Source organism: Zoogloea sp. 1C4 (assembly GCF_009469605.1).
GTDB classification, from domain to species: domain Bacteria; phylum Pseudomonadota; class Gammaproteobacteria; order Burkholderiales; family Rhodocyclaceae; genus Zoogloea; species Zoogloea oryzae.
In genome coordinates this window covers 1-114,215 of the sequence record NZ_SSXU01000002.1, presented here as the reverse complement: position 1 = coordinate 114,215, position 114,215 = coordinate 1, and the positions used below count along the sequence as shown (strand labels likewise).

General features: G+C 66.6%; 98 protein-coding genes, 1 rRNA gene and 1 riboswitch. Of the genes, 37 read left to right on the top strand and 62 right to left on the bottom strand.

What is annotated here, in order from left to right:
* A partial coding sequence (locus GH681_RS23320) for an SdrD B-like domain-containing protein (RefSeq protein WP_194271122.1) occupies window positions 1-1,295 on the bottom strand: 1,295 nt, incomplete at its 3' end.
* Here GH681_RS23320 and GH681_RS23560 point away from each other — a divergent pair.
* The 6 genes from GH681_RS23560 to GH681_RS02995 all read left to right on the top strand — a co-directional run bounded on the left by GH681_RS23560 (window position 1,294) and on the right by GH681_RS02995 (window position 9,156).
* A complete protein-coding gene (locus tag GH681_RS23560; protein WP_153159980.1) occupies window positions 1,294-1,527 on the top strand; it encodes a hypothetical protein in 234 nt (77 codons plus the stop codon). The genes GH681_RS23320 and GH681_RS23560 overlap by 2 nt on opposite strands.
* Window positions 1,528-2,087: 560 nt before the next feature.
* Window positions 2,088-4,235, top strand: coding sequence for a type I secretion system permease/ATPase (locus GH681_RS03015; RefSeq protein WP_153159979.1), 2,148 nt, complete (start codon window positions 2,088-2,090; stop codon window positions 4,233-4,235).
* Window positions 4,232-5,569 carry an HlyD family type I secretion periplasmic adaptor subunit gene (locus GH681_RS03010; protein ID WP_153159978.1) on the top strand — a complete coding sequence of 446 codons (1,338 nt, stop codon included), beginning with the start codon at window positions 4,232-4,234 and terminating at the stop codon, window positions 5,567-5,569. The genes GH681_RS03015 and GH681_RS03010 overlap by 4 nt, the downstream gene beginning before the upstream one ends.
* Entirely contained in the window at window positions 5,569-7,383 is a 1,815-nt protein-coding gene (locus GH681_RS03005; protein WP_153159977.1) for a TolC family protein, read from the top strand. Before GH681_RS03010 ends, GH681_RS03005 begins: the two co-directional genes overlap by 1 nt.
* A gap of 271 nt (window positions 7,384-7,654) precedes the next feature.
* A complete protein-coding gene (locus GH681_RS03000) occupies window positions 7,655-8,311 on the top strand; it encodes a PEP-CTERM sorting domain-containing protein (RefSeq protein WP_153159976.1) in 657 nt (218 codons plus the stop codon).
* Between the two features lie 152 nt (window positions 8,312-8,463).
* On the top strand, window positions 8,464-9,156 hold the full coding sequence (locus tag GH681_RS02995) for a PEP-CTERM sorting domain-containing protein (protein ID WP_194271121.1): 693 nt from the start codon (window positions 8,464-8,466) through the stop codon (window positions 9,154-9,156).
* A gap of 50 nt (window positions 9,157-9,206) precedes the next feature.
* Here the strand turns inward: GH681_RS02995 and ubiD are convergent, their stop codons facing one another.
* A complete protein-coding gene (ubiD, locus tag GH681_RS02990) occupies window positions 9,207-10,685 on the bottom strand; it encodes a 4-hydroxy-3-polyprenylbenzoate decarboxylase (RefSeq protein WP_153159974.1) in 1,479 nt (492 codons plus the stop codon).
* Window positions 10,686-10,750: 65 nt separating this feature from the next.
* Here ubiD and GH681_RS23315 point away from each other — a divergent pair, with 65 nt between their 5' ends.
* From GH681_RS23315 to GH681_RS02980, 3 genes are all read left to right on the top strand, one after another.
* Entirely contained in the window at window positions 10,751-11,008 is a 258-nt protein-coding gene (locus GH681_RS23315; protein ID WP_194271120.1) for a hypothetical protein, read from the top strand.
* Window positions 11,005-12,084 (top strand): PEP-CTERM sorting domain-containing protein, encoded by a 1,080-nt coding sequence (locus GH681_RS02985; protein WP_194271119.1) that lies wholly within the window; start codon window positions 11,005-11,007, stop codon window positions 12,082-12,084. Before GH681_RS23315 ends, GH681_RS02985 begins: the two co-directional genes overlap by 4 nt.
* Before the next feature lie 105 nt (window positions 12,085-12,189).
* Complete coding sequence (locus GH681_RS02980) at window positions 12,190-13,521, top strand: tetratricopeptide repeat protein (RefSeq protein ID WP_153159972.1); 1,332 nt, start codon at window positions 12,190-12,192, stop codon at window positions 13,519-13,521.
* A gap of 106 nt (window positions 13,522-13,627) precedes the next feature.
* Here GH681_RS02980 and GH681_RS02975 read toward each other — a convergent pair whose 3' ends face one another.
* From GH681_RS02975 to GH681_RS02950, 6 genes are all read right to left on the bottom strand, one after another.
* Complete coding sequence (locus GH681_RS02975) at window positions 13,628-14,953, bottom strand: TolC family outer membrane protein (RefSeq protein WP_153159971.1); 1,326 nt, start codon at window positions 14,951-14,953, stop codon at window positions 13,628-13,630.
* 29 nt (window positions 14,954-14,982) lie between these two features.
* The gene (locus GH681_RS02970; RefSeq protein WP_153159970.1) at window positions 14,983-15,306 is read right to left on the bottom strand and encodes a rhodanese-like domain-containing protein; all 324 of its coding nucleotides are present in this window, start codon (window positions 15,304-15,306) and stop codon (window positions 14,983-14,985) included.
* Window positions 15,307-15,319: 13 nt separating this feature from the next.
* Entirely contained in the window at window positions 15,320-15,973 is a 654-nt protein-coding gene (locus GH681_RS02965) for a protein-L-isoaspartate O-methyltransferase (RefSeq protein ID WP_153159969.1), read from the bottom strand.
* A gap of 65 nt (window positions 15,974-16,038) precedes the next feature.
* Entirely contained in the window at window positions 16,039-19,197 is a 3,159-nt protein-coding gene (locus GH681_RS02960; RefSeq protein WP_153159968.1) for an efflux RND transporter permease subunit, read from the bottom strand.
* Window positions 19,198-19,201: 4 nt separating this feature from the next.
* Entirely contained in the window at window positions 19,202-20,314 is a 1,113-nt protein-coding gene (locus tag GH681_RS02955; RefSeq protein WP_153159967.1) for an efflux RND transporter periplasmic adaptor subunit, read from the bottom strand.
* The gene (locus tag GH681_RS02950; protein WP_153159966.1) at window positions 20,311-20,961 is read right to left on the bottom strand and encodes a TetR/AcrR family transcriptional regulator; all 651 of its coding nucleotides are present in this window, start codon (window positions 20,959-20,961) and stop codon (window positions 20,311-20,313) included. Before GH681_RS02950 ends, GH681_RS02955 begins: the two co-directional genes overlap by 4 nt.
* 367 nt (window positions 20,962-21,328) lie before the next feature.
* On the opposite strand from GH681_RS02950, the gene GH681_RS02945 reads away from it, so the two are divergent.
* Both GH681_RS02945 and GH681_RS02940 read left to right on the top strand, forming a co-directional pair.
* Window positions 21,329-22,033 carry a superoxide dismutase gene (locus GH681_RS02945; RefSeq protein ID WP_153159965.1) on the top strand — a complete coding sequence of 235 codons (705 nt, stop codon included), beginning with the start codon at window positions 21,329-21,331 and terminating at the stop codon, window positions 22,031-22,033.
* Window positions 22,034-22,050: 17 nt separating this feature from the next.
* Window positions 22,051-23,241, top strand: a complete 1,191-nt coding sequence (locus GH681_RS02940) for a polysaccharide pyruvyl transferase family protein (RefSeq protein WP_153159964.1) — start codon at window positions 22,051-22,053, stop codon at window positions 23,239-23,241.
* A gap of 20 nt (window positions 23,242-23,261) precedes the next feature.
* Here GH681_RS02940 and GH681_RS02935 read toward each other — a convergent pair whose 3' ends face one another.
* Window positions 23,262-23,711: a hypothetical protein gene (locus GH681_RS02935; protein WP_153159963.1), complete on the bottom strand. Its 450-nt coding sequence runs from the start codon at window positions 23,709-23,711 to the stop codon at window positions 23,262-23,264.
* A 151-nt stretch (window positions 23,712-23,862) separates the two neighbouring features.
* Between GH681_RS02935 and GH681_RS02930 the strand changes: the two genes are divergently transcribed.
* The 4 genes from GH681_RS02930 (at window position 23,863) to GH681_RS02915 (ending at window position 30,346) form a co-directional block, all read left to right on the top strand.
* Window positions 23,863-25,272: a PLP-dependent aminotransferase family protein gene (locus GH681_RS02930; RefSeq protein WP_153159962.1), complete on the top strand. Its 1,410-nt coding sequence runs from the start codon at window positions 23,863-23,865 to the stop codon at window positions 25,270-25,272.
* Window positions 25,273-25,381: 109 nt separating this feature from the next.
* A complete protein-coding gene (locus GH681_RS02925; RefSeq protein ID WP_153159961.1) occupies window positions 25,382-26,296 on the top strand; it encodes a transporter substrate-binding domain-containing protein in 915 nt (304 codons plus the stop codon).
* Window positions 26,297-26,363: 67 nt separating this feature from the next.
* On the top strand, window positions 26,364-27,365 hold the full coding sequence (locus GH681_RS02920; RefSeq protein WP_153159960.1) for an LLM class flavin-dependent oxidoreductase: 1,002 nt from the start codon (window positions 26,364-26,366) through the stop codon (window positions 27,363-27,365).
* 143 nt (window positions 27,366-27,508) lie between these two features.
* Window positions 27,509-30,346, top strand: a complete 2,838-nt coding sequence (locus GH681_RS02915) for a hybrid sensor histidine kinase/response regulator (RefSeq protein WP_153159959.1) — start codon at window positions 27,509-27,511, stop codon at window positions 30,344-30,346.
* An 82-nt stretch (window positions 30,347-30,428) separates the two neighbouring features.
* Here the strand turns inward: GH681_RS02915 and GH681_RS02910 are convergent, their stop codons facing one another.
* On the bottom strand, window positions 30,429-31,901 hold the full coding sequence (locus tag GH681_RS02910; protein WP_153159958.1) for a carbonic anhydrase: 1,473 nt from the start codon (window positions 31,899-31,901) through the stop codon (window positions 30,429-30,431).
* A 148-nt stretch (window positions 31,902-32,049) separates the two neighbouring features.
* Window positions 32,050-32,160: riboswitch (TPP riboswitch) on the top strand.
* Window positions 32,161-32,197: 37 nt separating this feature from the next.
* On the opposite strand from GH681_RS02910, the gene thiC reads away from it, so the two are divergent.
* The 10 genes from thiC (at window position 32,198) to GH681_RS02860 (ending at window position 43,758) form a co-directional block, all read left to right on the top strand.
* On the top strand, window positions 32,198-34,114 hold the full coding sequence (thiC, locus tag GH681_RS02905; protein WP_153159957.1) for a phosphomethylpyrimidine synthase ThiC: 1,917 nt from the start codon (window positions 32,198-32,200) through the stop codon (window positions 34,112-34,114).
* A gap of 427 nt (window positions 34,115-34,541) precedes the next feature.
* A complete protein-coding gene (locus GH681_RS02900; RefSeq protein ID WP_153159956.1) occupies window positions 34,542-35,129 on the top strand; it encodes a GspH/FimT family pseudopilin in 588 nt (195 codons plus the stop codon).
* 24 nt (window positions 35,130-35,153) lie between these two features.
* Complete coding sequence (pilV, locus tag GH681_RS02895) at window positions 35,154-35,591, top strand: type IV pilus modification protein PilV (RefSeq protein WP_153159955.1); 438 nt, start codon at window positions 35,154-35,156, stop codon at window positions 35,589-35,591.
* Window positions 35,592-35,599: 8 nt separating this feature from the next.
* On the top strand, window positions 35,600-36,622 hold the full coding sequence (locus GH681_RS02890; RefSeq protein WP_153159954.1) for a PilW family protein: 1,023 nt from the start codon (window positions 35,600-35,602) through the stop codon (window positions 36,620-36,622).
* Window positions 36,619-37,125, top strand: a complete 507-nt coding sequence (locus GH681_RS02885) for a PilX N-terminal domain-containing pilus assembly protein (protein ID WP_153159953.1) — start codon at window positions 36,619-36,621, stop codon at window positions 37,123-37,125. The genes GH681_RS02890 and GH681_RS02885 overlap by 4 nt, the downstream gene beginning before the upstream one ends.
* A gap of 15 nt (window positions 37,126-37,140) precedes the next feature.
* Window positions 37,141-40,527: a pilus assembly protein gene (locus GH681_RS02880; protein WP_153159952.1), complete on the top strand. Its 3,387-nt coding sequence runs from the start codon at window positions 37,141-37,143 to the stop codon at window positions 40,525-40,527.
* Window positions 40,528-40,584: 57 nt separating this feature from the next.
* Window positions 40,585-41,019 carry a type IV pilin protein gene (locus GH681_RS02875; protein WP_153159951.1) on the top strand — a complete coding sequence of 145 codons (435 nt, stop codon included), beginning with the start codon at window positions 40,585-40,587 and terminating at the stop codon, window positions 41,017-41,019.
* A 175-nt stretch (window positions 41,020-41,194) separates the two neighbouring features.
* Window positions 41,195-41,578, top strand: a complete 384-nt coding sequence (locus GH681_RS02870; RefSeq protein ID WP_153159950.1) for a DUF6394 family protein — start codon at window positions 41,195-41,197, stop codon at window positions 41,576-41,578.
* Between the two features lie 4 nt (window positions 41,579-41,582).
* A complete protein-coding gene (locus GH681_RS02865) occupies window positions 41,583-43,310 on the top strand; it encodes a TrkA family potassium uptake protein (protein ID WP_228111762.1) in 1,728 nt (575 codons plus the stop codon).
* A 94-nt stretch (window positions 43,311-43,404) separates the two neighbouring features.
* Window positions 43,405-43,758 (top strand): hypothetical protein, encoded by a 354-nt coding sequence (locus tag GH681_RS02860; RefSeq protein ID WP_153159949.1) that lies wholly within the window; start codon window positions 43,405-43,407, stop codon window positions 43,756-43,758.
* A 22-nt stretch (window positions 43,759-43,780) separates the two neighbouring features.
* Here GH681_RS02860 and GH681_RS02855 read toward each other — a convergent pair whose 3' ends face one another.
* From GH681_RS02855 to purB, 4 genes are all read right to left on the bottom strand, one after another.
* Window positions 43,781-44,392, bottom strand: coding sequence for a nitroreductase family protein (locus GH681_RS02855; RefSeq protein ID WP_153159948.1), 612 nt, complete (start codon window positions 44,390-44,392; stop codon window positions 43,781-43,783).
* Between the two features lie 60 nt (window positions 44,393-44,452).
* Window positions 44,453-45,094: a TetR/AcrR family transcriptional regulator gene (locus GH681_RS02850; RefSeq protein ID WP_228111761.1), complete on the bottom strand. Its 642-nt coding sequence runs from the start codon at window positions 45,092-45,094 to the stop codon at window positions 44,453-44,455.
* A 65-nt stretch (window positions 45,095-45,159) separates the two neighbouring features.
* The gene (locus tag GH681_RS02845; protein ID WP_153159947.1) at window positions 45,160-45,477 is read right to left on the bottom strand and encodes a DUF2322 family protein; all 318 of its coding nucleotides are present in this window, start codon (window positions 45,475-45,477) and stop codon (window positions 45,160-45,162) included.
* Window positions 45,478-45,570: 93 nt separating this feature from the next.
* Window positions 45,571-46,938, bottom strand: a complete 1,368-nt coding sequence (gene purB, locus GH681_RS02840; protein ID WP_153159946.1) for an adenylosuccinate lyase — start codon at window positions 46,936-46,938, stop codon at window positions 45,571-45,573.
* 104 nt (window positions 46,939-47,042) lie between these two features.
* On the opposite strand from purB, the gene GH681_RS02835 reads away from it, so the two are divergent.
* From GH681_RS02835 to GH681_RS02825, 3 genes are all read left to right on the top strand, one after another.
* Window positions 47,043-47,573: a TIGR00645 family protein gene (locus tag GH681_RS02835; RefSeq protein ID WP_153159945.1), complete on the top strand. Its 531-nt coding sequence runs from the start codon at window positions 47,043-47,045 to the stop codon at window positions 47,571-47,573.
* Between the two features lie 18 nt (window positions 47,574-47,591).
* Window positions 47,592-49,139 (top strand): fumarate hydratase, encoded by a 1,548-nt coding sequence (locus GH681_RS02830; RefSeq protein ID WP_153159944.1) that lies wholly within the window; start codon window positions 47,592-47,594, stop codon window positions 49,137-49,139.
* A 172-nt stretch (window positions 49,140-49,311) separates the two neighbouring features.
* Window positions 49,312-51,858, top strand: coding sequence for an MASE3 domain-containing protein (locus tag GH681_RS02825; RefSeq protein ID WP_153159943.1), 2,547 nt, complete (start codon window positions 49,312-49,314; stop codon window positions 51,856-51,858).
* A 12-nt stretch (window positions 51,859-51,870) separates the two neighbouring features.
* On the opposite strand, the gene GH681_RS02820 is transcribed toward GH681_RS02825, so the two are convergent.
* Window positions 51,871-52,194, bottom strand: coding sequence for a transcriptional regulator (locus tag GH681_RS02820; protein ID WP_153159942.1), 324 nt, complete (start codon window positions 52,192-52,194; stop codon window positions 51,871-51,873).
* Window positions 52,194-53,135 carry a sodium-dependent bicarbonate transport family permease gene (locus GH681_RS02815; protein ID WP_153159941.1) on the bottom strand — a complete coding sequence of 314 codons (942 nt, stop codon included), beginning with the start codon at window positions 53,133-53,135 and terminating at the stop codon, window positions 52,194-52,196. The genes GH681_RS02820 and GH681_RS02815 overlap by 1 nt, the downstream gene beginning before the upstream one ends.
* Window positions 53,136-53,246: 111 nt before the next feature.
* Between GH681_RS02815 and GH681_RS02810 the strand changes: the two genes are divergently transcribed.
* The 5 genes from GH681_RS02810 (at window position 53,247) to GH681_RS02790 (ending at window position 60,082) form a co-directional block, all read left to right on the top strand.
* Window positions 53,247-54,179 (top strand): LysR family transcriptional regulator, encoded by a 933-nt coding sequence (locus GH681_RS02810; RefSeq protein ID WP_153159940.1) that lies wholly within the window; start codon window positions 53,247-53,249, stop codon window positions 54,177-54,179.
* Between the two features lie 37 nt (window positions 54,180-54,216).
* The gene (locus GH681_RS02805; RefSeq protein ID WP_153159939.1) at window positions 54,217-54,993 is read left to right on the top strand and encodes a hypothetical protein; all 777 of its coding nucleotides are present in this window, start codon (window positions 54,217-54,219) and stop codon (window positions 54,991-54,993) included.
* A 55-nt stretch (window positions 54,994-55,048) separates the two neighbouring features.
* Window positions 55,049-56,479 carry a sigma-54-dependent Fis family transcriptional regulator gene (locus GH681_RS02800; RefSeq protein WP_228111760.1) on the top strand — a complete coding sequence of 477 codons (1,431 nt, stop codon included), beginning with the start codon at window positions 55,049-55,051 and terminating at the stop codon, window positions 56,477-56,479.
* A gap of 166 nt (window positions 56,480-56,645) precedes the next feature.
* Complete coding sequence (locus tag GH681_RS02795) at window positions 56,646-58,046, top strand: GntP family permease (RefSeq protein WP_153159937.1); 1,401 nt, start codon at window positions 56,646-56,648, stop codon at window positions 58,044-58,046.
* A gap of 32 nt (window positions 58,047-58,078) precedes the next feature.
* Complete coding sequence (locus tag GH681_RS02790) at window positions 58,079-60,082, top strand: acyl CoA:acetate/3-ketoacid CoA transferase (protein WP_153159936.1); 2,004 nt, start codon at window positions 58,079-58,081, stop codon at window positions 60,080-60,082.
* Window positions 60,083-60,094: 12 nt separating this feature from the next.
* Here the strand turns inward: GH681_RS02790 and GH681_RS02785 are convergent, their stop codons facing one another.
* The 13 genes from GH681_RS02785 to flgB form a co-directional block, all read right to left on the bottom strand.
* Entirely contained in the window at window positions 60,095-60,400 is a 306-nt protein-coding gene (locus tag GH681_RS02785; RefSeq protein ID WP_153159935.1) for a PilZ domain-containing protein, read from the bottom strand.
* A 150-nt stretch (window positions 60,401-60,550) separates the two neighbouring features.
* Window positions 60,551-61,015: a hypothetical protein gene (locus GH681_RS02780; protein ID WP_153159934.1), complete on the bottom strand. Its 465-nt coding sequence runs from the start codon at window positions 61,013-61,015 to the stop codon at window positions 60,551-60,553.
* Window positions 61,016-61,023: 8 nt separating this feature from the next.
* Window positions 61,024-62,202: a flagellar hook-associated protein FlgL gene (flgL, locus tag GH681_RS02775; protein ID WP_153159933.1), complete on the bottom strand. Its 1,179-nt coding sequence runs from the start codon at window positions 62,200-62,202 to the stop codon at window positions 61,024-61,026.
* A gap of 17 nt (window positions 62,203-62,219) precedes the next feature.
* A complete protein-coding gene (gene flgK / locus GH681_RS23550; RefSeq protein WP_153159932.1) occupies window positions 62,220-64,550 on the bottom strand; it encodes a flagellar hook-associated protein FlgK in 2,331 nt (776 codons plus the stop codon).
* A gap of 82 nt (window positions 64,551-64,632) precedes the next feature.
* Window positions 64,633-65,604 (bottom strand): flagellar assembly peptidoglycan hydrolase FlgJ, encoded by a 972-nt coding sequence (flgJ, locus tag GH681_RS02765; RefSeq protein ID WP_153159931.1) that lies wholly within the window; start codon window positions 65,602-65,604, stop codon window positions 64,633-64,635.
* A 1-nt stretch (window position 65,605) separates the two neighbouring features.
* The gene (locus GH681_RS02760) at window positions 65,606-66,754 is read right to left on the bottom strand and encodes a flagellar basal body P-ring protein FlgI (protein WP_153159930.1); all 1,149 of its coding nucleotides are present in this window, start codon (window positions 66,752-66,754) and stop codon (window positions 65,606-65,608) included.
* Between the two features lie 11 nt (window positions 66,755-66,765).
* Window positions 66,766-67,443, bottom strand: a complete 678-nt coding sequence (locus tag GH681_RS02755; protein ID WP_153160228.1) for a flagellar basal body L-ring protein FlgH — start codon at window positions 67,441-67,443, stop codon at window positions 66,766-66,768.
* A gap of 25 nt (window positions 67,444-67,468) precedes the next feature.
* A complete protein-coding gene (gene flgG / locus GH681_RS02750; protein ID WP_153159929.1) occupies window positions 67,469-68,251 on the bottom strand; it encodes a flagellar basal-body rod protein FlgG in 783 nt (260 codons plus the stop codon).
* Window positions 68,252-68,536: 285 nt separating this feature from the next.
* A complete protein-coding gene (flgF, locus tag GH681_RS02745; RefSeq protein ID WP_153159928.1) occupies window positions 68,537-69,277 on the bottom strand; it encodes a flagellar basal-body rod protein FlgF in 741 nt (246 codons plus the stop codon).
* A 19-nt stretch (window positions 69,278-69,296) separates the two neighbouring features.
* Window positions 69,297-71,249, bottom strand: coding sequence for a flagellar hook protein FlgE (locus GH681_RS02740; protein WP_153159927.1), 1,953 nt, complete (start codon window positions 71,247-71,249; stop codon window positions 69,297-69,299).
* Window positions 71,250-71,262: 13 nt separating this feature from the next.
* Window positions 71,263-71,943 carry a flagellar hook assembly protein FlgD gene (locus tag GH681_RS02735; RefSeq protein ID WP_153159926.1) on the bottom strand — a complete coding sequence of 227 codons (681 nt, stop codon included), beginning with the start codon at window positions 71,941-71,943 and terminating at the stop codon, window positions 71,263-71,265.
* 24 nt (window positions 71,944-71,967) lie between these two features.
* Window positions 71,968-72,378, bottom strand: a complete 411-nt coding sequence (gene flgC, locus GH681_RS02730; protein ID WP_153159925.1) for a flagellar basal body rod protein FlgC — start codon at window positions 72,376-72,378, stop codon at window positions 71,968-71,970.
* A gap of 10 nt (window positions 72,379-72,388) precedes the next feature.
* Entirely contained in the window at window positions 72,389-72,793 is a 405-nt protein-coding gene (gene flgB / locus GH681_RS02725; RefSeq protein ID WP_153159924.1) for a flagellar basal body rod protein FlgB, read from the bottom strand.
* Window positions 72,794-73,130: 337 nt separating this feature from the next.
* On the opposite strand from flgB, the gene flgA reads away from it, so the two are divergent.
* The 3 genes from flgA to GH681_RS02710 all read left to right on the top strand — a co-directional run bounded on the left by flgA (window position 73,131) and on the right by GH681_RS02710 (window position 74,703).
* A complete protein-coding gene (gene flgA / locus GH681_RS02720) occupies window positions 73,131-73,817 on the top strand; it encodes a flagellar basal body P-ring formation chaperone FlgA (RefSeq protein ID WP_228111759.1) in 687 nt (228 codons plus the stop codon).
* 91 nt (window positions 73,818-73,908) lie between these two features.
* On the top strand, window positions 73,909-74,220 hold the full coding sequence (flgM, locus tag GH681_RS02715; RefSeq protein WP_153159923.1) for a flagellar biosynthesis anti-sigma factor FlgM: 312 nt from the start codon (window positions 73,909-73,911) through the stop codon (window positions 74,218-74,220).
* Between the two features lie 6 nt (window positions 74,221-74,226).
* Window positions 74,227-74,703, top strand: coding sequence for a flagella synthesis protein FlgN (locus GH681_RS02710; protein ID WP_153159922.1), 477 nt, complete (start codon window positions 74,227-74,229; stop codon window positions 74,701-74,703).
* Between the two features lie 99 nt (window positions 74,704-74,802).
* Here GH681_RS02710 and motD read toward each other — a convergent pair whose 3' ends face one another.
* The 31 genes from motD to GH681_RS02555 form a co-directional block, all read right to left on the bottom strand.
* Window positions 74,803-75,663, bottom strand: coding sequence for a flagellar motor protein MotD (motD, locus tag GH681_RS02705; protein ID WP_153159921.1), 861 nt, complete (start codon window positions 75,661-75,663; stop codon window positions 74,803-74,805).
* 4 nt (window positions 75,664-75,667) lie between these two features.
* On the bottom strand, window positions 75,668-76,408 hold the full coding sequence (locus tag GH681_RS02700; protein ID WP_153159920.1) for a flagellar motor protein: 741 nt from the start codon (window positions 76,406-76,408) through the stop codon (window positions 75,668-75,670).
* A 20-nt stretch (window positions 76,409-76,428) separates the two neighbouring features.
* Window positions 76,429-77,202 (bottom strand): RNA polymerase sigma factor FliA, encoded by a 774-nt coding sequence (locus tag GH681_RS02695; protein ID WP_153159919.1) that lies wholly within the window; start codon window positions 77,200-77,202, stop codon window positions 76,429-76,431.
* Window positions 77,203-77,321: 119 nt separating this feature from the next.
* On the bottom strand, window positions 77,322-78,107 hold the full coding sequence (locus tag GH681_RS02690) for a flagellar FleN (protein WP_153159918.1): 786 nt from the start codon (window positions 78,105-78,107) through the stop codon (window positions 77,322-77,324).
* 1 nt (window position 78,108) lies between these two features.
* A complete protein-coding gene (flhF, locus tag GH681_RS02685; RefSeq protein WP_153159917.1) occupies window positions 78,109-79,650 on the bottom strand; it encodes a flagellar biosynthesis protein FlhF in 1,542 nt (513 codons plus the stop codon).
* A gap of 170 nt (window positions 79,651-79,820) precedes the next feature.
* Entirely contained in the window at window positions 79,821-81,908 is a 2,088-nt protein-coding gene (gene flhA, locus GH681_RS02680) for a flagellar biosynthesis protein FlhA (RefSeq protein WP_153159916.1), read from the bottom strand.
* A 117-nt stretch (window positions 81,909-82,025) separates the two neighbouring features.
* Complete coding sequence (locus GH681_RS02675) at window positions 82,026-82,349, bottom strand: hypothetical protein (RefSeq protein WP_153159915.1); 324 nt, start codon at window positions 82,347-82,349, stop codon at window positions 82,026-82,028.
* Between the two features lie 126 nt (window positions 82,350-82,475).
* A complete protein-coding gene (gene flhB, locus GH681_RS02670) occupies window positions 82,476-83,624 on the bottom strand; it encodes a flagellar biosynthesis protein FlhB (protein WP_153159914.1) in 1,149 nt (382 codons plus the stop codon).
* Window positions 83,625-83,879: 255 nt separating this feature from the next.
* A complete protein-coding gene (locus GH681_RS02665; protein ID WP_153159913.1) occupies window positions 83,880-84,185 on the bottom strand; it encodes a DUF3135 domain-containing protein in 306 nt (101 codons plus the stop codon).
* A gap of 191 nt (window positions 84,186-84,376) precedes the next feature.
* Window positions 84,377-86,368 (bottom strand): chemotaxis protein CheA, encoded by a 1,992-nt coding sequence (locus tag GH681_RS02660; RefSeq protein WP_228111758.1) that lies wholly within the window; start codon window positions 86,366-86,368, stop codon window positions 84,377-84,379.
* 37 nt (window positions 86,369-86,405) lie between these two features.
* Complete coding sequence (cheZ, locus tag GH681_RS02655) at window positions 86,406-87,263, bottom strand: protein phosphatase CheZ (protein WP_153159912.1); 858 nt, start codon at window positions 87,261-87,263, stop codon at window positions 86,406-86,408.
* A 27-nt stretch (window positions 87,264-87,290) separates the two neighbouring features.
* Window positions 87,291-87,689 (bottom strand): chemotaxis response regulator CheY, encoded by a 399-nt coding sequence (cheY, locus tag GH681_RS02650; protein ID WP_079432693.1) that lies wholly within the window; start codon window positions 87,687-87,689, stop codon window positions 87,291-87,293.
* A 15-nt stretch (window positions 87,690-87,704) separates the two neighbouring features.
* A complete protein-coding gene (locus GH681_RS02645; protein WP_228111757.1) occupies window positions 87,705-88,658 on the bottom strand; it encodes a chemotaxis protein in 954 nt (317 codons plus the stop codon).
* Window positions 88,659-88,674: 16 nt separating this feature from the next.
* Entirely contained in the window at window positions 88,675-89,643 is a 969-nt protein-coding gene (locus GH681_RS02640) for a chemotaxis protein (RefSeq protein ID WP_153159910.1), read from the bottom strand.
* 163 nt (window positions 89,644-89,806) lie between these two features.
* Entirely contained in the window at window positions 89,807-91,486 is a 1,680-nt protein-coding gene (locus GH681_RS02635; protein ID WP_228111756.1) for a methyl-accepting chemotaxis protein, read from the bottom strand.
* Between the two features lie 160 nt (window positions 91,487-91,646).
* Window positions 91,647-93,395: a fused response regulator/phosphatase gene (locus tag GH681_RS02630; protein ID WP_153159909.1), complete on the bottom strand. Its 1,749-nt coding sequence runs from the start codon at window positions 93,393-93,395 to the stop codon at window positions 91,647-91,649.
* A 2-nt stretch (window positions 93,396-93,397) separates the two neighbouring features.
* Complete coding sequence (locus tag GH681_RS02625) at window positions 93,398-93,703, bottom strand: STAS domain-containing protein (RefSeq protein WP_153159908.1); 306 nt, start codon at window positions 93,701-93,703, stop codon at window positions 93,398-93,400.
* Window positions 93,704-93,766: 63 nt separating this feature from the next.
* Window positions 93,767-94,861, bottom strand: coding sequence for a chemotaxis response regulator protein-glutamate methylesterase (locus tag GH681_RS02620; protein ID WP_153159907.1), 1,095 nt, complete (start codon window positions 94,859-94,861; stop codon window positions 93,767-93,769).
* 38 nt (window positions 94,862-94,899) lie between these two features.
* Window positions 94,900-95,514 (bottom strand): chemoreceptor glutamine deamidase CheD, encoded by a 615-nt coding sequence (gene cheD / locus GH681_RS02615; protein ID WP_228111755.1) that lies wholly within the window; start codon window positions 95,512-95,514, stop codon window positions 94,900-94,902.
* Complete coding sequence (locus GH681_RS02610) at window positions 95,504-96,418, bottom strand: CheR family methyltransferase (RefSeq protein ID WP_153159905.1); 915 nt, start codon at window positions 96,416-96,418, stop codon at window positions 95,504-95,506. The genes cheD and GH681_RS02610 overlap by 11 nt, the downstream gene beginning before the upstream one ends.
* Window positions 96,419-96,429: 11 nt before the next feature.
* Window positions 96,430-99,306 (bottom strand): methyl-accepting chemotaxis protein, encoded by a 2,877-nt coding sequence (locus GH681_RS24025; RefSeq protein ID WP_153159904.1) that lies wholly within the window; start codon window positions 99,304-99,306, stop codon window positions 96,430-96,432.
* Between the two features lie 59 nt (window positions 99,307-99,365).
* On the bottom strand, window positions 99,366-102,509 hold the full coding sequence (locus GH681_RS23920) for a methyl-accepting chemotaxis protein (protein ID WP_194271117.1): 3,144 nt from the start codon (window positions 102,507-102,509) through the stop codon (window positions 99,366-99,368).
* A 42-nt stretch (window positions 102,510-102,551) separates the two neighbouring features.
* Window positions 102,552-103,055 carry a chemotaxis protein CheW gene (locus GH681_RS02595; RefSeq protein ID WP_153159903.1) on the bottom strand — a complete coding sequence of 168 codons (504 nt, stop codon included), beginning with the start codon at window positions 103,053-103,055 and terminating at the stop codon, window positions 102,552-102,554.
* 128 nt (window positions 103,056-103,183) lie between these two features.
* Window positions 103,184-105,454, bottom strand: a complete 2,271-nt coding sequence (locus GH681_RS02590; RefSeq protein WP_153159902.1) for a chemotaxis protein CheW — start codon at window positions 105,452-105,454, stop codon at window positions 103,184-103,186.
* Between the two features lie 35 nt (window positions 105,455-105,489).
* Window positions 105,490-105,855, bottom strand: coding sequence for a response regulator (locus GH681_RS02585; RefSeq protein WP_153159901.1), 366 nt, complete (start codon window positions 105,853-105,855; stop codon window positions 105,490-105,492).
* A gap of 23 nt (window positions 105,856-105,878) precedes the next feature.
* Window positions 105,879-107,081: a methyl-accepting chemotaxis protein gene (locus tag GH681_RS24020; protein WP_153159900.1), complete on the bottom strand. Its 1,203-nt coding sequence runs from the start codon at window positions 107,079-107,081 to the stop codon at window positions 105,879-105,881.
* A 53-nt stretch (window positions 107,082-107,134) separates the two neighbouring features.
* The gene (motB, locus tag GH681_RS02575; RefSeq protein WP_153159899.1) at window positions 107,135-108,145 is read right to left on the bottom strand and encodes a flagellar motor protein MotB; all 1,011 of its coding nucleotides are present in this window, start codon (window positions 108,143-108,145) and stop codon (window positions 107,135-107,137) included.
* Between the two features lie 61 nt (window positions 108,146-108,206).
* Window positions 108,207-109,058, bottom strand: coding sequence for a flagellar motor stator protein MotA (gene motA / locus GH681_RS02570; protein ID WP_153159898.1), 852 nt, complete (start codon window positions 109,056-109,058; stop codon window positions 108,207-108,209).
* 187 nt (window positions 109,059-109,245) lie between these two features.
* Window positions 109,246-109,788 carry a flagellar transcriptional regulator FlhC gene (gene flhC / locus GH681_RS02565; protein ID WP_153159897.1) on the bottom strand — a complete coding sequence of 181 codons (543 nt, stop codon included), beginning with the start codon at window positions 109,786-109,788 and terminating at the stop codon, window positions 109,246-109,248.
* Between the two features lie 27 nt (window positions 109,789-109,815).
* On the bottom strand, window positions 109,816-110,133 hold the full coding sequence (flhD, locus tag GH681_RS02560) for a flagellar transcriptional regulator FlhD (RefSeq protein ID WP_153159896.1): 318 nt from the start codon (window positions 110,131-110,133) through the stop codon (window positions 109,816-109,818).
* A 217-nt stretch (window positions 110,134-110,350) separates the two neighbouring features.
* Entirely contained in the window at window positions 110,351-112,390 is a 2,040-nt protein-coding gene (locus tag GH681_RS02555) for a diguanylate cyclase (RefSeq protein WP_153159895.1), read from the bottom strand.
* A 149-nt stretch (window positions 112,391-112,539) separates the two neighbouring features.
* On the opposite strand from GH681_RS02555, the gene GH681_RS02550 reads away from it, so the two are divergent.
* Window positions 112,540-113,115: an NUDIX hydrolase gene (locus GH681_RS02550; protein WP_153159894.1), complete on the top strand. Its 576-nt coding sequence runs from the start codon at window positions 112,540-112,542 to the stop codon at window positions 113,113-113,115.
* A gap of 9 nt (window positions 113,116-113,124) precedes the next feature.
* Here GH681_RS02550 and GH681_RS02545 read toward each other — a convergent pair whose 3' ends face one another.
* Together GH681_RS02545 and rrf are read right to left on the bottom strand one after the other, a co-directional pair.
* Window positions 113,125-113,574 (bottom strand): hypothetical protein, encoded by a 450-nt coding sequence (locus GH681_RS02545; protein WP_153159893.1) that lies wholly within the window; start codon window positions 113,572-113,574, stop codon window positions 113,125-113,127.
* 366 nt (window positions 113,575-113,940) lie between these two features.
* Window positions 113,941-114,053 (bottom strand): 5S ribosomal RNA (rrf, locus tag GH681_RS02540).
* Window positions 114,054-114,215: the final 162 nt, after the last annotated feature.

The following is a 114,215-nucleotide window of genomic DNA, read 5'->3' as shown; positions in this document are numbered from 1 at the left end:
CCGGCGTCGCTGTCGGCGCTGTCGGCGCCCACGTCCTTGGTGGTGAAGGCGTAGCCGGCCGGCAGGGTGGTCTTGTCGAACTGGACCGAGTAGGTGCCCGGCTTGAGGTTCGAGAACAGGTAGTTGCCGTTGGCGTCGGTGGTGGTGCTGGTCACCGCGTTGCCGGCGGCGTCGAGCAGGATCACCTTGACGCCGGAAACACCGGCTTCGCCGCTGTCCTGAACGCCGTTGCTGTTGGTGTCGAGCCAGACCTTGTCGCCCAGTTCGGCCAGCTTGTACAGGCCGGCATCCACGTTCGGGTTGTTCTGACCCGAGACGAGGGTGACGTTGGCGGACTGACCGGTGCTGTTCACATCGGAGTCGGTGGTGTCGTTACCGCCCTGGTCCTGACCGGTGACCACGTAGCCTGCCGGGGCCTGCACGGCGACCGAGTAGGTGCCGGGGGTCACGGTGAAGCTGTAGTTGCCGTTGGTGTCAGTGGTGGTGGTGCTGATCGGGGTGCCAGCGGCGTCCTTCAGCACGACGGTGACGCCAGCAATGCCGGCTTCGCCTGCGTCCTGCACGCCGTTGGCGTTGGTGTCTTCCCAAACCTTGTCGCCCAGGGTGGCGAGGCCGGGGGACGGCACGTTGAAGGTGATGGTGTTCGGGGTCGCGTCAAGATCGACGCCGCCGCAATCGGGGTCGATGCCGCCGTCGTCACGAACCTGGAAGGTGAGGCCGAAGTCACCGCCGGCAGAGGCCGGGGCAACGTAGGTGAGGTGGCCGGCGTCGATCTCGGAGGCGAGGATCTCCTGGCCGGCGGTCACGGCGACGCCGTTCAGCAGCAGCGCGCCGCTGGCGGGCACGGCGTTCACGACGACGGACTTGAAGGCGTTGCCGTCGATCGGATCGGTGAAGCCGAAATCGGCAAGACCCAGCACATAGACGTCGCCATTGGCGACGGTGACGGATTCGTCGGCACCAGAGGGTGCGTCATTCACCGGCGTCACGTTGACCGTCACGTCGAGCGTGAAGGTGTTGCCGGTGCTGTCGTAGCCAAGCACGCGAATGAGCTTGGCGCCGTTGAAATTCGGGATGGCGGACGCGTCGAGCGTCAGGGTGTCCTTGTCGACGGCGGTGAAGAAACCCGCGGTGGACAGCACCCACTTGGCGCCGTCATAGACGTAGAGCTTGATCTTGGCGGGATCGACTGCGCTGTAGCCGGGATCAGCCTGCTTGAGCAGGTCGAACAACTCGAAATTTTGACTGGTGTCTTCGCAGACTGAGACGCTGGTTACGTAACTCGTATTTGACATGAACGATCTCCACTTTTCTGTTTTGGATACCGCCGAAGCCGGAACTGGCCCACGACGAGTCGAGAAAATCGGAGATCAAACAGCAATTTACGGGCCACCTCGATGCGATTATTTGTCAAAAACACTAAATATCGTTCATCTCAATAGCTTATCGAATCCTTTCGCCATTTTTACATCTGCAAAAAATCACAAACCACTAAGCCCTGTAAAAAAATCCGACAAGCCCACTTGAAACAAAGCGTCGCAGGAAACCGGATGCAACCATGATGAAACCCTGAAACACGTCCTAAAAAAGCAACCAAGCAACTGTTTTAAAACGATTAATGCACGGCAAAAAGACACCCCGGCAAACCTCAAAGGACATCGCGCACCTCGCAACCGGGGCCGTAAAAGGCCGGAAAAATCCCGACATGAACTATTCCACGCACTGCACCCAATCAACGCTGGCCATTTAACTCAATATGAAATTTTTATCCGACCACCCTCGGGTTCGCCAGAACAATGCCCACAAAAACATAGCAATCGTCAATTTCAGTCAATTTGCCTAAGCCAGCCGACACCAAAGACAGGAAATTTGTCACAAACAACCCGGCGTGAATTTTGCAAAACGAATACTCGTGACTTTTTAACATTTGCCATATGGCACCTTATGGCACCATCGCCTCCTGACCGTTGCCACCGCGCCTCGAAAGCCGTGCGCAACCTTGGGAAAGCCTGCTGCCCCAGCCCCGGTCGGCCCCTCTTCCGCCGATCCGGACGGCAGCCCCAGACGCCCTATTGAGAACCCAGCCCATGCGCGAATCCCCTTCTTCAACACCCGGCGCAGCTTCGGTCGACGGGGTCATCGACCAGTTGCAGTTTCTGGCCCACTTCTTTGGAAAACGCGCCGATCCGATGCAGCTGCTGGCCGATACGCCGGTGGTGGATGGCTGCATCACCGAAGCCCAGATGCACGAGTGCGCCCGTCGCGGCGGTCTGTCGCTGAGCCGCGCGAAGAAGGGCGTGCCGGAATTCAAGCCGTCGGAGCTGCCGGCGATGGTGTTCAGCGCCGAAGGGGGTGATCCGCTGGTGCTGCTGCGCCGCGATGGCGACACCTTCGAGTGCGTGCAGGCGGGCATCCAGGGCACCGTGAAGCTGGGCCTCGAACAGGTGGTGGCCGAGCATCCGGGTGTGGCCTGGTTCGTGCGGCCGATGGTTTTCTTCGACACCCGCAGCCTGCTCTACCACCTGCCCCGTCCGCGCCGCTGGTTCTGGGACACCCTGCTGGCCAACAAGCCGATCTACGGCTGGGCGCTGCTGGCCACCGTGCTGACCAACGTCTTCGCGGCGGTGATCCCTTTCTACACGATGTCGGTGTACGACCGCGTGGTGCCCAACAACGCGCTGGACAGCCTGTGGGTGCTCACCGGCGCGGTGGTGGTGGTGGCCCTGTTCGACCTGGTCATCAAGATGCTGCGCAGCTACCTGCTCGAATCCGCCGCCCGCAAGGCCGACGTGGCCATGTCATCCCACGTGTTCGCCCAGGCCCTGCGCCTGCGCGCGGCGGCCCGACCGGCCTCTGGCGGCGTGCTCGCCAACATCGTGCGGGATTTCGAATCGGTGCGTGAGTTCGTCACCTCGTCCACCCTCACGGTGCTGGGCGACGTGCCCTTCATGCTGTTCTTCCTGGTGCTGATCGGGATCATCGGCCACTGGCTGGTGCTGGTGCCGCTGCTCCTGATCCCGGTGACGATCTTCGTGTCGTTCATGATCCGCAAGCCGCTCACCCGCATCCTCGGCGCCAACATGCAGGAATCGGCCCAGCGCACCGCCCACCTCTTTGAAGTGATGAACGGGGTCGACACCATCAAGACCCTCGGCGCCGAAGCCTGGGCCCGCCGCCAGTGGGAGATGCTGACCGTCAAGATCTCCGAGAACTCGGTGCAGATGCGCGAATGGACGTCCTTCGGCACCTACATGTCGCTGCTGGTCACCAACCTGGATTCGATCCTGCTGGTGATGTTCGGCGCGCTGATGATCAGCTCCGGCGACCTGACCATGGGCCAGCTCATCGCCTGCTCGATGCTCGCCACCCGCGCCATCACCCCGGCCACCCAGATCGCCGCGCTCATCGTGCGCTACGAGCAGACCCGCCAGGCCATCGACGCCCTCGACAAGATCATGGAGGCACCCACCGACGAGACCACCGACAGCCTGCACCTGCCGCGCATGTCGGGCCGCATCGACTTCCGCGACGCCCACTTCGCCTACCCCAACTCGGCGCCGCTGCTGAAGGGCCTCAACCTCACCATTCGTCCGGGCGAGAAGGTCGGCTTCATCGGCCGCATCGGCTCCGGCAAGAGCACCCTGTTCAAGCTGCTCCTCAACCTCTACAGCCCCGACCAGGGCGCGGTGATGGTGGATGGCATGGCGGTGAACCAGCTCGAACCCCAGAGCCTGCGCCGCCAGGTGGGCTACGTACCCCAGGACGTGGTGCTGTTCCACGGCGACATCCGCGAGAACATCCTCCTCGGCAGCGCCCAGGTGAGCGACGCCGACATGCTCGAAGCCCTGCGCCTGTCGTGCCTCGACGAAACCCTCGCCCAGATGCCCAACGGCCTGGGCACCCAGGTTGGCGAGCGGGGCGAACGCCTCTCCGGCGGCCAGCGTCAGGCGGTGTCCATCGCCCGCGCCCTGGTCCAGCAGCCGCGCATGCTGCTCCTGGATGAGCCCTCCAGCATGATGGACCCGGCCACCGAAGCCCGCCTGATCGAGAACCTGCGCAACATCAAGGGCACCACCATGCTCCTCGTCACCCACCGCACGGCCATGCTGCCGCTGGTGGATCGGCTGGTGGTGCTCGACCAGGGCCGGGTTGTCCTCGACGGCCCCCGCAATGAAGTCCTTCGCAAACTGCAGGGCGGGCCGGCACCGGTCGCCCCCCGGGAGGCCGCAGCATGAAACTCGCTTTCCAGTCCGCCCAGCCCCGCATCGAGGCCGAACCCATCAGCAGCCATCCGGATTTCGACCGCGGCCCCCGCAAGGCCGTGATGATCCTGCTCGGCACCACGGCCGCCTTCTTCGTGATCTTCTTTGCGTGGATGAGCTTTGCGCCCCTCGACATCTCGGTGAACGCCGTCGGCGCGGTGGTGCCCTCCAGCCGCCTGCAGCAGATCCAGAGCATGGAAGGCGGCATCCTCCAGGCGCTCAACGTGCGTGAAGGTGCGGTGGTCAAGAAGGGCGACGTGCTCGCCATCGTCCAGAACCTGCAGTTCAACGCCGAACAGGGCGAAGCCCAGCAAGGCCTGTGGGGCGCCCAGGCGGCCATCGCACGCCTCGACGCCGAAGCCCGCAACGCCGCGCCGAACTTCCCGCCCGACCTCGAGAAGAACGCGCCGGATCTCGTCCGCGAACAGCGCAACCTGTGGCAGACCCGCCGCCAGGAGCGCGAGAACACCCTCGAAACGCTCTCCCGCCAGGTCACCCAGCGTCAGCAGGAACTGGCCGAAGCCCGTGCCCGCCACCAGGCCATCAGCGAATCCATCGGCCCGGCCCGGGAAACCCTGGCCATCGAGGAACGCCTCGCTACCAACGGCGCCGGCGCCAAGGCCGACCTGCTGAACGCCCAGCAGCGCTACTCCAGCCAGAAGGGCGAACTGGAAACCACCCGCATCGCCATCGGCCGCATCCAGGCCGCGGTGGCCGAAGCCCAGGCCCGCCTGTCGGAGACCCGCTCCCGCTTCTTCGCCGAGATCAGCAAGGAGAAATCCGAAGCCGAACTGCGCGCTGCCCAGATCAGCGAGCAGCTCACCGGCCGCAACGACCGCGTCGCCCGCCGCGAGATGCGCGCCCCGATGGACGGCGTGGTCAATCGCCTGCTCGTCAACACCGTGGGCGGCGTGGTGAAGGCCGGCGAGACCATCATGGAGGTCGTACCCGCCGAAGACCGCCTGCTCATCACCGCCAAGGTCAAGCCGTCCGACATCGCCTTCCTCAAGCCCGGCCAGGATGCCCGCATCCGCGTGACCGCCTACGATTCGTCGATCTTCGGCTCGCTGCCCGGCAAGGTCGTGCGCGTGGGCGCCGACGCGGTGGTCGATGGCGAGAAGAAGGAAACCTACTTCGAAGTCCTCCTCGAAGCCGAAAAGAACTACCTCGGCGACCCCGCGGAGCACCTCACCATCTCCCCGGGCATGGCCGCCGACGCCAGCATCCAGACCGGCAAGCGCACGATGATGGAATACATGCTGAAGCCCATCGTCAAGACCCTCGACAAATCCCTGCGCGAACGCTGATGAGCCCGAACCCGAACGCCCGCCCCCACCGCCGCACCCGTCTCGCCGCCATCCTGGCCACCCTCGGCCTGGGCCTTGCCGCCGGCATCGCCCACGCCGAACCGCTGCCGGCGGTGGTGAACAAGGTGCTCCTGCAGCAGCCCAGCGTGCGCTCCGCCCAGGCGCTGCTGCGCGCCGCCGAAGCCCAGGTCGTGCAGGTGCGCTCCGACTTCCTGCCCAGCGTCGGCCTCAGCTACCGCAACTCCGATTCCCGCGACGAAACCCTCGGCACGCCCATCGACCGCAACGTCCGGCGTACCGACGCCACCGTGCGCTGGAACATCTTCAACGGCGCCACCGACACCAACCGGCTGCGCGCCGCCGGCTTCACCCGCGACGCCGCCGACGCCGACCTGGATAACGTGCTCGAGCAGGTGGCCTACGAGATCACCGAGAACTACAGCGACGTGGTGCGCCTGCGCCAGCTCATCACCAGCCTGCAGGCCACCATCGCCAGCCAGGAGCGGGTCGAGGCCAACGTCGCCCACCGGGTGGACGCCGGCCGCATCGCCTCGTCCGAACTCGACCTGATGCGCGTGCGCCTGATCCAGAACCGCACCCTGCTGGGCCAGCTGCGCGCCCAGCTCGGCACCGCCGAGTACCGCTATCGCCTGCTCACCGGCGAAACGCCCGACAGCCTCGTCGCCCCGTCGATCCTCCCGGCCCCGGCCCTCGCCGGCGCCGACCCGGTGGACGCCCTCGTCGAGCGCATCCACGAACGCAACCCGCGCCTGCGCGCCGCGCTGCAGCGCACCGCCGCCCGCCAGGCCGACGTGGGCGCAGCCCGCGGCCTGTTCTTCCCCTCGGTGGATCTGTCTTACAGCAAGCGCCTCGACAACACCACGATCCCCGTCCCCACGGCCGACACCCAGCGCGCCGCACAGCTGGGCGTGAACCTCGACATCCCCCTCGGTGGCAAGAACATCGGCCGCCACACCGAGGCCGTCGAGCGCCACCAGGCCGCCCAGGCCGACGCCGACGACCTGATGATGAAGGTCTCGAAGGACATCACGGATCTGTACCGCCAATACACCGAAGCCCGCGGCATCGCGCCCCAGCTCGAACAGCGCGTCGCCGCCGCCCAGCGGGTGGCCGGGGCTTATGAGCTGCACTTCGAGGCCGGCCGGCGCTCGCTCAACGACCTCTCCATCGCCCAGGGCGACCTCTTCGACGCCCAGCGCAACCTGGTGGACAACCGCGCCCAGCAGACCACCCTCCAGGCCCAGCTGCTCGGCCTCGCCGGCGAACTGCGGGAAGCCCTGCGCAGCCGCTACCGCCCCGCGCCGATCGCCCCGGAGCTCCTCGGCACCCGCTATGAGTCGCCGGCCCTGGCCGCCGCGCCCGCGCACGTGGTCGAAGCCGCGCCGGCACCGCAGATCGAGCTGATCGAACCGGCCGCCAGCATCGACCCGATCATCCGCGCCCGCATCGACGCCTGGACCAGCGCCTGGACCGCCGGCAACTTCGACGCCTACCGCGCCGTTTACACCACCGACTTCCAGCCCGGCAAAGGCCGCAGCACCGCCGACTGGGAAGCCGAGCGGCGCCAGCGCGTCACCCAGGCCAAGTCGCCGCGCATCCGCATCGACAACCTGACGACCCGCAGCAGCGACGCCAGCCGGGTGGTCGTGCAATTCACCCAGCACTACACCGCCGCCCAGTACAAGGACACGGTGCGAAAGCAGCTCGAATGGGTGAAGGCCGACGGCCAGTGGAAGATCGCCCGCGAAACCACCAGCCCCGCCCGCGCTGCCAAAGCCCCCGCCGCCGAATAGACCACCCCACCGCGGGGACGACGGAAGACACACCGCTTCCGTCGTCCCGGCCGGCGCCCGCCTAGCCGCTCCACCCGCCCCACGCAAGACAACTGTCGAAGGTTTTTACAATCCTTCACCGGGCGGCGATTAGCCCCGCCCAGCGATTTTTTCCAGCCTCTTGACGAAAAAGGCGATTTCGCCGTTTTTTGCATAAATTTTAAATCTGGCGCAGAAATTGCTCGAATTTTCGTAACTTCGAAATTCACGCTCAACCGAGCAGGAGCTCATCATGCGCCTCATCACCACCGCCCTCGTCGCCGCCCTTGCGGCCCCCGCGGCCTTCGCCGCCCCCGCTTACTGGGCCGACTGGACCAGCCCGCTGACCGCCGCCTCCGGCGTCGCCGGCACGATCACCACCGGCACGGATACCGTCGGCGTCACCTTCACCGGCCTCTACAGCTTCGCCCAGCTCAGTGGCGGCACCTTCTACTGGACCAATCCGGCCACCTACACCAGTGCAACCGTCGACAATGCACCGGCCACCGTTGATCTGATCGGACTCAATCGAGGCGGGGCCAAGACCATCACCTTCAGCCAGAGCGTCCACAACCCGCTGATCGCCCTGACCAGCTGGAACGGCAATGTCGTCGATTTCGGCGCCCCCATCACCGTCCTCAGTGAAGGCTGTGGCTACTGGGGCTGCGGCACGGCCCTCGTCAACGCAGGGGGCACCGGCTTCACCGGCAGCGGCGAGATGCACGGCGTCATCGAGCTGCTGGGCGACTTCACCTCGATCACCTTCACCGACACCAGCGAGCACTGGCACGGCTTCACCGTCGGCATCCAGGGCATCGCCGATCCCGGTACCGGCGTGCCCGAACCGGCCTCCCTGGCCCTCATCGGTGGCGCCTTGGCGGCCCTCGCGGTGGTGCGTCGCAAACGCTGAACGCGTCTGACCGGCCACACAAAAACGGCAGCCCCACCGGCTGCCGTTTTTGTTTGTCGCTGCTGTAACCGATCTGGAACCGCCCTCACCCCAAGCTTCGTTCGCCCCGCCCTGGCGGCGGCCCATAACGAACAAGGGGAAGACACATGCAAATGAGCGTTCAATCTGGCGCAGCGATACTGCTCGCCATCAGCCTGACGACACCCGCCATCGGCGGCGAGATCAAGAACACGGAAGAGATGAAGTGCCCGGGGGACGGTACGGTGTACTGGGCACGCTTCGACAGCAAGGGCGGCAAATACGACACCGGCAGCAAAGCCTGCAAGAAGGGTGAAACCGTGAAGGTGCCGCTGGAGGACAACGGCGGCGCCAAGGCGATCGGCTTCTTCCAGGCCGGCACGAAGCTGCCCGACCCGCTCGCCATCGAGTACTTCATGTCCTGGGATGGCTCCGCCTACCGGCTGGATGATCTGGCCTACGGCATCTACCTGGCGATCGGCAGCACCCCCTACCGGGTACCGCTGTTCGAGAGCACCGTCAGCGAACTCTTTGCGGTGATCGACATGAGCGCCTACCTCGCCGCCATGCCGGCCCTGGACCCGACCCTCCCCTACGACTTCAGCGCCGGCAACTCGGCGAGCCTGCCCGGCGTGCGAATCTCGACCACCGAGCCGGTATTCTCGGCCACCGACGGCTGGACGATCTCGCCCTACACCGGCCAGGCCACCTTGCTGGCCGAGGTCAGCGGGCAGGCCACCCACATTCCGGAACCCGCCACCGCACTGCTCGGACTCACCGGCCTTGCGGCACTCGGCGCGCTGCGGCGCCGGCATCTCCGCAACTGAACCCGCCTATCCCGCCGCAACGCAGCGCGCGGCGGCGGGGGATGCACGGCTCACAGGCCCAGGCTGCTCCACATCTCGTCCACCCGCTTCTTCACCTCCGGGCTCATCTCGATGGCCCGGCCCCATTCGCGGTTGGTCTCGCCCGGCCACTTGTTGGTGGCGTCGAGGCCCATCTTGGAGCCCAGGCCCGCCACCGGGCTGGCGAAATCCAGGTAGTCGATGGGCGTGTTGTCCACCAGCGTGGTGTCGCGGGCACCGTCCATCCGGGTGGTGAGTGCCCAGATCACTTCCTTCCAGTCGCGGATGTTCACGTCGTCATCCACCACGATGATGAACTTGGTGTACATGAACTGGCGCAGGAAGCTCCAGATCCCGAACATCACCCGCTTGGCGTGGCCGGGGTACTGCTTGCGGATGCTCACCACCGCCAGCCGGTACGAGCAGCCTTCCGGCGGCAGGTAGAAATCGACGATCTCGGTGAACTGCTTCTGCAAGAGCGGCACGAACACCTCGTTGAGCGCCACGCCCAGCATCGCCGGCTCGTCGGGCGGCTTGCCGGTGTAGGTGCTGTGGTAGATCGGATCGCGCCGGTGAGTGATGCGCTCGATGGTGAACACCGGAAACTCGGCCTGCTCGTTGTAGTAGCCGGTGTGGTCGCCATAGGGGCCTTCGAGCGCGGTCTCGCCCGGGTGGATCACGCCTTCGAGGATGATCTCGGCCGACGCCGGCACCTGCAGATCCGAGCCGATGCACTTCACCAGCTCGGTCTTGGCGCCGCGCAAGAGGCCGGCAAACTGGTATTCCGACAATGAATCGGGCACGGGCGTCACCGCACCGAGGATGGTCGCCGGATCGCAGCCCAGCACCACCGCCACCGGGAAAGGCTGGCCCGGATTGGCTTTCTGGTGCTCCAGATAATCCAGCGCGCCGCCCCGATGGGCGAGCCAGCGCATGATCACCTTGTTCGGGCCCAGCACCTGCTGGCGGTAGATGCCCAGGTTCTGGCGCGTCTTGCTGGGGCCGCGGGTCACCACCAGCCCCCAGGTGATCAGCGGCGCCACATCGCCCGGCCAGCAATGCTGGATCGGCAGGCTGCCCAGATCCACGTCCCGCCCTTCCTTCACCACCTGCTGGCACGGCGCCGACGACACCGTCTTCGGCGACATGTTGAGCACCTGCTTGAACACCGGCAGCTTCTCCCAGGCGTCCTTCAGCCCCTTGGGCGGCTCCGGCTCCTTCAGGAAGGCCAGCAGCTTGCCCACCTCGCGCAGTGCGTTCTGCCAGTCCTCGCCGCTCTCGCCCATGCCCAGCGCCACCCGCTGGGGTGAGCCGAACAGGTTGGCCAGCACCGGCATGCGGTAGCCCTTCGGGTTCTCGAAGAGGATCGCCGGGCCGCCGGCGCGCAGCACCCGGTCGCAGATCTCGGTCATTTCCAGGTGAGGGTCGACCTCGGCCGTCACCCGGCGCAATTCACCCATCTGCTCCAGCCGGGCGATGAAGTCGCGTAGGTCAAGAATTTGCGTGCTCATGGAATCTCATGCCCCTCGGATAGCGGCCCTGCGCGGGGCCCGTATGGCGAAAGGTCGGAATGGTAATGCTGATTCCGATCCGCCGCAGCGATAAAGTATTTTTATCCTTTCAGTCGATTGTCGACGATTTTTACAAAATATGGCCAAACCTTTACATAAAAATACACAACCCTTTGTCTTCGTTAAATTTTTCGTTTCTGGCACGCTTGTTGCTCAATTTAGGCACGGTACGCAAACCCGGGCAGGAAGACTCAGGCGCGCACCCCTTGCTCAAGCACCCTCATCGTCAATCGTCATTAATCAAGGAGTTACCCCGGTTATGAAAGCCAGCAAACTCTCCATGGCCGTGCTGCTTGCAGCGACTGGCCTCGTGGCAGGCGGCGCCAATGCTGCTGCCATCATCGACAACGGCACCGTGCAGATCGGCGTCCGCGATCTGGGCGATCTGAACGTCAGCGGCGGTACCAGCGCGGCGGGCAGCGGCACCTCCATCGTCGGCCTGCGCTCGATGGCCACCAACTCCGATTCCACCTCGCCGGGCTGCACCTGCGAAGGCTGGGGCGTCGGCATCGCCAGCACCGGCCAGGCCGGCTACGCCAACAGCTCTGTCGGCACCGCCAACCTGTCGCTGGTGAGCTTCACCTCCACCGCCAACAGCGCGGTCTCGGTGGTGAACGTGCTGAACTCCGCGGGCGCTGCGATCCTGCAGGTCACCCACGACTACCACCCCCTGGCCACCACGCCTTACCTGTACGAGACCGTCGTCAAGATCACCAACCTCACCGGCGCCGATCTGGCCGCGGGCGATCTGGTCTACCGTCGCGTGATGGACTGGGACATCCCCAGCCCGGGCGATGAATCCGTCAGCATCCAGGGCGTGCCCGCGCTGCTCGGCATCGCCAATGGCAGCAACGTGCGCAAGACCGACAACAACGGCTTCAACTCCGGCAACCCGTTCTCGTTCACGTCCTACGGCCTGACGAACACCAACTACGTCAATTCCCGCAGCGGCAACCTGCAGGGCTCCGCGAGCTCCGACCAAGGCGCCCTGTTCGACTTCGAATTCGAAGCCCTGGCCAATGGCGCTACCCGCGTGTTCGCCACCTACTACGGCGTGGCCCCGAACAAGGCGACTGCCGACGCCGCCCGCAGCCTGGTCGATGGCGACGCCTCCACCGTCGATATCGCCCTGTACTCCTACGGCTCCTGCGCCTCCGGCCTGACCGGCTGCGATCCCGCCACTGGCTCGCCCGATACCTTCATCTTCGGCTTCGGCTCCTCGGCCAGCGGCGTGCTGCTGCCCCCGCCCCCGCCGACCGGCGTGCCCGAACCCGCCACCCTGGGCCTGCTGAGCCTGGCGATGGCCGGCATGGGCCTGTCCCGCCGCAAGCGCGCCTGATCATCCGGCCGCTGTGACACCAACCCCATTCAGGACAACCTGAATGGGGTTGTTTCTTTTGGAGTCTGGCAAACTAAGTCTTCTTCTTGCCACCCGTCCGGGATCATGAAAACACGCGCTGCTGGCACCCTGCTCCTCGCCCTCCTCACCCTGGCCGGCAGCCCGGCCCACGCACTGCTCGAAATGTCGGAAAGCGGCGCAGCCCGCTTCGAATCGCCCGGCTCCGCCAAGGAAACCCCCTTCGGCGAAAAGCTGCGCGCCGGCCACGAAGCCCTGCGCAAGCTCGACTATCCGCGGGCCGAGGCCCTCTTCAACGAAGCCGCCCAGATCAATCCCCAGTCGCCGCTCCCGGCCCTGGGTCATGCCGAATCCGCACGCATCCGCAATCTGCAGGACGACGTGCGCAAATGGCTCAAGCAGGCCCTCGACATCGCCCCGAAAAGCGCCGATGCGCTGACCGCCTGGGGCCGCTGGCAGTACGCCCAGAAGAATTACCCGGAAGCCGAGAAGGCCTGGAAGGCCGCCATCGCCGCCGACGCCCGCGCCGCCATTCCGCTGGTGGATCTGGGCGACCTGAACTACAACGTCCGCCACAACATCGATGTGGCCGCCGATTTTTACCGCCGCGCCCTGCAGATCAACCCCAGGCTCGGCGGCGCCCATTACGCCCTAGGCACCATCTGGTTGGACAAGAAAGCGCCGGACAAGGCCATCGGCGAGTTCGAGGAATCCGCCAGGCTCTCGCCCGGCAACCCGCTGCCCCAGCACGGCCTGGGCCGCGCCTATCAGATGCAGCAGAGCTACAAGGCCGCCCACGCTGCCTACGACCGCGCCCTGGCGGTCAGTGCCGATTACTACCCGGCCCGCCTCGCCAAGGGCGACGTCTTCCTGGCGCAAGGCGAAGCCAGACAGGCGGTCGGCGAGTACCAGGCCGTCGCCCGGGCCCAGCCCAAGCTCTACGACGCCCAGCTCAAGCTCGGCATGGCCCAGCAGCAGGCCGGCCAGCTCCGCGAAGCCCAGGCCGCCTACCAGGCCGCCGTCCGGCTCAACCCCGACCTGCCGCTGCCCTACAACAACATGGCCTGGATGGCCGCCACCGATCCGGCGAACAAACCCTCCGACGCGGTACTCGAATGGGCCCGCAAGGCCGTCGCCCTGGCGCCAAAGGTGGCCGACTTCCAGGACACCCTGGGCTGGGTGCATTTCAAGCGGGGCGAATCGGTCGAAGCCATCAAGGTGCTGGAGAAGGTCAGTCGCGCGGAAGGCCGCCAGTCTGCCGGCATCCACTACCACCTGGGATCCGCCTACGCGGCGGCCGGCCGTACGCGGGACGCGGTCACCGCCTTCAAGACCGCCCTCAAGCTCGATCCGAACTTCGCCGAAGCGGGCGACGCCAGGGCCCAGCTTGCAAAGCTCGAAGGCAACGCCAGACCCTGAGCACACACCGACACCTCATCGGGACGCACAAAAACCAAACGGCCGCTCTTCAGCGGCCGTTGGTCATAAGGCGGAGCATCACCTGCCCATAAGCAGGCCAAATGGCTCAGTCGAGCAAGCCGTTGATCGCCTTGATGTCTTCGTCGCCCAGCGTCCCCGCCGCGGCCTTCAGCTTGAGCTGGGCCAGCAGGGTGTCGTAGCGGGCCTTGGAAAGCTTCTGCAGGGTATCGTAGAGCTGGCTCTGGGCGTTGAGCACGTCGATGTTGATCCGCACGCCCACCTCGTAGCCGAGCTTGTTGGCGTCGAGGGCGGAGCGGGACGACACCTGGGCCGCCTCGAAGGCCTTCACCTGGGCCAGCCCGCTGGTCACGCCCAGGTAGGCCTGGCGGGCGTTCTGGGCGGCGGTGCGGCGGGCGTTGTCGAGATCGGCGCTGGCCTTGTCACGCAGGGCGGACGCCTCGCGGATGCGGGAATTCACGCTGCCGCCCTGGAACAGCGGCAGTGCGAGCTGCACGCCGACGATGGTGGAGTCGGTGTTGGTGCGGATCGGCGTGAGGGCCGACAGCGGCGCGGTGGACGACGCCGCGTTGCCGTAGCTCGCCACCAGATCGACGGTGGGCAGGTGGCCAGCGCGGTTGCGCTCGACTTCCCGCTGGGAGATTTCCTGGGCCACCTGGGCGGCCTGCACGGTGTAGCTGCCGTTCTCGGCGGAACTCACCCAGGCCTGGATGTCGGCCGGCTCGGGGCGGCTGAGGGCCACGCCCTTGCGCAGCCCCTTCAGGGCATCGGCCTCCTTGCCGGTGAGCACCAGCAGGGCATGGCGCTTGACGGCCAGGTCGCTCTCGGCAGCAATCACCTGGGCCGACGACAGATCGGCACGGGACTGGGCTTCATGCACGTCGGTGACGGTGACCGTCCCCACCTCGAAGCTCTTCTTCGCCAGCGCCAGCTGCTGGGTGTTGGCCTCGTGCAGCGCACGGGCCGCGGCGAGCACATCTTGCGCGACCAGCACGTCGAAGTAGGCCTGGGCGGCGCGCAGGGTCAGATCCTGGCGGGCCAGCTGGTACTGGGCCTCGGCCAGCGCCACCTGCATCTCGCCCTGCTTGTACTGCACCCAGCTCTGCCAGCGGAACAGCGGCTGGGTGAGCTGCACCTGCCAGCCATTGTTGTTGTAGCCACGGGTGACGTCGTAGTGCTTGAGGTTGACGTCGTTCCAGCTGGAGTTGCCGGTGAGATTGAGCGACGGCAGCAGTCCGGCACGCCCCTGGGGCAGCTTTTCGCGACCGGCTTCGAGGGACGCGCGGGCACTTGCCAGCGCCGCGTCGTAGGACAGGGCATCCCGGTAGACCTGCTCGAGATCCGCCGCCCCTGCGCCACCCGCCGCGAAGCCTGCCGCCATCGCCAGCACCACACGTCCTGCAACCCGTCTCATCACGTTCTCCGTCACTCGTTTCGCACGTCTCAATACTGGGGCATCGCAGGGTCGACCTGCTGTGCCCACTGGGCCACGCCACCGGCGAGGTTGATCACCTCGCCCAGACCCTGGCGCTCCAGGAACATTGCCACCTGCATGCTGCGCCCGCCGTGGTGACAGATCACCACGATCTGGGCGTCGTCGGGGAGCTCCTGCATCCGCGCCGGCACGGTGGCCATCGGCATCGGCACCGAGCCGGGGATCGCACAGTAGGCGAACTCGGAAGGCTCGCGGACATCAAGGAGAAAAGGCGCAGGACGGGTTGCGTCCTGCAGCCATTCGGCCAGTTGCGGCGGGGTGATGTGCTTCATCGGGCGACGTGACTCAGAACTTGAAGTGGCTCTTCTGGGGGGCGTTGCGCATCATCGGCACGAGGTTCTCGAAGAGGGACTCGGTGCGGAACTTGCCTTCAGCCACGTGGGTGATGAGCTGGGCAGTCATCAGCGGCGCTTCGCCCACGAAGGCGAACAGACGGCCACCGACCTTGACCTGCTGCAACAGGGTTTCGGGCACATAGGGCACACCGCCGGAGACGACGATCAGGTCGTAGGGCGCGCCGCCGGCCCAGCCGCGCACGGCATCGCCTTCCTCGACGATGACGTTCTCGACGCCGTAGCGCTTGAGGTTGTCGTGGGCCATGTTCACCATGGCCGGCTCGATGTCGACGGTGCGCACCCACTCGGCCTTGGCGGCGAGCAGCGCGGCGAAGTAACCGGAACCGGCGCCGACTTCGAGCACCTTGTCGGAACGCTTGACCTGCACGGCCTGCAGCACCTTGCCCTCGATCACCGGGACCAGCATGCTGCCGCCGTTGCCAAGGGGAATCTCGGCTTCGGACAGGGCCAGCGACTTGTAGGCTTCCGGCACGAACTCCTCGCGGCGGACACTCATCAGCGTGTCGAGCACGCCAAAATCCAGCACCTCCCAGGGGCGGATCTGCTGCTCGACCATATTGAACCGTGCTTGTTCGTAATTCATTTGGGGCTCCCCGAATAATATTAGCAGAAGCTAATATTTATGATCCGCATAAAAACTTTCGGATTCTAGCTTACTTGTGCACTGCGCAGTTCATCCGGCTCGCGTCGGACGCGATACCAGGCCGCGTAGAGCGCCGGCACGAACAGCAGGGTGAGCAGGGTGGCGACGATCAGCCCACCCATGATCGCCACCGCCATCGGCCCGAAGAAGGCGCTGCGGGTGAGCGGGATCATCGCCAGCACGGCCGCCGCCGCGGTGAGCGCGATGGGCCGCAGCCGGCGCACCGCCGACTCGACGATGGCGTTCCAGATCGACAGGCCCTTTTCCACATCCTGCTCGATCTGATCCACCAGGATCACCGAGTTGCGCATGATCATCCCGAACAGCGCGATCGTGCCCAGCATCGCCACGAAGCCGAAGGGCTGGTTGAACAGCAGCAGGAACAGCACCACCCCGATCAACCCCAACGGCGCGGTGAGCACCACCATCGTCGTACGCGAGAAGCTGCCCAGCTGCACCATCAGCACGGTAAAGACCACCCCCAAAAACAGCGGGAAGCCCGCATTCACCGAGCTCTGACCCTTGGCGCTCTCTTCCACCGCGCCGCCGGTCTCGATGCGGTAGCCGGTGGGGAGCGCGGCGCGGATCGGCTCCAGCAGCGGCGCCACCTGGGCGGTGACGGTGGGCGCCTGGACGCCATTCACGTAGATCTGGCCGCGCACGGTGATGCTCGGCTCCCGGTTGCGGCGCCACACCAGGCCCTGCTCGTAGGCGTAGCCGACGGTCGCCACCTGGGTCAGCGGCACCGACTTGCCGGCCCGGGTCGGAATCGCCAGCTCGGCCACCAGCGAGAGCTTGTCCCGCTCGAAGGCGTCGCCGCGCAGCACCACGTCGATGGACTCGATGCCTTCCCGGTAGCTCGTCGCCACCAGCCCGCGCTGGCTACTGTTGAGGAAGTTGGCCACGTCCTGGGTGGTCAGGCCGAGCAGCCGCGCCTTGCGTTGATCCACCTCCACGCGCAGCACCTTGGATTGCTCGTCCCAGTCCAGCTGCACGTCCGAGAGGTTGGGGTTGCCGCGCATCACGTCGGCCACCTCGGCGGCGTACTTGCGCACCGTCGGGATGTCCGGCCCGCTCACCCGGAACTGCACCGGAAAGCCCACCGGCGGCCCGTTCTCCAGCCGGGTGACGTTGGCGCGCAGGTTGGGAAACTCCTTGCGGAACAGCTCAATCATCCGCTCCCGCAGCGCCTCACGGCTGGCGATGCTGTCGGTGAGCACCACGAACTGCGCAAAGTTGGCGGCCGGCAGCTGCTGGTCGAGGGGCAGGTAGAAGCGCGGGCTGCCGGTGCCCACGTAGGCCACGTAGTTGTCGATGCCCTTCTCGTTTTTCAGCACGGCTTCCAGCTTTTCAACCTCCGCCTTGGTGGCCCGCAGGCTGGCGCCTTCCGGCAGGCGCAGGTCGATCAACAGCTCGAGCCGCGTCGAGTTGGGGAAGAACTGCTGCTGGACAAGGCCGAAACCGACGATGGCGGTGGCGAAGATCGCCAGCGTGGTGCCGATCACCACCCAGCGCCGCGCCACGCACCAATCCACCACCGCCCGGAAGCGGTTGTAGAACGGCGTGCGGAACACCGAATCCTCGTCGCCCTCGATGTGCGGGTCGCCCAGGCCGATGCGGTCCTTGAAGGCGTCGATGCGCGGGAAGCGCTTCGAGAACCAGCTCGGCTTCTTCGGCCCCCGGGGATCGGGCAGCAGCACGTAGCCCAGGTAAGGCACGACGATCACCGCCGCCAGCCACGAGGCCAGCAGCGCGATGGCGTTCACCTGAAAGATCGAGCGGGTGTATTCGCCCGTGGAAGACTGCGCCGTGGCGATGGGCAGGAAGCCCGCCACCGTCACCAGCGTGCCGGACAGCATCGGCCCGGCCGTGCTGGTGTAGGCGAAGGCGGCCGCCTTGGAGCGCTCCCAGCCCTGCTCCATCTTCACCAGCATCATCTCGACCGCGATGATCGCGTCGTCCACCAGCAGGCCCAGGGCCAGGATCAGCGCGCCCAGCGAGATCTTGTGCAGCCCCACATCAAACAGGCGCATCCCGAAGAAGGTGACCGCCAGCACCAGCGGGATCGACAGCGCCACCACCAGCCCGGTGCGCAGCCCCAGCGAGAAGAAGCACACCACCAGCACGATGATCACCGCCTCGGCCAGCGAATGGACGAACTCGCTGATCGAGCGCTGCACGGCTTCCGGCTGGCTGGCGACTTCCTTCAGCTCCATGCCCACCGGCAGCTTGGCCTGGATGCGGGCCGTCGTTTCCTTGAGGTTGGCGCCCAGGGCGATGATGTCGCCGCCCTTGGCCATCGACACGCCGAGGCCCAGCGCGTCCTGCCCCTGGAAGCGGAAGCCCGGCGCCGGCGGCTCGACAAAGCCGCGCCGCACGGTGGCGATGTCGCCGATGCGCAGCTCGCGCCCACCGGCCCGGATCGTCATGTCGCGGATCGCCTCGACGGTGTCGAAGGCGCCGCTCGGGCGCAGGTAGATCCGCTCGTCCCTGGTCTCGAAATAACCGCCGGGCACCACCGCGTTCTGCTGGGCGAGCGCCGTCGTCACCGTCTGCACATCCAGCCCCAGCGTTGCCAGGCGGGCGTTGGAGAGCGACACGTAGACGCGCTGCTCCTGCTCGCCGATGAGATCCACCTTGGCCACGCTCGGCACGCGCAGCAGCTCGGCGCGGATCTTGTCGGTCTCGGCCTTAAGCTGGGCGTAGTCGAAGCCGTCGCCGGTGAGCGCGTAGATGTTGCCGAACACGTCGCCGAACTCGTCGTTGAAATACGGCCCGCGGATCGTGGTCGGCAGCGTGCCGCGGATGTCGCCGATCTTCTTGCGCACCTGGTAGAAGATGTCCGGCACGTCCTTGCCCGGTGTCGAATCCTTGGCCACGAACAGCACCACCGATTCGCCCGGCCGCGAGTAGCTGCGCAGGTAGTCCACGTTGGGCACCTCCTGCAGCTTCTTCTCGATGCGGTCGGTCACCTGTTCTTCCATCTCCCGCGCCGACGCACCGGGCCATTCGGTACGCACCACCATCACCTTGAAGGTGAACGGCGGGTCTTCCGACTGGCCGAGCTTCTGGTACGACAGCACCCCGACCAGCGCCAGCAGCACGATCAGGAAGCGCACCAGCGGCTGGTGGCGCAGCGCCCATTCCGACAGATTGAAACCCATCGCCTCAGCCCCCCGCGCCAACCGTGGCCGCCGCCGGCCGGCTCGCCACCCGCGGCTGCATCAGCTGGCCGGCGACGATCTTGTGAACACCCGCCGCCGCGATGGTCTCGCCCGGCTGCACGCCGCCGGCGAGCAGCACGCCATCCTCGCGGAACTGGCGCACCTGCACCTTGCGCAGCACCGCCTTGACCAGCTCGCCTTCCGGCTGCAGCACCCACACCGCGCTGCCGCCGTCGTGCTCGAAGAGCGCCGTGGCCGGCACCAGCAGGCCGCCGCCGGCCGCCGCCGCATCGGGCAGGATCACGTTGGCGGTCATGCCCAGCTGAACCTCGGGCGTCGCATTGACGATGGTGACGCGCACCGCGTAAGTCCGGGTGGCGGCATCCGCCGCCGGGGCCACCTCACGCACCCGGCCGGTGAACACCGCATCCGGCGCCGCCAGCAGGCGCACCTCGATGTTCCCGGCCTTGCGCAGCGCAGCGATACGGCTCTCCGGCACGGCAATCAGCACTTCCCGCTCACCATCCCGCGCGAGCTTCATCACCGGCGCCGAATCCTTCACCACCTGCCCCACCTCGGCGGCGATCGCGGTGATCACCCCGGCCTGCTCGGCCACGAGGCTGGTGTAGCCGGCCTGATTGCCGGCCACCTTGGCCTGGGCGCGGGCCTGCTCGACGCGGGCAGCGGCCGACTTGAAGGTGGTCTCCTTGGCGTCCAGCACGCTGCGACTCACGAAATTCTTGGCGACCAGATCCCGGTAGCGCTCCACTTCAGCCTTGGCGTAGGCCAGCTCGTTCTGGGCCGCCGCCAGCTGGGCGCGGGCCGCCTCGGCATTGAGGCCGGCGTCGCTCGGGTCGAGCCGCGCCAGCAGCTGGCCGGGCTTGACGACCGCACCGACGTCCACCTTCCGCTCGATGATCTTGCCGGTGATGCGGAAAGCCAGATCCGACTCGTAGCGCGCCCGCACCTCGCCCGAATACAACGCCCCGGCCTGCACCGACGACAGGGCCAGCTTCTGGACCATCACCGGCCGCGGCCCTTCGGCCACCGGCTGGGGTTTGGAACAAGCGGAAAGCAGCGCCACGGAAAGGGCGCCGAGGAGGATGCGTCGGTTCATCGTTGGGATTCCTCGGTGGGCTCGACCAGCAGGCCGCGGAAGAGCACGTCGAAAAAGGTGTCGAAATAGTTGTCAGGCATCGGCCGCGCGCCGCTGCACATGTGCAGCGAGCACTGCCAGACCGACTGCAGCAAGAGCGGGGAAAAGACCATCTGCCGCACGCTCTCCGGGTTGCCCGGCCGGAACACGCCCTTCTGCATGCCGGCCTCGATGACCTTGTTGAGCAGCATGTGCCACGGGCCGATGACCTTCTCGTTCAGATAGACGGCCACCTCCGGGAAGTTGCCCGCCTCGCACAGCATCAGCTTGCAGGTGCCCGCCAGCGACGTGGAACCGATGCGCTCCCACCAGAACACCAGCAGGGATCGGAGCAGATGCGCCGGGTCGTCCTTGAACTGCTCGACCATCGCCTCCACCTCGCCGATCATCGGCACGATGGATTCCTCGATCACCGCGCGGAACAAGGCTTCCTTGCTGTCAAAGTAGAGGTAGAGCGTGCCCTTCGAGACGCCGGCGCGGCTGGCCACATCATCCAGGCGGGTGGCGGCAAAGCCCTTCTCCACGAAGAGCGCCAGGGCGGCAGCGGCCAGCTCGGCAGGACGGGCATCCTTGCGACGCTGGCGGCGGTGGTTGTCGGTGGTGACCATGGAATTTACTGACTGACCAGTTAGTCAGTAAATTCTAGACAAGCACAAGATGCCTGTAAAGGCAGCGCTTTCCCGCATCCGGGGCGCGGCCCGCCGAGCGGAATCGTCAAATGATGTGGAACAACCGCCATCGCCGCCCTGAGCCGCTAAAGACGCCTACGATCCTGTCGATCCTCCGCGCCCGTCACCCCTCAGCGCTCACGTCAGCCGCAAAACCCTTCCAGCCCCCCGCCAGAGACAGGACGCCCAAACGGATTAACCCGAAACCGTGAATTTGTCACAACGTTAAAACTCAAGAAGTTGACTTAGACAAATTTTGAACTTGCGATACTCTGAGCTCCTGCTGTCACCTCAGTCAGGAGCAACCATGCGACACACCGCCCCGCAGACCACCCGGCGCAACCTCCTCCTCGCCGCCGGCAGCACCATCCTGCTCGGCGCGACCGGCCTGCCACTCCGCGCCCGGGCCGCCGCCCAGAGCCAGAACTTCCTCCCCGACCTCCCCTACGCCCTCGACGCCCTCGACCCGGTGCTCTCGGCCAACACCCTCGGCTACCACTACGGCAAGCACCACAAGGCCTACGCCGACAACACCGCCAGACTCATCGCCGGCACGCCCCTCGAAGGCCAGTCGCTCGTCCAGCTCATCGCCGCCAGCGCCGGCAAGCCCGACCAGGCCGCGCTCTTCAACAATGCCGCGCAGACCTGGAACCACAGCTTCTACTGGCAGAGCCTGCGCCCCCGCGGCGGCGGCGAACCACCGGCCGCGCTGCGCCAGCGCCTCGAAGCGGCCTTCGGCAGCGTCGCCGCCTTCAAGAAGGAATTCGCCAACGCAGCCATCACCCAGTTCGGCAGCGGCTGGGCCTGGCTGGTGGCCGATGGCGAGCGCCTCAAGATCGTCAAGACCGGCAACGCCGACACCCCGCTCACCGCCGGCCTCAAGCCGCTGCTGGCGATCGACGTGTGGGAGCACGCCTATTACCTCGACTACCAGAACCGGCGCGCCGACTACGCCAATGCCCTGCTCGACAAGCTGATCGACTGGGACTTCGCCCTGCGCAACCTCGGCTGACCGTCCCCAGCCCCACGATGACCCTCCCGACCATCCTGTTTGGCGCCTTTGACCGGCACAATTTCGGCGACATGCTGTTTCCCCACGTGGCCGCCGCCCTGCTCCCGGCACGGCCGCTCATCTTCGCCGGGCTGGCCGAACGGGACATGCGGGAGTGGGGTGGGCACCCCGTCCATGCCATCACCCAGCTGGCTGAAACCTGGGGCGACAAGCCGATCCGCCTGATCCACGCCGGCGGCGAGCTCCTCACCTGCAAGGCCTGGGAAGCCGCGGTGATGCTCCAGCCGCCCGCCGCTGCCCAGGTCATCGTCAGCCGCCTCGACGCCAGCCCGTCGGCCCGCGACGCGTGGACCGAGCGCATCCTCGGCCTGCCGTCCCACGCCCCGTACTGCGTGCCGCCCGGGCTGTTTCCCGCGGCCCAGCGGCGCATCTACTGCGCCGTGGGCGGGGTCGAGCTGGCCGAAAGCCCGCCCGACCTGCGCGACGAAGTCATCACCGCCCTCCGCGCCGCCAACGCCGTGGGCGTCCGCGACCGGCTCACCCTGGCCCACCTGCGCGCCGCCGGCATCCAGGCCCGGCTGATGCCCGACCCGGCGGTGATGGTGGCCGAACTCTTCGGCCCCACCATCGACGCCCACGCCGCCCGGGGAGAGCTCGCCGACATCCGCGCCGCCTTCCCGAACGGCTATCTGGCCGTTCAGCTCGGGGCCGATTTCGGCGACGATGCAACCCTCGCCGCCCTGGCCGCGCAGCTCGACCAGGCCGCCGCAGCAGCCGGACTCGGCATCGTGCTGTTCCGCGCCGGCGCCGCCCCATGGCACGACGACCTGGACTGCCTGCAGCGCCTTGCCGGACTGCTCCGCACCCGGCCGCTGACCATCCTCAACTCCCTCTACCTGTGGGACATCTGCGCCCTCATCGCCAACAGCCGCGGCTACTGCGGCAGCAGCCTGCACGGCCGCATCGTGGCGATGGCCTTCGGGCTGCCGCGGGTCAACGTGCTCCACCCCCGCCAGGCCGGCCACCCCACCAAGCAGGCCGCCTTCGCCGCCACCTGGGAAGCCACCGGCCACCCGGGCGCGGTGCACGTCTCCGACGTGGCCGGCAGCCTCGCCCGCACCCTCGCCACCGATCCTGCCCAGCGTCGCAAGATGGCCCACGAACTCGCCACCCTGTATCGCCAGGGCTTCGCCGCCCTCGGCGCCTGAGCCGTCCAGCACCAAGCCCTTCAGCGCCAGCTCACCCGGGCGCCCGCTGGCACCAGCATCGCCGCGCCCTGCACCGCCTCGAAGGGCCGCGCGCCGCTCCACGCCGTCAGCCGGCCAGCGGCGTCCGCCTCCAACCGGTCGAGCCGCACGCCCTCCGGCGCCCGCCAGTGGCCCAACACCCGGCCATTGAAGCCGTCGTGGGCATCCAGCCCGTTCTCCGCCAGCACCCACACCCGCCGGCTCGCGGCCTGCACATGCACCGCCAGCACCGGGCCGCGGGGCCGGCTGCGCAGGGTGGAGAGCGGCGTCACGCCACGGCGCACGTCGATCACCTGCACCGCGCTGCCACCCGGCGGCGCCAGCAGCACCCATTTCAACTCCGGGCAGTAGGCTTCCACGCCGCCGGCCCGGGCCGGTGCAGCCGCAAGGGCGATGACGGTGGTCAGCACAAGCAATGGAAGGCGAAACATGGCAGGTCTCCTCGACGATCAACTCGGACGACCTGACAATACCGAACACTTTCACCCAACCACAGATACACTATCCGGACAAACCACCTTCCCGTACCGGTCGCAACCGGCCCACTGGCCCGGCGATCCGACCGATACACCGGAGCCTCCCATGCTGCAGCTCACCCTCTCCACCGACAGCCCCACCCCGCTGGTGGACCAGATCGTCACCGCCGTGCGCACCCGCATCGACGACCGCATCCTGCGCCCCGGCGCGCGCCTGCCGCCGATCCGCCAGTTTGCCGAGCACCACGGCGTGTCGCGCTTCACCGTGGTCGAAGCCTACGACCGGCTGGTGGCGGTGGGCTACCTGCAGTCGCGCCGGGGCTCGGGCTTCTACGTGGCGAGCCGCACCCAGCCCGCCCGCGCCATCGCCGGCACGGATTCCATCGAGCGCGCCATCGACGCCAGCTGGCTGATGCGCGAGATGGCCAATGGCGATCCTGATCGCATCCTGGCCGGCTCGGGCAGCCTGCCCGCCGCGTGGCTCGACGAAGCCGGCGTACTGCGCGCCCTGCGCGGCCTCACCCGGCGCGCCGACGTGCGCCCGGTGAGCTACGGCTCGGCCCAGGGCTACGCGCCCCTGCGCGCCCAGTTGCAGGTACGGCTGGCGGAGATCGGCATCGGCGCCACGCCGGAACAGATCGTCCTCACCTACGGCGTGCATCAGGCGCTCGACATCGTGTGCCGTTACTTCCTCAAGCCCGGCGACTGCGTGCTGGTGGACGACCCCGGCTACTGGAACCTCTTCGGCAACCTGCGCCTGTACGGCGTGGCGCTGATGGGCGTGCCGCGCACCCCGGACGGCCCCGACACCGCCGCCCTCGAAGCCATCCTCGCCGAGCACCAGCCGCGGCTGTTCTTCACCCACTCGGTGCTGCACAACCCCACGGCCTGCAACCTCTCGCCGGCGGTCGCCTTCCGGGTGCTGCAGCTGGCCGAGAAGCACGACTTCATGATCGTCGAGGATGACATCTACGGCGACCTCGCCCCCGACGCCGCCACCCGCCTCGCCGGGCTCGACCAGCTGAACCGGGTGATCTACACCTCCAGCTTCTCAAAGACGATCTCGGGCAACCTGCGGGTCGGCTTCCTGGCCTGCCGGCCGGATCTGGCACATCTGTTCACCGACGTGAAGATCGTCTCGATGATGTCGTCGGCCGAGCTCGCGGAGCAGCTCGTCCACCAGCTCCTCACCGACGGCCACTACCGCAAGCTGCTCGACCGCCTGAAGGGCCGCCTCGCCGAATCCACCGGGCAAGCCCTGCGGATGCTGGAACGGGTCGGCCTCAAGCCCGACCCCGAACCCCGCGGCGGCCCCTTCGTGTGGGCCCGGGTGCCGGGCCTTGCCGACACCGCCGAGCTGGCCCGTCGTGCCACCCGCGACAACATCCTGCTCGCCCCGGGGAACGTCTTCCGCCCCCAGAACCAGCCGTCCGGCTTCCTGCGCCTCAACGTGGGCTTCTGCGCCGAACCGCGCCTCGAACGGTTTCTCGCCGCGGCCGTCGCCGACGAAACCTGATCAGCATTTTTGATCGCAACCGTCCTAAAGTTTCGGCTACCTTCACCGCTACTTGCCAGACACACCGCCCGCCGCATCCACGGCATCCGGACAGCTCGAAGGAACCCCCATGCTGCACAAAACCGCCTCCCTCGTCCGCCGACTGATCCTCGCAGCCGGCCTCCTGTGCCTCTGCGGTGGCGCCCTTGCCAACGACCTGCACGAGATCCGCGAGCGGGGCGTGCTGCGCCACCTGGGCGTGCCCTACGCCAACTTTGTCACCGGCAGCGGCGACGGGCTCGACGTGGAGATCGTCCAGCTCTTCGCCAAGCATCTCGGCGTGCGCTATGAGTTCGTGCCCAGCACCTGGGAAACCATCTTCGGCGACCTCACCGGCAAGGAGATCCGCTTCAAGCCCACCGTCCAGGAAGTCGGCCGGCGCCAGATCCGCGGCGACATGATCGCCAACGGCATGACCATCCTGCCCCCGCGTCTGAAGGTGGTGGATTTCTCCGACCCCACCTTCCCCTCCGCCGTGTGGCTGCTGGCCCGGCCGGACAATCCCGCCCAGCCGATCAAGCCCAGCGGCGACAAGGAACAGGACATCCGTGCCACCAAGGCCGCCCTCCGGCTCGGCACCACCTTCGTGATGGACAACTCCTGCCTTGATCCGACCCTCTACGACCTGGACAACAAGGGCCTCAAGCTCAAGCGCTTCACCGGCAGCACCAACCTCAACGACATCGTGCCGGCCATGCTCAAGCACGAGAGCGACATGACGCTGCTGGACGTGCCCGACGTGATGATCGCCCTCGAACTGTGGCCGGGAAAGATCAAGGTGATCGGCCCGATCTCGGAAGAGCAGCGCATGGCCGCCGCCTTCCGCAAGGATTCCCCCGAGCTGCGCGAAGCCTTCAACCAGTTCCTCGCCGGCATCAAGAAAGACGGCACCTACATGAAGCTGGTGAAGAAGTACTTCCGCGTGGCGCCCCGCTACCTGCCGGAGTTCTTCCGCGACATTCCCGGCGGCAAGGCCACCAAGTAGGGCCCGCCGCACCACCATTCTCCGGAAGCATCGGAAACGATTCGCAATACATTCTAGAATGGGGGGCATGAAGACACTGAAAGATATCAAGCTGTCCATGCTCGACCTCGTGGCGATCCGCGAAGGCCGCAGCGTGGCCGACGCCCTGGCGGTTGCCTTGTCCACCGCCCGTCACGCCGAAGCCCTTGGTTTCACCCGTTACTGGGTGGCCGAGCACCACAACATGCCCGGCATCGCCAGCTCGGCCACCGCCGTGCTGGTGGGCCACATCGCCGGCGGCACCACGCGCATCCGCGTCGGCTCCGGCGGCATCATGCTGCCCAACCACGCGCCGCTGGTGGTCGCCGAAGCCTTCGGCACCCTCGCCGAGCTCTACCCCGACCGCATCGACCTCGGGCTCGGCCGCGCCCCCGGCACCGACAGCGTCACCATGCGCGCCCTGCGCCGCGACCGGGTCGAGACCGAAGACGACTTCCCCCGCGAGGTGTCCGAGCTGCAACAGCTCCTAGGGCCCGTCCAGCACGGCCAGCGCGTCGTCGCCGTGCCCGGCGCCGGCACCAACGTGCCGATCTGGATCCTCGGCTCCAGCCTGTTCTCTGCCCGCCTCGCCGCCGAACGCGGCCTGCCCTACGCCTTCGCCTCCCACTTCGCCCCGCGCCAGCTGCTCCAGGCCATCGCCCTGTACCGCAGCAAGTTCCAGCCGTCGGCGGTGCTCGACAAGCCCTACGTGATGATCGGCGTGCCGGTGATGGCCGCCCCCACCGACGAAGAGGCCGAGTTCCTGGCCAGCAGCAACTACCAGCGGGTCCTCGGCATCCTCACCGGCAACCGGCGCCGGCTGCAGCCCCCGGTTGAGCACTTCATGGACAAGCTGCGCCCCGAAGAGCGCGCCGCCATCGGCGACTTCCTCGCCGCCGGGGTGGTAGGCGGCCCGGAACGGGTCCGCGAAGGCTTTGCCCGCCTGGCCCAGCTCACCGACGCCGACGAGTTCATCGTCGTCTGCGACGTCTTCGACCCGGAACTGCGCCTGCGCTCCCTCGAAATCGCCGCGAGCGCGATGGAAAAATGACATAGCACTGCACAAAACCCCTGTAAACAAGGTAACTTCCGGTAAAGATTCGCCGTCGGACTCCGTTATCGAAGGAGTCACGTGTCATCCAGCACACCGCACCCGCCTCAGGCGGCAGCCCCGGAAGCGATCTGCCCATTTTCATGTCCAGCGACGACTCCCTGCTAAGGCGTTACCGGAAGAGCTTCATCGCCATCCTGATCTTCGTCGGCTATGCGGTGAGCCTGCTCGTGCACAATCTGGGCGTCCGGGAGCAGCTGCGGCAGCACCTCATCGACGCCGCCCAGCTCGATCTCGTGCGCCGGGCCGACGCCCTCTCCTACTACTTCACCGAACGCCACAACGACCTCACCGATCTGGCCGAATCGGAAGTCGTCGCCAGCTACTTCGGCAGCGTCGACCTGGGTATGACTGCCGACTACGGCCTCGCCATCCAGATCCAGGCCATTGACGACAAGTTCAGCCGCCTCATCGAGCGCAAGCGTCTGGGCTTTGCCCCCATCTACAACCAGCTCACCCTCGCCGACGACAAGGGCGCCATCGTTGCCCAGGTCGGAGACCTCCCCGACGGCGCCACCGACGCCCCCCCCACCGCCGCCGCCCCCCGCGGCGTCGAGCTGCTCGACGACGGCAAGCGGCTGCGCTTCACCCAGCCGGTGACGATCAAGGGGCGGATTCGCGGCCACATCATCGCCAGCGGCCCGCTCTCCCCGATCGAAAACCGGGTCAGCGTCAGCACCGCCCTGCGCCCCGAGGCCCTGATCAACAATCGGTCCGGCGACCCCATCTCAAGCGCCGCGCCCGGCCCGTTCCGCCAGCCGGAGGTACGGCTCGCCCTCTCCGGGCTCGGCAACCGGGGCAAGACCGGCGCGATCAGCATCAGCAACAATGACGACGAGGCGCCCATCGCCGCGCTCAAGCAGCAAGTCGAGGGCTCACCCCTGGCGCTGGCCGCGCTGATCACCGAGGGCGAGCTCACCAGCCATTCGATCCCGCCGCTGCTGCTGCTCGGCATGGGCCTGGTGCCGCTGGCGGTCATCTTCATCGTGATCCAGGAAATGCTCGAACGCCGGCGGGTCGAGCGCGCCCACGTCCTGGCTCGCACCGAAGCCGAACGCCTCGCCCAGGCCCGCAGCGAGTTCCTCGCCAACATGAGCCACGAGATCCGCACCTCGCTCAACGCGATCCTCGGCCTCGCCCAGATGGGCATCCGCAACTCGTCCGGGCGCAACGCCGAACAGCAGTTCATCCGCATCAACGAATCCGGCCAGCACCTGCTGGGCGTGATCAACGACGTCCTCGACTGCGCCAAGATCGAGGCCGGCAAGCTGAAGGTCGAGAGCATCCCGATCGAGCCCGGCAAGGTCATCGACTCCGCCATCACACTCACCGCCGAACGCGCCTACGCCCGCCGGCTGAACTTCTTCGTGCGCGAGAACGGGCTGCCCGCCCACTGCCGCAGCGACCCGCTGCGCCTGTCCCAGGTGCTGGTCAACGTACTGGGCAACGCCATCAAATTCACCGACACCGGCTCGGTCAGCCTCGACGCACGAGTCGAGGCTGACCAGCTGTGCATCCGCATCAGCGACACCGGCATCGGCATGACGCCCGAGCAGGTCGAGCGCCTGTTCCTGCCCTTCGAGCAGGCCGACAGTTCCACCACGCGCCGCTTCGGCGGCTCCGGCCTGGGGCTGTCGATTTCATCCCAGCTAGTCAAGGCCATGGGCGGCGACATCGTGGTCACCAGCACACCTGGCGTCGGCAGCAGCTTCGACGTGCGCATTCCGCTGATCGCCGCCGAACCCGAACCCCCTCCGCCGCCCGGGCGCATCGCGCTGGCCGGTTTTCCGGTCGACGACGCCACCAGCCTCGTCGCCGCGATCGAAGCCCGCGGCATTCCGGCCATCACCCTCGACGCACCAGCCAACACGCTACCCGACGACACCCTGATCGTCATCGACGCCCGCATCGCCGAGCAGGGCCTCGACTGGCGCAAATGGCTGCGCCAGAACCGCGACGAAGGCCGCCCCCTGGCCCTCGCCGGCCGCATCGACGAGATCGACATGTCCGGCCTGGCGGACGGCCTCTCCGGCCGCCTGCCGCTCATCGAACGCCCGCTGCGCGCCCGCCATCTGGTGGAATGCCTGCGCAACATCGGCGCGGTCCAGAGCACCGCCTACACCCCGCCGGAAGCCCGCCTCGCCGGGCTCACCGTCCTGGCGGTGGACGACAACGAGATCAACCGCATCGTCCTCACCGACCTGCTCACCCAGGAAGGCGCGCAGATCGACTGCCTTGCCAGTGGCGCCGAGGCCCTCGCCCGGCTCGAAGCCGAAGGCACCGCCCGCTATCACGTGGCCATCACCGACATCCAGATGCCCGACATGGACGGCTACGCACTGACCGGCCACCTGCGCGCCCTCGACCCCACCCTACCGGTGCTCGGGCTGACCGCCCACGCCGGCATCGAGTCCCGGGATCAGTGCCTTGCGGCAGGAATGCTCGCCCACATCCCGAAACCCCTTGATCTGAATACACTCGTCACCGAAATCCTGAGACACTGCCGAAAGCAGGCCACCCACGAGATCACTGCCATGTCCGCCGATACACCCGACCACACCATGCCCACCTCCACGCCCACTCATGGCCTGATCGACTGGCAAGGGCTCGAAACCCAGTTCAAGGGCAAGACCGCTTTCGTCACCCGGCTCGCCAGCCGGGCCCTGGCCAACTACCGCACCAGCGTCGTGCGCCTGCGGGCGCTGGCCGCCGGCGACGGCGACCTCTCCGAACTCTCCTTCATCGCCCACAGCCTGAAGGGCACCGCCGGCTCCCTCAAGGCCCAGACGATCTACGAACTGGCCGCCCAGACCGACCTGTCCGCCCGCGCCGCTGACCCCGCCAGCCGCGTCCTCGCCAGCCAGCTGGCCGACGGTGTCGACCAGATGATCGTCGAGCTCGAAGCCCGCACCGGCGAATAAACGCAAAAAGGGCGAACCGCCCGGTTCGCCCTTTTCCGTTGTGTCACGCCGGGGCCGCAGCCCCGTCAGGCCCCCATCCCCTTCAGCGGGATTCCTTGATCATCCGACCACGCACCGACTGGATCGGCCGCGCGTTCATCGGATACATCCGCGCAAAGATCGCGATCTGCTCCGGCGACAGCTGCTGCGGCTGCTTCATCACCATCCACAGCACACCCTCGCTGCACGGGGGCGTGGTCAGCGAACCCATATAGGTGTAGTAGTTGCGATCTTTCGGCAGCAGCTCGTTCAGATCGATCGCCACACCTTCCGGCGAGTAATCCACGTTCTTCTCCAGCGGCAGGTTGTTCCACAGGGTCTGCACCAGCGGATGCAGCTGGCCGCGCTCTAGGAGCACCGCCACCACTGCCAGCCGGCCGTCCAGATCCTTGTGCACCAGGTGCGCCACCATCTCGAAGCCCTTGCCGTTGATGCGCTCTTCGGACGGGCGGTGGAAGTGGAACTGCACCAGATCGTAGTAACGCCCCATCACCTGCAGGCTGCTGCCGGGGCCGACGTTCACCTGCACGGTATGGCCGTTATCGACGATGCGGAACTGGGTCGGCTTGTAGTCGAAGCGGATCGGCTCCAGCTCCACCTTGATCCCCTCGCGGATGTCGATCGGCGACTGGCGCTCGCCACTACCGCACAGCTGCCATTCGGGCTTGAGCACGCCCCAGTTGGCCGGGCCGCCTTCGCCGTCGTAGCTCCAGTGGATGTCGTGATGGGCCAGCGGCGTGCCCGCGGCAGCCGGTCCGTGGGCCGCATGGGAATCCACCGACACCACCGGCGAGCGCACCACCCGCGGCTTCGGCCGGGGCGGCGGCACATAGGCCGGCACCCGCTGCACTTCCGGCGGCGCCTCGGCGCGCACCGGACGCTCCACGGGCCTCTCGGCAGCCGGTTCGGCCTTGGGAGGCGGCGCCGGCTTGTCGATGAAATTCTTCTTGATTGGCAGCGCCGGCTCGGCGCCATGCTCGCCCTTGGCCTCGGAAACCTGGGCCACCACCGGCTTCTCGGCGCCCTTGGCCGGGCGGTAGTCGGCCGCGCGCAGCTCCGGCTTCGCCTGGGCCGTCTGGGCCGCCTTGGCGGCGTTCTTGGCCAGCGCCGAGATGTCGCCGCCACCGGCGGGCTTGCACACGTCGCGCCACAGCTTCTCGTCCACGCTGCCGGCGGCCACCGGCATGTCCTTCTCGACCTTGACCTTCTCGTCCTTGACCACCGCCGAATCGGCGTCCAGATACACCCGCTTGATGGTGGCGAAGGTCTGGTTCCGGCAATCGTAGCGGTTGAGCGCCTTCACCGCCGCATAGCCGGCGGTTGCCGCCTCGGCGTCGGACAGCACGATCCGCCCCCAGGCCACCTTGGTTCCCGGATCGGACTGCAGGATGCTCGCCCGGTCGAGTTCGATCGTGCGCTTCTTGTCGGAGGCGATGGTCTGCCAATCGGCAGCCAGCGCGGAAGACATGCCGGCAAGCGCCAGCAGGGCAACGAGGGGGCGCAGACGGTAGCGCATTTTTATTCTCCGGAAATTGGCGGGCCGCAAGGGCCGGATGCCCCTATTTCGGCCCGAAGGCACCAAAGCTTTAGCCGCCGCCACTTTGCGAAGCCCACCAAAACCCTCGGGGAATCTTGCGTTTACCGGTCGCTTCCAGTACTTTCAGCAGATACGTTAGGGGTGCCGGTGCGCTTTTTGGTGGGCGCTTGCCGGCTGAGACTTACCCTCCGAACCTGATCCGGGTCGTACCGGCGTAGGGAAACGTGGCTCCTGCCGCGTCTCCCTCTTCCGGCGGCCCTCCCCAAGGAGCCTTCATGAACGCCCACGATAAATTCCTCGCCGCGTCTGCCCACGTGGACGAGGCTGCCGTTGCCCCGCTGCCCAACTCCCGCAAGATCTACGTCGAAGGCTCGCGCCCGGACATCCGCGTGCCCATGCGCGAAGTCAGCCAGGCCGACACCCCGACCGGCTTCGGTGGCGAGCAGAACCCGCCGATCTACGTCTACGACTGCTCCGGCCCCTACACCAACCCGAGCGCGAAGATCGACATCCGCTCCGGCCTGCCGGCGCTGCGCCAGGGCTGGATCGAGGAGCGCGGCGACACCGAGGTGCTGCCCGACCTCACCTCCGAATACGGCCGCGCCCGCGCCGCCGACCCGGCCCTCGACGAGCTCCGCTTCCCCGGCCTGCACCGCAAGCCCCGCCGCGCCAAGGCCGGTGCCAACGTCTCCCAGATGCACTACGCCCGTCAGGGCATCATCACCCCCGAGATGGAATACGTGGCGATCCGCGAGAACCTCAACCGCGCCGCCTACCTCGAGAACCTGCGCAATACCGGCCCGATGGGCGAGAAGATGGTCAAGCTGCTGGGCCGCCAGCACAAGGGCCAGGACTTCGGCGCGGCCATCCCCGCCGAGATCACCCCCGAGTTCGTGCGCTCGGAGGTGGCCCGTGGCCGCGCCATCATCCCCAACAACATCAACCACCCGGAAAGTGAGCCGATGATCATCGGCCGCAACTTCCTGGTGAAGATCAACGCCAACATCGGCAACTCGGCGCTCGGCTCCTCCATCAACGAGGAAGTGGACAAGATGACCTGGGCCACCCGCTGGGGCGGCGACACGGTGATGGATCTGTCCACCGGCAAGAACATCCACGAAACCCGCGAGTGGATCATCCGGAACAGCCCCGTCCCCATCGGCACCGTGCCCATCTATCAGGCGCTCGAGAAGGTGAACGGCAAGGCTGAAGAGCTCACCTGGGAGATCTTCCGCGACACCCTCATCGAGCAGGCCGAGCAGGGCGTCGACTACTTCACCATCCACGCCGGCGTGCTGCTGCGCTACATCCCCATGACCGCCAACCGGATGACCGGCATCGTCAGCCGCGGCGGCTCGATCATGGCCAAGTGGTGCCTCGCCCACCACAAGGAGAGCTTCCTCTACACCCACTTCGAGGACATCTGCGAAATCATGAAGGCCTACGACGTGGCCTTCAGCCTCGGCGACGGGCTGCGTCCGGGCTCCATCTACGACGCCAACGACGACGCGCAGCTGGGCGAACTGGAAACCCTCGGGGAGCTCACCGACATCGCCTGGAAGCACGACGTGCAGACCATCATCGAAGGCCCGGGCCATGTGCCGATGCACATGATCAAGGAGAACATGGACCTGCAGCTCAAGCACTGCAAGGAAGCCCCGTTCTACACCCTCGGCCCGCTGACCACCGACATCGCCCCCGGCTACGACCACATCACCAGCGGCATCGGCGCCGCGATGATCGGCTGGTACGGCACCGCGATGCTCTGCTACGTCACCCCCAAGGAGCACCTGGGCCTGCCGGACAAGAACGATGTGAAGGAAGGCATCATCACCTACAAGCTGGCCGCCCACGCCGCCGACCTCGCCAAGGGCCACCCGGGCGCGCAGATCCGCGACAACGCGCTGAGTAAAGCCCGCTATGAGTTCCGCTGGGACGACCAGTTCAACCTCGGCCTCGATCCGGACAAGGCGAAGAGCTTCCACGACGAGACCCTGCCCAAGGAATCGGCCAAGGTCGCCCACTTCTGCTCCATGTGCGGCCCGCACTTCTGCTCCATGAAGATCACCCAGGACGTGCGCGACTTCGCCGCCGCCCAGGGCATCGCCGAGGCCGAGGCGCTGGAGAAGGGTATGGAGACCAAGGCCGTGGAGTTCGTGAAGAAGGGCGCGGAAATCTACCAAAAAGTCTAAAGTCACCTTTCGCCGTATCCGACGAACGGGCCGCAGGGCCCGTTCTTTTTTTGTGCATTGAACCGCTTTCGCATGGCTTCCCCGGCCATGCCGGCGCGCCGCATCCCCTGCGGCACGCGCCTTTCCGCCCCCCCTCCAAAGCACCTGCTGCATTGCGGAATATCCAGTCCCCGCGCGGGATAGGCCGCTCGATCTACCGTTCGTCGCAGCCATCTCAAGTTCGCATCGGCGCCGCCGTTTCCTACTGGACCGGAACGAACGGGACGTCGTGACGCAGATCACCGAACCCGTTTCAGTTTTTTTCATTTTTGTCGTTACCGTAATTAGTACGAGACCAGATTCCACGCTGGCCTTAACTGTCTGCAAAGACCGGTAAACCCCAAAAACTGACCGCCGCCCCGGCAACGGAGGCGGCCCGAGAACCGAGATGCGCAAGCTGCCCGAAAACGGATTCACGCTGGTCGAGCTGCTGGTGTCGGTCGCCATTGCCGCGATCCTCATCAGCATCGCCGCGCCGTCGTATGTCGCGCTGACCAACACCAACCGGCTGGCCACCCAGGCCAACGACATCCTGGGCGGCCTGATGATTGCCCGCAGCGAGGCGATCCGCCTCAACCAGCGCGTGGTGTTCTGCCGCAGTGACGACGGCAGCACCTGCTCGGCGGCCACCGACGGCTGGAGGGGCTGGCTGGTGTTTGCCGACACCGACGGCACCGACACCCCCAGCGCATCGGAGATCCTGCGCAGCGGCACGATCTCCAACGCCTCCGGCATGAGCGTGCTGGCGAGCGCCGCGATCAGCGGCCAGACCAACCGCATCCGCATCGGCTCGGACGGCTTTGCCCGCACCGCGCCGGGTTCGTCGTCGGCCCTGCTGCAGGCCAAGCTGTCGGTGTGCATCGTCACCGCGTCGCCGGCCCACAACGCCCGCGAGCTGCGCATCGCCTCTGGCGGCCGCCCGCTGATCGTCCAGGTGGACAACGACGGCGCCTGCCCCACCCCCTCCAACTCCTGACCCCTATCCACAGGCATCCCGGAAATGAGAAACAAGTCCCTCCTCAAGCGGCAAAAAGGCGTGGGCCTCATCGAAGTGCTGGTCTCGATGGTCGTGCTGTCGCTCTGCATGCTTGGCATGGCCGCCCTGCAGACGGTCTCGCTGCGCAACAACCAGAGCGCGCAGTCGCGCTCGATGGCAACCATCATGAGCGCCTCGATCACCGAATCCATGCGCGCCAACGTGGTCGCCGCCAAAGGGGGCGAATACAACGTAGACACCTGCTCGAGCGCCAGCGGCACCAGCCTCGCCAGCACCGACGTGGCCTCCTGGCTCAACGCCCTCAAGGGCGCCATCGGCCGCACCGCGTGTGGCGGCATCGTGTGCCGCAACGCCACCTGCGACATTACCGTGCAGTGGGACGACTCCCGCGCCACCAGCGGCAAATCCGCCTTCAGCGTGACCACCCGCGTCATCCTGTGAAGACCGCCATGTTCGCCCCGATCTCACGCCCCGCCCGCATGAAGGGGCTGACGCTCATCGAGCTGATGATCTCGCTCGTTCTGGGCATGGTGCTGGTGGGCGGCGTGCTGGTGGTCTTCCTGGGCAGCCAGACCTCCTACAAGACCTCCGACAACCTCTCCAAGATGCAGGATTCGGCGCGGATATCCTTTGCGCTCATCAGCCACGAGATCCGCGAGGCGGCCGGCACAGGCTGCGGCAACGGCAGCCGTCTGGACAACGCGATCTCGAGGCGCAACGAGAGCATCCTCAACGCCGCTCAGGCCTCCACCCCGGCCTGGTGGAGCGTGATGGGCAACGGCGTGATGGGCTACGACGCCGGCACGGCCAGCCCCGCGATCGCCATCGGCACCGCCACCACCCAGCGCGTCAGCACCACCGACGCGATCCAGCTCACCGGCGCTTATGGCGCCGGCTTCAGCATCGATGCCCACAGCAACACCGGCTACAACTTCACCCTCAACACCGCCTCGTCGGGCCTCAACGCCAACGACATCCTGATCGCCTGCGACTACAAGCAATCCACGGTGTTCAACGCCTCGTCCGTCGTCGGCAAGACGGTGACCTACGCGGCCGGCGCCGGCAGCTCCCGCAACTGCGGCATCGCCCTGGGTTACGACGCCGACAACAACTGCTCCACCACGGCCTACAAGTACGACTCGCTGGTCGCCCGCCTGTACCGCTTCGGGGCCAGCACCTGGTACATCGGCAACGGGACCAACGGCCGCCCCTCCCTCTACCGCGTGTTCCTGAACGGCAACCCCGAGGAGATCGCCACGGGCGTGACCGACATGCAGATCCAGTACCTCCAGGATGGCAACACGGCCTATGTGAACGCCCCCGCAGTCACCGACTGGGGTGCCGTCATCGCGGTGCGCCTCACCCTGAACTTCGAAGGTCTGGACAAGAACATCGCCACCGGTGGAACCGGAGATCGTCGCATCAGCACCGTGGCCACCAGCACCATCATGCTGAGGAACCGAACGCCATGAGCCGGAACCCGCACCACGCCCAGCGCGGCATGGTCCTTGTCGCCTCGATGATGATCCTCATCATCATCACCCTCCTCGGCCTCTCTGCCATGCGCAGCGCCGGCCTCGAGGAGCGGATGAGCGGCAACCAGTACGACCAGAACTACGTGTTCGAAGCCGCCGAAGCGGCCCTGCGGGAAGCCGAAATCGTCGCCGCCGCACCGCTGACCTTCACCAACGCCTGCACCAACGGCCTGTGCCCGACGCCCGTTGCGGGCGCCACCGACCGCTGGATGGACAGCAGCTTCACCGGGTGGAAATCAGCCGCCAACGCCAACGCCAGCATCGTCACCGCCCAGTACATCCTCGAAGACATGGGCGCCCAGCCGGTGGATGGCACCTGTCATCTGCAGGTGCCGGTCGAGCCCACCTGCCTCATCCCGATGGTCCGCATCACCGCCCGCGCGGTGGCCGCCAACGGCCGCGGCACCTCGGTCACGCTTCAATCCAATCTACGCCAGTAATCCAGGGAGTCGGTCATGAGCAGCCCGTCCAATCTCAAGCGCAACCGCAAGTCCGGGGCCGTTTTCACGCCATCGCTGATCGCCCTTGCCGTCGCACTCATCTGCCAGCCGGCCAGCGCCGTCCTCGACATCCCGAACGCCCCCCTGCAATCGGCCGCAGCGATTCCGTCGAACATCCTGTACATCCTGGACGACTCCGGCAGCATGCAGTTCGAGATGATGCCGGACGACCTCACGATCTGGCCCGGCGAGAACCCCATCGGCGACCTCGGCTACGGCGTCTACCTCTTCCCGCCGCCCAACCGGACGATCTACGGTTCGGACATCTACGGCCAGAACAACACCAACTGGCGGCTGATCCCCACCTTCAGCGACACCAACTTCCACAACTACTACAAGCGCTCGGCCGCCAACAACACGATCTTCTACGACCCGTCGATCACCTACACCCCGTGGGTGAAATACGACGGCACGTCGTACGGCAATGCATCCCCCAGCGCCGCGCCGTACCACCCGGCCAACTCGGGCGCCGGCACGCTCAACCTGACGAGCCAGCAGTCCCTCACCGCCAACTGGATATCCGGAACCTCCCTGACCAACGGCGCATCCCAGTGCGGCTGGTCGGGCACCTGCTCCCACAGCTTCTGGCCTATCACCTACTACGTGTACAAGGGCGGCAGCCTCAGCAAGACGGCGGCGGCGAGCTACACCAAGTACCAGATCCAGGGCAACAAGGGCTACGCCACCGACCTCGCCACCGGCACCACCACGACCATCTCGGGCACCTTCCCCTCCGGCCGCTCTGTCGCCGACGAAGCTCAGAACTTCGCCAACTGGTTCTCCTACTACCGGTCGCGCACCCTGGCGGCCCGGGCCGGTTCGAGCATCGCGTTCTCCAAGCTCGGCATCAACTACCGGGTGGGCTTCACGACCATCAACACGTCCGACTTCGGCGACGCGATCCCCACCTCCGGCGTGTTCGACGGCACCAACCGGCAGACGTGGTTCAACAACCTGTTCTCCAACGCCGTGCCCACCTCCGGCACGCCCCTCAAGCAGGCCCTCGACCGGGCCGGTCAGTACTACTCGCGCACCGACAACACCGGCCCCTACGGCCCCGCGCCCCAGCTGTCGTGCCGACGCAACTTCACGATCCTGACCACCGACGGCTACTACGCCGACACCACCATCGCGGGGGTCGGCAACGAAGACGGCACGGCCGGCACCACCATCACCGGCACCAGCTCCCAGTCATACAAATATTCCGCGGTCAGGCCCTACCAGGACAGCTACACCAACACCCTGGCCGACATTTCCATGTACTACTGGAAGCGTGACCTGCGGACCGATCTGGCCAACAACATGCGGGCCACCAGCACCAACCCGTCGTTCTGGCAGAACATGAACACCTTCACCCTGTCCCTCGGGCCCCAGGGTACGCTCAACCCTGCCACCGATCTGGCCGCCCTCACCTCGGGCACCAAGACCTGGCCCGACCCGCTCGCCGGCGACGCCCAGAAGATCGACGACCTGTGGCACGCCGCGGTTAACGGCCGCGGCAGTTTTGTTGCCGCCAAGAACCCCACCGAGTTCGCCAACGGCCTGGTTTCGGCCCTCACCACCATCGGCGAAGCCGGCGGCGTGTGGAACGTGGCCGTCACCGCCTTCACCCTCGAAGCCGACGGCAAGACCTTCGTCGCGCGCTACGACGGCAACTGGGGGGGCGACCTGTGGGCCGTGGGCTACAACGCCAACGGCCAGATGAACACCACCTCGGACGGCACCCCGGTCCCGGTCTGGAAAGCTTCCGCCAACGTACCGGCGCCCGCGTCGCGCAAGATCTACACCTGGAAGGACAGTGGCGGCGGTGGCACCACCTTCGAGTACACCAACCTCAGCTCCAGCAAGAAGAGCGCCCTCGGCAGCTCGGCGGTGGTGGATTACCTGCGCGGCGTGCGCACCGGCGAAGTCTCCAACGGCGGCGCCTACCGCAACCGCACGTCGGTGATCGGCGACTTCGCCAACCCCGCACCGGTTTACGTGAAGGCATCCAACACCATCTTCGCCGCGGCCAACGACGGCATGCTGCACGCCTTCAACGCCTCGACGGGTGTCGAGCAGTTCGCCTACATCCCGGGCAGCGTGAACTTCACCACCATGGCCACGCTCGCCAACCCCAACTACTCCCACGCCTACCTGAACGACGGCGAGGTGGTGGTCTCCGACCTGGCCACCGTTGGCAAGAACATCCTGGTGGGCAGCCTCGGCCGCGCCGGCAAGGGCATCTACGCGCTCGACGTCACCACGCCCTCCTCCTTCGGCACCAGCAACGTGCTGTGGGAATACACCGACTCCGACCTGGGCCAGACCCTCGGCAAGCCGCTCATCGCCAGGCTCAACACCGGCGACTGGGCGGTGATCATCGGTAACGGCTACAACAGCACCAACGAGAAGGCCTTCCTGTACATCATCAACCTCAACACCGGCGCGCTCATCAAGAAGATCGCCACCGGCGCGGGCTCGTCGTCGGCCACCAACGGCCTGTCTTCGCTGGTCGGCTTCGACAAGGACGGTGACAGCAAGATCGACCTGATCTACGCGGGCGACCTGCTCGGCAACTTCTGGCGCTTCAACCTGGCCGGCACCGACACCTCCGCGTGGAGCGGCACCTCGATGTTCACCGCCCGCGACGCCAGCAACAACACCCAGCCGATCACCGCCGGGCTCGCCGTGGCCATCGACCCGAAGACCAACAAGCGCTGGGTCTTCGGCGGCACCGGACGCTACCTCACCAACGGGGACGTCTCCGACACCGCCATCCAGAGCTGGTACGGCCTCATCGACGACGGCACCACCATCGCCGGCCGTAGCGCCCTCACCCAGCGCACGCTCACCGCCGAAACCGCCCAGGGCAGCTACCTCACCCGCACCTTCTCCGAGGCCACCACCAACGACATGGTCGGCAAGAGTGGCTGGTACGTAGACATGGCCGTCGGCGGCGTGAGGACCGGCGAACGCATCGTGTCCCGCAGCCAGTACTCGGCCGGCGTGCTGTACGCCAGCAGCGTCGTCCCCAGCACCGACAAGTGCGCATCCGGCGGCACCGGCTACATCAACGCCCTCAGCGCCTTCTCGGGCGCCACGCTCACCAAGCCCTTCTTCGACATCAACAACGACAACGCCTTCGACGACGCCGACAAGAAGCTGGTCGGCGGCAAGCTCACCCCGGCAGGCTCGGTGCGCACCGGCGGGATGATCGGCGAGATCACCATCAAGAAGGTGACCGACTCGAAATTCACGATCCAGAGCTGCGATTCGACCGGCGTCTGCAAGGCCCAGCCGAACGTGAACCTCAGCGAACTCAAGGGGCGCGTCTCGTGGCGCGAAATCCGCAAGGAATGACTTGGCGTGCCGTTATAGCGGTGGTCAGTCGCAACCACCGCCACCGGAACACCCACCATGCGTAACCGTCTTCCTAAAAACCAGGCCGGCATGACGCTCATCGAACTGATGGTCGCCGTGTGCATCGTCGGCATCCTGACGATGATCGCCTACCCCAACTACTCGACCTACGTGGTGCGCAGCAAGCGCAACCTGGCCACCGCCTGCCTGCAGGAAGCGGCCCAGTACATGGAGCGCTTCTACACCACCAACCTGCGCTACGACCAGGCCACCGACGGCACCGCCGTCGCCCTGCCCACCACGTCCTGCGTAAGCGACATGAAGGGCAACTACGTGCTCGCCGTCGCCTCGGTGAGCGCCAACGCGTTTGTCCTGAAGGTCACCCCCCAGGGCGGCCAGGCCAGCTCCGACACCCAGTGCGGCACCCTGACCCTCAGCCAGAGCGGCGCCCGCACGGTATCCGGCACCGGTACGACCAGCACCTGCTGGTAAGCACCACCCCGACAAAGGCGGGAAGTCCCGGCCCATCCGGCCGGCGCTTCCCGCCTTTGTCATTCAGGCAACACTTCGCACCCATCCGCCAGCGGCGCCGGCACGTGGGCAACACCCTGCCGTCGGGCAGGTGCTAGCATTCCTGGATACCGACCACCAGAAGCCAGGCCCGCCCATGAACCTCGAGAAAGTCATCTTCGGTTTCTTCATCGTCTTCGCCGCCACCCTCAACTTCGGCTTCTTCATCGGCGAGATCGACAACCCGGCCCACCACGACATCTACGAGCTGTTCGCCGCGGTGGTGGTCAACCTGATCGCCACCGTGCTCAAGTTCGGCGACCGCACCCAGATCGGCGCCATCCACCTCGCCACCAGCCTCGTGGCCGACCTGCAACTGCTCGCCGCGGCGATGGTGTGGGGCTACGTCGTCCACGTGGCCGGCACCGGGCTCACCCCGACCACCATGTCGAGCATCGTCTCGCTTTCGGGCGGCGCGCTGTTCGCCAACGTCGTGTCGGTGGTGATCCTCATCGCCGAAACCATCATGCAGCGGCGCTGACGCCGTGAACAGCACCCCCACCAGCACGATCTTCCTGGTCCTGCGGCGGCTGCGCACGCCGCTGATCGTGCTCATCGTGATCTTCGCGGTGTCGGTGCTGGGCCTCACCCTGGTGCCCGGCCCGCCCGACCCCAACGGCGGCGGCCCAGGGCCGCGGATGAGCTTCTTCCACGCGGTTTATTTCATCAGCTACACCGCCACCACCATCGGCTTTGGCGAAATCCCCTACGCCTTCTCCGAGCAGCAGCGGCTATGGACGCTCCTGTGCATCTACCTGTCGGTGATCGGCTGGGCCTACACCCTGGGCACCGTCTTCGCGATGCTGCAGGACAAGAACTTCCTCAACGCCATCGCGGTACAGCGCTTCTCGCGCCAGGTGCGGCACCTGCGCGAACCCTTCTTCCTGGTGTGCGGCTACGGCGAGACCGGCCGGCTGATCTGCCACGCGCTGGACGAACTGGGCTTTCGGGCGGTGGTCATCGAGCTGGACGAAACCCGCGTCGGCGACCTGGAGCTGCAGAGCTACTCCGCCGACATGCCGGCCCTGTGCGCCGACGCCGGCAAGCCCGACACCCTCGTGTTTGCCGGGCTCACCAGCAAGTACTGCCGCGGGGTGATCGCCCTCACCAACGACGACGGCACCAACCTCGCGGTGGCCATCGCCGCCCGCCTGCTGGCCCCCGCCCTGCCGGCCCTGTGCCGCGCCGAACACGCCGAGACGGTGGCCAACATGGCCTCGTTCGGCACCCGCCACATCATCAACCCCTTCGAAAAGTTCGGCGAGTACATGGCCCTCGCCCTGCATTCGCCGGCCGCCTACCACCTGCTGCTGTGGCTCACCGGCCTGCCCGGCACCACCATCACCCGCCACCGCGAGCCGCCCTACGGCAAGTGGGTGCTGTGCGGTTACGGCGCCTTCGGCCGGGTGATGACCCAGGCCCTCGAAGGCGCCGGCCTGCCGGTGACGATCATCGACCGCGCCCCGCCGATCGACCCCAGCCACACCTGGATCAAGGGCGACGGCACCGGCGTGGAAGCCCTGCGGGCCGCCGGCATCGCCGACGCGGTGGGCATCGTCGCCGCTACCGCCAACGACGTGAACAACCTGTCCACCGTCGTCACCGCCCGGGAGCTCAACCCCCGGCTGTTCACCGTGCTGCGGCAGAACCACGTCGCCAACCACACCCTGTTTGAGGCCTTCGAGTCCGACTTTGCGATGGTGCCCAGCGAAATCGTCGCCCACGAATGCCTCGCCATCCTCACCACCCCACTGCTGGCCCCCTTCCTCAACGCCGTGCGCCGGGCCGACGACAACTGGTCGCAGCAGCTGCTCGACGAACTCACCGAGCGCTTCGGGTGGGATGTGCCCATGGTCTGGAGCGTCACCCTCAACATCGCCCAGGCCCCGTCGGCCTATCGCCTGCTGATGCGCCACGACAGCCTGCGGCTCGGCCAGTTGCTGCGCGCACCAGTCACCGGCCGACCGCCCCTGGAATGCCGCGCCCTGCTGCTCCTGCGCGAAGGCGATCCGCCCCACCTGCTGCCCGGCGACGACCAGGACATCCGGCTGGGCGACCAGCTGTTGCTGGTGGGCCTCGAGGCCGCCCGCAAGGATCTCGACCTGACCCTCTTCAACGCCCACACCCTGTCTTACGTGCTGACCGGCCAGGATTCCCCGGGCGGGCTGGTGTGGGAGTGGCTCGCCGCCCGCCGCCGGGCCGGCACCACCTGACACCCGGCGCGGGCGGCGGGCGGCCGGACTGCGGGCGGCCGGACTGCGGCCGGCGCTGGGCTAGAATGCGCGGTCCCGATCGCCACCGCCCGCCATGCCGTTCAGACTGCCGCCGCCCGTCATCCGCACGCTGTTCACCCTTGCCCTCATCGCCATCTTCATCCTGGCGATGATCCCGATGGCCGTCGTGCCTCAGGTGGTGGACTTCCAGGACAAGCTCCACCACAGCGCGGCCTTCGCGGTGCTCACGCTGCTGGGCTGGGCCGGCTGGCCGGCGCGCATCAACGCCGTTGCCGGCGGACTGCTGGGCTACGGCATCCTGATCGAGATCTGCCAGCACACCCTCACCACCAACCGCTTTGGCGAACCGATGGACGTGGTGGCCGACATGCTCGGCATCGTCATCGCCCGGTGGATCATCCAGGCCCGGACGGCACGCCCGGCGTAAGCGCGGCCCGACGTCTCCGGGATCAGGCCACGGCGAAGCGGTCGCGCACGACGACCTCCTCGAGCGGCAGCGGGCCACTGCGCGGGTACGCCGGCTGGACCGCCTTGCCGATGGCGACGAACATCGCAATGACGTGATCGGCCGGCAGCTGGATCAGACGGGCCACCGCGTCGAAGTCGAAGCCATCCATCGGGCAGCTGTCGTAACCCAGCTCCTGCGCCGCGAGCATCAAGGTCTGCGCGGCGATCCCGCAGGAGCGCATCGCCTCGTCCCGCTGGACCGCTTCACGGCCGCGATAGTAGCCGTCGAGCATCGGCAGGATGGCCTCCTGCACCGGGGCCGCGGCATCGCGCCAGTAGCGGGTCGGCGCCTTATCCCAGGCCTTCAGGTCGGCAGTCAAGACGACCAGCAGGGACGCGTCGGTCACCTGCGCCTGCCCCCACGCCGCATCGCGCAGTTGCTGGCGCAGCACCGGGTCCTGGGCCAGGACAAAGCGCCAGTTCTGGATGTTGAAGGCCGTCGGCGACAGCTTGACCAGCTGCATCAGCGCCTCGACTTCATCCTCGCGGATGCGGTGTGTCGGGTCAAAGGCCTTGACGGCACGGCGCTGGCGGATGGCTTCGGATACTTTCATGGTGGTTCTCCTGGTGAGTCAAAACATACAAACCGGTTGGTATGCAATAGGATAAAAAAATCAGCGCATGGGGCGCAGGCTGGCGACGTAAGCGCGCAGTTGCGCCATCGTCGCGTGAAAGGCCGCCGCCGACTGCAGATTCTTCGACACGCTGACGGCACCTTCCCAGGCTGCCACGATGAACAGCGCGCAGGCCTCGCAATCCACGTCGGCGCGAATCTCCCCGGCGGCCTGCGCCCGCCGCAGCAGCGCGGCCAGCTTGCGCTGCCAGCGCTCGAGGATCGCCCCGAGATGGGCACGAAAGTCCTCGTCGAGGGCGCTCATCTCCTGCATCAGGTTGTTGAGAGGACAGCCGAGATTGATCGCCGACACATCGGCCGAACGGCCACGCTCCAACAGGTCGAGCAAAGCCGCCACCGACGGCTGCGGCCCGTCGTCGAGCGGACGCACCCCCCAGTCGTCGAGCAGCGGCGCGATGCGCTCGTCAATGACGGCCAGCCCCAGCGCCTTCTTGCTGGGAAAGTGGTGATAGAACGCCCCCTTGGTGAGCCCGGTCTCCGCCAGAATGCTCGCCACGCCAGCCGCCCGAAAGCCTTCGCGGTGGATTTCGGCGAAGGCGGCATCGAGGATGCGGGCGCGGGTGAGATCGGGCTGGCGGCTCATGGTGGGCGAATTACATACCGATCGGTCGGTATGTGTCAACACACCCGAGCGGGCAAAAAGAAGGCTGCCCGCGGGCAGCCTTCTTCATCCAGCGCGAAAACCGCTCAGGCGGCAAACACGTGCTTCACCCGCAGGGTCTCGCCCCGCTCGACGAGGCCGATCAGGCGGTCGATGTTGGGGTGCTTGCCCGGATTGAGGCGCGCGTCCTCGCTGTGCTCCGAGTAGATCTCGATGCCCTGGGCGGCGGCCGTCGGGGTGATGGCGCCGTGGATCTGGGCCAGGTGGTTGTACACCGCCAGCGAGCCGGCCTGGCCGGGCTTGTTCTCGATGGTGGCCACCACCTCGTCGCCAGCACCCAGCAGCTGGATCGAAGCCAGATGCGATACGCCCGGCAGGGCCTTGAGCTTGTCGGCAAAAGCCATGGATGAATCTCCGCAATCAGGTTGAAACTGAAACGCGAAGGGCGACCATCGTCGCCCTTCTGCCCATGCCGGCACCTGCGCGCCGGCGGGAACTCAGATGCGCTTGGCCAGCTCGGCGGCCTTACCGATGTAGCTGCCCGGGGTCATCTCGAGGAGGCGGGCCTTCTCGGCTTCGGGGATCGCCAGGGTGCCGATGAACTGCTGCAGCGCTTCCTTGGTGATGCCCTTTCCGCGGGTGAGCTCCTTGAGCTGCTCGTAGGGGTTGGGCACGGCGTAGCGGCGCATGACGGTCTGGATCGGCTCGGCGAGCACTTCCCAGCAGGCGTCGAGGTCGGCGGCCAGGCGGGCCGGATCGGCTTCGAGCTTGCCCAGGCCACGCAGGCAGGAGTCGTAGGCCAGCACGGCGTAGCCGAAGGCGACGCCCATGTTGCGCAGCACGGTGGAGTCGGTCAGGTCGCGCTGCATGCGGGACACCGGCAGCTTGTCGGCCAGGTGACGCAGCACGCTGTTGGCGAGGCCCAGGTTGCCTTCGGCGTTCTCGAAGTCGATCGGGTTGACCTTGTGCGGCATGGTGGACGAGCCGATCTCGCCGGCCTTCAGCTTCTGCTTGAAGTAGCCCAGGGAGATGTACATCCAGATATCGCGGCACACATCCAGCACGATGGTGTTGGCGCGGGCGGTGGCGTCGTACAGCTCGGCCATCGCGTCGTGGGGTTCGATCTGGATGGTGTAGGGGTTGAAGGCGAGGCCCAGGGATTCGATGAAGCGGCCGTTGAAGGCTTCCCAGTCGAACTCGGGGTAGGCCGACAGGTGGGCGTTGTAGTTGCCCACGGCGCCGTTGAACTTGGCGGTCAGCTCGACGCTCGCGATGGCCTTGCGGGTGCGGCGCAGGCGATACACCACGTTGGCCATTTCCTTGCCCAGGGTGGTCGGGCTGGCGGGCTGGCCGTGGGTGCGGGAGAGCATCGGCAGGTCGGCGTGCTGGTGGGCCAGCTCGACGAGGCGGGCGATGATCTTGTCCAGGGAGGGCAGCAGCACGTCGTCGCGGCCGTCGCGCAGCATCAGCGCGTGGGAGACGTTGTTGATGTCCTCGGAGGTGCAGCCGAAGTGGATGAACTCGGTGACGCGGGTGACTTCGGGGTTGTGGCCCAGGCGCTGCTTGAGCCAGTACTCCATGGCCTTCACGTCGTGGTTGGTGGTCGCCTCGATGGCCTTCACGGCTTCGCCGTCGGCGACCGAGAAGTTGGCGATCACGCCGTCGAGCTCGGCGATGGTGGCGGCGGAGAACGGCGCGATCTCGGCCAGTTCGGGCGCGGCAGCCAGCGCCTTGAGCCATTCGATCTCGACCTTCACGCGGTTGCGGATCAGGCCGAATTCGGAGAAGTGCTCGCGCAGCGCGGAGACCTTGGATTCGTAACGGCCGTCCAGCGGCGACAGCGCGGTGATGGGTTGCAGGTTCATGCGTAAAGCCCTTGAGGCAGAAAAGCAAAGTTCTCTATTTTACCGCCTTGGAGCGCGCTTCGCCGATGATAAAATCCGGGCTCCCCAACTGCTGTGCCAAACCCATGAGAAAAGGTCCGCAACTTCTCGAGAACTTCATTTTCTGGAGCCGCTGGCTCCAGGCGCCGCTGTACCTCGGCCTGATCGTCGCCCAGGGCATCTACGTGTGGCTGTTCATGGCCGAGCTGGGCCACCTGGTGAGCAACGTCATCAACTCCGGCGGCCACATCAGCGAAACCGAAACCATGCTGGTGGTGCTCGGCCTGATTGACGTGGTGATGATCGCCAACCTGCTGATCATGGTCATCATCGGCGGCTACGAGACCTTCGTCTCGCGGCTCGATCTCGAAGGCCACCCGGACCAGCCCGAGTGGCTGTCCCACGTGAATGCCGGCGTGCTCAAGATCAAGCTCAGTACCGCGATCATCGGCATCTCGTCGATCCACCTGCTCAAGACCTTCATCAACGCGGCCAACCTGCCCGAGAAGGCCATCATGTGGCAGGTCATCATCCATGTCGTGTTCCTGTTCTCTGCCCTCGCCATGGCGTGGGTCGACAAGATCATGAACCAGACCGTTCTGCTGTCAAAACACTAAAGAGAGGGAGCCTCACCCATGACCGCAATCAAGCAGGAAGACCTGATCCAGTCCGTCGCGGACGCCTTCCAGTACATCAGCTACTACCACCCGCTGGACTACATCAAGGCGCTGGGCGAAGCCTACGAGCGCGAAGAATCCCCCGCCGCCAAGGACGCCATCGCCCAGATCCTCACCAACTCGCGCATGGCCGCCGAAGGCCACCGCCCGATCTGCCAGGATACCGGCATCGGCATGGTGTTCATCAAGGTCGGCATGCAGGTCACCTGGCCGGACGCCACCATGAGCGTCCAGCAGATGATCGACGAAGGCGTGCGCCGCGCCTACGCCAACCCCGACAACCCCCTGCGCGCCTCGGTGCTGGCTGATCCGGCCGGCGCCCGCAGGAACACCAAGGACAACACCCCGGCGGTGGTCCACTTCGAGCTCGTCCCGGGCCACCACGTCGAGGTGATCTGCGCGGCCAAGGGCGGCGGCTCCGAAGCCAAGTCCAAGTTTGCGATGCTCAACCCGTCCGACGATCTGGTGGATTGGGTCCTCAAGAAGATCCCCGAAATGGGCGCCGGCTGGTGTCCGCCGGGCATCATCGGCATCGGCATCGGCGGCACGCCCGAGAAGGCCATGCTGCTGGCCAAGGAATCCATCATGGCCCCGGTCGACATCCACGACCTCAAGGCCAAGGCCGCTGACGCCGCCGCCAAGGGCGAAAAGCTGACCCGCGCCGAAGAGCTGCGTCTCGAACTCTACGAGAAGGTCAACGCGCTGGGCGTCGGTGCCCAGGGCCTGGGCGGTCTCACCACCGTGCTCGACGTGAAGGTGCTCGACTACCCCTGCCACGCCGCCAACCTGCCGGTGGCCCTGGTACCCAACTGCGCCGCCACCCGTCACTGCCACTTCCACCTGGATGGCTCCGGCCCCGCCAAGATCGAGCCGCCGAAGCTTGAGGACTGGCCCGCCGTCACCTGGACGCCGGATCTCAAGTCCGCCACCCGCGTGAACCTCGACACCCTGACCAAGGAAGAAGTCGCCGCCTGGAAGCCGGGCCAGAAGCTGCTGCTCAACGGCAAGATGCTCACCGGCCGCGACGCCGCCCACAAGCGCATCTCCGACATGCTGGCCAAGGGCGAGCCCCTGCCGGTGGACTTCACCAACCGCGTGATCTACTACGTCGGCCCGGTGGACCCGGTGCGTGACGAAGTCGTCGGCCCCGCCGGCCCGACCACCGCCACCCGGATGGACAAGTTCACCCGCATGATGCTCGAGAAGACCGGCCTGATCTCCATGGTTGGCAAGTCCGAGCGTGGCCCCACCGCCATCGAAGCCATCAAGGACAACAAGTCCGCCTACCTGATGGCCGTCGGCGGCGCCGCCTATCTGGTGGCCAAGGCCATCAAGTCGGCCAAGGTCGTCGGCTTTGCCGACCTGGGCATGGAAGCCATCTACGAGTTCGACGTGCAGGACATGCCCGTCACCGTGGCGGTCGATTCCTCCGGCACCTCGGTGCACAACACCGGCCCGAAGGAATGGCAGGCCAAGATCGGCAAGATCCCGGTCACCGTCGCCTGATTCTCCGCTTCGCAAAAAACCCGACACGCGTGTCGGGTTTTTTTCGTCCGGGGCACGGTCAAGGGTCAATACCACCCGCGACAGGGCCGATAATCGGATCAACTGCGTCCGGCTGCGCCTGCGGCCCGGACGCGCCAATGAGCAAATCGTCACCCCCGAGGACGAGCGCCTGATGCCTGCACCCGCCGAGCAACCCGTGGGGCCTACCCCCACGCCCCTCAACGACCTGAAACGTGCCGCGCTGTGGCCCGGGGCATTGCTGCTGCTTTTCCTGATGATCGGCCTGCTGCCGTCATCCGATTTCGGCATTGGTCGCTACCTGCCGCTGCACACCGCGATGGAGACCGGCGCCATCGTCGTGGCGATGCTGGTGTTCGGCATCGTCTGGAACGCCTACTCCGACGAACGGCCTGGCAACGTGGTGCTGCTGGGCGTGGTGCTGCTGGGCACGGCCCTGCTCGATTTCGGCCACATGCTCGGCTACCGGGGCATGCCCGATTTCATCACCCCGGCGAGCCCCCAGAAGGCCATCGTGTTCTGGCTGGCAGCGCGCCTGCTGGTGGCAGCCGGCCTGCTGGTGGCCGCCCTCCGACCGTGGCAGCCGATGCTGGAGACACGGCACCGCTACCGGCTGCTGGTGGGCGTGCTGGCCTACGTGGCCCTGCTCTACGCCCTCGAACTGCTGACACCCGACCACCTGCCGGCCTTCTTCGTGCCCGGCAGCGGGCTCACGCCGCTCAAGGTGGCGCTCGAATACGGGCTCGTCCTCATCTACGGCGCCGCGGCACTGGTGTTCGCCTGGCGGGCGGTGCACGGGGCGGCCTTCAATGCCGCAGATCTCTTCGCCGCGTCGGCGGTGGCGATGCTCTCCGAGCTGTGCTTCACCCGCTACGTGTCGGTGAGCGACAGCTACAACTTCATCGGCCACCTGTACAAGATCATCTCCTACGGCTTCATCTACCGGGCGGTGTTCGTCGAGAGCGTGCGCCAGCCCTTCCAGGCCCTCAGCCGCGCCCTCGACAACGAAAAGCACTGGGCCGCCGAACAGCACTCGCTGGTGCGCACCCTCGACATGCTCGAAGAGGCCGTCATCGAGCTGCGCCCCGACGGCACCATCATCAACGCCAACAGCGGCTGGTGGCAGCTGGCCGGCCGCGCCCCCGGCACCTACCCGCTTCTCGACTCCGTCCACCCGGAAGATCAGGCCGCCTTCGCGGGCTGCCTCAACAGCCTCGCCGACGGCACCAAGGACGAGTTCCACGGGCGCTTCCGCTTCGTGGGCGACGCCGCCTACGAACGCTGGATGGAGTGCCGCTTTGTCACCGAACTGACCGACGCCGGCAAGATCGTCGGCATCCGCGGCGTCCTGCGGGACATCACCAAGACCTACCTGCAGGAACGTCACATCGCCCACATGGCGCTGCACGACGCCCTCACCGGCCTGCCCAACCGGGTGCTGCTGGAAGACCGCGTCTGCAAGACCATCCAGCTGGCCCGCCGCAACCAGGATCGGGTCGCGGTGTGCTTCATCGATCTCGACCACTTCAAGAACATCAACGACGCCTATGGTCACAAGGCCGGCGATGCGCTGCTGCTGTCCATGGCCCAGGCCCTCGAGAAGAACCTGCGCGACGGCGACACCGTGGCCCGCTGGGGCGGTGACGAATTCGTCGCCCTCCTGCCCGGCATCGTCAACATCGAGGACGCCCGGCAGGTGGCGCGCAAGCTGCAGAAGGTGATGCCGCGCAGCTTCGCGGTGGCCGGCCAGCCGATCAACGCCACCTTCAGCATGGGCATCGCGATGTTCCCCGACGACGGCGACAGCGTCGAATCCCTGCTGGCCCACGCCGACCGGGCGATGTTCTACGCCAAGTCCCAGGGGCGGAACAACTTCCAGCTGTTCTCTGAGATGTCGGCCAAGGGCCTCGGCAAGAAGGAGCTGTACATCCAGGCCAAGCTCGCCGACGCCATCCAGGGCGGGCAGATCGAGGTGTGGTTCCAGCCCCAGGTGCGCACCGAACGCGACGCCGAAGGACGCCACCGCCTGGTGGGCATCGAGGCCCTGGCCCGCTGGCACGACAACGATCTGGGCTGGATCTCCCCGGCCACCTTCATCCCGATGGCCGAGAGCCTGGGCCTGATCGCCGACCTCGGCCAGCGGGTGACGACCCTCGCGCTGGCCCAGTTCCAGCGCTGGCACACCCGCCGGCCCGAACTGCACCTGTCGCTCAACATCTCCAAACGCCAGCTGTTTGCGCCGGAATTCGTCAGCGGGCTGATCCACGAAGTGAGCCGGCACGACCTGCCCACCTCGGCCATTGTGCTGGAGATCACCGAATCCGTCGCCCTGCTCGAAGTGGAGTTCGCCGAGGAGCGCCTGCGCCAGCTGGTGGACGCGGGCTTCATCCTGTCGATCGACGACTTCGGCACCGGCTACGCCTCGCTGTCCCAACTCCACGAACTGCCGGTGCAGGAGCTCAAGATCGACATCTCCTTCGTCCAGCGGGTGCACACCCCCGACGGCCTGCGCATCCTGCAGGCCATCGTCCAGCTGGGCCGTGCCCTCGGGCTGCGCACGGTGGCCGAAGGCGTCGAGGACGCCCAGACCGCCACCACCCTGAGCGAGCTCGAAGTGGACACCCTGCAGGGCTATCACTTCGGCCGGCCGGTGCCGGCCCGCGTCCTCGAAGAGCTGCCGGCCTTCGCCGACCAGGACTGAGCCCTGCCAGGCTCAGCCCGGCGCGCCGCGAAACTTGTCCGGGCGCAGCACGGCCACGTCGGTCACGAACATCACCATGCCGTAGTTGGCCGAGTAGCCGGCGTGGAGCGTATCCACGATGGCCTCGGCGGTCAGCTCGTCGCACAGCACCTCCACGCGGATGTTGGCCGACGCCCCCCACGCCCCGTCGCGCAGGCCGTGGGCGCCCTGCCCGCGGGCCTCGGTGATGGTGTAGCCGCGGGCCCCGAGGCGGGCCAGTTCGCGCACCAGCTCGGGCTCCAGGCTGGCTTCGCAGATGATGGTGAGGAGCCTGCGCAGGCTCAGGGGCAGATTCATCAGATCACTCCGGCAAGGTGGCTGGCGAGCCAGTGGTAGGTCGGCACGCCGACCAGCAGGTTGAACGGGAAGGTAATGCCCAGCGACGCGCCGATCGACAGGGCCGGGTTGGCCTCTGGCACCGCGATGCGCATCGCCGCCGGCGCCGCAATGTACGACGCGCTGGCGTACAGGGTGGCGAGCAGCATCGCGCCGCCCACCGAGAAATCCAGCAGATTGGCGGTGAGCACCCCCAGCAGGCCGCCCGCCAGCGGCATCAGCACCGCAAACACAGCCAGGAAGACCCCCGCCCGGCGCAGGTCGGCCAGCCGCCCGGCGACCACCAGGCCCATCTCCAGCAGGAAGAAGGCCAGCATGCCCTTGAACAGGTCAAAGAACACCCGGTCGAGGGGCTGGATGCCTTCCGGCCCGGCCAGCCAGCCGATCAAGAGGCCACCGCCCAACAGCACGATGCTCTTGCCCGCCAGCACCTCGTGGAACAGCTTGCCCCAGCGGGTGTCCGCCGCGCCCCGGCGGGCCAGCGCCACGCCCATCACCAGGGCCGGCAGCTCCAGCAGCGCCAGGAAGACCACCATGTAGCCCTCGGCCGGCTCGCCGCGGCTGGCCAGATAGCTGCTCGCCACAGCAAAGGTGACCACGCTCACAGACCCATAATGGGCAGCAATCGACGCCGCATCCGCCCGCGGCAGGCGACCCAGCCGCTGCAGCACCGGAAACGCCGCGAGGGGAATCAGCAGCGCCACCGCCACGATTACCAGCGCCGGCAGCGCCAGATCGGCCACGTTGTGGCGCGACAGTTCGACGCCGCCCTTCAGGCCGATGGCGAGGAGCAGGAAGATGCTCAGGGCCTCATACACCACGCCGGGCAGCTTGAGGTCGGAACGCACGATGCCGGCCACCAGGCCGAGCACGAAGAACAGGATGACAGGTTCGAAAGGCATGCTTGGATCGGGCAGCCGCCCGCAGACAACAGAACACTTGCAAGCTTGGGGGCGGTGCAGCATAAAATCCAATTAAAGCTTTTCGACAAACCAATAAGCCATAACTTATACATGCGCCGCCGCATCACCTTCCGCCAGCTCGAAACCTTCGCCGCCGTGGCCCGCCTGGGCAGCTTCAGCCGCGCCGCCGAGGCCATGCACCTCACCCAGCCCGCGGTGTCGATCCAGCTGCGCCAGCTGGCCGACACCGTCGGCATGCCGCTCTTCGACCAGACCGGGCGCGAACTGCGCCTCACCGCCGCCGGCGACGAGCTCCTCGCCACCGTGCGCAACCTCGATGACGTGTGGAACCGCTTCGACTCGGCCATCGACGAGCTACGCGGCCTGCGTCGCGGCAAGCTGCGGGTGGCGCTCGTCACCACCGCCAAGTACTTCGTGCCGCGCATGGTCGGTGCCTTCTGCCGGCGCTACCCGGATGTCTCCATCGAGCTGGAGATCGCCAACCGGGCCAAGATCGTCGAGCGCCTGCGCCGCAACGAGGACGACCTGTATGTGATGTCCTACCCGCCCGACGACCTGGACATCGTCGTCCATCCCTTCCTCGACAACGAGCTGGTGGTGCTCGCCCCCCGCGACCACTGGGCCGCAGGTCGGCCGGTGACGCTGGCCGAACTGGCCGGCGAGCCCTTCCTGCTCAAGGAGCCCGGCTCCGGCTCGCGCCACGCGGTGGACGCCTTCGCCGCAGCGGCCGGCGTGCAATTGCGAGTACGCCTGTCGCTGGCCAGCAACGAGGCGCTGCTGGAGCTCGCCGGCACCGGCATGGGCCTCACCGTGCTGTCGCGCCACGCCCTGGGCGAGCGCCTGGAGGCCGAGGGGCTGTGCGTGCTCGACGTGGCGGGCTTTCCGCTGCATCGCCCGTGGAACGTGGTGCATCTGCGCAGCAAGGTGCTGTCGCTGCCGGCCCGGGCCTTTCTCGACGAGCTGCGCCAGGCCCCGGCCCTGCCTGCCGTGGACAGCCCCGGGGCCGGCATCGCTAGAATGTGATCGCTTCGCCATCTGCCCCTGCCCCCCACGCCTGACCATGTTCCGCAAACTGCGCATCGCCATCCTGCTGTTCATCCTCGTCACGGTTGCCGTCGGCGCCTGGCGCGCCGGCGCCCAGGCCACCGACTGGAAGCACTCGGTGCACACCACGATCTACCCCATCATGGCCGACGATTCGCCGGTCACCCGCCAGATCGTCGAGCGCCTGCACCCCGACGACTTCGCGCCCATCGGCGAATGGCTGCAGGAAGAAGTGCGCCGCTACGGCCGGCCGCTGCTGCGCCCGGTGGCGATCAACCTGGCGCCGCCGGTCAATGCCCTGCCGCCGCCGCTCCCGGAAGGTGGCAGCCGGCTGTCGGTGGCCCTGTGGAGCCTGCAGCTGCGCTACTGGGCCTGGCGCCACGACGCCGCGCCGGGGCCGCGCCCGGAGATCCGCCTGTTCGTGCTCTACCACGACCCGGCCCGGACGCCCCAGCTCGACCACTCCCTCGGCCTGCAGAAGGGCCTGATCGGCGTGGTGAAAGTCTTCGCCAGCCGCGACGAGCGCCAGCGCAACGCGGTGGTGATCGCCCACGAGCTGCTCCACACCCTCGGCGCCACCGACAAGTACGATCTGCAGACCCTTCAGCCGACCTACCCCGACGGCTACGCCGAGCCCAACCGCCAGCCGCGCCACCCCCAGGCCCTGGCCGAGATCATGGCCGGGCGCATCCCGGTTGCCGAAGGCCGCGCCGAAGAGCCGGACAGCCTCGCCGACACGCTGATCGGCCCGCAGACCGCCATCGAGATCGGACTGCAGCCGCGCAGGCATTAGCCACGTCAGGTGCGCTATGCTTGACGAACGAGAACAAGAACGAGGCAGGAGACCGATGGCACCAGCACCCTTCGCGGCGGAGGCCGAACGCATCCGCCGGCACGTGAACGACACGCTGCTGGCCGCCTTCTCCGAGCTCTCCGAGGGCATCCTGATCGTCGACCGCGAAGCCCGCATCGTCTGGATGAACGAGCAGTACCCGCGCCACTTGGGCATCGCCGATCCGGCCTCGGTGATCGGCCTGCCGGTCGAGGACGTGATCCCCAACAGCCTGATGCGCAACGTGGTGGCCAGCGGCAAGCCCATCATGCTCGACGTGATGGAGTTCGGCAGCGAATCCTTCGTGGTGATGCGCCTGCCGGTGCGCGACAGCGCCGGCGAAATCATCGGCGGCGTGGGGGTGATGATCTTCGACGACCCGCGCCAGCTCGCCCCCTTGCTGTCGCGCTTCCAGAACCTGCGCCTCGAACTCGCCGACACCCGCCGCAAGCTCGACGAAGCCCGCCGCACCCGCTACACCTTCGCCAGCTTCGTGGGCACCAGCCCGGCCTGCGTGGCCGTCAAGGACAAGGCCCGCCGGGCCGCCCGGGCCGTCTCACCGGTGCTCATCCTCGGCGAGACGGGCACCGGCAAGGAGCTCCTCGCCCAGGCCATCCACGCCGCCAGCCCCCGGGCCGACGGCCCTTTCGTGGCGGTGAACATCGCCGCGATCCCCGAAACCCTGCTCGAAGCCGAGTTCTTCGGCGTCGCCCCCGGCGCCTACACCGGCGCCGACCGCAAGGGCCGCAGCGGCAAGTTCGAGCTCGCCCAGGGCGGCACCCTGTTCCTCGACGAGATCGGCGACATGTCGCCGGCGCTGCAGGCCAAGCTCCTGCGGGCCCTGCAGGAGAAGGAGATCGAGCCGGTGGGTTCCAACCGGCTCATCCCCATCGACGTGCGCATCATCGCCGCCACCAGCCGCAACCTGCAGAAGGACGTGGACGAAGGCCGCTTCCGCGCCGACCTGTTCTACCGGCTCAACGTGATGACCCTCGACGTGCCGCCGCTGCGCGAGCGCATCGACGACCTGCCGCTGATCGCCGAATGCCTCACCGACAGCATCGCCCGCCAGCTGGGCGAACCGCCCCGCAGCCTGTCGGCCGACGCCATCGCCTGCCTCGCCGGCTACACCTGGCCGGGCAATGTGCGCGAGCTGTCGAACATGCTCGAACGGGCGCTCCTGCTGTCCGACGCCGACCGGCTCGAAGCCCGGGATTTCGAGCACCTGCTGCCCGCCGCGGCGCGGGCCACGCCCGCCCCGGCCAAGGCCAGCCCCACGCGCACCCTCGACCAGATCCAGCAGGACGCCGAGCGCCGGGCCATCGTCGACGCCATCGCCAATGCAGGCGGCAACAAGGCCCAGGCTGCGCGCATACTGGGCATCTCCCGCGCCTCGCTGTACGAGAAGATCGCCGCCCTTGGCCTCGGCAGCGCCGCCAACACCTGACGACAGCACCGCGACACCTGTCCGAGGCACCAGACACCCTGCCCGGCGCCACGGACACAATGCACCGCAGCAAAAATACGTTTTCCTTATGAATCAATAAGTAAAAACACTGGCATGGTTTCTGCGCATACATCGCCGCAAACCCATAACGGAGGAGATTCCAACCATGTCATTCCTGATCGTATTAGCCTCGCTGTGCTTCCTGATGTACATCGCGTACCGGGGCTACAGCGTCATCCTCTTCGCGCCGGTGGCGGCCCTCGGCGCGGTTCTCTTCACCGACCCGACCCTCGTCGCCCCGATGTTCACCGGCCTCTTCATGGACAAGATGGTCGGCTTCGTCAAAAACTACTTCCCGGTCTTCCTGCTCGGCGCCATCTTCGGCAAGGTCATCGAGCTCTCCGGCTTCTCCAAATCCATCGTCTCGTCGGTCATCAAGCTGGTGGGCGCCGAGCGGGCGATGCTCTCCATCGTGCTGGTGTGCGCGCTGCTCACCTACGGCGGCGTGTCGCTGTTCGTGGTGGTGTTCGCGGTGTATCCCTTCGCGGCCGAGATGTTCCGCCAGGGCGGCATTCCCAAGCGCCTGATCCCCGGCACCATCGCCCTGGGCGCCTTCTCGTTCACGATGGATTCCCTGCCCGGCACGCCGCAGATCCAGAACGTCATCCCGACCACCTTCTTCAAGACCAACATCTACGCCGCCCCGGTGCTGGGCGTGATCGGCTCGATCTTCATCTTCGTGCTCGGCATGGCCTACCTGGAATGGCGTCGCCGCGCCGCTGCCGCGGCCGGTGAAGGCTACGGCACCAACCTGGTGAATGAACCCGAACCCTTCGACGACAAGGAAAAGCTGGCCAACCCGATCCTCGCGGTCCTGCCGCTGGTGCTGGTGGGCGTCACCAACAAGCTCTTCACCGACCTCATCCCGACCATCTACGGCAAGAGCCACAGCTTCGTGCCGGCGGTGATCGGCAAGGCCGCCCCGGTGGTGCAGGACGTCTCCAAGATCGCCGCCATCTGGGCGGTGGAAGGCGCGCTGCTGGTGGGCATCCTCACCGTCATGGTGTTCGCCTGGAAGACCGTCGCGGCGCGCTTTGCCGAAGGCACCAAGGCCGCCGTCGGCGGCGCCCTGCTGGCGTCGATGAACACCGCGTCCGAATACGGCTTCGGCGCCGTGATCGCCGCCCTGCCCGGCTTCCTGGTGGTGGCCGACGCCCTCAAGGTGATCCCCAACCCGCTGATCAACGAAGCCATCACCGTCACCACCCTGGCCGGTATCACCGGCTCGGCGTCGGGCGGCATGGGCATCGCGCTGGCCGCCATGTCCGAAACCTTCATCAGCGCCGCCAACGCCGCCGGCATTCCGCTGGAAGTGCTGCACCGGGTCGCCTCGATGGCCTCCGGCGGCATGGACACCCTGCCCCACAACGGCGCGGTCATCACCCTGCTGGCCGTCACCGGCCTCACCCACAAGGTGGCCTACAAGGATATCTTTGCGATCACGATGATCAAGACCAGCGCGGTCTTTGCGATCATCGCCACCTACTACCTCACCGGCCTCGTCTGAGACGCGGCGGACCTTCAGGCACAGGAGTCGCCATGAACACCAGCCAGAACCCCGTCACCACCGCGCTACCCACCGCCGGCAACGGCAAGATCGTCTCGGCCCGTGAAGCCGTGCGCCTGATCCGCGACGGCGACACCGTCGCCACCGGCGGCTTCGTCGGCATCGGCTTTCCCGAGAACATCGCCGTCGCGCTGGAGGAGTACTTCCTCGAGACCGAAGGCGAGGACATGCGCGGTCTCGGCGCCCCCCGCAACCTGACGCTGGTGTACGCCGCCGGCCAGGGCGACGGCAAGGATCGCGGCCTCAACCACCTCGGCCACGACGGCCTCGTCGCCCGCGTCATCGGCGGCCACTGGGGCCTCGTGCCGCGCCTGCAGCAGCTGGCCGTGGCGAGCCGCATCGAAGCCTACAACCTGCCCCAGGGCGTGATCACCCACCTGTTCCGCGACATCGCCGCCGGCAAGCCCGGCACCCTCACCCGGGTGGGCCTGGGCACCTTCGTCGATCCGCGCTTCGGCGGCGGCAAGCTCAACGAGCGCACCACCACCGACATCGTCCGGCTGATGGAGATCGACGGCGAGGAATACCTGTTCTACAAGGCCTTCCCGATCAACGTGGGGATCATCCGCGGCACCACCGCCGACGCCGACGGCAACATCACGATGGAGAAGGAGGCCCTCACCCTCGAGGCCCAGGCCATCGCGATGGCCGCGCATAACTCGGGCGGCATCGTCATCGCCCAGGTGGAACGCATCGCCGAGCGGGGCAGCCTCAACCCGCGGCAGGTGAAGATTCCCGGCATCTTCGTGAACTGCGTGGTGGTGGCCGAGAAGCCCGAATACCACATGCAGACCTTCATCGAATCCTACAGCCCGGCCTTCGCCGGCGAGCTGCGGGTGCCCATGTCGGCGGTGGCGCCGATGGAGATGAGCGAGCGCAAGATCATCGCCCGCCGCGCAGCGCTGGAGCTGCGTGCCAACGCGGTGGTGAACCTGGGCATCGGGATGCCCGAGGGACTCGCCGCGGTGGCCGCCGAAGAGAAGGTGACCGACCTCATCACCATGACCGCCGAACCGGGCGTGATCGGCGGCGTGCCGGCTGGCGGGCTCAACTTCGGCGCGGCGATCAACCCCCAGGCGATCATCGACCAGCCCAGCCAGTTCGACTTCTACGACGGCGGCGGGCTGGACATGGCCTTCCTGGGGCTCGCCCAGGCCGACCGCGAGGGCAACCTCAACGTGTCGCGCTTCGGGCCGCGGCTGGCCGGCGCCGGCGGCTTCATCAACATCAGCCAGAACGCCAAGAAGGTGGTCTTCGTGGGCACCTTCACCGCGGGCAACCTGAAGGTGGCCATCGAGGCCGGCAAGCTCATCATCGAGAACGACGGCTCGGCCTCGAAGTTCGTGGAGCAGGTGGAACACCGCACCTTCAGCGGCCCCGAGGCCAACCGGCGCGGCACGCCGGTGCTCTACATCACCGAGCGCTGCGTGTTCCGGCTGGGGCCCGACGGGCTGGTGCTCGCCGAGGTGGCGCCGGGCATCGACATCGAGCGCGACATCCTCGCCCGGATGGATTTCCGCCCGCAGATCCCGGCCGAGCCGGCGCTGATGGACCCCCGCATCTTTGCCGACGGGCCGATGCACCTGCGCCCGGATCTGCTGGAGATGCCGCTGGACGAGCGGCTCTCCTACGACCCGGCCGGGCAGCTGTTCTTCGTGAATTTCGAGGGGCTCAACCTGCGCACCAGCGCCGACATCGAACGCATCCGCGTGGCGGTGGAAGGGCGGCTGGCGGCGATCGGCCACAAGGTGGCGGCGGTGGTCAATTACGACCGCTTCAGCATTGCGCCGGAGGTGGTGGATGAGTACGCGGCGATGGTCAAGGCGCTGGTCGAACGCCACTACACGCAGGTCACCCGCTACACCTCGAGCACCTTCCTGCGCCTGCAGCTGGCCGGGGCTTTCGACCGCAGCGCGACACCGGGCCAGCTTTACGCCGATGCTGGCGCGGCCCACGCGGGGCTGCGCCAGCGCTGACCCGACCGGGCGCTACTTGATGATGTCGACGATCTCGACGCCCATCTCGTAGAGCCCGGCCTGTTCCAGACCGTGGCAGCGACGCACGCGCACCCGCGCGTGCAGCGGCTGGAACGGGCCACCCATGTCGGGCGGCAGCACGGCGATCTCGAAGACTTCATCCATCTGGGGCACGTGGGTGGACCGGATGGTCAGGCCGCCGACGCTGAGGTCGACGCAGGTGCCGACAACGGCCTGCGTGGAATGGGGGAGCTTGATGCCCACCTTGCAGCCGAGGGGGATGCGGCGATCCCGGCGGCGTTCGGTCATGCGGTCCATGTGCGCTTTCGATTGGTTGTGCCTGCGATGGGCGCACCTTACGGAAGTCCTACCGGCGTCGCAAGGTTCAGAGACGCTTGCAGGCGGCAGCGCGAAACCGGCACAGATGAATCAAACTGAAAAAACGATAGGTACAGATGCGCGCCCGGCTCAGGGCGCCGAATTGGCCACGTCCCGGGGCGGCACCAGCCGCACCAGCCGCACCTCGCCGTAGGCCACGCGCTGGGCGAAGGGCCGGCCGCTCTCGATGCCCATCTGCCACCGCACCACCTCGTAGGCGCCAAAGCCCGGCTGGCCCGCCAGCTGCGCCGCCCGGCGGGCGAACACCTGACGCGCCTCGCCGCCGCCGCCGCTGTGCATCGCCTTGTGGCGCAGGGCCATGATGTAGTGGTCGTCGGACTGGCGGGATTCCTCGATCGTCCAGTTGGGCGCGAAGGGGTCGCTGACGATGTACACGGCGGCCGCCGCGGCACCGAAGGGTGCCTTCAGGAAGCCGGCATCCTGCACCAGCAGCGCGGCCGCAGGGACGAGGCCCCACTCCTTGGCCGGCATGTTCTCGCAACCGGCCAGGAGCGCGGCGAGGGCCAGGGCGATAACGGGCGTGCGGCGCGTCATCACATCAACTACAGATAGTTGAACAGCGACAGGTTGCTGACCTTCAGGAAGCTCTGCTGAGCGGCTTCGAGGAAGGTCTTCTGCTGGGTGAGGTTGCTCACCGCCTCGGCGTAATCCACGTCCTCGAGCCGGGACAGGGCCTGGTTGTACTGGAGGTCGAGGTCGCTGCCGATGTTCTGCTGGGTTTCCACTTCGACCATCCGCGAGCCGACGCCGGACTGGACCCGCGAGATGTTGTCCTGGGTGGCATCCATGCTGGCGATGGCCTGCCTGTTGCCGAAGGCGATGGCCGACGCGTTGCCCGACTTGAGCGAGGTGACGAAGTTGCCCAGCACGTCGAAGGCGCTGGCCACGGTGGAGACGTTGAAGCTGTCGCCCGACGCGGGCGCGCCGTCGAGGCTGAGGGTGACGCCGCCGAAGCTGAGGGTGGTGCTGGTGCCGCTCGTCGAGGAGGTGACGGGCACGGTGGCGCCGGTGGTGGCATCGACCACCGAATAGGCCGGGCCGGAAGCGACGTTCACCGCGTAGGCGTGGCCGTTGTAGCTGCCCGCCAGCGACAGGCCCGACACCAGCGCCGAGCCGGTGTTGGCGGCGCTCGACAGCGCAAAGCCCGAGCCCGGCGAGGCGTGGATGGCGTTGAAGATGTCGTCACCGGAGGTGGTGATCGGGAGCTCCCGCGAGGCGGAGATCTGCAGCGTGCGCGCGCCCTGGTCGCCCTGGTACTGGACGCCGGCCGCGAGCGAGCCGGAGAACGGCAGGCTGTTGCTGCGATAGCCGCCGAACACGTAGTCGCCGGCCGAATCCTGGCTGTTGGCAACCCCGAGCAAGGCATCGAACTGCTGGGCCACGTCTTCGCCGATGGCGGCGTGCTCCCTGGCGGAGTAGGTGCCGTTGCCCGCCTCGACCGCGCGGGTGCGCACGTAGGTGACGATGTCGGTGGCGGCCATCAGCTTGCTGTCCACCAGCTTGAGGGCGTCGCCCGCATAACCCTGGTTGCTGGTGTAGAGGGCGTTGACGCTCTTCGACTGGGAGACTTCCAGCGCCCGCGCCGAGGCGACCGGGTCGTCCGACGGACGCAGGATGCGCCGGCCGGTGGAGACCTGCTGCTGGGTGTCGAGGAGCTGGGCGCTCTGCCGTTGCATCTGCGCGACGCCCGTGTCGTAGATCATGCCCGTGGTGACTCGCATGATGATGTTCCTTCAGGTTATTGGCCGAGGGCCAGCACTTGGTCGAAGAGCTTGGAGGCAACGCTCATCACCTTGCTCGCGGCCTGGTATGCCTGCTGATAACGGATCAGATTGGCCGCTTCTTCATCGAGATTTACCCCAACAAGGGATTGCTGCGCACTCGAGGCCTGCTGGACCAGACTTTCCTGGGCGTCGCGATTGACGCCGAGCTCCCGCGCCTTGTTGCCCACGGCACTCACCAGCTGGGAATACACCGACTGGAAGGTGGCCGAGGGCTGGCCGGAGGCGGACAGCAGGGTCTTGGTGGTCTGCAGGTTGCCCAGCAGCACGGCGTTGCGGCTGTCGGAGACGCCGGCGGTGTTGGCGCCGATGTTGAAGCGGTCATTCACGGACGGGGCGCCGGAGACGGTGAAGGACACCTCGGACACGAAATCGGTGCCGCTCATGTGGCCGAAGGCGATGCTCATCCCGCTGCTGTAGGGCACCGGCGAGCCGACGGTCTGGGTGCCATTGAGCGGGGTGTAGGCGACGGCCATGCCGGGGGGCAGGTTGCTCACCGTGAGCATGCCGCTGCTGTTGTAGCTGAGGGTGGTATAGCCGGCCTTGAGGGCGGTGAGGTTGGTGGTGTCGGACACCACCGGGGCGCTGATGGCGGCGGTGCCCTTGTTGGGCGTGCCGCCCCGCAGGAGGAAGCTGTCGCCCGCCGCCGGGGTGCCGGTGAAGGAGAACGAGACGTCCTGCTGGTTGGTGGTGGCGCCGGTGGCGTGCCACAGGCCAACGGTCATCCCGGGGGTGTAGGGGATGCTGGACAGGGCGCTGGGGCCGACGACGGTGCCGCTGGCGTCGGTGTAGCTGACCTTCATCCCGCTCGGCAGGCCGGAGATCGACAGGGTGTCGGGGCTGGCGCTGAAGCTGAACACGGTGTTGGCGGCCGCGAGGCTGGCGAACTTGTCCGAGCTGAGCACGGCGGGCGCGCTGATGGAGGCGGTCGCGCTGCTGCCGATGGTGCTGAGCAGGCCTTGGGAGCCGGCGCTGCTGCTGATCGGGGCGGCGGCGGCGATCATCCGGGTGTCGGTGATCGCGACGCCGAAGGTGCCGGCCACGTAGCGGGTCGGCTGGATCAGGAAGCTGTCGCCCACGTTGGACGAGGTCGGCTTGTCGATCCTGAGGCCGACGCCGGTGTCGGTGGGGATCGTGGCGCCGTCGGAGACGCGGGTCAGCTTGTAGTTGCCGACGGTGTCGGTGAAGGTGATGCGGTAGTCGTCGCCGGTGAGCTTGGAGATGTCGTCGTAGTGCACGTCGTCCTTGCTGAAGGCGGTGGAGGCCAGCGCGTTGCGGGTGACGTAGATGTCCGGCTGGGTGAAGAAGTCGGTGCCGAGGTTGCCGTTGAGATCCTGGCCGAGGGCGTGCTGGGCGTTGAAGGCGGTGGCCATGCCCACGGCGATCAGGCCGAGCTGGTTCTGGGCCGCGTCGAGGGACGAGGTGCGCATCGACAGCAGGCCGCCGAGCTTGCCGCCGCCGAGCAGGCTCTCGGGGATGGGGATGGCGCTGCCATTGGACGCGATGATATTCACGTCGAGCCGGGTCGGATCGGACAGCGAGGGCCGGGCGTCGAGGTTGGTGGCGTTGGTGCCGATCACCAGCGGCTGGCCGGTGCCGATGAACACCGACATGGAGCCATCGTCGGCGACGTTGGTGGACACGCGGACCAGTTTGTTGAGCTCGCTGATGAGCAGGTCGCGGGTGTCGAGCAGATCGTTGGCGGGCTGGTTGGAGCCGGCCTGCTGGGCGATGATGATCTTGTTGTTTATCTCGGCGATGTCCTTGGCGTAGCTGCTGATGGCGCCGACGGTCTCGTCGATCTGGCTTTCCACACCGGAGCGCACGTCGTCGAGGCGCTCGGAAAGGTTGTGGAAGCGCGCCACGAGGCTCTGGGACGTGGAGATCATCGACTGGCGGGCCGGCACGCTGGCCGGGTTGGCGGCCACTTCCTGCACGCCACTGAAGAACGACTGGATCGCCGGGGTGAGGCCCACGGTGGCATCGGCCAGCATGTTGTCGATCTGGCTGATCTCGGTGTTGTAGGTGTCGTACTCGCTGAACTTGGTGTCGGCGGACAGCACCTGGTTGGTCAGGAAGGCGCTGTAGGCGCGCTTGACCGTATCGACCTTGGTCCCTTCGCCGAAGAAGCCGGCGCCGGTGAACATCGCCGGGTTGGTGCTCTGGACGGTGTTCTGGCGGCTGTAGCCGGAGGTGCCGGCGTTGGAGATGTTGTGACTGGTCGTGACCAGGCCCGCCTGGGCGGCGTTGAGTCCGGTGAGGCCAATGCTGAAGATGCTGCTGCCCATGATCCGCGTCCTTGCGTCGGTGGTGTCTGCTCCTACCTATGCAAAAACTCTGCCAGTTTTGAAACCGGCAGCGCGGGCGCGGTCAGGCCGACGGGCTGGCGCTGCTCGAGAGGGCCACGCGCAGGGTGTTGCCGTTGATGATCCGGGCCAGCTTGTCGGCGTAGTGCGGATCGGTGGCGTAGCCGGCAGCCTGCAGGCCGCGGGCGAAGGCGGTGGCGTCGCTCTGGCCCACCACCGCGGCGTAGCGCGGGTTGTTGCGGATCAGGTTGGCGTAGTCGCGGAAGGAATCCGCATAGCTGCCATAGGCCCGGAAGCGGGCGTTCTCGCGGGTCGCGGCGCCATTCACGTATTCGGTAGTGGCGGTGCTCACCGTGTCGCCGGACCAGCTGCGGCCGGCCTTGATGTTGAAGAGGTTGTGGCTGGGCGTGCCGTCGGCGTTCTTCAGTTCGAACTTGCCCCAGCCGGTTTCCAGCGCGGCCTGGGCCACCAGGAAGCGGGCCGGGATGCCGGTAGCGCGGCTGGCCTCGACGGCCTGGGGCCACACCTTCTCGACGAAGGCCCGCGGGCCGGCACCGGCCGGCATGCTGGGGATCATCGGGACGGCAGTTGCCGCAGACGAAGCTGCCGCTCCGGCAGTTTTTGCCGCCTGGCTTGCCGTGCCGGTGGCGGACGGCGACACGGCGCCGTCGAAGCCACGACGGATCGCCGCATCCAGCGGCACCGGGCCGTCGGGCAGCTTCACCTCGCCCTTGCCGGCATTGAGCTGGCGCTCGATCACCTTCGCAAGGCCGATGCCGCCGGCGCGGGTGGAGAGCTGCATCGACATCTGCTGGTCGAGCAGCGACTGGTACATGCGCGTCTCGTCGCTGTCGAACATGCTGCCCTTGGGCGTCGCGTCGCGCATCGACTTGAGCATCTGCTGGACGAAAAGCGCCTCGAACTGGCGGGCGGCTTCCTTGGTCGCCTCGGGCGAACTCTCCTTCGACAGCCGGCGCAGGCCGCCGAGGGTGTTCGGGTCGAGGGCGTTGATCTGGCTGAAATCGGAGGCGGCCACGTCAGATCACCTCAAGCTCGGCGCGCAGGGCGCCGCTGGCCTTCATGGCCTGGAGGATGGCGATGAGTTCGAGGGGGTTGGCGCCCACCGCGTTGAGGGCCTTGACCACGTCGGCGAGGTTGGTGCCGCCCTTGATGTTGAAGATGTTGCCGCCTTCCTGCTTGATATCCACGCCGCCCTTGTTCGTGACCGCTGTCTGCCCGCCGGAGAAGGCGCCGGGCTGGCTGACCTGCTGCTCGTTGGTGATGGTGACGGTGAGGCTGCCGTGGGAGACGGCGCAGTTCTGCAGGGCGACCTTCTGGTTCATCACCACCGAGCCGGTGCGGGAGTTGATGATGACCTTGGCGGCCTGGATGGCGGGGGTCACGTCGAGGTTCTCGAGCTTGCCCAGGAAGGCCACCCGCTGGTTGGGATCTTCCGGCGCGCGCACCTGGATCTGCCGGCCGTCGACGGCCTGGGCGCTGCCGGGGGCGACGGCGTTGATCGCGTCGACCACCTTCTGGGCGGTGCCGAAATCGGTGTTGTTGAGCTCGACGAAGACCGAATCGCCCTGCCCCACCGGGCTGGCGACGGCGCGCTCGACGGTGGCGCCGCTGGGGATGCGCCCGGCGGAAAGGTGATTGACGGTGACCTTGCCGCCCGACGGCGCGGCGCCGCCGGCACCGCTCACCGCGAGGCTGCCCTGGGCCATGGCGTACACCTGGCCGTCGGCGCCCTTCAGGGGCGTCATCAGCAGGGTGCCGCCCTTCAGCGAGCGGGCGTTGCCCATGGACGACACGGTGACGTCGATCTGCTGGCCTGGCCGCGCGTAGGGCGGCAGGCTGGCGGTGACCATCACCGCGGCCACATTCTTGAGCTGCAGCGACTGGCCCGGCGGCAGGGTGACGCCCAGGTTGCCGAGCATGTTGATGATGCTCTGCACGGTGAAGGGGGTCTGGGTGGTCTGGTCGCCGGAGCCATCGAGGCCAACCACCAGGCCGTAGCCGATCAGCTGGTTCTGGCGCACCCCGCCGATGGAGGCGAGATCCTTCAGGCGCTCGGCCTCGACCGACGGGCTGCCCAGCAGGCACACGGCGGTGAGCAGCCCGAGCACGCAGCGGGACAGCGGGCGGGTGACGGTGAGGATTCGGCGGTGGGTACGGCGAGGCATGACGGCAGTCCTCAGAACGGCATGGCGGTGAGGAAGAAGCGCTGCATCCAGCCCATGGTCTGGACTTCGTCCAGATAGCCGTTGGCGCGATATTCGACGCGGGCGTCGGCCACCTGGGTGGATTGCACGGTGTTGGCGCCGGTCACATAGACCGGATTGACGACCCCGGAGAAGCGGATGAACTCGTTGCCCTGATTGACGGCGATCTGCTTCTCGCCGGAGACGAGCAGGTTGCCGTTGGGCAGCACCTCGATCACCGTGGTGGTGATGGTGCCGGTGAAGGTGTTGTTGGCGGCGGCGTCGCCCTTGCCGCCAAACTTGGTGGCGTCGGAGGCGGTGGCGTCGAGGCCGGCGAGGCCCTTGAGCGGCAGCTTGTCCATCGCCGAGATCGACGCCGACAGGCTGGCGCTGCGCTCGGCGGCGGTGGAGGATTTCTTGCTGGCGGCGGTGGATTCGACCAGATTGACGGTGATCACGTCGCCGATGAAGCGGGCGCGGCGGTCCTCGAACAGCGGCCGCGAGAAGTTGGGCTGGAAGATCGCGCCGGGCTGGGACGCCAGGGCCGTGCGCGGCTCGGGGCGCACGCTCATGGGCTGATGCACGGCGGTCGGGGGCGTGGCCTGGAGGGCGGCACAACCGGCCAGGGCGGCCGCGGCCAGCACCGGAACAAGTTGCCGGACGGTCTTCATCATCATCGTTCTCCGCGCGCCGCGATTACAGCGAGGTGAGCTTGCCGAGCATGGCGTCGGACGTGGACACGGCCTTCGAGTTGATCTCGTAGGCGCGCTGGGTCTGGATCATCAGCACCAGCTCTTCGGCCACGTTGACGTTGGAGGTTTCCACGTAGGTCTGGTTGAGCACGCCGACGCCGTTGGTGCCCGGGGTGTTGGGATTGGGCGTGCCGCTGGCGGCGGTTTCGAGATAGAGGTTCTCGCCCATGCTCTGCAGGCCGCCGGGGTTAACAAAGCCCGCCAGCTGGATGTTGCCGATCTGCGACGGCGCGGCCTGGTTGGGCAGCGTCACCGACACCACGCCGTCCTTGCCGATGGTGACCGACAGGGCGTTGGCGGGGATGGTGATCGCCGGCTGCAGCGGGTAGCCGCTGGAGGTGACGATCTGGCCGTTGGCGTCCTTCTGGAAGGCGCCGTCGCGGGTGTAGGCGGTGGTGCCGTCGGGCAGCAGGATCTGGAAGAAACCGTCGCCCTGCACCGCCACGTCGAGGGCGTTGCCGGTCTGGGTGAGGTTGCCCTGGGTGTGGATGCGCTCGGTGGCGATGGGGCGCGCGCCGGTACCGATCTGCAGGCCGGAGGGGATCGTCGTCTGCTGGGTGGACTGGGCGCCCGGCTGGCGCAGGTTCTGGTAGAGCAGATCCTCGAACACCGCCCGGGAGCGCTTGAAGCCGTTGGTGGCCACGTTGGCCAGGTTGTTGGAGATGACGTCGAGCTGCGTCTGCTGGGCGTCGAGACCGGTTCGGGCAATCCAGAGGGCGCGGATCATCGTGGGCTCCTGTACTTCGGGCGTCGCCGGCGGGGGCGACAGGGTTGGCCGCTTCAATGCGGCAGGGTCATCCTATCCTTTGCAAGTCCTGTTCCAGCCCCGGAGAAGGTGGTGAAAAGGCTGTCAATTCAGGGGGAAAGCACGATCCGGCAAGAATCCGCGGGGGCCACCGGCAGCCACCCCGGAAAATCTTGCCGGAGGGCGGCAGCACCGCCGAAATGAAAACGCCTGCCGGTGATCCGGCAGGCGCTGGGATGGAAGGATGGCCCAGCCGGCGCGGGCCGGTCAGCTCTTGGCGACGAGCTGACCGGCGGAGCGGTCCATTTCCTGGGCGGTGGACAGCATCTTGGTCTGCATCTCGTACTGGCGGGCCAGGGAGATCATCGAGACCATCTGCTCGACCACATTGACGTTGCTGCCTTCGAGGTAGCCTGAGGCGACGCGCACGGCCGGGTCGGCCGGGGCGGCGGCGCCGTTGGCGGTGCGGAAGAAGCCGTCGCCGCCGCGCTTGAGATCGGCCTCCGGCGGGTTGACGAGCTTGAGCTGGTCCACCGCGCTGGTGCTGTTGCGGGCGCCGGTGCGCGGCACCGTGGAGATGGTGCCGTCGGAGCCGATCGCCACTTCGACGTCGGGGGGCACGGTGATCGGGCCACCGGTGCCCAGCACCGGCAGGCCGCCGCGGGTCTGCAGGATGCCGTTGGCGCTCACTTCGAAGTTGCCGTTGCGGGTGTAGCCCTCGGTGCCGTCAGGCATCTGCACCGCAAACCAGCCCTTGCCCTGGATCGCCATGTCCAGGTTGCGGTTGGTGTGCTGGAGCGGGCCGGGGGTGAGGTCGTCGGCCACGCTGGCATCGGCCACGAAGGCGCGGGTGGGCATCGGGGCGTTCTGCACCTGCACCGCGCGCAGCTTGTGGAGCTCGGTCTTGAAGCCGGTGCTGGTGGCGTTGGCCAGGTTGTGGGCCACCGCCGCCTCCTGCCCCATGGTGGCGGAGGCGCCGGTCATTGCGGTGTAGATCAGGCGGTCCATGGCGGGCTCCCTGGGTTAATCAGCGCAGGTTCACCAGGGTCTGCAGCACCTGGTCCTGGGTCTTGATGGACTGGGCGTTGGCCTGGTAGGCGCGCTGCTGGGTGATCATGTTGACCAGCTCGGAGGTGAGATCCACGTTGGATTCTTCGATGGCGGCCGACTGGAGCACGCCCAGGGTGCCGGTGCCCGGCGCAGCGCCGGCACCGTCCACCGCGCCGGCGTCCGGCGTCCATTGCCACTGGTTACCGCCCACCGACACCAGGCCGTTGGGGTTGCGGAAGTTGGTCAGCAGCACCTGGCCCATCGTGCGGGACTGGCCGTTGCTGAAGTTGCCGAGGATGGTGCCGTCGGCCTCGACGGTGAGGCCCGACAGCGAACCCGGCTTGTAACCGTTCTGGCTCAGCTTGGCGACGCCGAAGCTGTTGCCGAACTGGGTGGAGTTGGTCAGATCGACGGTGACGGTGAGCGCCTTGGTGGCGCCGGTGGTCACGGTGTAGGAGGTGGAGATCGTCTTGGGCGTGAGCAGGCCACCGTTGGAGTCGAAGCTGACGGTGGTGGGGCTGTGCAGGCCGGTGGCCGGGTCGATCTCGGGCGGGAAGCCGCCATCCAGGCTGGTGTAGACATCCCACTTGTTGGCCTGAGCCGTCTTCACGAAGTACAGCGACTGGGTGTGCGGGTTGCCCAGGGAGTCGTACACCGTCTGGGACGTGGTGCTGGTGTAGCTGGCCGGGTCGGTGATGCTGAAGCCGCCGGTGTTGGCGGTGGCGGCAAAGGTGGGGATGCCGAGGGTGGTGCCGGCGAGCGTGCCGGAGCCGTCGGACACGACGATCTTCGACGTGCCGCCGGCCGTGGCCGAGCTGAAGGTGATGGCGTCGGAGGGGTTGGTGCCGACGACGACCTTGCCCCGGAGGCCGGAGGAGCCCGCGCCGGTTGCATCCACCGCAGCCTGCAGCGCGGTGGCCAGCACGGCCGCCGTGGCGTAGGTACCGGCCGGCACGGAGACGGCAACCGCCGAACCACCATCGACCGCGATGTTCATGACCGACGCCGGGATGGTGAGCGGGTAGGCAGGGACGACCGTGCCCGTGAGGCTGGCGTAGGTGGCGTTGCTGCCGCTCACCGACATGATGGCCGTCGCGGTCGGCGCGAGGTTCAGCTGCATGGCGGCGTTGCCGCTCACGTCCAGGCTGGAGAGTCGGCCGCCGTGGGTCGAGTTGAGGGTGATGATGCCGCTGCTGTCGCTGGAGGCGGTGACCCGGCCCTTGAGGGTGGTCTGGTCGATGGCGGTCTGGATTGCGGCGACCAGCGAGCTGGTGTCGGTGTAGGTGCTGGCGGCGATCTTGGCCGTGGCGGTGGTCTCGCCGTCGACGGTGATCGTCAGGTCGTTGTTGGCGGCGGTGAAGCTCAGCGGCGCGGACGACGAGACGGGCGTGCTCGTGCCCTTCAGGAGCGCCTGGGTCAGGGACTTGGGCGACGCAGAGCGGGAATCCAGATTGACGGTGTAGCCCGCGTCGGTGGTGGCTTTCGGATCGGCATCGCCGAAGCTCAGCTGGATATCGCCGCCCACACCGGAGGGCAGGCCCTTGGCGTCGTAGGTGTTGCCGGTGAGGCGCAGGCCGCTGGAATTGACCACGTAGCCTTCCTTGTCCACATGGAACTGGCCGTTGCGGCTGTAGGTGATGGTGCCGCTGTCGCTCATCCGGAAGAAGCCGGCGCCATTGACCGCCAGATCGAGCGTGTTGCTGCTGGTGGAGATGTTGCCCTGGGTGAATTGCTGGGACACCTTGTTCACCGACGCGCCGATACCGACCTGGGTGGCGCTGCCGGCCGACAGCGACGCAGCGAAGACGTCCGCAAACTGGGCCGAGGCTTCCTTGAAGCCGACGGTGCCCGAGTTGGACACGTTGTTGCTGATGGCGTCGAGGGCCTTGGAAGCGATGGAAAGACCGCTCAAACCTTGCTGGAATGCCATTTTCTGTCTCCGCTTAGAGAATCTGCTTGATGTCGGCGAGGCTCACCAGACCGCTGCCCACGTCGAGGGACACGCTGCCGCTGCTGGTACGCAGGACGCTGTTCACCGTGGAGATCTGGAGCGCGACGGGCTTCAGGGTGGTGTCACCCCGGGTCGCGGCCACGCTGATGGTGTAGTTGCCGCTGGCGGCCTGGGCGCCATTGGTGGTGAGGCCGTCCCACGAGAAGTTGTGCACGCCGGCGTCCGCATCGCCCAGTTCGAGCTTGCGCACTTCGAGGCCGTTGGCATCCTTGATCGTCACCGTCACCTTGTCGGCCGCGCTGGGCAGCTCGAAGCCGCCGTAGGTCTTGCTGCCGCTGGTGAGGCTGAGGCTGTTGCCAGCGACCATCACGCCCTTGCCGACCAGCCCCGCGGCCTGCAGCACTTCGCTGGACTGGCTGTTCTGGAGCATCGAGGCGAGGGTGGTGTTGAGCTTGTCGAGGCCATTGACCGTCTCGATCTGGGCCATCTGCGAGGTCATCTGGGCGTTGTCGACGGGGTTGAGCGGGTCCTGATTCTTGAGCTGCTCGGTGAGCAGCTTGAGGAAGCGGCTCTGGGCGGCGTCGGTCTTGGACGCGGACGAGCTGGAACCCTTCTGCAGCGCGGCGATGACGTCGGCGGAAGTCGTGGAACCGGTGGAATTGACGGTGCTCATGATTGTTCAGCTTTCGGTGTCTGGTTACTGGCCGATGGCGAGGGTCTTTTCCATCAGGCTCTTGGCCGTGCCCATCATGTCGGCGTTGGTCTGATAGGCGCGGGACGCGGAGATCATGTTGGTCATCTCCTCGACCACATTCACGTTGGGCATCGTCACGTAGCCCTCGGGATTGGCGGCGGGGTTCTTCGGGTCGTACACCATGCGCATCGGGGCGGCGCTCTCGACCACCTGGGTCACCCGCACGCCCTGGGCGGCCACGCCGGCGCCGGGCATCGGGGTGGCGGCAAACACCACCTGCTTGGCCTTGTAGGGCTGGCCGTCGGCACCCACCACGCTGTCGGCGTTGGCCAGGTTGCTGGCGGTGGTGTTGAGGCGCATCGACTGGGCGTGAAGCGCCGAACCGGCCACCTGGAAGACGTTGAGCATGCTCATGGCGCTCTCCTTACTGACCCTGGACGGCCATCTGCATGGAGCGCAGCAGGCCGTTGATGAAGGTGACGCTGGCCTGGTACTGCACCGAGTTCTCGGCAAAGGCGGCGCGCTCGGTGTCCATATTGACCGTGTTGCCATCCACCGCGCCCTGCTCTTCGGTGCGGTACTTGAGGCTGGCTTCCAGCGGGCTGGCGGCGGCGCCGGCGATATGGCGCTTGGCGGTGGTCTTGAGGGGCAGGCCGCTGGTCGCGCCGCCGAGGGCACCCGCCAGGGCTTCGCGGAAATCCACGTCGCGGGCCTTGAAGTTGGGCGTGTCGGCGTTGGCGATGTTGGAGGCGATCACCTGCTGGCGGTAGGCACGGGCATTCAGTGCGGTCTGGTGGAAGCGCAGCGTTTCGTCCAGTCGGTTCGTCATCTCTGCCAAGTCCTCAAGTTTGTCGCCGTGTCCGCCGTAAGTTTTTGCAGACTGGCTGGCAGCTACACCTTTGCAGCTTCCGTGCCAGTCATCTTATGAGCCGCCCGGCCCCGTCGATGGGCCGAACAGGCGGCAATTCGCGCCCCAATTCCCATCCCTGGCTCCGGGTTTTGCCTCCCCGCCCCTGCCGCTGCGGCAAAGTTTGCCGGCATCTGCCGCCTCGCCGGCACGCCTGCCGGCCAGCCCGAATAAGGCCGGGAAAGCGTCTCTGTTTCTGCCGCCGGAGCAGGCGCCCACATGTTCCAATGGCGCCATCGAACTTCTCCACGCCCGCGCCGTGACCCGCCTGATTCCCCTCCTCCTCGTACTGCTCTGCCTCGCCACGCCGGCCTTCGCCCGCCAGGACGCCGCGCCGGTGCGGGCCGAGGTGGGCCGCTTCCTGGCCACGCAGACCCGCAGCCTGTCGGGCGAGGTGAGCATTCAGGTGGGCGAGTTCAGCGCCGACAACCAGCTTGCGCCCTGCCTCCAGCTCGAAGCCTTCCTGCCGCCCAACGGCCGCGCGTGGGGGCGGATCTCGGTGGGCGTGCGCTGTCTGGCGCCCGTCAGCTGGTCGGCGTGGGTGCCGGCCGACGTGCGCGTGAAGGGCCCTTACGTGGTCACCAACGGGCCGCTGGCTGCCGGCCAGATCGTCAGCCCGGGCGACCTGCGCGTCGAATCGGGCGAACTCACCGCGATGGCCGCCGACGTGATCACCGACCCGACCCAGGCCATCGGCCAGGCGGCGCGGATCAGCCTCGGCGCGGGGCGTCCGCTGGCCACCAGCCACCTGCGCCAGCAGCCCGCGGTAATGCAGGGCCAGCCGGTCAAGGTCGTCTCCGGCGGCGCCGGATTCCAGGTGGCCAACGACGGCGTGGCCCTCAGTTCGGCCAGCAACGGCCAGGCCGCCCAGGTGCGCCTGTCGAACGGACAGGTCGTGCGGGGCATTGCCCGCAGCGGAGGCGTAGTCGAAATCACGCTGCCATGAAACCGCACCCATCCCGAAGGACTCCAATGGGTTAAAGTTTCATCTCCACGAGTCGTATACCCAGTCGACTTATGGATGAAAGGGCAATGCCGTGAAGATCGATAACTCTGTCAAAGCGACCAGCAATCTGCCGTCCGGCGAAGGCCGCGCACGTGCTGCCAAGGAATCACCGAAGACTCAGGATTCCGCGGGTGGCGAACGGGTCGAACTGTCGTCCCTGTCTGCGCGCCTGCAGCAGATGGAAGAAACCATCGCCAACACCCCCGTGGTGGATAGCGCAAAGGTGGACGAGATCAAACAGGCGATGAGCGAAGGGCGCTTCAAGGTGGACACCGAAAAGGTGGCCGACGGCCTCATCGACAGCGTGCGTCAGATGCTGAACGCACAAACCGCCAAGGCGTAAGCGGGCATGGCCGTCGATCCCGGCTTCCACGCTCGCCTCGCCCAGCTCATCCAGGACGAGCGCCGCGGCATGCGCGGCTTCGTCGCCCTGCTTGAGCGGGAAGAGGCCTTGCTGGTGCACAGCCAGATTGACGCACTCGCTCTGCTTGCCGAAGAAAAGACCGCGCTCTACCGCGCCCTCCAGCGCCTGTCCGACGACCGGGTGGTGATGTTTGCCCGCCTCGGCGCGAAGGTCACGAACGAGAACATCCGCATCGTGCTCGCCAGCAATCCCGAAGCCCTCGCGGCCTGGGAAGACGTGGTTGCCCTGGCCGAAGAAGCCAAGGAACGCAACCGGGTCAATGGCCAGCTGATCACCCAGCGCCTGCAGAACAACCAGCAGGCCCTCACGACCCTCCTCGCCGCCGCGGAGCACCCGCAGATCTACGGCCCGGACGGTCAGTCCCGCCCCACCGCCGGCAGCCGCCACTTCGGTTCGGTCTGATCCGCCCGGCGGATCGTCTTCAGCAATTTCATCCAGCCACGGGTTTGATCGCCGCCCGGCGTTGTTGCGTCCATGCGTGGCAAGACGCGGAGCCTAGCCCTACTGCGCCGGCTGGGGCTTTGCTTCGGCCTCGGGCGCAACCGGCACCGGCGGCGCCGCATCGGATGGCAGGATCGAATCGGCGATGCCGGACGCCCTCACCTTCGGCTGCACCTCAGGCTCGACCACCCGCGATTCGATCAGGATCGTCACCCGCCGGTTGCGGGCGCGCCCCTCGGGCGTGAGGTTGTCGGCCACCGGCCGCTGGTCGCCGTAGCCGGCAGCGGTCAGCCGCGCTGGCCGTACGCCGCTTTCCACAAACAGTCGCACCACGCTCGACGCCCGCACGGCCGAGAGCTCCCAGTTGGAGGGGAAAGCCGCGGTGGCGATGGGAATCGTATCGGTGTGACCTTCGACGGTGATCGGAAACTCCGCCGGCGCCACCACCTGCCCCACCGCCCGCAGGGCCGTGACGGCATCGCGGCCGAGCTGGGCCTCGCCGGGATTGAACAGCACGCTGGCGTTGATCTCGACGGTGATGCCGAAGGCGCCCTCGGTCACCCGCACCTGGCCATCGGCCACCAGTGGGGCGAGCACCTTGCGGATCTCCTCGGCCATGTTTTTGACTCGCTCGGCCTTGGCCTTGCGCGCCTCTTCCACCTCGGGGCTGGGCGGCGGTGGGCTGGGACGGATCGACGGAATCGGGGCGGACGACATCTGGGCGTTGTTGGACTGCACGCCGAGCTTGCGGAAGGCGTTCACCACCGAGTCGGACATGATCCGGTACTTGCCCTCGTTGATGGACGAGAGCGAATACATCACCACGAAGAAGGCGAACAGCAGGGTGATGAAGTCGGCGTAGGAGACGAGCCAGCGCTCGTGGTTCTCGTGCTCGTCCTCGTGCTTGCGGCGCCGCGCCATCGCCCTACCCCGCGTAGCCCTTGAGGCGGCTCTCGATGATGCGCGGGTTGTCGCCGTTGGCAATGCCGACCAGGCCATCCACCAGCATCTCGCGCATTGAGGTGAGGGTGCCGATCACGCCGAGCAGCTTCTTCGAGACCGGCAGGAAGATCAGGTTGGCCGAACCGACGCCGTAGATGGTCGCCACAAAGGCCACCGCGATGCCGGAGCCGAGCTTGGAGGGATCCGAGAGGTTTTCCATCACGTGGATAAGGCCCATCACCGCGCCCAGGATGCCGATGGTCGGCGCGTAGCCGCCGGCGGCTTCCCAGATCTTGGCGCCCTGCTTCATCTGGCCTTCCCAGGTGTCGATCTCGACCTCGAGCACCTCGCGCAGGCGATCGGGTTCGACGCCATCGACCAGCAGCTGAAGGCCCTTCTGGATGAACGGATCGTCGATGGCGGGGATCTGGCTTTCGAGCGCCAGCAGGCCTTCCTTGCGGGCCACGTTGCTCCACCTGACCACTTCGGCGATCAGCGCATCGTGATCCAGCCTGGGCGGCACGAAGACCCAGCGGACCATCTGCATGCCCAGCCGGAAGACCTTGAGCGAGCTTTGCAGCATCACCGCGCCGAGGGTGCCGCCAATGACGATGAGAAAGGCCGTCGGCTGGATCAACGAGCCGACGTGACCACCCTCGAGCACCTGCCCGACGAGGATCGCGGCCAGCGCGAGGGTGATGCCGATCAGGCTGATGCTGTCCATGGAAACGCCCCGGGCCCGGTTCAGCCGGCGGCCGGGCGACGGCCGCGGCCGCGCCCCTCACCCTTGGCCTTGGGCGCCGTCTGGATCGCGCCGGAGATGCGCGAGCGCAGGCGGGCGATGGCCTGGCTGTGGAGCTGGCACACGCGGGATTCGGAGACGCCGAGCACCTCGCCGATTTCCCGCAGGTTCATGTCCTGTTCGTAGTAGAGGCCCATCACGGTCTTCTCCCGCTCGGGCAGGTCGTCGATGGCCTTGATGAGCACGTCGCGCATGTTGCTGTCGAGGAGCAGCGTGAGCGGGTCGTTGCCCTCGAGGGTGATGTGGCGTTCGAGGTAGTCGTCGTCGCCCTCGCCGCTGAAATCCTCGAAGTACACCAGCTGATAGCCGCGGGCCTCCTGCAGCATGTGCTGGTATTCGGCCAGGGGCACGCCCAGGGAATCGGCCAGTTCGGCCTCGGTGGGATGCCGCCCGTTGGCCTGTTCGAGCTGGTGCACCGCCGCCTCGATGCGCCGCATGTCCCGGCGCAGGCTGCGGGGTAGCCAGTCGTTCTCGCGCAGGCCGTCGAGCATCGAGCCACGGATGCGCTGCACCGCGTAGGTCTCGAACTGCGCGCCGAGGCCTTCTTCGTAGCGGTTGATGGCGTCGAGCAGGCCCAGCATGCCGTTCTGGATGATGTCTTCCACCTGTACGCTGGCCGGAAGCTTGGCCATCAGGTGATTGGCAATGCGCTTGACCAGCGGCGCGTACTGGACGACGAGTTGCTCTTTATCGAGGGTGCCGGAAGCGGTGTACATCTTTCGTCTGCTTTCTGGTCGGGTTTTGGAGTCGCGCGGCGCTCACACTACTCATCGGCAACGATAGGCTTTCATGCAGCCGACGACACAAGATTTCACAATTTCACTTTTTGCCGATTTCAACCAGCCACACCGGCCTGGGACGACCAGGCGCGCAGACGGCGGATGAAGGCCTGGGCACCCTCGGCCGGATGACGGGCACCGAGGGGCGTGGTCATGGCGTCGGCCAGGGGGTCGCGCTCCACCTCGCCGCGCCACACCAGGGGCAGCCCCACGTGACGGGCGGTGAAGTCGTTGAGGCTGGCAAAGAGCGCGGTGGCGTCGGCCCGGTCGCGGGCGCCGCTGACGGCGATCTCCAGCGATCCGGCGCCGGCCGCGGCCAGGCCCTTGATCCACTGACACGCACCGCGGGCACCAACGCCACTCGCCTCCACCACCAGCAGGCGACGGCCGGCGGCGCGGGCGAAGGGGGTGAGGCTGCGCACGTCGCCGACGGTGTGGATCGCCAGCAGGTCGGCACGGCGCTGGAGTTCGGCGATGCCGGCTTCGAGGCGGGCGTGCTGGGTCTCGTCGAGGAGCGGCACTGCCAGCACGGTGGCGGCGGCCGGCACGACCCACAGCCCGTCGGCGACTTCGCGCATGGTCTCGGTCACGTCGTGCTGCCCTTGCAGGGCGCCCAGCAGGTCGCCGCCGTCGGGGTAGCCGAAGGCCGCCAGCAGGGAGCCGCGGTCGGGCGCGTGTTCGTCGATGGCCACCACCCGGCGGGCCCCTTCGGTGAGCGCGGTGAGGGTCTGGACAGCCAGATCCCGCGGCGAGCGGCCCGAGGTGAACAAGGCCACCACGGCCGACGGGGTGCGGCGGAACAGGCGGCGAAGGCCGGCGGCCTGATCGGAGGCGTGGAGCATCTCAAAGCCCTCCGCGCAGCTGGGCCACCCCGGTCTGCCCCGCGTTGGCCATCATCAGGCCGGCTTCGAGGGGGTCGAGCCGAAAGGGCGAGTTGGCCGGCAGTTCGCGCAGCGCCTGATCGAGGAGCGCATCGCGGTCGGGCAGGTGGAGGTCTTCCGGCACGCGCTGGCCGTTGGCGACGTAATACACATTGACCTGGTGGCGCACGGCCACGTCGAGCACCGGCGCGAGGGACATGGCTTCGTCCATCTTGGTGAGGATCACGCCGGAGAGGTCGTCGCCGCCGTAGGCATTGACCACGTCGTCAAGGGTGTCGCCGCGGCTGGTGGCGTTGAGCAGCAGCAGGCGCGACACCTTGCCGGCGCCGGTGAGCATGGCGGCCTGCTCGGCGACCATCTTGTCGCGCTGGCTCATGCCCATGGTGTCGATCAGCACCATGTGCTTGTCGCGCAGGCTGGCGAGGGTTTCGCGCAGGTCGTTGGCGTCGCGCACCACATAAACCGGCACGCCGAGGATGCGGCCGTAGATGCGCAGCTGTTCGTGGGCGCCGATCCGGTAGCTGTCGGTGGTGATCAGGGCCAGCTTGTCGGCGCCGTGGCGCACCACGCAGCGGGCGGCGAGCTTGGCGGTGGTGGTGGTCTTGCCGACGCCGGTGGGGCCGACGAGGGCGAACACGCCGCCCCGGTCGATGATGTCGGCGTCGCAGTCCATGGCGCGGAAGCGCCGGGCGAGCTCGGCGTGGAGCAGGCGGTGGGCTTCTTCGGGGGCTTCGTCCTCGGGCACGCTCTCGGCCAGTTCGCGGGCCAGCACGGCGGAGAAGCCGGCTTCCAGCAGATCACCGATCAGGCGGGCGCGGCCAGGGGCGCTGCGGCTCAGTTCGCCCCAGGCAAAGCCGGCGAGCTGGCGTTCGATCATGCCGCGGATGGCGGCCAGTTCGTTGGCCATCTGGGAGTTGGCGGATTCGAGGGCGCGGATGCGGGCTTCTTCCTCGATGCCGGCGGGGCGCTGGCGGGCCGGCTCGGGGGCGCGGGGTGCGGCGGCGTCGCTGCGCAGGGGCGAACGGGGCTGGGCCGGCGCCGGCGCGCGGGGCGCCTCGGCGGGCGGGCGGCGCACCTGGCTGGAGGCGGCATTGAACACGTCGCGGTTGAGCTCGACCCGCGGCGGGTTGAAGGGCTGCATTTCGGGGGCGCGGGGCGCGGCCGGACGGGGCTGGGCCACCGGCGCAGGCGCGGGCGACGGAGCCGGACGGTTGGCGGCGGCAGCGCGGGACAGGCTGACGCGGAAGTCGTCGTCGAAGAAATCCGGCGCAGGAGCAGGCGCGGGGGCAGCCGCCACCGGGGCGGGCGCAGGGGCGGCAGCGGCGGCCTGGGCCTGGCTGCGGGCGCGCTGCAGGCTCGCCACATCGCCGGCCGGCAAGGCGAGGATCTCGACGCCGCCATTGGCCGCACGGTTGGCAAGCACCACGGCATCCGGACCGAGGTCGTCCTTCAGCATGCGAAGGGCCTCGCGGGCGGTTTTTGCAAAGTAGCGCTTGACGTTCATGCTCCTGTCTCCGGGGGTACGAAGGCTTTCACGGGATCGGCGTGGGCACTTCGGTACGTTTGATTATCCGTAGCCGGCCGTCTTTCGATGGCCGGGAAAAGACAGGTTTTAGGGTGCTATTCCTTCAGCGAACCCCAATGACGCCCATTTCGGGCGTCGTGCAGGCGAGGTCAGGCGGTGGGAGAGATCATCGCCGAGACGCGGATCAGGCGGGTCTCGGGCACTTCGGAGTTGGCCACCACCTTGAGGGTGGGCACGCTGCGGCGCAGGAAGCGCGACAGCAGCCAGCGCAGCGGCGCCGGCACCAGCAGCACCGGCGGCAGGCCGATGTCTTCCATGCGCTGGGCGGCAGCGGCGGTTTCGCGCAGCAGGGTGTCGGCGAGGCCCGGCTCGATGGCGCCGCCTTCCGGCCCGCCGCCGCCCATGGCCTGCATCAGCACCCGCTCGAGGCCCGGATCGAGGGCCATCACCTGCACCTCGCCGCTGCCCGGGAAGAGGCTCTGGACGATCGCCCGGCCCAGGGCCTGGCGCACGCGGGACGTGAGTTCCAGCGGGTCCTGGACCCGCGGCGCGAACTCGGCCAGCACCTCGACGATGGAGCGCATGTCGCGGATGTTGACGCCTTCGTCGAGGAGGTTCTGCAGCACCCGCTGCACGGTGGCCAGCGGCAGCAGCTTGGGCACCAGGTCTTCCACCAGCTTGGGGCTGTCCTTGGCGATGTGGTCGAGGAGCGCCTGGGTCTCGGCGCGGCCGAGGAGCTCCGGCGCGTGGCTGAGGATCAGGTGGTTGAGGTGGGTCGCCACCACGGTGCTGGCGTCCACCACGGTGTAGCCCAACGCGTGGGCCTGCTCCCGCTGGCTGGCGTCGATCCACACCGCCGGCAGGCCGAAGGCCGGATCGGTGGTCTCGCGGCCGGCGAGCGGGCCGGACACCCGCCCCGGGTTGATCGCCATGAACTGCCCGGGAAACGCGCTGCCGGTGCCGATCTCGACGCCCTTCAGCACGATGCGGTAGGCGTTGGGCTTGAGCTCCAGGTTGTCGCGGATATGCACCGGCGCGGCAAGGAAGCCGATGTCCCGCGCGAACTTCTTGCGCAGGCCGCGGATGCGCTTGAGGAGCTCGCCGTCCTGGCCCTTATCGACCATCGGGATCAGCCGGTAGCCCACTTCGAGGCCCAGCACATCCACCGGGGTGACGTCCGACCAGCTGGCTTCCTGGCTCTCGGCCGGCACCACCGGCGCGGCGACGGGGGCCTCTGCCTCTTCGATGGCGGCCTGCTTGATGCCGCCCCGCCAGGCCATGTAGCCCAGCCCGCTGGCCAGCATCAGGAACACGAAGTTGGGCATGCCCGGGATCAGACCGAGGATGCCCAGGATCGCCGCGGTGAGCACCAGCACCTGCGGGTTGGAGAACACCTGGCCGATCACCTGCGACCCCATGTCCCCGTCGTCGCCCACCCGCGACACCACCAGACCGGCCGCCACCGAGATGATCAGCGCCGGCAACTGGGCCACCAGGCCGTCGCCGATGGTCAGCAGGGTGTAGTTGGTGGCCGCCTGACCCAGCTCCATGTTGTGCTGGAGCACGCCGACGATCAGCCCGCCGATCACGTTGATGCCGAGAATCAGGATGCCCGCCACCGCGTCACCGCGGACGAACTTGGACGCACCGTCCATCGCGCCGTAGAAATCCGCCTCCTGGGAGGTCTCGGCCCGGCGCTTCTTGGCTTCCTTTTCGTCGATGAGGCCGGCGTTGAGGTCGGCGTCGATGGCCATCTGCTTGCCGGGCATGGCGTCGAGGGTGAAGCGCGCGCCCACTTCGGCAATCCGCCCGGCGCCCTTGGTGATCACCACGAAGTTGATGACCGTGAGGATGATGAACACCACCAGGCCCACCGCGGTGTTGCCGCCGACAAGGAAGTGGCCGAATGCCTCGATCACCTTGCCCGCCGCGTCGGGGCCAGTGTGGCCTTCGAGCAGCACGATCCGCGTCGAGGCCACGTTGAGCGACAGGCGCAGCAGCGTCGTGACCAGCAGCACCGTGGGGAACACCGAGAAATCCAGCGGCTTCTTGGTGTACATCGCCACCAGCATCACCATCACCGACACCGCGATGTTGAAGGTGAACATCAGGTCAAGCACGAAGGCCGGTAGCGGCAGCACCATCATCGACAGAACGAGGATGATGAGCAGCGGCCCGGCGAGCGTGCGGATGTTGCTCGGGGCGAAAAGGGTGCGCAGGTTCAGACTACTGTTCATGCTCCGGATGGTCGCTCAAGCGACCTCCGGGGAAAGGCCGGAAGTGAGGGGGAAAGGCGGGGTAATTCGGGGGGAGGACGGCAGCGACCTTATGAACACGCAGGCACGCGCCGCGCATCAGCGCCCCTTCGACCGTCTGGCGTAGAGCCACAGGGGTGTGGCACCGATTGCGGCGCCCAGTGGGCTGAAGATTCCGCCGTAGATCACCGAGATGGAGGCGGACGAGATCATCAGCGCCCGCCCTCCATGGCCCTCTGCGAAGGATCGATCCTCCGCGCAGCCGACGGCGACGAAGATAAAGAAGCCGCCGACCGAGCCGATGATGAAGGCCAGACGCCAGACGAGACCGGGGTCGGACTTGCCCGCGCGCAGCACCCACGGGGCGGACAGGGCCACGACGAGAAGCGGGGGGCCCAGGGTGTAGAGGAAAAGGTCAGCCATGATCGCAAAGCCTGCTTGGGGGGCCGGCATTCGGGAGCGAGCGCCGGCTCACGCTTTGAGTCTAGCCTACGCGCATCGTCTGGGACAGGTTGGCCGGGGCACGCCGACGAAGGCGGCCCGCAGCGCTCACTCGGCCCCCTCACCCGTCCCCGGGTCCATGCCCTCGGGCACCGCGAGGGCGCCGGGCACGTCGGGCGGGAGGCCGCCTTCGGCGATCCAGTGGTTGAGCTGGAAGACCCAGGCCATCACTTCGGCGACCACCGTGTAGAGGGCGGCGGGGATCTGCTGTTCGAGCTCGCAGTGGGCAAACAGCGCTCGGGCGAGCGGCGGGGCTTCGAGGATGGGGACGTTGTGCTCGCGGGCCAGTTCGCGGATCTTGCCGGCGACGACATCGGCGCCCTTGGCCACCACGATGGGCGCGCCGGCCCGGTCGGGGTCGTACTTGAGGGCCACGGCGTAGTGGGTCGGGTTGGTGACCACCACGTCGGCGGTGGGCACGTTGCTCATCATGCGGCGGCGGGACATCTCGCGCTGGGCAGCGCGGATGCGCGCCTTGATCTGCGGGTCGCCTTCCTGCTCCTTCATTTCCTGGCGCAGTTCGTCCTTGGTCATGCGCAGGCGGCGGTGGAATTCCCACAGCTGGAAGGGCACGTCGATGGCGGCGATCACCGCCAGGCTGCCGACGATCAGCAGGGCCGACAGCAGCACCAGGCTGGCAAAGTCGTCCATGCTGGTTGCGAGCGGCTGGAGCATCAGGGAGAACAGGTGGTCACGCTCCCGCCACACCACCCACCCCCCCACGCTGGCCACCAGCACCGACTTGAGGGTGGCCTTCACCAGTTCGGCCAGGCCGTGGGTGGAGAACATCCGCCCCAGGCCCTGCAGGGGATCAAGGCGGGTGAGGTCGAACTTGAGCGCACTGGTGGAAAACACCCAGCCGCCCAACAGGAAGGGCGTGACCAGCGCCGCGACCACCGAGGCCAGCAGCAGCGGCGCGATGGTGAGGAGCCCGTCGGTGGCGAGCTGGGCGAGCACCTGCTGCATGCCCTCGGGCTCGAAGGCTTTCTGGCGTTCGAAGTTGAGCCCGCTACGGACGAGCTCCATCATCCGGTGCCCACCCCAGCGCCCCAGCACGTACAGGGCGACCACGCCGACCATCAACGAGATGAAGGTGGCCAGCTCGCGGGAATGGGGAACTTGCCCTTCCTCGCGGGCCTGCTCCAGTCTTCGCGCTGATGCTGATTCTGTTTTTTCGAGGTCGCTGTCTTCAGCCACGGCCCGCTCGACGGTCGTTCAGATGGTGCAACGATACCGGCTTCCGGTGGCGGACAAGGCGACGAACAGATGGGGATTGGAGGGTTAATTCGAGGGAGCGGAGCGTGGGAAATGGTGAGGGGGAATGGGAAATGGGGAGTGGGAAGAGGGGCTGTGCTGATGAGCGGTGCGCCGACGTTTGGCCGCGCCCACTTCCCACTTCCCACTTCCTACTCCCTACTTCCTGCTTCCTCTTACCCGCTCCGCCGTGGCCGTTCAGGCGGTCTGCCCGCTGGCCAGCAGGTCGCGCAGGCCGCTGGTTTCCCGGTGCAGTTCGCCGAGCCTGGCGCTGAGCAGCATCAGCTGGTCTTCGAGGAGGCTGAACAACGCGCGGCTGGCCAGCAGCGGGCTGCCGGCCAGCAGTCGGGTGGCGTCGATGTGGGCCTGGAATTCGGTGAGTTCCTGGGCCTGCTGGGGATGGAGGGCGATGCACTGACGCAGGAGCTGCTCGCGGGCACGAAAGAACCCGGGCGGGTCCTGCTCGGCGAGGTCTTTCCAGTAATCGAAGTCGAAGTCACCCATCTGCGCTCTCCCGGCCCATCCAGGCTCCGGTGCCGGAACGGCAGCGGGCGGGGGCGGTCAGGAACGATCCTAACCGAGCCCCGCCCTGGGTCGAGCGGCGAAATTCACGCCATCTTGTTGCAGAGTGTTGCGCTGTGGAGGATGTCTCAGCGCGGGCTTCGTGTCTCCGTTACGTAGTTCTCACTCCGCGATCAGGCCGCGAGGGCCGGCAGTTCGAGGTGGGCGAGGAGCACCCGACGGGAGACGCCGCGGGTGTCGCCCATCGCACCGAGAAGCTCCTTCATGTCGAGGATCAGCACGATCTGGCCGTTGGACAAGGTGGTGACCCCGGCAACACCCTTCGGACGGAAGTCGTCGAGGGACTTGATCACCGCGTCTTCGCGGCCGGCAAAGCTGTCGATGGCGAGGATGAAACTCTGCTCGGCGCTCTGCATGAGCACGCCGTATTCGGGCGTCTGGTTCTGCTCCCAGCCCAGCAGGGTCGAGAGCGGCATGATCGGCAGGACTTCACCGCGCACGACCATGGTGGCGCGGCCGCCGACTTCCTGCACTTCGGCGGGCTCGATCGGAAGGATCTCGCGGACCATCGACAGGGGCACGGCGAAGGGCTGATCGCCGAGACGCACCAGCAGCACCGGCAGGATCGCCAGGGTGAGCGGCAGGCTGATGATGAAGGTGGTGCCCTTGCCCATGCTCGAGCGGATGTCGATGGAGCCGTTGAGCTTCTGGATGTTGGTGCGCACCACGTCCATGCCCACGCCGCGGCCGGACACGTCCGACACCTGGCTGGCCATCGAGAAGCCGGGGAGGAACACCAGGTTGTAGCTCTGGCGCTCGTCCATGGTGTTGGCTTCCTCATCGGTGATGAGGCCCTTCTCGACCGCCTTGGCGCGCAGCTTCTCGGCGTTCATCCCGCGGCCGTCGTCGGCCACCAGGATCACGATGTGGTCACCTTCCTGGCGGGCTTCGAGGCGGACGATGGATTTCTCGGGCTTGCCGTTGGCGAGGCGCTCCTGGGTTTCCTCGACGCCGTGGTCCACCGCGTTGCGGATGAGGTGGATGATCGGATCGGACAGATCCTCGATCATCGTCTTGTCGATCTCGGTGTCTTCGCCGGAGAGCACCAGCTCCACGTCCTTGCCCAGGTTGCGGGCCAGATCGCGGGCGATGCGCGGGTATTTCTGGAACAGCCGGCCGATGGGCTGCATGCGGGTCTTCATCACCGCGTTCTGCAGGTCGGACACCAGCAGGTCGAGCTGGCTCACGGCCAGATCGAGGGCGTGCAGGGTCTCGGTGTCGCTGCGGCCGTTGAGGATGTCGCTGCGCAGGGCGTTGAGGCGGTTCTTGGTGAGGCCGATCTCGCCGGACAGGTTGAGCACCTGATCGAGACGCGAGGTGTCCACGCGGATCGAGTTGTCACGGGTTTTCTCGGTGTCGCGGCGGCCCACCGGGCCACTGGCGCCGGGGCGATCGGAGGCACGGCGGCCGACGGCGGCCTTGATGACTTCCTCTGGCGACTTGCTGGCGAGTTCGGCGTCGCTCTGATGCATGACCACCGGCGCGGGTGCGGGAGCGGGAGCGGGAGCGGGAGCAGGTGCCGGTGCAGGCACGGCCTGCAGCACGGGCGCTGGAGCCGGCGCGCTCGCCGGGGCGCCAGTGACGGCTTCGAGCAGTTCGTTCCAGTCGAGGCCATCCGCGGCAAGCACCGGAGCAGCGGCAGGCGCCGGTGCGACAGCAACGGGCGCAGCTGCCGGGGCGGGCGCCGGAGCAGACGATGACGACTGGCTCAGCTCGCCGGCAATGGCGCGGCGCAGATCCTCGATCAGGTGCGGATCGGCAGCCGGTGGCTGCACGCCCTGCTCGAGATAGCCGAACATGTCGCGCACCGAGCCGGTGGACGACAGGATCACGTCCATGATCTCGGGCGTCACGACGAGTTCGCCGTTGCGCAGGAGATCGAAGAGGTTCTCGGTAAGGTGGCACAGGGTGACCAGCTCGGCCGCGTTGAGAAAGCCAGCACCGCCCTTGATGGTGTGGAAGCCGCGGAAGATGTCGTTCAGGAGTCCCTTGTCGTCGGGCGCCCGTTCGAGATCCACCAGCTTGTTATCCACGCCGGACAGCAGATCCCCCGCTTCGACGAGGAAATCCTGCAGAAGGTCTTCCATCCCGGAAAAATCGCTCATTGCATTGCTCCTTGCGGTCTGGCCCGCGCTCGCCGGCTCAGAAACCGAGACTTTCGAGCAGGTCGTCCACCTGCTCCTGGTTCGATACCACGTCGTCCCGACCGACTGCGCTGATCACCGGGCCATTCATCAGACCTTCCGGTGCCTCGGCCTTGCGTTCGGCGGGCATTGCCTCGATGAGCACCTGCAGCAGCTGCTGCTCCAGTCCCTGGGCGAGGTCCACGACCTTCTTGATGACCTGGCCGGTGAGATCCTGGAAATCCTGGGCCATCATGATTTCCATCAGCTGGGCGTTGGTTTCGCGGGTGCCGCTGACCACGCTGCCGAGGAAATCGCGGGTTTCTCCAGCCAGGGCACGGAACTCGTCGGCGCTCATCTGCCGGGCGTAGAGGCGGTCCCAGCGGGCGCGCAGGGTTTCGGCATCGGCGTGCACCTTGTCCTGGATCGGCTTGGCGATGTCGGTGGCGTTGAGCACCTTGCTCGCAGCCTGCTCGGTCATCTCGGCGATGTAGGCCAGGCGCTGGCGGGCATCGGGAATGGCGTGGGCGGCTTCCTGCAGACTGCGGTCGTAGCCCAGTTCGCGCAAGGTATCGTGGAGCTGACGGGTCATCACGCCGATCCGGTTGAATACGTTGTCGCAGCTGTGGGGACGGGCCTCACCGGCGGCAGGCGCGTCGTGGTCGTGTTCGGCGGTGTATTCCTCCGCCACGGTATCGAACAGCGCCTGCAGGTCGTCGTCGTCACCACCCGCGACGCTGGCGCTGGCGGCAGAACTGGCGACCACTTCGAGGCGCGGCTGGGCGCTCGCGGCGGAGGGTGTTCCGGAGATGCTGTCGAACAGCGCCTGCAGATCGTCGCTGTCGCCGGATTCGTCAAATTTGAGACGTTTTGCCATGATGGAACTCCGTGCTGTCGAGGGCCGTCAAGCTGCCTTCTTGCCCATCTTCTCGAAGATCTTCTCGAGCTTTTCGGAAAGGGTTGCCGCCGTGAAGGGCTTGACGATGTACCCGCTGGCACCGGCCTGGGCCGCCGCGATGATGTTTTCCTTCTTCGCTTCGGCGGTGATCATCAGCACCGGCAGGTGCTTCAGGGCCGGCGTGGCACGGATGTTCTGCAGCAAGGTGAGACCGTCCATGTTGGGCATGTTCCAGTCCGTCACCACGAAATCGAAGGGCAGCGAGTTGAGCTTCTGCAGCGCGATCTGCCCGTCCTCGGCCTCGTCCACGTTGGTGAAACCGAGCTCCTTGAGCAGGTTGCGGACGATGCGCCGCATGGTGGAAAAGTCATCGACTACGAGAAATTTCATCTTGGGGTCCGACATGTTGTTGATCTCCGTTCAGTCCCGGCAGGAACGCATCAGCAGGGGGCGCAGGGTTTCAGCCAGGACGTCGGCGTCGAACTTGGCGACGTAGGAATCGACACCGACACTCTTGCCCATCGCCCGATTGGCTTCGGACGACAGGGACGAGTGCATGACAACCGGAATGCCTTCGAAGCGGGCATCCGATTTGATGTTGCGGGTGAGCACGTAGCCGTCCATCTCGGGCATCTCGGCGTCCACCAGGATCAGATTGACCTCCTCGCGCAGGTCGATGCCGCGCTGCTGGGCGTGGCTCGCCATGCCTTCGAGACGGGTCCAGGCCTCCAGCCCGTTGAGGGCGTGCTTGTGACGCACCCCCAGCTTGTCGAGGGTTTCGGCGATCTTCTTGCGGGCCACCGCGGAGTCATCCACGAAGAAGATGTTCACGTCGTGGGCACCTTCGAGGGGATGGATCTGGCCGACCACGGCCTCGCCGAAGGTGCTTGCCAGGATGGTTTCCACATCGAGGATAGACACCAGCTTGCCGTCCTGCAGCTCGGTGATGGCGGTGATGAAGTGATGGCCGCTGGAGGTGACGTTGTCCGGCGCGCGGACCTTGTCCCATTCGACGCGGATGATGCGATCCACCTCGTGCACCAGGAAGCCCAGGGTGCGCTTGCTGTATTCGGTGACCATCATCGAGCCGCCCAGGGGCTCGCCCGGCACGGCAATGTCCATCACCTTGGCGAGGGCCAGCACGGGGATCACGTTGCCCCGCAGCGAGATCAGCCCTTCCACGCCGGCCGGCATGTTGGGGGCCTTGGTGATGAAGGGCGCCCGGGACACCTCGCGGACCTTGAACACGTTGATCCCGAAAATCTCCTGGGTTCCCAGCGAGAACAGCAGGATTTCCATGCGGTTCGAACCCGCCAGCTTGGTCCTGGCGTCCACCGACTCCAGCAACCCGCGATCGACACGATCCATGTTCATCTCGCTCCTCTTTCGCTCACGCGGCCTTGGCCGCACTGTGCTGCGTGATCAGGCGGCGCAGGACCTCCGCCAGCCGCTGCGGTTCGAATTTGGCCACGTATTCATCCACCCCGACCGAACGGCCGAGCTGCTGGTTGGACATGCCCGACAGGGACGAATGCATGATGACCGGCACCCCCTCGAAGCGTGGATCGGTCTTGATCCGCTTGGTGAGGATGTAGCCGTCCATCTCGGGCATCTCCACATCGGTGAGGATCAGGGCCAGCATGTCCTTGACCTTGCGCCCGCTGCTGCTGGCGTAGGAGGCGAGTTTCTCAAGCTCATCCCACGCCTGACGGCCATTGACCGAACCCACGTAGCGCACGCCAAGAGCGTCGAGAGTCCGCTCGATCTGCTTGCGGGCCACCGACGAGTCATCTGCAAAATAGACCGTGACCGGCTCGTCCGCCACGATCGGTTCGATGCCCTTGAACAGGAACTCGTCGTCGTAGCGGGTGGTCTCGGAGAGCACCTTCTCGACATCCAGCAGCATCACCAGCTTGGGGCCAGGCAGCTCGGTCACCGCGGTGACCAGCCCGCCCAGGTTGGCGGTGAGCATGTCGGGCGGCACACGCATCTGCGACCAGTCGAGGCGCAGGATGGTATCCACCGCCTCGACCAGGAAGCCCTGGGTGTGCCCGTTGTATTCGGTGACGATCATGATGTCGCGGGGGGTGTCGATGCCCATCCCGGCATACTTGGCCAGGTCAACCACCGGCACCAGCACGCCCCGCAGGCTGACCATCCCTTCGACTGAAGAAGGCATTTCCGGCGCGGCGGTGATCGGCGGGGTGCGCATCACCTCGCGCACTTTGAAGACGTTGATACCGAACGTCTCGCGCCGGCCGGTGCGTGAATCCAGGCCAAGGGTGAACAGCAGGATTTCCAGCTTGTTGGTGCCCGCCAGCCGGGTACGCGCGTCAATGTTCTTGAGAAGTTCCGACATCACTCGATCTCCGTCGTGGACCGCCTGCCACCCTGATGGGGCAAGCTTCGACTTGAAATAAATATCGGCGGGGTAAGAATAATCTTGAGGCTGGGAAGCGCCTCTTCGAGAGCGGCCGCAGCACCCGCGCGCCCCCGCAGGACGCGTCATGCCGCACCGCGCGTCAGGCCCTGTAACCGATCCGGAAACCGCCCCAGTGGCGGCCGTTCACGTAAATCGGCGCAGAGATGTCGTGCATGATTTCGCCGGTATCCCGGCGGTAGGTCTGGATCAGGAAGGGCATCTGGTTCTTGCCGCACTGCTTGCCCACCGGATCGTCGAAGATCCGCTTGGTCCGGCTGCCCACGATGTCCTTGTTGTAGTCGCCGGTGAGCGGCTGGCAGAAGCGCTTGTTGTGGGTCGGCACATAGCCGTTGCGGTCGGTGCCGATGGCGTAGACCACCTCGCCATTGCCGTCCAGCAGGCGCTCCTGGAGGCTGGGGAAGAGCCGGTCGGTGAGCGCATCGAAGCGGGTGCTGTATTTCTGCGGACGGGTGTTCGGGATCGGCTTGTAGGCTTCGTCGAACAGGTCGGCCTCGCTGATCTGCCCGCTGGCGACCGCCCGCTCGAGCATCTCGCTGATCTGGCGGGAGGCTTCGCGGACGATGTCGGGCATCTTCTTGTGCACCACCATCGCCTGTTCGCCCGCGGGGCCCAGCTTGAAGACGCGGCGGATCTCCTTCAGGTTTACCGCCAGATCCCGCAGGCTGGTGGCCTCGGCGAGGGTTTCCCGCGCGCCTTCCGAGTTGTGGCCGGCCATCTCCATGATCTGCCGCACGTGGCCGGCGATCTGCTCGGCCTCGTGGCTGTGGGTGGTGATGGCGACGGCGATCGCATCGATCTTCTCCATCGTCTGCAGCGCGCCCTGGTTGATCTGGTCCAGCGAGCTTGCTGCCCGGCGGGCCAGGTCGGCCCCGGCGTGGGCCTGCACGCTGCCCACGTCGATGGCGGCGATGGCGCTCTTGGTCTCGGACTGGATCGCCGAGATCATGCCGCCGATCTCCCGGGTCGCCGACGAGGTGCGTTCGGCAAGCTTGCGCACTTCATCGGCCACCACCGCGAAGCCACGCCCCTGCTCGCCGGCCCGGGCGGGTTCGATCGCCGCATTGAGCGCCAGCAGGTTGGTCTGGTCGGCAATCTCGTGGATCACCTTGACGATGCCGCTGATGGCCTCGGAGCGCTCGCCCAGCGAGGCGATCACCCGGGCCGAATCGGCCACCGAGGCAGCGATGCGCTCGATCTCCCGCGAGGCGCTGGTCGCCACCTCGCCGCCCTGCACCGACAGCTCCCGCGCCGCCTGGGCGTTGGCCGCCGTCTGACTGGCGTGGTCGGCCACCGCATTGACGCCGGCGGTCATCTGCTCGATCGCCACGGCCATGCTCTCGGCTGCGTCGCGCTGCCCGGAGGAGCCTTCCGCCACCCGGCCGGCGTAGCCCGACAGCAGGTCGGCCGCCTCATACACCCGCTGGGCGTCGAAGATCACCTTGCCGACGATGCCCTGCAGGCTCTCGATCAGCTCGTTGAAGACAAGCTCGACTTCACCCACCTGGCCACCGGAGACCGGCGCGCGGCGGGAAAGATCGCCATCCCGTTGCATCGCCCGGATGGTGTCACGCATCTCGCCCAGAGGCTGCACGAACAGCACCCGACAGGCCATGATCGTCGCCACACCGATGAAGACCCCGAGGGCCACACTCACGCCCGCGAAGCCGGCCGTCAGCGGAGCACCGAAGGCCAGCCCGGCTCCCGCGGCACCAATGGCTGCGCATAATCCGATGGCGCCTGAAACAAGTTGAACTCGCATGATGTCCGGCCACTCCCCTGTCTCGAACGATGACCGGACAGCGCAACGCGCTACCGGCAACTCGACGGGCGGCCCGGCTGGGCAGCCCACAATATCGACGTTCTTATCGACAGGCCCCCGGGGAACTTAAGGGAGACCGACAGGAGAGACGCCGCCGGCGCTACTTGAGCCCGTCGGCGCCCCGTTCGGCAAGGCGGAAGACCACATCCACCCGGTTGCCGGAACCGCTGTAGCGCACTTCCTCGCAGACCCGCAGCAGCAGCGGAATGCCGCGGCCGTGGCCCTTGAGCATTTCTTCGGTGGTCGGCTCGCGCATGGCCTCCGCCACCTGCTGCTCGTGGTCGAAACCGGGGCCGGTATCGACGCAGCCGATGTGCAGCATCGGCGCCCGGTCGAGGCTCTGACGCAGGGTCAGTTCGAACTCGACCGCCCCCACCGCCAGCCGCGAAAGCCGGCGGGAGCGCTCCTCGAGAAACACGTCCATGCCCTCCGCCCCGACCTTGAGGGACGAAGGCAGGCGCAGCAGGCCGTGATCCAGCGCGTTGTTGAAGAGTTCGGACAGCACCAGGAACAGGCGCCCGGTGAACGGACGCACGCCCTCGAACTGCTCGATGGCGCCGAGGATCAGTGGCACCGCGTCGAGGCGCTTGAGGTCGGTCGCCCCCAGGCGCAGCACCAGGCGCCAGTCGCTGGTGTTGAACGGCGCCACCGCCTCGCCCGGCAGCTGGCTGGGCACCCGGCTGGGGGAGTCGGCCAGGGCGATCTGGGCGATGGAGATGTCATCCCGGGGCGGGTTGCCGCCAGTGAGCTGGTGGACGATGTCGATGAGACGCGGCAGCCGGGCATCGGCTTCAAGCCCTTCGAGCGCGCCCCCGAGCCCTTCGACCCCCAGGGCCGCACCATCGGCGTCCTCCTGCTCGATGAGGCCGTCGGAGAACAGCAGCAGGTGGTCGCTGGGATTGACGACGTGGGTATCGACGGTGCCGTCGAACTCGTCGTCATCCACCACCCCGAGGGGAAAGTGGTGGCGGTTGAAATGGATGCGCACGCGGCCATCCGGCCGCACCAGGAGCGGCCCCGGATTGCCGCCGTTCCAGACGGTCACGTAGCGCTCGCGGAAATTGACGGCGACCAGGGTGGCCGCGATGAAGCGATCGACCGGCAGCAGCGCACGCACCTTGCTGTTGATCTCGCGGGCGATGGCGTCGATGCCGAAACCCCGCTCGGTCATCCGGTAGAAAGGCGCGGTCACCGGCAGCACGTTGAGCGACGCGGCCAGGCCATGACCGGCGCCGTCGGCGAGGAGCACGTGGAGTACGTTGGCGGGGGTTCGGGCGGCGGCGATCAGGTCGCCGGAGAATTCGGCCGCGGAGGCGATGTAGTGGGACAGGGCGGGATCGCCCAGAGCCTCGCGGTTGATCAGGCGCTCCATCACGAAGCGCGCCAGCCGCTGCTCTTCTTCCTGGAGGCTGCGGTAGCGGGCAAGCTCGCGGTTGCGCGCCTCGGCCTGCCGCTGCATGGCCTTGAGCCGGAGGATCACTCCGAGCTTGGCGCGCAGCATTTCGCGGGAGGCGGGCTTGCAGAGGTAGGCGTCGGCGCCCGCTTCGAGGGCACGCATCTGCGTCGCCTCATCCAGGCTGCCGGTGAACACCAGGCTGGGAATCCAGCTGCCGTCGGTCCGCATCCGGACCGTCTGGAGCAATTCAATGCCGTCCATGCCGGGCAGGCCGACATCGGTCATCAGAACGTCGGGGTAAGCCCGGGCGATGTGCGCAAGCGCCTCTTTGGCCGTGCTGACACCAGCGACACGGTGACCAAGGGCCACCAGATCCCGACGGATCAGGAAAAGATCGTCGGGATTGTCATCTACAACAAGAATGAAGAGGGATTCGGGGTCTTGCTCGGCCACCGCTACACGATCGGGAAGAGCTTGCCGAAGTTGGCGATGTCCAGAACCTGCCGCACGCTGCCACGGGCATTGGCCAGGCAGACAGTCTTGCCGGATGTCTTGGCCTTGTCGCGGAGCATCAGCAGCATGCCCAGGGCAGAACTGTCGAGGTAGGCGACGTTGCCGAGATCAACGGCGACCTCGGTGGTGCCGGGACTGCCCAGGGCCTTGTCCACCGCATCGCGGAATTCCCGGTGGGAGTTGAAATCAAACCGCCCGGAGAGCTGAATCCTGGCCTGACTCTGCTGGGTGCTGACGCTGGTATCCATTTCTAGCCTCTAATTGTACGTTCCACTTACCACATCACCGGCTCGCGCCGGCCATCGCTCAATTCATGCCCTCAGACCCCGGCGTTCGATCCCGCGCAGACGGGAGAGCACACGTTGCCCGATTTCCTTCAGCGGCGCCACATCATCGAGGGCGCCGATGGCTGCCGCTTCACGCGGCATGCCGTAAACCACGCAGGACTCCTGATCCTGTCCGATCGTCCATGCGCCGGCCTGCTTCATCGCCAGCAGCCCCTGGGCGCCGTCCTTGCCCATCCCGGTGAGGATCACCCCCAGCGCGTTGGCCCCGACCTGCTTGGCCGCCGAGTGGAACAGCACATCCACCGCCGGCCGGTGCCGATTGACCGGCTCCGACTGGGCGAGTTCGCAGACATAGCCCCCCACCACGCGCCGCAGCGACAGATGCGAATGCCCCGGCGCCAGATAGGCTGTGCCCGGCATCACCTTCTCGCCATGCTCGGCCTCCTTGACCCGCATCTGGCACAGCCCATCAAGACGTTTCGCGAAGGACGCGGTGAACATCTCCGGCATGTGCTGAACGATCAGGATTCCAGGCATTTGCCCGGGCAGAGAACATAGCACTTCCTTGATGGCCTCGGTGCCACCCGTCGAGGCCCCGATCAGCACCAGTTTCTCCTGCAATACCCGTTCGGGAAGGTTTCCAGCCCCCCCGCCAATCCCCTCGGAAGGCTCTCGCAGCAAGGGTTTCGGTGCTGTTACAGCTCTTAACGGCACACGGGGCCTGGCGCCATACGCGGCCCGGACCTTTTCACAAATTTCTACACGATAGTTCTCTATTCCGGCCGTCGAGTCCAGTTTCGGCTTGGGCAGGAAATCCACCGCGCCCAATTCGAGCGCCTGCAGCGTGGCTTCAGAACCCCGCTGCGTCAGGCTCGAAATCATCACGACGGGCATCGGCCGGAGCCGCATCAGACGCGCCAGGAAATCGAGCCCGTCCATTTTGGGCATTTCGATATCCAGCGTCAGAACGTCCGGATTGTGCGTCTTGATCATTTCCCGCGCGATGATGGGGTCGGGTGCAACGCCAACCACTTCGAGATCGGACGCGGAATTGATGACCTCTGACAGCATGCTCCGCATCAGCGCGGAGTCGTCGACGATTAGAACCTTGATTGCCATGCTCTGTTTCCAGTATCGAAACCGGTGCAAAAACCCGGTCAACCAAATAGCTCGACGTCGCCTTGCACATTGTCGCGTCGAAGTCGGGCTTCATATTCGCGCTCGCGAGCAACGAGCGTGTCGTTTTTCACGCGAACCAGTTTTTTCATCATGACCCGCCCGCTGGCCGGAAAGAAGTACACCTTGCGGGGGTAGATATCGAGTAGATCCTGCGCCACGATGGGTATCCGCTCGGTGTCGAGATAATCGAGAACGAACTGCGCATTCTTCTCTCCCACCTGCGCCTGGGTCAGGCTTGCCAATACCTTTCCGCCGCCAAATACCTTGGCTTCGAGACTGCTCCTGCGCGCACCCAATTTGAGCAGATGGTTCAGCAAGACCTCCATTGCATAAACGCCGTAGCGGGCCGAGGTGCTGAGCATTCCCGAACCCTCATTCGTTTCCGGCAGCATGAAATGGTTCATGCCCCCCAGCCCCTTCTCCCGATCGCGGATGCACGCGGTAACGCAGGACCCCAGCACGGTGACCAGCAGGATGTCGGACGTGGTGACGAAATATTCGCCCGGCAGCACCTTTACCGCGTCGCAATCAAAGGTCCGGTCGAAATAGCGATTGGTCGCCAGATGTTCCACATAGCCGGGATCATCGGTCACGGGCATCCGTCCTTTCGTAGACCGTCCGACCGAGCGACCGGAATAGATCGGCGGCGTGCAGGAAGCTTTCGGAGTGGCCGGCAAACAACAGGCCGTCCGACTTGAGCAGGGGCACGAAGCGCTTGAGGATGGTGTGCTGGGTCGGCTTGTCGAAATAGATCATCACGTTCCGGCAGAACATGTAATCGAAAGGCCCCTGCAGCGCCCAGTGGGTATCAAGCAGGTTGATGCGCTTGAATTCGATCAGCCGCTGCAGCTCGGGCCGCACCCGCGCCAGCCCGGCCTGGGTGCCGGTGCCCTTGAGGAAGAAGCGCTGCATCCGCTCCCGCGACAGGCGATCGACCCGGTCGAGGCCATACACGCCCTTCCCGGCGGTGGCGAGCACGTTGGTGTCGATGTCGGTGGCGACGATCTGCACCGGCGGCGTCATCGTGTTGAAGGCTTCGCAGGCCGTGATCGCCAGACTGTAGGGTTCCTCGCCGGTGGATGCCGCGCTGCACCAGATCCGCACCGGGCCACGGCCAGCGTGCTTCTTCAGGCGCTCGGCGAGGATGTCGAAGTGATGAGCCTCGCGGAAGAACGAGGTCAGGTTGGTGGTGAGGCTATTGACGAAGGTTTCCCATTCGTCCGGCTCCCGCTCGGCCCGGTCGAGGTATTCGGCGAAGGTCCGGTCGCCCCGCGCCCGCAGGCGCCGGGCCAGCCGGCTATAGACCATGTCCTGCTTGACCGGCGACAGGGAGATGCCCGCGTGCTTGTAGATCAGCGCGCGGACCCGTTCGAAGTCTGCGGGGGAGAAGGCGAACTCCCGATCCGGTTGGGCCACGCCCGTGGAAACCGGGCGGGGTGCAGGCCGTGGGGCCGTGCTTGCCGACAGGGGCCGGCGTGCTGTGAGTTTTTCAGTCATTGCCGGGCTCTTCAGAATTCTTCCCACTCGTCATCCATGTCACCGCCAACGGCGACGCTCGCCTTGCGCACCTTCGACACCGGCGCAACCACCGCCTTCGGCGCCGGCCGTGCGGGGCGCTCGGGCAGGCGGGCGACGTTGTCCGGCACGACGGCGGAAGGCGCGCCAGCCGCGCTCAGGCGGAACATCGAGACGGCGCGGACCAGCGTGCGGGCCTGGTCCTCCAGGCTCTCCGCTGCTGCTGCGGCTTCTTCCACCAGCGCGGCGTTCTGCTGGGTCACTTCGTCCATCTGGCCGACGGCCTGGGTCACCTGCTCGATGCCGCCGCTCTGCTCCTGGCTGGCCTCGGAGATGTCGGTCACCAGCACCGACAGGCGCTGGAAGTTGGCCACCACCTCTTCCATGGTCTGGCCAGCTTCGTTCACCAGCTTGGCGCCGTCTTCCACCTTGTCCACGCTGTCGGCGATGAGCGCCTTGATCTCCCGGGCGGCCTGGGCGCTGCGCTGGGCAAGGCTGCGCACTTCGCTCGCCACCACCGCAAAGCCGCGGCCCTGCTCGCCGGCGCGGGCGGCTTCCACCGCCGCGTTGAGCGCCAGGATGTTGGTCTGGAAGGCGATCGAGTCGATCACGCCGATGATGTCGGCGATCTTCTTGGAGCTTTCCTGGATCGAGCCCATCGTGCCGACGACACGATTGACCATCTCGCCGCCCTGCTCGGCCACCTCGTTGCTGGAGCTGGCCAGCTCGCGGGCCTGACGGGCGTTGTCAGCGTTCTGCTTGACGGTGGCGTTGAGCTGCTCCATCGAGCTGGCGGTTTCTTCGAGGCTGCTGGCCTGCTCTTCGGTACGGGCCGACAGATCGGAGTTGCCGGCCGCGATCTCCTGGGCCGCGGTGTTGATGGATTCGGCCGCTTCCTTGATCTGGCTGACCACCTCACGCAGGCGCTCGACGGTGGTGTTGGTGTCGTCCTTCAGCTGGCCGAAGGTCCCGCTGTAATCCGCATCGATCTTCTCGGTCAGGTCACCCCGGGCGATGGCGTTCATCACGCGACCCAGGTCGCCGAGGCTCGCTGCCACGCCTTCCATCAGGCGGTTGAGTCCATTCGACAGATCGAGGAAGAAGCCGGTCTTGCCGGTGCTTTCGAGCCGCGCCGAGAAGTCGCCGTCGGCAGCGGCCGACACGATGGCCTGCACTTCGCGCTCGGCGGCCAGTTCATCGGTGCGGTCACGCCATTCGCCCGCCGAACCGAGGCGTTCGCCGGTTTCGCTGAAGACCGGGCTGGTCACCACGTCGAAGGTCCGGCCGCCAATTACCATCTGGGTGCGGGCGGTCTCGGTCAAGCCGGCAAGACGGCGCAGCGCCGCATCAGGATCGGGGTAAAGCCCCCCGATGCTGCTCCCCACGAAACTGCTCGCGCTGAAGCCCGGGGCGTATTCGCGGATGCGATCCTCGATCCCGGCGATGGTCTTGAGCAGGGCCGGGTTGGCGTACAGCACGCGACCATGCACATCGGCGATCCGGACGTTGGTTTCCACCGTATCCAGGCCCACCTTGATCTGGGCCATCGCGTCAGAGACGATCTTGGCCTCCGCCACGTCGTAACCCAGGCGCACCTGCATGGATTCGAGTCCATCGAGCACCTGGCCGATTTCGTCCCGGCGGCCGGTTTCGACCGCCGACTGGAAGTTGCCCTGGGCGATCTGCTGGAACACACCGACCGCGCTCCTGAGCGGACCGACGATCCGGCGGACCAGCCACCACACCAGCACCAGCGCAAACAGCACCGACAGCACCACACCGGCAATCGTCAGGTAAAGCGTCTTCTGGTACTGGGCGATGGCCTCCTGACGTTGCTGGTCGGCGCGGGTGAGCATGTACTCCTGAACACCCCGGGCCGCGACACGGGCCGCGTCGAAGTGGGCCGCCAGCTCTGTGGCGACGATGCGGTTGGCGTCGTCGAACCGACCGGCGGCAAGCGCCTCACGGGCGGGGGTCAGACCCTTGGCGATCAGCCCCTGACGGGCTTCGCCAAACTTGGCGAGCAGCCCCTTGAGCTCCGCCGTGCGGGCGTAGTTCTCGTCGCCATAGACGTTCCACAGCGCGGCCGCCTCGGCCATCGACTTGTCGAGCGCCGTCAGGTGCCCGTCGAGGGTATGGTTCAGCGTCTTGCTGGCCGGATTGTCCGGCGCATGGACAAGGCCCAGCAGGATCTGCGAGCGGGATTCGGCGATGGCATTCTCGACCCGCGCAATATCGATGGCAGGCTTCAGACGCCGCTCGTAAGTCTGGCTGATGGCCTCATCGGCTTCCGAGAGCTTGGCCATCCCGATGTAACCCTGGGCCACGACGATGATCGTCATCAGCGTCATGGACATCATGATCGCGCTGCGCACCTTCATGCTCGACAGGAGATGCTTCACCGGCCCGAACACCCCGTCACGAACGACGCGGCCATCGCGGATCTTCATCCCGCCGGCCTTACCCTCGCGGAACAGGGCATAGGCCGCCTCGGCCGCCTGGATCTGGTCGCGGGAGGCCTTGCGGCGCACCGACATGTAGCCGATGGTCTGGCCGTTTTCGACGATCGGCGCGGCATGGGCCTCGACCCAGTAATGGTCGCCGTTCTTGCAGCGGTTCTTCACCAGGCCCACCCACGGCCGGTGTTCCTTGAGGGCGACCCACATGTCCGCGAAGGCTTCCACCGGCATGTCCGGGTGTCGGACGATGTTGTGCGGCCGGCCGAGCAGTTCGCTCTCGGTGAAGCCGCTGATCTCGATGAAATCCCGGTTGATGTAGGTGATCTGCCCCTTCAGATCGGTCTTCGACACGATCAGCGAGTTCTCGGACAGCTCCACCTCATGCTGGGTGACAGGCATGTTGATTTTCATTTCTTGTTCCTTCTGTACCAGACCGACCCTATGTGTCAGACCTCAAACGGATTTGCAGCTCAGAACTCTTCCCACTCGCTTTCCGCCAGATTGGCGGCCTGCTGCCGGACTTTCGGCAGCGGTGTTCCAACCCGCCCCCCCTTGGCGCTGCGCAGCGGCAGGGCGGCGACCTGGGCCGTGACCGGCTTCGGCGCGACCGGCACGGGCGCCTGCTGGCCATGCAAGGCCTTCATCCGGCGGATCTCCTGGATGGTCTCGTCGGAGAGCACCGAGAAGTCGTTCAGCAGCAGGCGCTTGGCCCCCGCCTCGTCACCGGCCAGCTGGGCGCGGACGACGTCACCCGCACAGCGGTGAAAATCGGCATGGGATTTGGTGAGGCGGGCGAAGCCGGATTCCCTGGCGTAGCGCTGGCCTTCGCCGTGGATCCAGCAGCCCAGCACGCACTTGTCGTCCCGGGAGACGACGGCCGGGTCGAGGTTCTCCCCGCTCCCGGAGATGAAATCCCGCAATTTCTGCTTCCAGCCCATGTGAGCCTGGATCACGCCGTCGAAGTCGAGGGCAGTGGGCGCACGCTGCTCCTGGGCCGAGTTGCCCTTGAGCTGAAAATGGGCCACCGAGCGCACCAGGGACATGGACTGCTCCTGCAGGCTCTCGGCAGCGGCGGCGGCCTCTTCCACCAGCGCGGCGTTCTGCTGGGTCACTTCGTCCATCTGGCCGACGGCCTGGGTCACCTGCTCGATGCCGCCGCTCTGTTCCTGGCTGGCGTCGGCGATCTCGGTAACCAGGGCGGACAGGCGCTGGAAGTTGGTGACGACGTCTTCCATCGTCTGGCCGGCTTCGTTCACCAGCCTGGCGCCGTCCTCCACCTTGTCCACGCTGTCGGCGATGAGCGCCTTGATCTCGCGGGCGGCCTGGGCGCTGCGCTGGGCGAGGCTTCGCACCTCGCTCGCCACCACCGCAAAGCCGCGGCCCTGCTCGCCGGCGCGGGCGGCCTCGACCGCCGCGTTGAGCGCCAGGATGTTGGTCTGGAAGGCGATCGAGTCGATCACGCCGATGATGTCGGCGATCTTCTTCGCGCTGTCCTGGATCGAGCCCATGGTCTCGACCACCCGATTGACCATCGCCCCGCCCTGCTCCGCCACCTCGTTGCTGGAGCTGGCGAGGTTGCGGGCCTGGCGGGCGTTCTCGGCGTTCTGCTTGACGGTGGCGTTGAGCTGCTCCATCGAGCTGGCGGTTTCTTCGAGGCTGCTGGCCTGCTCTTCGGTGCGCGCCGACAGGTCGGCGTTGCCAGCGGCGATTTCCTGGGCCGCGGTGTTGATGGATTCGGACGCGTCCTTGATCTGACCGACCACCTCGCGCAGGCGCTCGACCGTGGTGTTGGTGTCGTCCTTCAGCTGGCCAAAGGTGCCGCCGTAGTCGGCGGTGATCTTCTCGGTCAGATCGCCCCGGGCAATGGCATTGAGCACCCGGGCGATGTCGTCGAGATTAGTCGCCACGATGCCCATCAGGTTGTTCATGCCGTCGGCGAGTGTCGCGAAGAAACCGGTCTTGCCCTCGAGGGACAGCCGGCGGGCGAAGTTGCCCGCAACCGCAGCCGCCATCAGGTCGGCCATTTCCTCTTCGATACGCACTTCACTGGTCCGGTCGCCCCACTCGACCACCGATCCAAGACGCTCACCCTGAGCATTGAACACCGGGTTGGCAATGAGGCTGAAGGTCCGGCCGCCGATCTTTACCTGGGCACGATGCTCGCCGGTGAGCCGGCCGAGCACGTTGCGCTGATGCGCCGGGTTCTTGTGGAAGGCATCGAAGTTGCGTCCCACCAGCCCTTCGACGCTGAATGCGGGCAGCTCCTTGCGGATGTCCGATTCGGCCTGACGCAGCATGCTCAGCACGGCTTCGTTGCAATAGACGATCTGACCATCGTTGTCGGCCAGCATGATGTTGGTCGAGGCCTTGTCGAGGGCGTTGCGCACCCGCAGGTTGGCGGCTGACACTTCGTGGTCGGCAGCGATCTTGGCCTTCAGGCTGGTCTGCATTCCGTTGAGGGCGCCGGCGATCTCGCCGAAGGCGTCGCTCGAACACACGACCAGCGACTCATCCAGCTTGCCCGCGCTCATCCGGCCAAGGCCGGACTGGATCTCGCTGATGGAGGTGAGCATCGTGCGGCGGAAGCCGAGGAAGAGATAACCCGCCACCAGCAGACAGACGACGATCACCGCGATGACCAGCATGCGCAGCTGCTCGAGGCGCGTCAGGCGTTCCGCCAGGCGACGGTCAAACTCCGCAGCGGCGATGTCGAACAGGGCGTAGGCGCTATCCACCGCCCGGGTTCCGGTCTCGAAAACCCGGTTCGGTGCGATGTTGATCTCGGCGGCCTTAAGCACGCTGCCATTCACCAGTTCGGTGAAGCCCTGCATCTCGGAGGCCAGCGTCTTGCCCGGCCCGGCCAGGAGCGTCTGCAGGCCGGCGTCCTTGCTGCCTGCCTTCTGCACCGCCGCGTCCACGCCACTGCGCGCATCGGCGATGCGCTGCATCAGCACCCCCAGATCAACCCGCTCGCTCTCCACGATCTTCTGGCGCGATGCGATGCCGGTGCCAATCGCCCGCGTGGCGCCCGCATCCTCCGCGAGCCCGGGCAGGCGCGCGGTGAACATGTCCATGAGGTAGTAGGTTTCCAGCTCCGGATCGAGCGTCGCGTTGGTCGCGTCGGCCACCCGCGTGATGTAGTCGCGCACCCGGTTGATGTATTCGGTATGCAGGCGGAAGCTCTCCGGCCCGGAAACAGTCACGGCACGCGCCTTCACATCGGCCCAATCCTTTGCCAGCCCGCGCCAGGTGGCGTCGGTGGCGAGCTCGGCAGCACGTTGTTCGGCGCCCGCCGCATCCCCCGCCTTGAGGGCCGCATCAACCTTGGCTTCGAGTTCGGTCAGCCGGCCGGCCTGAGCCGTATTGCCACCGATGACCGCCTGCGACACACCCCGGTGCGCCTGCGCCGCCTGAAGCAGCTGACGCGCCGGCATCACAATCGGCACGGTCCGGGTCTCGAGGCGGGTAAACGCCACCTCGCCCTGGATGCGGTCGAGCAGCAGGTAGGCCAGCACGATCACCGGCACCATGCCGATGATCCCCAGCAGGGCCAGCTTGCCCTGCACGGACAGCCGGTTCATCACGCCAATGGCCGGCGAAAGAATTCCACTCATGACAGTCACTCTCAGCTTGTGTTGGGGTCGGCGGAGGCAGGCCTACTGCGCCACTTCGTCAACCAGCGCCATCTCGCTGGAGAGCATCAGGCGCTCGATGTCGACGACGATCAGCATCCGCTCGCCCAGGGCGCCCAGGCCCATGATGTAGGCGGTGTCGACCGACGAGGCGAAATCCGGCGCCGGGCGGATCTGCTCGGGCTGGAGCGCAATGACGTCCGACACGGCATCCACCACCATCCCGACCACGCGGCCGCCGATGTTGAGGATGATCACGACAGTGAAGGGGGTGTATTCGACGACGCCGACGGCGAACTTGATGCGCAGATCGACGATCGGCACGATGGTGCCGCGCAGGTTGATCACCCCCTTGATGAACGCGGGGGCGTTGGCGATCGAGGTGACGGCGTCGTAGCCGCGGATCTCCTGGACCTTCAGGATATCGATCGCGTACTCCTCGGCGCCCAGCGTGAAGGTCAGCAGCTCCTGGGCGAAGCCGGATCCTTCCGACTCCAGGGCGGCAGCGGTTTGAGTTGCCTGCAACATGGGATGCTCCTCGTTGGCGATAGAGGCTTTTACGGCAGCCCCCCATGTTTCTGAAGGCGTCTCGAGACAGTCGCCCAGCATGAAAAAGGCCGCCCTGAGGCGGCCTTCGAAACGCGCGACGGACTGTCTCAGGCCGCCGCCGGCAACACCCGCCGGGCCATGCCGACGAGCATCGGCACGTCGAGGATCAGCGCCACGCGGCCGTCGCCCATGATGGTTGCCCCGGCCACCCCCGGCACCCGCCGGTAGTTGGCCTCCAGGCTCTTGATGACCACCTGGTGCTGGCCGACGAGCTGGTCGATGAACAGGGCCGCGCTCTGTCCGTCGGCCTCCAGCACCACCATGATCCCCTTCGACCAGTCGGTGATCGCGCCCTGGATGCGGAACACGTCGTGCAGGCAGATCACCGGGAGGTATTCGCCACGCACCTGGATCAGCCGCTCGACACCGGAGACGCTCTTCATCATGCCGCGCTCCGGCTGCATCGACTCCATCACGTAGCCCAGCGGGATGATGTAGGTCTCGGGGCCGACGCCGACGCTCATGCCGTCAAGGATCGCCAGGGTGAGCGGTAGACGCACCGTGATGCGGGTGCCGACGCCGGGCATCGAATCGAGTTCGATCCGCCCGCCCATCGCCGAGATGTTCTTCTTGACCACGTCCATGCCCACGCCACGGCCGGACACCTCGGTGACCTGCTCGGCGGTCGAGAAGCCCGGCTCCATGATGAGCTGCCAGACGTCCTGGTCGCTCATCGCGTCACTCACCGCCATGCCGCGTTCCTTGGCCTTGGAGAGAATGCGGGCGCGGTTGAGGCCGGCACCGTCGTCACCCACCTCGATGACGATGTTGCCGCTCTGGTGGTAGGCCGACAGGGTGATCGTGCCGGTTTCCGGCTTGCCGGCGGCGCGGCGCTTCTCGGGGGTTTCGAGGCCGTGGTCGAGGCTGTTGCGCACAAGGTGGGTGAGCGGGTCGGTGATGCGTTCGACGAGGCTCTTGTCCATTTCGGTGGTCTCGCCGATCGTCTTCAGCTCGACCTGCTTGCCGAGCTTCTGGGACAGATCGCGCACCACCCGCGGGAAGCGGCTGAACACCACCGAGATCGGCATCATCCGGATCGACATCACGGATTCCTGCAGATCGCGGGTGTTGCGCTCCAGCTGGGCGAGCCCGTTGATGAGGCGCTCGAAGATCACCGGATCGACGTTGCTGGCCGCCTGGGTGAGCATGGCCTGGGTGATGACCAGTTCGCCCACCAGGTTGATCATCTGGTCCACCTTCTCGACGCTGACGCGGATCGAGCCACTGTCACCGCTACCGGCCGCGCGCACTGCCGGCGGCTTCTTGGTGGGCGCAGCGACCGGAGCCGGCGCCTCGACGACCGCAGCGGGTTCGGGCGCAGCCGCCACAACCGCCGGAGCGGCCTGCGGCAGGGGATCGAAGAAACCGTAAGCTGTCTCGGCCGGCGCAGCGGCAGGCTCGGGATCGGTGAACAGCCCATAGGGCTCGGGTTCGGCCGGGGCGTCGGACTGGGCGGGAAGATCGGTGAAGAAGCCGTAGGCTTCACCGCCATCGACCGAAAACACCGCCGGCGCGCCGCCTGACGAGCCATCGGGTTCGGGCTGAGGGTCAAAGAAGCCGTAGGCCTCATCGGCCGGCTGGATCATGTCGTGGAAGAAGCCGTAGGCCTCATGTCCATCGGCGTCCTGCTGGCCGAAGGGCTCGATGCGCACGGTCTCGCCGTCGGCGACAAAGTCGATGATCCCGCGGAGCACGTCGGCGCCGACCTCGGTGGTGATCCGCAGGTGACATTCCGGATTGTCGGCGGTTGGCGTGGCGAGCGTCTCCACCACGCCGAAGCTGCCCAGCTCCTCGATGAGATTGCCCAGGCGCTCCTCGGGCGATGCGCCAAGCAGCGAGAAATACAGATCGAAGCCGGTGACGCAGACCGGCACGCCCAGCGCAATGGGCTCGGGTGCCGGGATCGACGATACGGCGGCGGGCGCGTCGAGGGCGTTGCACAAGGCCTGCAGGCGATGACAGATGGCCTCTGCCGCCTCCCGGTCCGCCTCGTCCTCGCCCCGGTGGGCGGCAAGCAGGTTCTTGAGCACATCCCCCGCCACCAGGGAGGCATCCACCATGTCGTCGGTGAGCGGGGCTTCGCCCTTGCGAACCCGGTCGAGCATGGTCTCGAGGATGTGGGTGACCTCCATCATGTCCTGGAAGCCGAAGGTGCCGCTCGACCCCTTGATCGAGTGGGCGGCGCGGAAAAGCGCGTTAACCTCCTCCTCGTCGGGCGCGGCCGGGTCGATCGCCAGCAGCAACGCCTCCATACTCGCCAGGTGCTCGGCGGCTTCCTCGAAAAACACCTGGTAGAACTGGCTCATGTCTATGGCCATGCCTGTCTCCCTGACGCGCGAATGCCAGCCTCGGCTTAGCCGATCACCTTCTTGACCACCTCGATGAGCTTCTGCGGGTCGAAGGGCTTGACCAGCCAGCCGGTCGCGCCGGCGGCGCGGCCCTGGGACTTCATGGCGTCGGACGATTCGGTCGTCAGCATCAGGATCGGCACCGTGCGGTACTGGGGCATCGCCCGCAGCGACTTGATGAGGGACAGGCCGTCCATGCGCGGCATGTTCTGGTCGGTGAGGACCAGGTTGCAGGCGCGGGACTTGGCCTTGTCAAGGCCATCCATGCCATCGACAGCCTCGACGACCTCGTAGCCGGCGCTTTTAAGGGTGAAGGACACCATCTGCCGGATGGAGGCAGAATCATCAACGGTGAGTACGGTCTTGGCCATTGTCATTTCCTAAGGTTCTGAAACTAAAACAAGTCGATTTCGCCGTGCGAGACATCCTGCTGGCTCACCGGGTTGCCCCCGACGCGCTGATCGAGCGTCGCCAGTGACGTCTGGATTGCCGCGGCAGCATTGCGCAGCGGACCGAAATCACCCGCCGAAATGGCGTGCTGGATGCCATCGGTGAGGGCGTCGAACTCGGTCATCAACTGCCCAAGCCCTTCCACCCGCCGATCCACGTGCCCGATGAGCTGGGACACCAGATCCTGAAACTGCAGCGCGGTCACCGCCCGATTGACTTCCACGTCCATCTCGCGGGCCTGCTCGCCCAGCCGGACGATGGCCTTGCCGCGCTGCTGGTTGATCGATTCGATCGACGCAAGCACCTGCTCAACCTGCTGCTTCGATTCGACGGCAAAGTTCATGTCGGTGGAGGCAAGACGCTCGATCGCGTCCTCGGCGCCCTCCACGCCTTCGCGCATCGACTTCATGACGATGCTGATCTGCTGGCTGAACTGGGCGGTACGGGTCGACAGCTCGCGCACCTCGTCGGCCACCACCGCAAAGCCACGGCCGGCCTCCCCCGCCCGAGCCGCCTCAATGGCCGCGTTGAGGGCCAGCAGGTTGGTCTGCTTGGAGATGCTGCTGATCTCGCCGAGGATGCTTTCCACGTCATTGGCCCGCTGGGAGATGCGGTCGGTCATCTCGACCAGCTCCATGCCCAGCTTGCTGTTGAGGATCACGCTATCCACGACGCGCTGCATCACCGCCGAGGTGTTGGCCACGAACAGATCGAAGCGCGAACCGGCATCGCCATCCTCGTCATCCTGCGCGAGGCCGACAGCCACGTTCTGCTGAGCCTGGGTCGCCGCAAGCAGGCCGTGAAAGCTCCCCATCAGGGTGCCGATGGCAGTGGAGAGCATCTCCTGCACCCGATCCACCTCGCCCTTGATGGCCAGATGCTGGCCACGGAAGGCCTGCGTCGATTCCCGCAGCACGCCTTCGATGGCAACCAGCTCGTCGACCGGAAGGCTGGTTGCGCGCCCGTGGGCTTCCGTCGTCGCAGGTTCGGCCGACACCAGCAGCATCAGCACAACCCACCCGAGCACGAGCAGGCCGGCCCCCGTCAGGGTCGCCACAGCCCCAGCCTGGAAGTAGGTGGTGACACCTACTGTCACGCCCGACCACAGAAGGCCGACGAGTATCGCGGTGGTTCGAGAGGGTTTCATTTTCCTATTGGCAAGAATCAGAAGCAGTCGCGGTCATATCGTCACGAGCACGCTTATTCTTTAGGGCGGCCGGGTAGCCGGATGGCCTGCCCGGTGCCAAGGCCGGCGCGGATATCCCCGACGTCGACACCGGTTTCACTATTCACTTCGAGCTTCTTGTTGCCACCGCGCAGCGCGGCCTCGGCCTGCTTGTTGAGCACGATGATGCTGATCCGTCGGTTGATCGGGCCGCCCGGGTTGGCGGGATCGAGCGGCAACGTGTCGGCCAGACCGACCACCCGGACCATCTTGCCTTCTGCCAGCCCGCCGGCCACCAGCTCCCGTCGCGACGCGTTGGCGCGGTTGGCAGAGAGCTCCCAGTTCGAGAAACCCCGCTCGCCGCCCGCGTAGCGCGTCGAGTCGGTATGCCCCGACAGACTCACGTTGTTATCCACCCCGTTGAGCGTCGCGCCGATCGAGCGCAGCAGCTCCTGGGTGTACGGTTTGAGCGATGCACTGGACGAATCGAACATCGGCCGGTTCTGCTCGTCCACGATCTGGATGCGCAGGCCCTCGGTGGTGATGTCCAGCAGCAGCTGGTTCTTGAACGGCCGCAGGCTTGGGCTCGCCTCGATGATCGCCTCGATCTGCCCCTTCAGGTCTTCGAGCTTGGCGCGCTCCTTGCGCTCCTCGGCCTTCTTGACGGCCTCGGCTTCGTCCTCGCCCACCGGCTTGGTCGCGCCCTTGGCCGCCTCGATGTTCATCGAACGCCGACCGTCCACGTCGCCGCGCTTCACCTGGCCCACCGAGCGGGTCAGATCCTGGCCGCCGCCGGCGATCGGGCTGGTTGCATCGCCCGCGCCCGAACCTCCGCTCATCGCCACCTTGAGGGGCGAATTGAAGAACTCCGCAATCCCCTGCAGGTCGCCCTGTGCTGTGGAGCCGAGCAGCCACATCAGCAGGAAGAAGGCCATCATCGCGGTCACGAAGTCGGCATAGGCGATCTTCCACGCGCCACCGTGGGCACCGCCGCCGCCCTTCTTGATCTTCTTGACGACGATTGGCTGTTGGGTATCGTCACTCATGACATCGATCCGGCAGGCGAGGGAATCCGCGACGCATCACGCCGCATCACCGGGACGCGCATCACTTCTTGCTCTTGATCGCTTCTTCGAGCTCGGCAAAGCTCGGCCTGTCGGTCGAGAACAACACCTTGCGCCCGAACTCCACCGCCACCTGGGGCGCGTAGCCGTTCATGCTCGCCAGCAGCACCGCCTTCATGCACTGGTAGATCTTTCCACCCTCCTCGACCTTCTGCTCCAGCTGGCCGGCCACCGGGGCCACGAAGCCATAGGAAATGAGAATACCGAGGAAGGTCCCCACCAGCGCGCCGCCGATCATCTTGCCGAGCACCGCCGGCGGCTGGCCCACCGAGCCCATCACGTTCACCACGCCCATCACCGCCACGACGATACCGAAGGCCGGCACCGCGTCACCCACCTTCGAGACCACGTGGGCCGGGGTATGGGCTTCGTGATGGTGGGTTTCCATCTCGATGTCCATCAGGTTCTCGATCTCGAAGGCGTTGAGGTTGCCGCCAACCATCATCCGCAGGTAGTCGCACAGGAAATCCACCGCGTGGTGGTCGGCCGTGAAGGCCGGATACTTGGAGAGGATCGGGCTGGCTTCCGGGTTCTCGATGTCGCCTTCGATGGACATCAGGCCTTCCTTGCGCACCTTGGCGAGGATCTCGTAGAGCATGCACAGCACATCGGTGTAGAAGGCCTTGTTGTAGGGCGAGCCCTTGAAGATCGTCGGCAGCGCGGCGATGGTGCCCTTGATCGCCTTCGGCCCGTTGCCCGCAACGAAGCCACCGATGGTCAGACCGACGATCGCAATGTATTCGGTCGGAACCCACAGGGCCGCCAGACTGCCGTGCACGGCATAGGTGCCGAGAGACGCCGCCAGGATGATGACGTAGCCGATGATCAGAAACATCGCCGAAACCTCATTGGGTTGGCAGGCTGGGGGCGCCTGCCGGATCCGTTATTCTTCACCGGCGATATCGGCCCTGCCTGAAGAAACTTGAGCACCTGACGCAAGCCTGTCGTCACCCGAAAGCGGACAAAAAAATGCCGCCTGATCGAAACCGGCGGCGTAACCTCATCGTCAATCGAGAGGGAGGTCAGGGTATGGCAACTTCGTTCGCCTGGGCCCGCCGGGTCTTGCCGGCGCGGGACGGCACGTGGCACAGGCCACAGACGTAATCGTGGGTCGGATCGAAGCCGTGGGAGACAAAATGTCCGCCGCAGCTGGTGCAACGGGCCAGTTGCAGCAGCTTGGCGTCAAAGAAACGGATCAGCGTCCAGGCCCGGGTGAGCGACAGCACCTGCTCCATCTCGAAGGATTCAATGTGCTCGTTGTACAGCCGGTAAGCCTGGATGATGGCGTCCAGCCCTTCGAGGTGCGCGTTGGTCTGGACGAAGCGGTACAGCGCCATGAACAGCGAGGCATGGATGTTCGGCTGCCACGACATGAACCAGTCCGTCGAAAATGGCAGCATGCCCTTCGGGGGCGAGACGCCCTTTACTTCCTTGTAGAGCTTGAGCAGACGTTCCCGGCTCAGGGCGGTCTCGGCTTCAAGCATCTGCATGCGCGCACCCAGACGGATCAACTCGACCGCCTTCTGGATGTCCTGCGCTTCCTGCAGCACGCTCTTGTTTCGCACGATGGTCTCCCTCAGCCGCGGGCCGGATCAGGCCAGATGGGCGACAGGCCGCCCGGCAGCAAGGATCGCCGCGTGCAGATGCGCCGCACCGCGCTCACGGCCATGGGACGACAGCAGATCGACCAGCATGGTGTCGTTGAAGCGGAACTGACAGAGCAGCATGTTCGAATTGGCCATCCGCAGCACCTGGGCGGAACTCAACCCTTCCAGCACTTCAGCCACTTCTTCGCCGATTCCGAGGCGGTAGATGGCGGCAGCGCGGTCGGCGCGCAGCATCTGCTGAGCAAGCATCAGATAGGCCAGATTCAGTTCCCGAATCTCGTCATGCATCGTGTTTGTGTTCATCTTTATCTCCTCGACAGACCTGTCGTTATCTGCGGCAAATTCTGCCGTTCACCGGCAACTCTCGCCATGCGAGGGCTTCGGAAAATCACGTAGGAGCAAACACGTAAACGCAAGTAAGAAAATGGCCTACGCATACGCCCAAACTGGGCAGTTGCGTAGGCCATTCTGACCTGCGTACAAGGCGCGCGACGGCTTTCACCATCGGCGCCAGACGATCCTAGCGGGGCGGGATCAGCGGCCCCGGGCGCAGGGACTGGGCGGTCATGATGCGGTTGCGCCCCTTGTTCTTGGCCAGGTAGAGCGCCTGGTCCGCACGCTTCACCAGCGCATCCGGGTCCGTCATCACCGTGTCGCGGGTCGCCACGCCGATGCTCACCGACATCGTGAGGGGCTGGCCGGAAACCGTGAGCGGCGCGATCTCGACGGCAAAGCGCACCCGCTCGGCACAGGCCAGCGCCGCGTCCAGCCCGGTGTCCGGGCAGATCACCAGGAACTCGTCGCCCCCGGTGCGGGCCACGATGTCCTGGGCCCGCAGCGCGCCCTTGATCGACGTCGCCACCTGCCGCAGCACCGCATCCCCCACGTCGTGGCCGTGGGAATCGTTGTAGGTCTTGAACTGATCCACGTCGATGACCATCCCCGACAGCGGGCGGCGGGTGCGCGATGACACCGACCACTCCTGCTGCATCCGCTCGATGGCGTAGCGGCGGTTGGGGAAGCCGGTCAGCGAATCGGTCAGCGCCACTTCCTGCAGGCGCCGGTTGGATACGGCCAGCTCGGCCGCAAAGCGGCGAATCTCCTCCCGGTCGCGGTCGAGCTCCTGTTGCAAGCGGATCACCCGCTGGCCCGCACGCAGCCGAGCCGCGAGCACACGCGGGTTGATCGGCTTGTTCATGAGGTCATCGACGCCGTTCTCGAAGGCCTCGATCAGCCTGTCGTCGTCGTCGAGGCTGGTCATGATCAGCATGTAGATGCTGCGGCCAATCTTCGTCTGGCGTAGCGCCCGAGTGAGTTCGAGCCCGCTCATCTCGGGCATGATCCAGTCGACGATCATCAGCTGGGGCTGAAACTCCAGCGCCATCTCCATGCCGACGCGTCCGTCCGACGCCTCGAGCACCTGATGCCCGACGGTCTCGAGCACCTTGCGAACCAGCGCACGCATCGACGCGTCGTCGTCGACGATCAGCACGCGCATGGCCTGGGACATGCCCACCGGCAGCGTGAGCGGGTTTGCGCCACCCGGCATCGGCGCGCGCTCGACCGGCAGTTCATGGGATTCGCCCGGCAGATGCTGGACGCGAGCCTTGGCCTCCGTCGCGAGCGTCGCGGCGATCGCCTCGCCACGGCTAGCTAGTTCGCTGAACGGGGGGATCTCCAGGGTATCGAGCTCAAGCAGCGCGCCCCAGGCCTGCCACTCGCGGACCACCCCGTCGCACAGTTCGTTGATCGCCACCGGATCGAAGGCCAGCCGCCCACCGATCTCAAACAGGCGACTCATCAGGTTGGGCCGCTCGGCCTCCTCGGCCAGAAACACCTCGGCGATGAAGGATGCCAGATGCAGCGAATGGGCGATCACGAACTCCCGCGAGCCATCGGCGTAGCCCGACTCCTCGGGGGCTTCGGAAAAGAAGGCCGGCTCGTGGAAGATCCGCGGCAAGCCCCAGTCGGCCAGCATTGCCGAAGTCAGCTCCCGGTGGTTGAGCGCAAAAGCCCGCTGCTCCAGGGCCACCAGCGGGAGATCCCGATACTCGAGGGTCTGCTTCAGGACCTTCCCGTAATCCTGTGGGTAGAGCGTCGCCAACGCGAGTTCGCCGATCCGCGCCAGCAAGCCGAGACAGAACGTCTCCTCCGCCGCCGCAACACGGGTGCGCTGGGTGATGGCCTGCATTGCCAGCGCATGGACTAGACAGCTCGTCCAGTAGCGCCCGTAGTCAAAGCCCTTGCAGTTGCCGTCGCGGTAGCTCGACAGCAGCGAGAAGCCCAGCGCCAGGGTGCGGACGGCCGGCAGACCGAGCACCATCAACGCCTCCTGAACCGACGCAATCGCCCTGCGGTTGTAGCCCGTCAGCCCGTTGGCCGCCTTGATCAGCCTGCCGACGAAAGCCGGGTCGGTCTTGATGACCCGGGCGAGATCGCCCATCGAGCTCCCCTCCTGCTGAATCAGGCGGATGATGGCCAGCGCCACCCCCTTGGGCGACGGGAGATCTCCCGAGGCCTTCAGTTGCTCGAACTTCGTAACGTCGATTGACACAACCATGTAAGTTCCAATTGTTGCCGCAGTCTGGGACTGCACTACTCCATTTTATCGGTCCTGCCCACTTACTCTTGAATCGTCACCAGGCGCATCGCAGCATGGGCGACACCTTGAATTAGAATGGCGGGACTGTCCACGCGTATCCTTCGGCCATGAACTTCTGCTCTCACTGTGGCGCCCCAGTCAGCCTCAAAGTTCCCCCCGGCGACAATCTTCCCCGGCACGTCTGCGACCAGTGCGGAACAATCCACTACCAGAACCCCAAGGTCGTCGTCGGCGCAATCGCCACGTGGGAGGACAAGATCCTGATGTGCAAGCGGGCAATCGAACCCCGCTATGGCAAGTGGACACTACCGGCCGGCTTCATGGAAAACAACGAAACCACGGGTGAAGCCGCGCTGCGCGAGACCCTCGAAGAAGCCGGCGCCCGAGTCGCCCTGGGGCCGATGTTCACCTTCGTGGATATCCCTCACATCAGCCAGATCCACATCATCTACCGCGCCGAACTCCTTCACCTTGATTTCCAGCCAGGAGAAGAATCGCTTGAGGCCGTTCTGATGACTGAAGCCGAAATCCCCTGGGGTGACATCGCGTTCCGATCGGTCGATTACACACTTCGGAGTTTCTTCGACGACCGCCGACGCGATCGGTTCGAACTCCACACGACCAGCCTCACGCTACCCATGACGGGGCTCGTCAGCCCGACGACAACCGACAAGAAGTTCTGATGAGCCCAATCACGACTCATCCTTTGAGAAGACTACAGGCAGCCTGACAAACGCATCAGAGACGCCATCCCCGACCGGTGCTGGCACCTCCCGGATAGCCCTGCCCAGCAGCACCAGCGCTCTTCGATCGAGCTTCTCGACCCCGCTGGACGTCACCAGATGCACCTGTGGCCCACCGCCAGCCAGGCGGACATCCACCACGGCCGTACCCGCCACGCCCAAGACTTCTGCCTCCAGCGACTGCATGCGGACGGCTGCCGCAGCAAGCGCGATACGGTACCGGGACAGCGACACCCCCTTCGCATCTTCAGGCTCACGCCTAACCGCGGAAACCACGAGCTCCGGCGACTCTGGCGGCGTGCTCGGCTTTAGCCTGTGTGGCAACACCTGCGGCGCTTCCTGAGGATCGCTCTCGCGTGACAGCGTTCCGGCGCGCTCTTTCACAGCCTTGCCCACCACCGACGAACGCGGTGGATTATCAGGGGTTGGCCGCGGTGGCGCAGTCGTTGTCTCGACTAGGGTTGTTTCAACTCCAGCGCCAGGCACATCATGCAGACGCTGCGGGGATTCGGACGAAGGCTGAAGTTGAGCAATACGCACGGAAAACACGGGGGACAGAGGCGCTCGAACATCTCGATTCGGCGATGGCCAGAAGAGCGCCATATGCAAGAGAACAGATAGTGAGACAAGTACCGACCAATAGCGCCAGCGCATTCGAGCGTCCTTTCTCATTCAGCCCCCGCGATTTTTCTGCCGATTTTGTTTTGTGAATGTAAAGCGTAACACCCCCTGAGGCATTTTGCCTGAGGGGGTGTTGAATGGTGAGTCTGACGATGACCTACTTTCACGCACGTGTGTGCACTATCATTGGCGCGGTCTCGTTTCACGGTCCTGTTCGGGATGGGAAGGGGTGGTTCCAAGACGCTATGGTCGTCAGACTGTAACTTGTACCGTTCTGCTGCGTATTCGGGCAGAACGTCAAAGAGAAGAAGTGTGGTGTTGGGTGGTGCGATTGCGCACGTTTTTCGAGTTTGCCTTGTATTGCAAGGTTATAGGATCAAGCCTCACGGGCAATTAGTACTGGTTAGCTTAACGCATTA

Excerpts from the sequence above, each read along its gene's own strand:
- GH681_RS02710 (WP_153159922.1), top strand. The coding sequence starts at position 74,227 with ATGGCCGTCGATCCCGGCTTCCACGCTCGCCTCGCCCAGCTCATCCAG.
- GH681_RS02825 (WP_153159943.1), top strand. The coding sequence starts at position 49,312 with ATGCCTGCACCCGCCGAGCAACCCGTGGGGCCTACCCCCACGCCCCTC.
- GH681_RS02855 (WP_153159948.1), bottom strand. The coding sequence starts at position 44,392 with ATGAAAGTATCCGAAGCCATCCGCCAGCGCCGTGCCGTCAAGGCCTTT.
- GH681_RS02980 (WP_153159972.1), top strand. The coding sequence starts at position 12,190 with ATGAAAACACGCGCTGCTGGCACCCTGCTCCTCGCCCTCCTCACCCTG.
- GH681_RS02930 (WP_153159962.1), top strand. The coding sequence starts at position 23,863 with ATGCTGCAGCTCACCCTCTCCACCGACAGCCCCACCCCGCTGGTGGAC.
- flgL (WP_153159933.1), bottom strand. The coding sequence starts at position 62,202 with ATGCGAGTCACCACGGGCATGATCTACGACACGGGCGTCGCGCAGATG.
- GH681_RS02740 (WP_153159927.1), bottom strand. The coding sequence starts at position 71,249 with ATGGCATTCCAGCAAGGTTTGAGCGGTCTTTCCATCGCTTCCAAGGCC.
- GH681_RS02760 (WP_153159930.1), bottom strand. The coding sequence starts at position 66,754 with ATGCCTCGCCGTACCCACCGCCGAATCCTCACCGTCACCCGCCCGCTG.
- GH681_RS02880 (WP_153159952.1), top strand. The coding sequence starts at position 37,141 with ATGAGCAGCCCGTCCAATCTCAAGCGCAACCGCAAGTCCGGGGCCGTT.
- GH681_RS02665 (WP_153159913.1), bottom strand. The coding sequence starts at position 84,185 with ATGGGTGACTTCGACTTCGATTACTGGAAAGACCTCGCCGAGCAGGAC.
- thiC (WP_153159957.1), top strand. The coding sequence starts at position 32,198 with ATGAACGCCCACGATAAATTCCTCGCCGCGTCTGCCCACGTGGACGAG.
- GH681_RS02950 (WP_153159966.1), bottom strand. The coding sequence starts at position 20,961 with ATGGTCACCACCGACAACCACCGCCGCCAGCGTCGCAAGGATGCCCGT.
- GH681_RS24025 (WP_153159904.1), bottom strand. The coding sequence starts at position 99,306 with ATGAAAATCAACATGCCTGTCACCCAGCATGAGGTGGAGCTGTCCGAG.
- GH681_RS02675 (WP_153159915.1), bottom strand. The coding sequence starts at position 82,349 with ATGGCTGACCTTTTCCTCTACACCCTGGGCCCCCCGCTTCTCGTCGTG.
- GH681_RS02860 (WP_153159949.1), top strand. The coding sequence starts at position 43,405 with ATGCCGTTCAGACTGCCGCCGCCCGTCATCCGCACGCTGTTCACCCTT.
- GH681_RS02845 (WP_153159947.1), bottom strand. The coding sequence starts at position 45,477 with ATGGCTTTTGCCGACAAGCTCAAGGCCCTGCCGGGCGTATCGCATCTG.
- GH681_RS02945 (WP_153159965.1), top strand. The coding sequence starts at position 21,329 with ATGCGACACACCGCCCCGCAGACCACCCGGCGCAACCTCCTCCTCGCC.
- GH681_RS03010 (WP_153159978.1), top strand. The coding sequence starts at position 4,232 with ATGAAACTCGCTTTCCAGTCCGCCCAGCCCCGCATCGAGGCCGAACCC.
- GH681_RS02660 (WP_228111758.1), bottom strand. The coding sequence starts at position 86,368 with ATGAGCGATTTTTCCGGGATGGAAGACCTTCTGCAGGATTTCCTCGTC.
- GH681_RS02785 (WP_153159935.1), bottom strand. The coding sequence starts at position 60,400 with ATGGACCGCATGACCGAACGCCGCCGGGATCGCCGCATCCCCCTCGGC.
- GH681_RS02585 (WP_153159901.1), bottom strand. The coding sequence starts at position 105,855 with ATGGCCAAGACCGTACTCACCGTTGATGATTCTGCCTCCATCCGGCAG.
- GH681_RS02610 (WP_153159905.1), bottom strand. The coding sequence starts at position 96,418 with ATGACTGAAAAACTCACAGCACGCCGGCCCCTGTCGGCAAGCACGGCC.
- flgB (WP_153159924.1), bottom strand. The coding sequence starts at position 72,793 with ATGACGAACCGACTGGACGAAACGCTGCGCTTCCACCAGACCGCACTG.
- GH681_RS02640 (WP_153159910.1), bottom strand. The coding sequence starts at position 89,643 with ATGTCGGAACTTCTCAAGAACATTGACGCGCGTACCCGGCTGGCGGGC.
- GH681_RS23560 (WP_153159980.1), top strand. The coding sequence starts at position 1,294 with ATGAACGATCTCCACTTTTCTGTTTTGGATACCGCCGAAGCCGGAACT.
- GH681_RS02645 (WP_228111757.1), bottom strand. The coding sequence starts at position 88,658 with ATGAACATGGATCGTGTCGATCGCGGGTTGCTGGAGTCGGTGGACGCC.
- GH681_RS02970 (WP_153159970.1), bottom strand. The coding sequence starts at position 15,306 with ATGAAGCACATCACCCCGCCGCAACTGGCCGAATGGCTGCAGGACGCA.
- flhA (WP_153159916.1), bottom strand. The coding sequence starts at position 81,908 with ATGAACAGTAGTCTGAACCTGCGCACCCTTTTCGCCCCGAGCAACATC.
- GH681_RS02590 (WP_153159902.1), bottom strand. The coding sequence starts at position 105,454 with ATGGCCATAGACATGAGCCAGTTCTACCAGGTGTTTTTCGAGGAAGCC.
- GH681_RS02965 (WP_153159969.1), bottom strand. The coding sequence starts at position 15,973 with ATGAATTACGAACAAGCACGGTTCAATATGGTCGAGCAGCAGATCCGC.
- GH681_RS02985 (WP_194271119.1), top strand. The coding sequence starts at position 11,005 with ATGAAAGCCAGCAAACTCTCCATGGCCGTGCTGCTTGCAGCGACTGGC.
- GH681_RS02695 (WP_153159919.1), bottom strand. The coding sequence starts at position 77,202 with ATGTACACCGCTTCCGGCACCCTCGATAAAGAGCAACTCGTCGTCCAG.
- GH681_RS02875 (WP_153159951.1), top strand. The coding sequence starts at position 40,585 with ATGCGTAACCGTCTTCCTAAAAACCAGGCCGGCATGACGCTCATCGAA.
- motD (WP_153159921.1), bottom strand. The coding sequence starts at position 75,663 with ATGGCGCGGCGCCGCAAGCACGAGGACGAGCACGAGAACCACGAGCGC.
- GH681_RS02925 (WP_153159961.1), top strand. The coding sequence starts at position 25,382 with ATGCTGCACAAAACCGCCTCCCTCGTCCGCCGACTGATCCTCGCAGCC.
- GH681_RS02805 (WP_153159939.1), top strand. The coding sequence starts at position 54,217 with ATGTTCCGCAAACTGCGCATCGCCATCCTGCTGTTCATCCTCGTCACG.
- GH681_RS02790 (WP_153159936.1), top strand. The coding sequence starts at position 58,079 with ATGAACACCAGCCAGAACCCCGTCACCACCGCGCTACCCACCGCCGGC.
- GH681_RS02700 (WP_153159920.1), bottom strand. The coding sequence starts at position 76,408 with ATGGACAGCATCAGCCTGATCGGCATCACCCTCGCGCTGGCCGCGATC.
- GH681_RS02960 (WP_153159968.1), bottom strand. The coding sequence starts at position 19,197 with ATGGGTTTCAATCTGTCGGAATGGGCGCTGCGCCACCAGCCGCTGGTG.
- GH681_RS02735 (WP_153159926.1), bottom strand. The coding sequence starts at position 71,943 with ATGAGCACCGTCAATTCCACCGGTTCCACGACTTCCGCCGACGTCATC.
- GH681_RS02795 (WP_153159937.1), top strand. The coding sequence starts at position 56,646 with ATGTCATTCCTGATCGTATTAGCCTCGCTGTGCTTCCTGATGTACATC.
- GH681_RS02755 (WP_153160228.1), bottom strand. The coding sequence starts at position 67,443 with ATGAAGACCGTCCGGCAACTTGTTCCGGTGCTGGCCGCGGCCGCCCTG.
- GH681_RS02975 (WP_153159971.1), bottom strand. The coding sequence starts at position 14,953 with ATGAGACGGGTTGCAGGACGTGTGGTGCTGGCGATGGCGGCAGGCTTC.
- GH681_RS02625 (WP_153159908.1), bottom strand. The coding sequence starts at position 93,703 with ATGGATACCAGCGTCAGCACCCAGCAGAGTCAGGCCAGGATTCAGCTC.
- cheY (WP_079432693.1), bottom strand. The coding sequence starts at position 87,689 with ATGTCGGACCCCAAGATGAAATTTCTCGTAGTCGATGACTTTTCCACC.
- GH681_RS02820 (WP_153159942.1), bottom strand. The coding sequence starts at position 52,194 with ATGAATCTGCCCCTGAGCCTGCGCAGGCTCCTCACCATCATCTGCGAA.
- GH681_RS23315 (WP_194271120.1), top strand. The coding sequence starts at position 10,751 with ATGCTGATTCCGATCCGCCGCAGCGATAAAGTATTTTTATCCTTTCAG.
- flgK (WP_153159932.1), bottom strand. The coding sequence starts at position 64,550 with ATGGGCAGCAGCATCTTCAGCATTGGCCTCACCGGACTCAACGCCGCC.
- GH681_RS02915 (WP_153159959.1), top strand. The coding sequence starts at position 27,509 with ATGTCCAGCGACGACTCCCTGCTAAGGCGTTACCGGAAGAGCTTCATC.
- GH681_RS02595 (WP_153159903.1), bottom strand. The coding sequence starts at position 103,055 with ATGTTGCAGGCAACTCAAACCGCTGCCGCCCTGGAGTCGGAAGGATCC.
- GH681_RS23920 (WP_194271117.1), bottom strand. The coding sequence starts at position 102,509 with ATGAGTGGAATTCTTTCGCCGGCCATTGGCGTGATGAACCGGCTGTCC.
- GH681_RS02900 (WP_153159956.1), top strand. The coding sequence starts at position 34,542 with ATGCGCAAGCTGCCCGAAAACGGATTCACGCTGGTCGAGCTGCTGGTG.
- GH681_RS02780 (WP_153159934.1), bottom strand. The coding sequence starts at position 61,015 with ATGACGCGCCGCACGCCCGTTATCGCCCTGGCCCTCGCCGCGCTCCTG.
- flgC (WP_153159925.1), bottom strand. The coding sequence starts at position 72,378 with ATGAGCATGCTCAACGTCTTCCAGGTGGCCGGTTCGGCGCTTCACGCC.
- GH681_RS02550 (WP_153159894.1), top strand. The coding sequence starts at position 112,540 with ATGAACTTCTGCTCTCACTGTGGCGCCCCAGTCAGCCTCAAAGTTCCC.
- GH681_RS02635 (WP_228111756.1), bottom strand. The coding sequence starts at position 91,486 with ATGCGAGTTCAACTTGTTTCAGGCGCCATCGGATTATGCGCAGCCATT.
- GH681_RS02830 (WP_153159944.1), top strand. The coding sequence starts at position 47,592 with ATGACCGCAATCAAGCAGGAAGACCTGATCCAGTCCGTCGCGGACGCC.
- GH681_RS03015 (WP_153159979.1), top strand. The coding sequence starts at position 2,088 with ATGCGCGAATCCCCTTCTTCAACACCCGGCGCAGCTTCGGTCGACGGG.
- purB (WP_153159946.1), bottom strand. The coding sequence starts at position 46,938 with ATGAACCTGCAACCCATCACCGCGCTGTCGCCGCTGGACGGCCGTTAC.
- GH681_RS02955 (WP_153159967.1), bottom strand. The coding sequence starts at position 20,314 with ATGAACCGACGCATCCTCCTCGGCGCCCTTTCCGTGGCGCTGCTTTCC.
- GH681_RS02800 (WP_228111760.1), top strand. The coding sequence starts at position 55,049 with ATGGCACCAGCACCCTTCGCGGCGGAGGCCGAACGCATCCGCCGGCAC.
- GH681_RS02690 (WP_153159918.1), bottom strand. The coding sequence starts at position 78,107 with ATGCTCCACGCCTCCGATCAGGCCGCCGGCCTTCGCCGCCTGTTCCGC.
- GH681_RS02885 (WP_153159953.1), top strand. The coding sequence starts at position 36,619 with ATGAGCCGGAACCCGCACCACGCCCAGCGCGGCATGGTCCTTGTCGCC.
- GH681_RS24020 (WP_153159900.1), bottom strand. The coding sequence starts at position 107,081 with ATGAAACCCTCTCGAACCACCGCGATACTCGTCGGCCTTCTGTGGTCG.
- motB (WP_153159899.1), bottom strand. The coding sequence starts at position 108,145 with ATGAGTGACGATACCCAACAGCCAATCGTCGTCAAGAAGATCAAGAAG.
- GH681_RS02995 (WP_194271121.1), top strand. The coding sequence starts at position 8,464 with ATGAGCGTTCAATCTGGCGCAGCGATACTGCTCGCCATCAGCCTGACG.
- GH681_RS02910 (WP_153159958.1), bottom strand. The coding sequence starts at position 31,901 with ATGCGCTACCGTCTGCGCCCCCTCGTTGCCCTGCTGGCGCTTGCCGGC.
- flhD (WP_153159896.1), bottom strand. The coding sequence starts at position 110,133 with ATGAACACAAACACGATGCATGACGAGATTCGGGAACTGAATCTGGCC.
- flgF (WP_153159928.1), bottom strand. The coding sequence starts at position 69,277 with ATGGACCGCCTGATCTACACCGCAATGACCGGCGCCTCCGCCACCATG.
- GH681_RS02810 (WP_153159940.1), top strand. The coding sequence starts at position 53,247 with ATGCGCCGCCGCATCACCTTCCGCCAGCTCGAAACCTTCGCCGCCGTG.
- GH681_RS02555 (WP_153159895.1), bottom strand. The coding sequence starts at position 112,390 with ATGGTTGTGTCAATCGACGTTACGAAGTTCGAGCAACTGAAGGCCTCG.
- motA (WP_153159898.1), bottom strand. The coding sequence starts at position 109,058 with ATGTTTCTGATCATCGGCTACGTCATCATCCTGGCGGCGTCTCTCGGC.
- GH681_RS02815 (WP_153159941.1), bottom strand. The coding sequence starts at position 53,135 with ATGCCTTTCGAACCTGTCATCCTGTTCTTCGTGCTCGGCCTGGTGGCC.
- GH681_RS02620 (WP_153159907.1), bottom strand. The coding sequence starts at position 94,861 with ATGGCAATCAAGGTTCTAATCGTCGACGACTCCGCGCTGATGCGGAGC.
- GH681_RS02835 (WP_153159945.1), top strand. The coding sequence starts at position 47,043 with ATGAGAAAAGGTCCGCAACTTCTCGAGAACTTCATTTTCTGGAGCCGC.
- flgG (WP_153159929.1), bottom strand. The coding sequence starts at position 68,251 with ATGATCCGCGCCCTCTGGATTGCCCGAACCGGTCTCGACGCCCAGCAG.
- flhF (WP_153159917.1), bottom strand. The coding sequence starts at position 79,650 with ATGAACGTCAAGCGCTACTTTGCAAAAACCGCCCGCGAGGCCCTTCGC.
- GH681_RS02940 (WP_153159964.1), top strand. The coding sequence starts at position 22,051 with ATGACCCTCCCGACCATCCTGTTTGGCGCCTTTGACCGGCACAATTTC.
- ubiD (WP_153159974.1), bottom strand. The coding sequence starts at position 10,685 with ATGAGCACGCAAATTCTTGACCTACGCGACTTCATCGCCCGGCTGGAG.
- GH681_RS02870 (WP_153159950.1), top strand. The coding sequence starts at position 41,195 with ATGAACCTCGAGAAAGTCATCTTCGGTTTCTTCATCGTCTTCGCCGCC.
- cheZ (WP_153159912.1), bottom strand. The coding sequence starts at position 87,263 with ATGGCAAAACGTCTCAAATTTGACGAATCCGGCGACAGCGACGATCTG.
- GH681_RS03005 (WP_153159977.1), top strand. The coding sequence starts at position 5,569 with ATGAGCCCGAACCCGAACGCCCGCCCCCACCGCCGCACCCGTCTCGCC.
- pilV (WP_153159955.1), top strand. The coding sequence starts at position 35,154 with ATGAGAAACAAGTCCCTCCTCAAGCGGCAAAAAGGCGTGGGCCTCATC.
- GH681_RS02920 (WP_153159960.1), top strand. The coding sequence starts at position 26,364 with ATGAAGACACTGAAAGATATCAAGCTGTCCATGCTCGACCTCGTGGCG.
- GH681_RS02890 (WP_153159954.1), top strand. The coding sequence starts at position 35,600 with ATGTTCGCCCCGATCTCACGCCCCGCCCGCATGAAGGGGCTGACGCTC.
- GH681_RS03000 (WP_153159976.1), top strand. The coding sequence starts at position 7,655 with ATGCGCCTCATCACCACCGCCCTCGTCGCCGCCCTTGCGGCCCCCGCG.
- GH681_RS02935 (WP_153159963.1), bottom strand. The coding sequence starts at position 23,711 with ATGTTTCGCCTTCCATTGCTTGTGCTGACCACCGTCATCGCCCTTGCG.